The 115,343-nt window shown below is 56.3% G+C and carries 96 protein-coding genes, 4 tRNA genes, 3 rRNA genes and 2 riboswitches (1 of these 105 cut by a window edge); of the genes, 60 read left to right on the forward strand and 43 right to left on the reverse strand.

Features of this window, described 5'->3' with window-relative positions; all coding sequences use genetic code 11:
• Nucleotides 1-330: 330 nt before the first annotated feature.
• The gene (gene zapB, locus K6R05_RS00810) at nt 331-570 is read left to right on the forward strand and encodes a cell division protein ZapB (RefSeq protein WP_003851242.1); all 240 of its coding nucleotides are present in this window, start codon (nt 331-333) and stop codon (nt 568-570) included.
• A gap of 53 nt (nt 571-623) precedes the next feature.
• Here zapB and rraA read toward each other — a convergent pair whose 3' ends face one another.
• From rraA to priA, 6 genes are all read right to left on the reverse strand, one after another.
• Nucleotides 624-1,109 carry a ribonuclease E activity regulator RraA gene (gene rraA / locus K6R05_RS00815; RefSeq protein WP_009088032.1) on the reverse strand — a complete coding sequence of 162 codons (486 nt, stop codon included), beginning with the start codon at nt 1,107-1,109 and terminating at the stop codon, nt 624-626.
• 158 nt (nt 1,110-1,267) lie between these two features.
• Nucleotides 1,268-2,605 (reverse strand): ATP-dependent protease ATPase subunit HslU, encoded by a 1,338-nt coding sequence (gene hslU, locus K6R05_RS00820; protein WP_013359469.1) that lies wholly within the window; start codon nt 2,603-2,605, stop codon nt 1,268-1,270.
• Nucleotides 2,606-2,615: 10 nt separating this feature from the next.
• Nucleotides 2,616-3,146, reverse strand: coding sequence for an ATP-dependent protease subunit HslV (gene hslV / locus K6R05_RS00825; RefSeq protein WP_003851234.1), 531 nt, complete (start codon nt 3,144-3,146; stop codon nt 2,616-2,618).
• 88 nt (nt 3,147-3,234) lie between these two features.
• Nucleotides 3,235-4,239: a cell division protein FtsN gene (gene ftsN, locus K6R05_RS00830; RefSeq protein ID WP_222924840.1), complete on the reverse strand. Its 1,005-nt coding sequence runs from the start codon at nt 4,237-4,239 to the stop codon at nt 3,235-3,237.
• Between the two features lie 152 nt (nt 4,240-4,391).
• Nucleotides 4,392-5,429 carry a DNA-binding transcriptional regulator CytR gene (gene cytR, locus K6R05_RS00835; protein WP_161733003.1) on the reverse strand — a complete coding sequence of 346 codons (1,038 nt, stop codon included), beginning with the start codon at nt 5,427-5,429 and terminating at the stop codon, nt 4,392-4,394.
• Between the two features lie 164 nt (nt 5,430-5,593).
• Nucleotides 5,594-7,789, reverse strand: coding sequence for a primosomal protein N' (gene priA / locus K6R05_RS00840; RefSeq protein ID WP_222924841.1), 2,196 nt, complete (start codon nt 7,787-7,789; stop codon nt 5,594-5,596).
• A gap of 224 nt (nt 7,790-8,013) precedes the next feature.
• Between priA and rpmE the strand changes: the two genes are divergently transcribed.
• Complete coding sequence (gene rpmE, locus K6R05_RS00845; RefSeq protein ID WP_003851227.1) at nt 8,014-8,229, forward strand: 50S ribosomal protein L31; 216 nt, start codon at nt 8,014-8,016, stop codon at nt 8,227-8,229.
• Between the two features lie 74 nt (nt 8,230-8,303).
• On the opposite strand, the gene K6R05_RS00850 is transcribed toward rpmE, so the two are convergent.
• The 3 genes from K6R05_RS00850 to metJ form a co-directional block, all read right to left on the reverse strand.
• Nucleotides 8,304-9,869, reverse strand: a complete 1,566-nt coding sequence (locus K6R05_RS00850; protein WP_262390912.1) for a filamentous hemagglutinin N-terminal domain-containing protein — start codon at nt 9,867-9,869, stop codon at nt 8,304-8,306.
• Between the two features lie 105 nt (nt 9,870-9,974).
• Nucleotides 9,975-11,690 (reverse strand): ShlB/FhaC/HecB family hemolysin secretion/activation protein, encoded by a 1,716-nt coding sequence (locus tag K6R05_RS00855; RefSeq protein WP_222924842.1) that lies wholly within the window; start codon nt 11,688-11,690, stop codon nt 9,975-9,977.
• A gap of 286 nt (nt 11,691-11,976) precedes the next feature.
• Nucleotides 11,977-12,294 carry a met regulon transcriptional regulator MetJ gene (gene metJ / locus K6R05_RS00860; RefSeq protein WP_009088019.1) on the reverse strand — a complete coding sequence of 106 codons (318 nt, stop codon included), beginning with the start codon at nt 12,292-12,294 and terminating at the stop codon, nt 11,977-11,979.
• 273 nt (nt 12,295-12,567) lie between these two features.
• Here metJ and metB point away from each other — a divergent pair, with 273 nt between their 5' ends.
• The 3 genes from metB (at nt 12,568) to metF (ending at nt 17,268) form a co-directional block, all read left to right on the forward strand.
• Nucleotides 12,568-13,728 (forward strand): cystathionine gamma-synthase, encoded by a 1,161-nt coding sequence (gene metB / locus K6R05_RS00865; RefSeq protein ID WP_161733011.1) that lies wholly within the window; start codon nt 12,568-12,570, stop codon nt 13,726-13,728.
• Between the two features lie 2 nt (nt 13,729-13,730).
• Nucleotides 13,731-16,166, forward strand: coding sequence for a bifunctional aspartate kinase/homoserine dehydrogenase II (locus K6R05_RS00870; protein WP_161733014.1), 2,436 nt, complete (start codon nt 13,731-13,733; stop codon nt 16,164-16,166).
• 202 nt (nt 16,167-16,368) lie between these two features.
• A complete protein-coding gene (gene metF / locus K6R05_RS00875) occupies nt 16,369-17,268 on the forward strand; it encodes a methylenetetrahydrofolate reductase (protein WP_161733016.1) in 900 nt (299 codons plus the stop codon).
• A 95-nt stretch (nt 17,269-17,363) separates the two neighbouring features.
• Here the strand turns inward: metF and ppc are convergent, their stop codons facing one another.
• Nucleotides 17,364-20,015: a phosphoenolpyruvate carboxylase gene (ppc, locus tag K6R05_RS00880; protein ID WP_161733018.1), complete on the reverse strand. Its 2,652-nt coding sequence runs from the start codon at nt 20,013-20,015 to the stop codon at nt 17,364-17,366.
• Nucleotides 20,016-20,367: 352 nt separating this feature from the next.
• Complete coding sequence (gene argE / locus K6R05_RS00885) at nt 20,368-21,516, reverse strand: acetylornithine deacetylase (protein WP_222924843.1); 1,149 nt, start codon at nt 21,514-21,516, stop codon at nt 20,368-20,370.
• 167 nt (nt 21,517-21,683) lie between these two features.
• Between argE and argC the strand changes: the two genes are divergently transcribed.
• From argC to argH, 4 genes are all read left to right on the forward strand, one after another.
• On the forward strand, nt 21,684-22,688 hold the full coding sequence (gene argC, locus K6R05_RS00890) for an N-acetyl-gamma-glutamyl-phosphate reductase (protein ID WP_161733022.1): 1,005 nt from the start codon (nt 21,684-21,686) through the stop codon (nt 22,686-22,688).
• 14 nt (nt 22,689-22,702) lie between these two features.
• Nucleotides 22,703-23,479, forward strand: a complete 777-nt coding sequence (argB, locus tag K6R05_RS00895; RefSeq protein ID WP_161733024.1) for an acetylglutamate kinase — start codon at nt 22,703-22,705, stop codon at nt 23,477-23,479.
• 24 nt (nt 23,480-23,503) lie between these two features.
• The gene (locus K6R05_RS00900) at nt 23,504-24,721 is read left to right on the forward strand and encodes an argininosuccinate synthase (RefSeq protein ID WP_222924844.1); all 1,218 of its coding nucleotides are present in this window, start codon (nt 23,504-23,506) and stop codon (nt 24,719-24,721) included.
• Nucleotides 24,722-24,811: 90 nt separating this feature from the next.
• On the forward strand, nt 24,812-26,185 hold the full coding sequence (gene argH, locus K6R05_RS00905) for an argininosuccinate lyase (RefSeq protein ID WP_222924845.1): 1,374 nt from the start codon (nt 24,812-24,814) through the stop codon (nt 26,183-26,185).
• Between the two features lie 177 nt (nt 26,186-26,362).
• On the opposite strand, the gene K6R05_RS00910 is transcribed toward argH, so the two are convergent.
• The 3 genes from K6R05_RS00910 to K6R05_RS00920 all read right to left on the reverse strand — a co-directional run bounded on the left by K6R05_RS00910 (nt 26,363) and on the right by K6R05_RS00920 (nt 28,334).
• Nucleotides 26,363-26,668, reverse strand: a complete 306-nt coding sequence (locus K6R05_RS00910) for a DUF5862 family protein (protein WP_202604887.1) — start codon at nt 26,666-26,668, stop codon at nt 26,363-26,365.
• A 94-nt stretch (nt 26,669-26,762) separates the two neighbouring features.
• Nucleotides 26,763-27,068, reverse strand: coding sequence for a DUF5862 family protein (locus tag K6R05_RS00915; protein WP_161733030.1), 306 nt, complete (start codon nt 27,066-27,068; stop codon nt 26,763-26,765).
• Nucleotides 27,069-27,599: 531 nt separating this feature from the next.
• Complete coding sequence (locus K6R05_RS00920; RefSeq protein WP_161733032.1) at nt 27,600-28,334, reverse strand: glutathione peroxidase; 735 nt, start codon at nt 28,332-28,334, stop codon at nt 27,600-27,602.
• 124 nt (nt 28,335-28,458) lie between these two features.
• Between K6R05_RS00920 and oxyR the strand changes: the two genes are divergently transcribed.
• Nucleotides 28,459-29,376, forward strand: coding sequence for a DNA-binding transcriptional regulator OxyR (gene oxyR / locus K6R05_RS00925; RefSeq protein ID WP_033734435.1), 918 nt, complete (start codon nt 28,459-28,461; stop codon nt 29,374-29,376).
• Here oxyR and sthA read toward each other — a convergent pair.
• The gene (gene sthA, locus K6R05_RS00930; protein ID WP_013359450.1) at nt 29,359-30,759 is read right to left on the reverse strand and encodes a Si-specific NAD(P)(+) transhydrogenase; all 1,401 of its coding nucleotides are present in this window, start codon (nt 30,757-30,759) and stop codon (nt 29,359-29,361) included. The genes oxyR and sthA overlap by 18 nt on opposite strands.
• A 192-nt stretch (nt 30,760-30,951) precedes the next feature.
• Between sthA and fabR the strand changes: the two genes are divergently transcribed.
• Nucleotides 30,952-31,599, forward strand: a complete 648-nt coding sequence (fabR, locus tag K6R05_RS00935) for an HTH-type transcriptional repressor FabR (protein ID WP_013359449.1) — start codon at nt 30,952-30,954, stop codon at nt 31,597-31,599.
• A 14-nt stretch (nt 31,600-31,613) separates the two neighbouring features.
• Nucleotides 31,614-31,967: a YijD family membrane protein gene (locus tag K6R05_RS00940; RefSeq protein ID WP_161733034.1), complete on the forward strand. Its 354-nt coding sequence runs from the start codon at nt 31,614-31,616 to the stop codon at nt 31,965-31,967.
• Between the two features lie 40 nt (nt 31,968-32,007).
• Here the strand turns inward: K6R05_RS00940 and trmA are convergent, their stop codons facing one another.
• A complete protein-coding gene (gene trmA / locus K6R05_RS00945; RefSeq protein ID WP_222924846.1) occupies nt 32,008-33,111 on the reverse strand; it encodes a tRNA (uridine(54)-C5)-methyltransferase TrmA in 1,104 nt (367 codons plus the stop codon).
• Nucleotides 33,112-33,221: 110 nt separating this feature from the next.
• Nucleotides 33,222-33,404: riboswitch (cobalamin riboswitch) on the forward strand.
• Nucleotides 33,405-33,474: 70 nt separating this feature from the next.
• Here trmA and btuB point away from each other — a divergent pair.
• From btuB to K6R05_RS00990, 9 genes are all read left to right on the forward strand, one after another.
• Entirely contained in the window at nt 33,475-35,352 is a 1,878-nt protein-coding gene (btuB, locus tag K6R05_RS00950) for a TonB-dependent vitamin B12 receptor BtuB (protein ID WP_222924847.1), read from the forward strand.
• The gene (gene murI / locus K6R05_RS00955; RefSeq protein WP_161733040.1) at nt 35,297-36,148 is read left to right on the forward strand and encodes a glutamate racemase; all 852 of its coding nucleotides are present in this window, start codon (nt 35,297-35,299) and stop codon (nt 36,146-36,148) included. The genes btuB and murI overlap by 56 nt, the downstream gene beginning before the upstream one ends.
• Nucleotides 36,149-36,544: 396 nt before the next feature.
• Nucleotides 36,545-38,084: ribosomal RNA gene (locus K6R05_RS00960) — 16S ribosomal RNA — on the forward strand.
• A gap of 73 nt (nt 38,085-38,157) precedes the next feature.
• Nucleotides 38,158-38,234 (forward strand) — tRNA-Ile (locus K6R05_RS00965).
• Between the two features lie 142 nt (nt 38,235-38,376).
• A tRNA-Ala gene (locus K6R05_RS00970) sits at nt 38,377-38,452 on the forward strand.
• Nucleotides 38,453-38,658: 206 nt separating this feature from the next.
• Nucleotides 38,659-41,566: ribosomal RNA gene (locus K6R05_RS00975) — 23S ribosomal RNA — on the forward strand.
• A 197-nt stretch (nt 41,567-41,763) separates the two neighbouring features.
• Nucleotides 41,764-41,879: ribosomal RNA gene (gene rrf, locus K6R05_RS00980) — 5S ribosomal RNA — on the forward strand.
• Together the 16S, 23S and 5S rRNA genes with 4 tRNA genes alongside form the textbook arrangement of a ribosomal RNA operon.
• A gap of 87 nt (nt 41,880-41,966) precedes the next feature.
• Nucleotides 41,967-42,043 (forward strand) — tRNA-Asp (locus K6R05_RS00985).
• A gap of 7 nt (nt 42,044-42,050) precedes the next feature.
• Nucleotides 42,051-42,126, forward strand: a tRNA-Trp gene (locus K6R05_RS00990).
• Nucleotides 42,127-42,246: 120 nt separating this feature from the next.
• Here K6R05_RS00990 and hdfR read toward each other — a convergent pair.
• Nucleotides 42,247-43,080: an HTH-type transcriptional regulator HdfR gene (gene hdfR, locus K6R05_RS00995; protein WP_161736410.1), complete on the reverse strand. Its 834-nt coding sequence runs from the start codon at nt 43,078-43,080 to the stop codon at nt 42,247-42,249.
• Between the two features lie 120 nt (nt 43,081-43,200).
• On the opposite strand from hdfR, the gene K6R05_RS01000 reads away from it, so the two are divergent.
• The gene (locus K6R05_RS01000) at nt 43,201-43,539 is read left to right on the forward strand and encodes a MaoP family protein (RefSeq protein WP_010253568.1); all 339 of its coding nucleotides are present in this window, start codon (nt 43,201-43,203) and stop codon (nt 43,537-43,539) included.
• 25 nt (nt 43,540-43,564) lie between these two features.
• On the opposite strand, the gene K6R05_RS01005 is transcribed toward K6R05_RS01000, so the two are convergent.
• Complete coding sequence (locus K6R05_RS01005; protein WP_222924848.1) at nt 43,565-45,088, reverse strand: YifB family Mg chelatase-like AAA ATPase; 1,524 nt, start codon at nt 45,086-45,088, stop codon at nt 43,565-43,567.
• A gap of 330 nt (nt 45,089-45,418) precedes the next feature.
• On the opposite strand from K6R05_RS01005, the gene ilvL reads away from it, so the two are divergent.
• From ilvL to ilvA, 6 genes are all read left to right on the forward strand, one after another.
• A complete protein-coding gene (gene ilvL, locus K6R05_RS01010) occupies nt 45,419-45,517 on the forward strand; it encodes an ilv operon leader peptide (RefSeq protein WP_072101316.1) in 99 nt (32 codons plus the stop codon).
• 150 nt (nt 45,518-45,667) lie between these two features.
• Nucleotides 45,668-47,314: an acetolactate synthase 2 catalytic subunit gene (ilvG, locus tag K6R05_RS01015; RefSeq protein ID WP_222924849.1), complete on the forward strand. Its 1,647-nt coding sequence runs from the start codon at nt 45,668-45,670 to the stop codon at nt 47,312-47,314.
• Nucleotides 47,311-47,568, forward strand: coding sequence for an acetolactate synthase 2 small subunit (ilvM, locus tag K6R05_RS01020; RefSeq protein WP_008926359.1), 258 nt, complete (start codon nt 47,311-47,313; stop codon nt 47,566-47,568). Before ilvG ends, ilvM begins: the two co-directional genes overlap by 4 nt.
• Before the next feature lie 18 nt (nt 47,569-47,586).
• Nucleotides 47,587-48,516: a branched-chain amino acid transaminase gene (locus tag K6R05_RS01025; protein WP_161736407.1), complete on the forward strand. Its 930-nt coding sequence runs from the start codon at nt 47,587-47,589 to the stop codon at nt 48,514-48,516.
• Between the two features lie 62 nt (nt 48,517-48,578).
• Entirely contained in the window at nt 48,579-50,429 is a 1,851-nt protein-coding gene (gene ilvD / locus K6R05_RS01030; protein WP_095706524.1) for a dihydroxy-acid dehydratase, read from the forward strand.
• 2 nt (nt 50,430-50,431) lie between these two features.
• The gene (gene ilvA, locus K6R05_RS01035; protein WP_222924850.1) at nt 50,432-51,979 is read left to right on the forward strand and encodes a threonine ammonia-lyase, biosynthetic; all 1,548 of its coding nucleotides are present in this window, start codon (nt 50,432-50,434) and stop codon (nt 51,977-51,979) included.
• Here ilvA and ilvY read toward each other — a convergent pair whose 3' ends face one another.
• Nucleotides 51,980-52,861, reverse strand: a complete 882-nt coding sequence (gene ilvY / locus K6R05_RS01040; protein ID WP_150015864.1) for an HTH-type transcriptional activator IlvY — start codon at nt 52,859-52,861, stop codon at nt 51,980-51,982.
• Nucleotides 52,862-53,023: 162 nt separating this feature from the next.
• On the opposite strand from ilvY, the gene ilvC reads away from it, so the two are divergent.
• Nucleotides 53,024-54,499 carry a ketol-acid reductoisomerase gene (gene ilvC / locus K6R05_RS01045; protein WP_161736405.1) on the forward strand — a complete coding sequence of 492 codons (1,476 nt, stop codon included), beginning with the start codon at nt 53,024-53,026 and terminating at the stop codon, nt 54,497-54,499.
• Nucleotides 54,500-55,086: 587 nt separating this feature from the next.
• On the opposite strand, the gene K6R05_RS01050 is transcribed toward ilvC, so the two are convergent.
• The 3 genes from K6R05_RS01050 to K6R05_RS01060 all read right to left on the reverse strand — a co-directional run bounded on the left by K6R05_RS01050 (nt 55,087) and on the right by K6R05_RS01060 (nt 58,655).
• The gene (locus K6R05_RS01050) at nt 55,087-56,418 is read right to left on the reverse strand and encodes an MFS transporter (protein ID WP_161736404.1); all 1,332 of its coding nucleotides are present in this window, start codon (nt 56,416-56,418) and stop codon (nt 55,087-55,089) included.
• Between the two features lie 272 nt (nt 56,419-56,690).
• Nucleotides 56,691-57,710, reverse strand: a complete 1,020-nt coding sequence (yhjD, locus tag K6R05_RS01055; protein WP_033784266.1) for an inner membrane protein YhjD — start codon at nt 57,708-57,710, stop codon at nt 56,691-56,693.
• A 45-nt stretch (nt 57,711-57,755) separates the two neighbouring features.
• Nucleotides 57,756-58,655 carry a LysR family transcriptional regulator gene (locus K6R05_RS01060; RefSeq protein ID WP_222924851.1) on the reverse strand — a complete coding sequence of 300 codons (900 nt, stop codon included), beginning with the start codon at nt 58,653-58,655 and terminating at the stop codon, nt 57,756-57,758.
• 115 nt (nt 58,656-58,770) lie between these two features.
• On the opposite strand from K6R05_RS01060, the gene K6R05_RS01065 reads away from it, so the two are divergent.
• Nucleotides 58,771-59,529 (forward strand): SDR family NAD(P)-dependent oxidoreductase, encoded by a 759-nt coding sequence (locus K6R05_RS01065; RefSeq protein ID WP_161736401.1) that lies wholly within the window; start codon nt 58,771-58,773, stop codon nt 59,527-59,529.
• Nucleotides 59,530-59,568: 39 nt separating this feature from the next.
• Here the strand turns inward: K6R05_RS01065 and K6R05_RS01070 are convergent, their stop codons facing one another.
• Nucleotides 59,569-60,414 carry a PhzF family phenazine biosynthesis protein gene (locus K6R05_RS01070; protein WP_161736400.1) on the reverse strand — a complete coding sequence of 282 codons (846 nt, stop codon included), beginning with the start codon at nt 60,412-60,414 and terminating at the stop codon, nt 59,569-59,571.
• Between the two features lie 106 nt (nt 60,415-60,520).
• On the opposite strand from K6R05_RS01070, the gene K6R05_RS01075 reads away from it, so the two are divergent.
• The gene (locus tag K6R05_RS01075) at nt 60,521-61,144 is read left to right on the forward strand and encodes a glutathione S-transferase family protein (RefSeq protein WP_161736399.1); all 624 of its coding nucleotides are present in this window, start codon (nt 60,521-60,523) and stop codon (nt 61,142-61,144) included.
• Here the strand turns inward: K6R05_RS01075 and K6R05_RS01080 are convergent.
• Nucleotides 61,111-62,598, reverse strand: coding sequence for an aminotransferase-like domain-containing protein (locus K6R05_RS01080; RefSeq protein ID WP_161736398.1), 1,488 nt, complete (start codon nt 62,596-62,598; stop codon nt 61,111-61,113). The genes K6R05_RS01075 and K6R05_RS01080 overlap by 34 nt on opposite strands.
• Before the next feature lie 134 nt (nt 62,599-62,732).
• Here K6R05_RS01080 and K6R05_RS01085 point away from each other — a divergent pair, with 134 nt between their 5' ends.
• On the forward strand, nt 62,733-63,320 hold the full coding sequence (locus K6R05_RS01085; RefSeq protein WP_161736397.1) for a LysE family translocator: 588 nt from the start codon (nt 62,733-62,735) through the stop codon (nt 63,318-63,320).
• On the opposite strand, the gene K6R05_RS01090 is transcribed toward K6R05_RS01085, so the two are convergent.
• From K6R05_RS01090 to K6R05_RS01105, 4 genes are all read right to left on the reverse strand, one after another.
• Entirely contained in the window at nt 63,317-65,701 is a 2,385-nt protein-coding gene (locus K6R05_RS01090) for a phosphoketolase family protein (protein WP_222924852.1), read from the reverse strand. The genes K6R05_RS01085 and K6R05_RS01090 overlap by 4 nt on opposite strands.
• A 478-nt stretch (nt 65,702-66,179) precedes the next feature.
• Nucleotides 66,180-66,521: a hypothetical protein gene (locus K6R05_RS01095; protein ID WP_222924853.1), complete on the reverse strand. Its 342-nt coding sequence runs from the start codon at nt 66,519-66,521 to the stop codon at nt 66,180-66,182.
• Nucleotides 66,522-66,891: 370 nt separating this feature from the next.
• A complete protein-coding gene (mqo, locus tag K6R05_RS01100; protein ID WP_222924854.1) occupies nt 66,892-68,508 on the reverse strand; it encodes a malate dehydrogenase (quinone) in 1,617 nt (538 codons plus the stop codon).
• 510 nt (nt 68,509-69,018) lie between these two features.
• On the reverse strand, nt 69,019-69,474 hold the full coding sequence (locus K6R05_RS01105; protein ID WP_161736895.1) for a carboxymuconolactone decarboxylase family protein: 456 nt from the start codon (nt 69,472-69,474) through the stop codon (nt 69,019-69,021).
• 57 nt (nt 69,475-69,531) lie between these two features.
• Between K6R05_RS01105 and pdxR the strand changes: the two genes are divergently transcribed.
• Nucleotides 69,532-70,968 carry a MocR-like pyridoxine biosynthesis transcription factor PdxR gene (gene pdxR / locus K6R05_RS01110; RefSeq protein WP_222924855.1) on the forward strand — a complete coding sequence of 479 codons (1,437 nt, stop codon included), beginning with the start codon at nt 69,532-69,534 and terminating at the stop codon, nt 70,966-70,968.
• Here pdxR and K6R05_RS01115 read toward each other — a convergent pair.
• Nucleotides 70,958-71,200, reverse strand: a complete 243-nt coding sequence (locus K6R05_RS01115) for a DUF1158 domain-containing protein (RefSeq protein ID WP_161736897.1) — start codon at nt 71,198-71,200, stop codon at nt 70,958-70,960. The genes pdxR and K6R05_RS01115 overlap by 11 nt on opposite strands.
• Before the next feature lie 316 nt (nt 71,201-71,516).
• On the opposite strand from K6R05_RS01115, the gene mntP reads away from it, so the two are divergent.
• A complete protein-coding gene (gene mntP, locus K6R05_RS01120) occupies nt 71,517-72,092 on the forward strand; it encodes a manganese efflux pump MntP (protein WP_222924856.1) in 576 nt (191 codons plus the stop codon).
• A 116-nt stretch (nt 72,093-72,208) separates the two neighbouring features.
• Nucleotides 72,209-72,286: a stress response protein AzuC gene (gene azuC / locus K6R05_RS22350; RefSeq protein WP_123809971.1), complete on the forward strand. Its 78-nt coding sequence runs from the start codon at nt 72,209-72,211 to the stop codon at nt 72,284-72,286.
• A 415-nt stretch (nt 72,287-72,701) separates the two neighbouring features.
• On the opposite strand, the gene K6R05_RS01130 is transcribed toward azuC, so the two are convergent.
• Nucleotides 72,702-73,604, reverse strand: a complete 903-nt coding sequence (locus K6R05_RS01130; RefSeq protein ID WP_161736901.1) for a LysR family transcriptional regulator — start codon at nt 73,602-73,604, stop codon at nt 72,702-72,704.
• 128 nt (nt 73,605-73,732) lie between these two features.
• Between K6R05_RS01130 and K6R05_RS01135 the strand changes: the two genes are divergently transcribed.
• Together K6R05_RS01135 and cspE are read left to right on the forward strand one after the other, a co-directional pair.
• Nucleotides 73,733-73,996, forward strand: a complete 264-nt coding sequence (locus K6R05_RS01135; RefSeq protein WP_161736900.1) for a DUF2798 domain-containing protein — start codon at nt 73,733-73,735, stop codon at nt 73,994-73,996.
• 659 nt (nt 73,997-74,655) lie between these two features.
• Nucleotides 74,656-74,868: a transcription antiterminator/RNA stability regulator CspE gene (gene cspE / locus K6R05_RS01140; RefSeq protein WP_161734054.1), complete on the forward strand. Its 213-nt coding sequence runs from the start codon at nt 74,656-74,658 to the stop codon at nt 74,866-74,868.
• A gap of 223 nt (nt 74,869-75,091) precedes the next feature.
• Here the strand turns inward: cspE and K6R05_RS01145 are convergent, their stop codons facing one another.
• A complete protein-coding gene (locus K6R05_RS01145; RefSeq protein WP_222924857.1) occupies nt 75,092-75,250 on the reverse strand; it encodes a hypothetical protein in 159 nt (52 codons plus the stop codon).
• 168 nt (nt 75,251-75,418) lie between these two features.
• On the opposite strand from K6R05_RS01145, the gene K6R05_RS01150 reads away from it, so the two are divergent.
• Nucleotides 75,419-76,330, forward strand: coding sequence for an alpha/beta fold hydrolase (locus K6R05_RS01150; RefSeq protein WP_222924858.1), 912 nt, complete (start codon nt 75,419-75,421; stop codon nt 76,328-76,330).
• Nucleotides 76,323-77,714 (forward strand): hypothetical protein, encoded by a 1,392-nt coding sequence (locus K6R05_RS01155; protein ID WP_222924859.1) that lies wholly within the window; start codon nt 76,323-76,325, stop codon nt 77,712-77,714. Before K6R05_RS01150 ends, K6R05_RS01155 begins: the two co-directional genes overlap by 8 nt.
• A gap of 16 nt (nt 77,715-77,730) precedes the next feature.
• Here K6R05_RS01155 and K6R05_RS01160 read toward each other — a convergent pair whose 3' ends face one another.
• Both K6R05_RS01160 and K6R05_RS01165 read right to left on the reverse strand, forming a co-directional pair.
• The gene (locus tag K6R05_RS01160; protein WP_222924860.1) at nt 77,731-79,083 is read right to left on the reverse strand and encodes an MFS transporter; all 1,353 of its coding nucleotides are present in this window, start codon (nt 79,081-79,083) and stop codon (nt 77,731-77,733) included.
• Nucleotides 79,084-79,253: 170 nt separating this feature from the next.
• Nucleotides 79,254-80,156 carry a GntR family transcriptional regulator gene (locus K6R05_RS01165; RefSeq protein ID WP_222924861.1) on the reverse strand — a complete coding sequence of 301 codons (903 nt, stop codon included), beginning with the start codon at nt 80,154-80,156 and terminating at the stop codon, nt 79,254-79,256.
• 137 nt (nt 80,157-80,293) lie between these two features.
• Here K6R05_RS01165 and K6R05_RS01170 point away from each other — a divergent pair, with 137 nt between their 5' ends.
• Nucleotides 80,294-81,322 (forward strand): zinc-binding alcohol dehydrogenase family protein, encoded by a 1,029-nt coding sequence (locus K6R05_RS01170; RefSeq protein WP_222924862.1) that lies wholly within the window; start codon nt 80,294-80,296, stop codon nt 81,320-81,322.
• A gap of 6 nt (nt 81,323-81,328) precedes the next feature.
• Here K6R05_RS01170 and K6R05_RS01175 read toward each other — a convergent pair whose 3' ends face one another.
• Nucleotides 81,329-82,249 (reverse strand): nucleoside hydrolase, encoded by a 921-nt coding sequence (locus tag K6R05_RS01175; RefSeq protein WP_222924863.1) that lies wholly within the window; start codon nt 82,247-82,249, stop codon nt 81,329-81,331.
• 117 nt (nt 82,250-82,366) lie between these two features.
• Nucleotides 82,367-82,442: riboswitch (Fluoride riboswitch) on the forward strand.
• Between the two features lie 87 nt (nt 82,443-82,529).
• On the opposite strand from K6R05_RS01175, the gene crcB reads away from it, so the two are divergent.
• Together crcB and K6R05_RS01185 are read left to right on the forward strand one after the other, a co-directional pair.
• Nucleotides 82,530-82,907, forward strand: coding sequence for a fluoride efflux transporter CrcB (gene crcB / locus K6R05_RS01180; RefSeq protein WP_150011351.1), 378 nt, complete (start codon nt 82,530-82,532; stop codon nt 82,905-82,907).
• A gap of 121 nt (nt 82,908-83,028) precedes the next feature.
• Nucleotides 83,029-83,844 (forward strand): sugar phosphate isomerase/epimerase family protein, encoded by an 816-nt coding sequence (locus K6R05_RS01185; RefSeq protein WP_161734068.1) that lies wholly within the window; start codon nt 83,029-83,031, stop codon nt 83,842-83,844.
• On the opposite strand, the gene K6R05_RS01190 is transcribed toward K6R05_RS01185, so the two are convergent.
• The 3 genes from K6R05_RS01190 to K6R05_RS01200 all read right to left on the reverse strand — a co-directional run bounded on the left by K6R05_RS01190 (nt 83,841) and on the right by K6R05_RS01200 (nt 86,397).
• Nucleotides 83,841-84,446, reverse strand: coding sequence for an alpha/beta hydrolase (locus K6R05_RS01190; RefSeq protein WP_161734149.1), 606 nt, complete (start codon nt 84,444-84,446; stop codon nt 83,841-83,843). The genes K6R05_RS01185 and K6R05_RS01190 overlap by 4 nt on opposite strands.
• An 11-nt stretch (nt 84,447-84,457) precedes the next feature.
• On the reverse strand, nt 84,458-85,399 hold the full coding sequence (locus K6R05_RS01195) for a glutathione S-transferase family protein (RefSeq protein ID WP_161734070.1): 942 nt from the start codon (nt 85,397-85,399) through the stop codon (nt 84,458-84,460).
• 98 nt (nt 85,400-85,497) lie between these two features.
• A complete protein-coding gene (locus K6R05_RS01200; RefSeq protein ID WP_161734072.1) occupies nt 85,498-86,397 on the reverse strand; it encodes a LysR family transcriptional regulator in 900 nt (299 codons plus the stop codon).
• Between the two features lie 141 nt (nt 86,398-86,538).
• Between K6R05_RS01200 and K6R05_RS01205 the strand changes: the two genes are divergently transcribed.
• Nucleotides 86,539-87,663 carry a GNAT family N-acetyltransferase gene (locus tag K6R05_RS01205; RefSeq protein WP_222924864.1) on the forward strand — a complete coding sequence of 375 codons (1,125 nt, stop codon included), beginning with the start codon at nt 86,539-86,541 and terminating at the stop codon, nt 87,661-87,663.
• Here the strand turns inward: K6R05_RS01205 and K6R05_RS01210 are convergent.
• Nucleotides 87,660-89,492, reverse strand: coding sequence for an ABC transporter ATP-binding protein (locus K6R05_RS01210; protein ID WP_161734076.1), 1,833 nt, complete (start codon nt 89,490-89,492; stop codon nt 87,660-87,662). The genes K6R05_RS01205 and K6R05_RS01210 overlap by 4 nt on opposite strands.
• A 72-nt stretch (nt 89,493-89,564) precedes the next feature.
• Between K6R05_RS01210 and K6R05_RS01215 the strand changes: the two genes are divergently transcribed.
• On the forward strand, nt 89,565-90,065 hold the full coding sequence (locus K6R05_RS01215; RefSeq protein WP_161734078.1) for a GNAT family N-acetyltransferase: 501 nt from the start codon (nt 89,565-89,567) through the stop codon (nt 90,063-90,065).
• A 35-nt stretch (nt 90,066-90,100) separates the two neighbouring features.
• On the opposite strand, the gene K6R05_RS01220 is transcribed toward K6R05_RS01215, so the two are convergent.
• Nucleotides 90,101-91,018 carry a sugar ABC transporter substrate-binding protein gene (locus K6R05_RS01220; protein ID WP_161734080.1) on the reverse strand — a complete coding sequence of 306 codons (918 nt, stop codon included), beginning with the start codon at nt 91,016-91,018 and terminating at the stop codon, nt 90,101-90,103.
• A gap of 419 nt (nt 91,019-91,437) precedes the next feature.
• On the opposite strand from K6R05_RS01220, the gene K6R05_RS01225 reads away from it, so the two are divergent.
• From K6R05_RS01225 to K6R05_RS01265, 9 genes are all read left to right on the forward strand, one after another.
• A complete protein-coding gene (locus K6R05_RS01225) occupies nt 91,438-92,829 on the forward strand; it encodes an MFS transporter (protein ID WP_161734082.1) in 1,392 nt (463 codons plus the stop codon).
• Nucleotides 92,810-93,766: a 2-hydroxyacid dehydrogenase gene (locus K6R05_RS01230; protein ID WP_222924865.1), complete on the forward strand. Its 957-nt coding sequence runs from the start codon at nt 92,810-92,812 to the stop codon at nt 93,764-93,766. Before K6R05_RS01225 ends, K6R05_RS01230 begins: the two co-directional genes overlap by 20 nt.
• A gap of 157 nt (nt 93,767-93,923) precedes the next feature.
• Complete coding sequence (locus K6R05_RS01235) at nt 93,924-95,090, forward strand: HD-GYP domain-containing protein (protein WP_161734086.1); 1,167 nt, start codon at nt 93,924-93,926, stop codon at nt 95,088-95,090.
• A 108-nt stretch (nt 95,091-95,198) separates the two neighbouring features.
• A complete protein-coding gene (gene kdpF, locus K6R05_RS01240) occupies nt 95,199-95,288 on the forward strand; it encodes a K(+)-transporting ATPase subunit F (protein WP_010253443.1) in 90 nt (29 codons plus the stop codon).
• Entirely contained in the window at nt 95,288-96,976 is a 1,689-nt protein-coding gene (kdpA, locus tag K6R05_RS01245; protein ID WP_222924866.1) for a potassium-transporting ATPase subunit KdpA, read from the forward strand. Before kdpF ends, kdpA begins: the two co-directional genes overlap by 1 nt.
• A complete protein-coding gene (gene kdpB, locus K6R05_RS01250; protein WP_161734090.1) occupies nt 96,973-99,021 on the forward strand; it encodes a potassium-transporting ATPase subunit KdpB in 2,049 nt (682 codons plus the stop codon). The genes kdpA and kdpB overlap by 4 nt, the downstream gene beginning before the upstream one ends.
• 10 nt (nt 99,022-99,031) lie before the next feature.
• Nucleotides 99,032-99,598 (forward strand): potassium-transporting ATPase subunit KdpC, encoded by a 567-nt coding sequence (kdpC, locus tag K6R05_RS01255; protein ID WP_222924867.1) that lies wholly within the window; start codon nt 99,032-99,034, stop codon nt 99,596-99,598.
• A gap of 16 nt (nt 99,599-99,614) precedes the next feature.
• Nucleotides 99,615-102,290 (forward strand): two-component system sensor histidine kinase KdpD, encoded by a 2,676-nt coding sequence (kdpD, locus tag K6R05_RS01260; protein WP_161734094.1) that lies wholly within the window; start codon nt 99,615-99,617, stop codon nt 102,288-102,290.
• Nucleotides 102,291-102,344: 54 nt separating this feature from the next.
• Nucleotides 102,345-102,848 carry a TIGR00645 family protein gene (locus tag K6R05_RS01265; protein WP_222924868.1) on the forward strand — a complete coding sequence of 168 codons (504 nt, stop codon included), beginning with the start codon at nt 102,345-102,347 and terminating at the stop codon, nt 102,846-102,848.
• Between the two features lie 34 nt (nt 102,849-102,882).
• Here K6R05_RS01265 and K6R05_RS01270 read toward each other — a convergent pair whose 3' ends face one another.
• Complete coding sequence (locus K6R05_RS01270; protein WP_222924869.1) at nt 102,883-103,851, reverse strand: LysR family transcriptional regulator; 969 nt, start codon at nt 103,849-103,851, stop codon at nt 102,883-102,885.
• A gap of 93 nt (nt 103,852-103,944) precedes the next feature.
• Between K6R05_RS01270 and K6R05_RS01275 the strand changes: the two genes are divergently transcribed.
• The 4 genes from K6R05_RS01275 (at nt 103,945) to K6R05_RS01290 (ending at nt 107,987) form a co-directional block, all read left to right on the forward strand.
• Nucleotides 103,945-105,147 carry an MFS transporter gene (locus K6R05_RS01275; protein ID WP_222924870.1) on the forward strand — a complete coding sequence of 401 codons (1,203 nt, stop codon included), beginning with the start codon at nt 103,945-103,947 and terminating at the stop codon, nt 105,145-105,147.
• Between the two features lie 61 nt (nt 105,148-105,208).
• Nucleotides 105,209-106,555, forward strand: coding sequence for a cation:proton antiporter (locus tag K6R05_RS01280; protein WP_222924871.1), 1,347 nt, complete (start codon nt 105,209-105,211; stop codon nt 106,553-106,555).
• Nucleotides 106,556-106,577: 22 nt separating this feature from the next.
• Nucleotides 106,578-106,922 (forward strand): hypothetical protein, encoded by a 345-nt coding sequence (locus K6R05_RS01285; protein WP_222924872.1) that lies wholly within the window; start codon nt 106,578-106,580, stop codon nt 106,920-106,922.
• A gap of 168 nt (nt 106,923-107,090) precedes the next feature.
• Nucleotides 107,091-107,987 (forward strand): alpha/beta hydrolase, encoded by an 897-nt coding sequence (locus K6R05_RS01290; RefSeq protein WP_161734102.1) that lies wholly within the window; start codon nt 107,091-107,093, stop codon nt 107,985-107,987.
• Between the two features lie 109 nt (nt 107,988-108,096).
• On the opposite strand, the gene gorA is transcribed toward K6R05_RS01290, so the two are convergent.
• Nucleotides 108,097-109,449 (reverse strand): glutathione-disulfide reductase, encoded by a 1,353-nt coding sequence (gorA, locus tag K6R05_RS01295; RefSeq protein WP_161734104.1) that lies wholly within the window; start codon nt 109,447-109,449, stop codon nt 108,097-108,099.
• A gap of 128 nt (nt 109,450-109,577) precedes the next feature.
• Here gorA and rnz point away from each other — a divergent pair, with 128 nt between their 5' ends.
• Complete coding sequence (gene rnz, locus K6R05_RS01300; RefSeq protein ID WP_161734106.1) at nt 109,578-110,489, forward strand: ribonuclease Z; 912 nt, start codon at nt 109,578-109,580, stop codon at nt 110,487-110,489.
• Here the strand turns inward: rnz and K6R05_RS01305 are convergent.
• On the reverse strand, nt 110,486-111,304 hold the full coding sequence (locus K6R05_RS01305) for a CPBP family intramembrane glutamic endopeptidase (protein ID WP_161734108.1): 819 nt from the start codon (nt 111,302-111,304) through the stop codon (nt 110,486-110,488). The two genes, rnz and K6R05_RS01305, sit on opposite strands and share 4 nt — an antisense overlap.
• Nucleotides 111,305-111,311: 7 nt before the next feature.
• Nucleotides 111,312-112,154 (reverse strand): 23S rRNA (adenine(2030)-N(6))-methyltransferase RlmJ, encoded by an 843-nt coding sequence (locus K6R05_RS01310; protein WP_161734110.1) that lies wholly within the window; start codon nt 112,152-112,154, stop codon nt 111,312-111,314.
• Nucleotides 112,155-112,560: 406 nt separating this feature from the next.
• Between K6R05_RS01310 and prlC the strand changes: the two genes are divergently transcribed.
• Complete coding sequence (gene prlC, locus K6R05_RS01315) at nt 112,561-114,603, forward strand: oligopeptidase A (RefSeq protein WP_161734112.1); 2,043 nt, start codon at nt 112,561-112,563, stop codon at nt 114,601-114,603.
• Between the two features lie 8 nt (nt 114,604-114,611).
• On the forward strand, nt 114,612-115,343 hold the 5' portion of the coding sequence (rsmJ, locus tag K6R05_RS01320) for a 16S rRNA (guanine(1516)-N(2))-methyltransferase RsmJ (protein ID WP_222924873.1). Its footprint extends 27 nt past the window's final position; the window shows 732 of its 759 coding nt (coding positions 1-732); its start codon is at nt 114,612-114,614; its stop codon lies beyond the right edge, outside the window.

Genomic DNA, 115,343 nt, shown 5'->3' on the forward strand with positions numbered 1-115,343 from the left:
GGGCTGATGTGAATTTATCGTTAACGAACATAAACGAGAAATAGCGAAATCGTTTTTTGTGTACTGTGTCATAAAAATGCGCGTTTTCGCGTATTCTGGCTTTCTTAACCCATTATTCGCGCCTCATTGCAGTGATAACGGGCCAGTGCCAGAACGCAGCTGCAGTAAGCGCAGCGTAAATTCAGGGATTGGCTGAAAAGTGTTACAGACTACGCCCGCAAAGGCCGCGTTGCTGGACTTGCGGGGTGAGGCTACATACAATCGGGACAACGTTGCTGGCTTAAGCTGGCATCATCAACGCCTTGCAGGAATTTAGGAGAGGTCAGAAAGATGTCATTTGAAGTGTTTGAGAAACTGGAAGCGAAAGTACAGCAGGCGATTGATACCATCACCCTGTTGCAGATGGAAATCGAAGAGCTGAAAGAGCAGAACAACTCACTGCGTAACGATGCGCAACAAGTCGCGGGCAACCACGATGCGCTGATGCGTGAAAATCAGCACCTGAAAGAAGAGCAACACGTATGGCAGGAACGTCTGCGTGCCTTGCTGGGAAAAATGGAAGAGGTTTGAAGCCTCAGCTGATGTGAAAAACGGGTGCTCAGGCACCCGTTTTCATGTCCGGCCTATTCGAGGTCCAGCGCATCCTCTGACAGAATGATACCGGTATTATCGGCATAAAGATGGTCGCCGGAGAAGAAGGTGACGCCGCCGAAATTGACGCGCACATCGCTTTCACCAATCCCTTCACCCGCAGCGCCTGCCGGAATCGCGGCAATGGCCTGAATGCCAATCTCCAGCTCCTCCAGCTCATCAACCTGGCGTACCGAACCGTAAATCACCAGGCCTTCCCACTCGTTGGTTGCCGCCAGGCGTGCCAGCTGCGCATCGACCAGCGCACGACGCACGGAGCCGCCGCCATCGATTACCAGGACGCGACCCCGGCCATTCTCTTCCAGCAGATCGTAGAGTAAGCCGTTGTCTTCAAAGCATTTCACTGTGGTAATCTGACCACCGAATGAAGTGCGCCCACCAAAGTTTGAAAAAAGCGGTTCAACAACATTCACTTCTTCATGGTAGATATCGCAGAGTTCAGATGTATCGTATTTCATAAGGGTTTCGTCTGTTTGCCACAGGAAGGGTAAGTATATCGCTATATGCAGATTGTTGGCAAAATCATCAGTATGAAAAAAGCATCGTTCGATCAAGAACATGCATAAAAAAGCCCAGCCGGATGGGCTGGGCTTCTGAAATACGCTGATTCAGTGAATCAGAGAATGAAGCGGCTAAGGTCTTCGTCAGCCACCAGTTCATCCAGATGTTTGCCGACATAATCAGCATCGATGGTCACGGATTCACCGTGACGATCGCTGGCGTCATACGATATATCTTCCATCAGACGTTCCAGCACCGTATGCAGACGGCGCGCACCGATGTTTTCGGTGGTTTCGTTGACCTGCCATGCGGCTTCAGCGATTCGGCGGATACCCTCTTCGGTGAACTCAATGTTCACGCCCTCGGTATTCATCAGCGCTTTATACTGCACGGTGATGGAGGCATTCGGCTCGGTCAGGATGCGCTGGAAATCATTCACGGTCAGTGCCTGCAGCTCTACACGGATGGGCAGACGACCCTGCAGTTCCGGAATCAGGTCAGAAGGGCTGGCAACCTGGAACGCGCCTGAAGCGATAAACAGAATGTGGTCGGTTTTCACCATGCCATGCTTGGTCGAAACGGTACAGCCTTCAACCAGCGGCAGCAGGTCGCGCTGAACACCTTCGCGAGAAACATCCGGGCCGCCGGCATTCTGGCCGCCGCGCTTACAGATTTTGTCGATCTCATCGATAAACACGATACCGTGCTGCTCAACCGCATCAATCGCGTCCTGCTTAAGCTCTTCCGGATTAACCAGCTTTGCCGCTTCTTCTTCGATCAGCAGCTTCATCGCTTCTTTGATCTTCAGCTTGCGCGCTTTCTGCTTCTGACCGCCGAGGTTCTGGAACATCGACTGCAGCTGGCTGGTCATCTCTTCCATGCCAGGAGGCGCCATGATCTCAACACCAGGCGCGCTGGCGGCCAGATCGATCTCAATCTCTTTATCGTCCAGCTGGCCTTCGCGCAGCTTTTTGCGGAACGACTGGCGCGCCGCAGACGGCTCAGCGCTCTGCTCTGCCTGGCCCCAGTTGTTTTTCGCAGGCGGAATCAGCACATCGAGAATGCGCTCTTCGGCCATCTCTTCGGCACGGTATTTGTTCTTTTCAATCGCCTGACTGCGCACCATCTTAATGGCCGAATCGGTCAGGTCACGAATGATAGAATCTACTTCCTTACCGACATATCCCACTTCGGTAAATTTAGTCGCTTCGACTTTGATGAACGGTGCATTGGCCAGCTTAGCCAGACGACGCGCGATCTCAGTTTTACCGACACCAGTCGGACCGATCATCAGGATGTTTTTTGGTGTCACTTCATGGCGCAACTCTTCGTCGAGCTGCATGCGGCGCCAGCGGTTGCGAAGTGCAATAGCCACGGCGCGCTTGGCGCTGTCCTGGCCGATGATAAAGCGGTTCAGCTCGCTGACGATTTCGCGTGGAGTCATCTCAGACATATTTATACCCTTACGCCTTAGACGTTAATTCTTCGAAATTAACGTTGTGGTTAGTGTAGATGCAGATATCACCCGCGATATTCAGCGACTTTTCGACGATGTCGCGTGCGCCCATTTCGGTATTCTCCAGCAGCGCACGTGCTGCTGCCTGGGCGAAAGGCCCACCGGAGCCGATGGCGATCAGATCGTTTTCAGGCTGGATGACGTCACCGTTACCGCTGATGATCAGAGAGGCTGACTCATCTGCGACGGCCAGTAAAGCTTCAAGGCGACGCAGCATGCGGTCGGTACGCCAGTCTTTCGCCAGTTCCACCGCGGCTTTTACCAGGTGGCCCTGATGCATTTCCAGTTTACGTTCGAAAAGTTCAAACAGGGTAAAGGCGTCTGCGGTGCCGCCAGCAAATCCGGCAATCACCTTATCGTTGTATAAACGACGCACCTTTTTAACGTTGCCTTTCATCACGGTATTGCCGAGCGTAGCCTGGCCATCACCGCCAATCACTACCTGGCCGTTGCGTCGTACACTTACTATTGTTGTCACGGGCAGACCCCTTGTTGCAGTCGGAAAAGGACTCCGCGCACGGGGCGCGGAGTATCATGCAACAGATATGGGGCGGGTTTGACGGGTTTCAACCCCCGACGGAGAGTGGAATACAGCTGGAGTGTCCGGAACTGCGCAGGCGTTTCAGGGTGCTGTCAGCGGAGGCGCGGTCTTTATACGGACCGATAACCACACGATTCCAGCCGCCACCGGTCGTAATACGGCTTTCAAAACCTTCAAAGGCTAAGCCTGCACGCACCGATTCAGCCTGGTCAGTGCCTTTGAACGAACCACACTGCACCATCCAGCGCTGCGAAGAGGCTTTCTCCGCTGTTTTCGCCTTCGCGGTCTCCTGCGGTTTTGACTGTATGTCCGGCTCCCGCGTGATCGGTGCAGGCTGCGTCTGTCGCTGTACGTTTTGCTGCTGCTGCTGCTGACGTTGCTGTTGTTGTAATTGCTGCTGTTGCTGACGCTGCTGTTGTTGCTGCAACTGCTGCTGGCGTTGCTGTTGCTGCTGGGCCTGCAACTGCTGGCGCTGTTGCTGAACCTGTTGTTGTTGCTGATGTTGCTGCTGCTGTTGTTGCTGAACCTGCTGCTGGCGTTGCAGCTGTTGCAACTGCTGCTGATGCTGCAGCGTCTGCTGACGTTGCGCCGGGGTTTGTTCGTTCCACGGCACTTCGTTGAGCTGCGTCGGCTGCTGACGCATATCTGCCTGCATCTGCTCCAGCAACTGGCGCTGCTCATCGGTCAGCTGTGTCTGCGACTTCACTTCGCCACCTGAAGAGGGTTCGATAGGCGTCGGCACGGTGACCTGACGGTTCTCCAGCTCTTTAATATATTTCCAGCGCTCTTCTGGCTTCGGCGGCAAGCCATTGCCGTTGGCTTTATGATCCGTAATGACCGGCACGTCTTCTTTCTTGTGATGCGCCAGGAACCATAAACCACCGGCAAAGGTCACCAACACTGCGACCGCCAGTACAATCATCAATTTAGATGTTCCCGAACCGCCTTTGCTCTTCTTGCCACGGCTGGGGCTTTTTTTGCGACGCGTCCCTGTTGAACGCCCGCGGCCTACGTAATCTTTTTGTGCCACTCTCGTTCTTATACCCTTCAAAAATAGTGCCAGTTGGGCGAAATGATGATTTTTACGCGCCCGGCAAGGAGTCCGCCATGTTACTCAAGGGTCGGAACTTTGACCAGCAGTGTTCGCCTTAAGAATCTACTGAAAAAATCAGACAAATACGCTTATTTTTCACGCTTTTTTGCTCGCGCCGTGCTGCCACGAATGGTTAAACCGGCATCCAGCAGCCGCGATCCGCTGATGACCCGTTTGCCATTTAACTCATCCAGCAGCAGAAGCATCGCCTCCCGGCCTATCTGGTAACGTGGCTGCGTGACCGTGGTCAACGGCGGCTCGCAGTAACGTGATAGCTCAATGTCATCGAATCCGACCACAGAGAGGTCCTCCGGTATCCGCAGTCCACAGCGTCTGGCCTGATTCATCGCCCCCAGCGCCATAATATCGCTGTGGCAGAACAGGGCGCGCGGCGGTTGCGGCAGGGTCATCAGCTGATTCATGGCGGCCACGCCTGCTTCAAACGTAAAATCACCGCGCACAATATAGGTGGGATCGACCGTCAGCCCGCTGCGACGCATCGCCTGTACATAGCCCTGCAACCGATACTGACAGAGCGGCATCTCTTCCGGCCCGGCGATACAGGCGATCTGCGAGTGGCCTAACTGCAGTAAATGATTCACCGCTTCAAATGCGGCGGTCAGGTTATCGATGTGAACTGTGGGCAGCGACATTTCCGGCGCAAACTCATTCGCCATCACCATGGGCGGCAGGTTACGTTGCTCATCAATGCTGGCATCAAAGGGCAACTGTGACCCGAGCAGCACCATGCCATCGATCTGTCGTGTGACCATCAGATTGAGAAAGGTTCGCTCCTGCTGATTCTGATGAGCACAGTCACCAATCAGGACCAGATAGCCTTCTTCGGCTGCCGTGACTTCGACGCCACGAATGATTTCACTAAAGAAGGGATCGCAGATGTCAGGGACAATAACCAGGATGGTTCGCGTTTCGTTACGCCGTGCGTTGCGCGTTGGGCCATGTGCTGCATAGCCGACGGCGGCAACGGCCTGCTCGACTTTCTGGCGGGTCGCCGCAGAAACCTTCTCCGGATTCATGAGCGCACGCGATACGGTGGCGGTTGAGACGCCCGCATGCTCCGCGACATCCTTCATCGTGGCGGCGGGCGGTTGTTGATTCTGCTCCAACACATGCTCCTGACGCGTTATGGCGCGTTCGATTCTGTTTTTGCCTGACCTGAAAGCAATCCGGGCAACATTGTTAACGATTGCCCGGCTGGTTGTTACTTAATTTGCATAAAAATTGTGACTTATGCGACGTTTTTCGATCTGGCTCGCAGTGTCAGTAAAAATCAGCTCTCGGTCGGGTCGATATCCAGCGTCCATTTCACTTTGCGCGCAGCGGGGAGCGTTGAAACCAGCGGCAACGAACTGCTCAGTAACTGTTGCAGACGTTGCCGGGAAGGATGCTGCAACAGCAGTTGCCAGCGCCAGCGTCCACTGCGTTTGGGCTGCAAAGCGGGCAACGGACCCATAAACCACATCGCCTTGTCATTCAGCGGGCTCGCCTCCAGCAGGTTACGAAGTTGTTGCAAAAATTCGGCTGCCTGCTGGTTATCCATATCTTCCGCGCGGAACAGCGCATGGCGGCTCCAGGGTGGCAGGTGAACCGCCTGTCGCTCCAGCAGCGCCTGCTGGGCAAAGGCTGAATAACCCTGATGCAGCAGTGTCTGCAGTAAGGGGTGTTCCGGATGGTGAGTCTGCAGCATCACCTCACCCTGCTTTCCGGCACGGCCAGCACGGCCGGCGACCTGGGTGTAGAGCTGAGCAAAGCGCTCCGCCGCACGGAAATCGGCTGAGAACAGGGCACCATCAACATCCAGCAGCGAGACCAGTGTGACATCGGGGAAGTGGTGGCCCTTGGCCAGCATCTGGGTGCCGACCAGGATACGTGCGCCGCCACGATGGACGTCAGCCAGATGCTGCTCCAGGGCACCTTTGCGGCTGGTGGTATCGCGATCGATGCGCGACACCGGCACGCCAGGGAAGAGTGTGCCGAGCTGCTGCTCCAGCTGCTCAGTACCGACGCCGACCGGCAGCAGATGGGTTGAGCCACACTGCGGGCACTGATTAGGTAGCGGACGCTGGCTGTCGCAATGATGGCAGCGTAGCTGACGGTGGTGCTGATGCAGGGTGTAGTAGCGGTCACAGCGGGTACACTCGGCAATCCAGCCGCAGTCGTGACAGAGCAGGGCGGGTGAAAAGCCGCGGCGGTTAAGAAACAGCAACACCTGATTGTCGGCCTGCAGATGCTGGCGTATTTTACCAATCAGACCCGGTGCCAGGCCGCCGATCAGCTGCACGCCTTTTAAATCGATAAGCTGTTGCAGCGCCGGTCGGGCGTTGCCGGCGCGCTTTGTCAGGTCGAGCTGGCGATACTTGCCGCTGCGGACATTGTGCAGCGTCTCCAGAGCCGGTGTCGCCGAGCCCATGACAATCGGGATATCCTCTTCATGGGCACGGAACACAGCCAGATCGCGCGCCTGATAGCGCCAGCCTTCCTGCTGTTTGTAGGAGCTGTCATGCTCTTCATCAATAATGATGACGCCAGGACGAGCCAGCGGCGTAAACAGCGCCGAGCGGGTACCAATCACAATCGCCGTTTCGCCGCGCCGGGCACGTAACCAGACCGCCAGCCGTTCACTGTCATTTAATGCAGAGTGCAGCACATCGATGGGCGCATCAAAACGTTCCCGAAAGCGGGCAATCGTTTGTGGGGTTAAGCCAATCTCCGGCACCAGCACCAGCGCCTGTTTACCCCGTGCCAGCACATTTTCCAGCACGCTGAGGTAAACCTCAGTTTTGCCGGAGCCGGTGATGCCCGCCAGCAGCCAGGCGGCATAGTGTTCATCATCTGCCCGAATCGCACCCACGGCCATCGCCTGATCGGTATTCAGTCGCAGCCGTTCGCCTTTTACAGCATAAGTGGTGCGCCAGTCGTGCATCTGCGGCTGATGCTCATGCAGTTCGCATAATCCTTTAGCCCGCAATGCCTGTAATGTTGCCTCGGTAAGATCGTGTTCACTGACCTGATGCCGATAGAGCGGTTGCTGACGCAGTGCTGCCAGCGCCTGCTGCTGTTTCGGGGCGCGCTTTAAACTTTCCGGCGCGGTTTCACGGCCCTGCTCGGTAATTTCCCAGCGCCATAGGGGATTGTCCTGCGCCGCTTTGCCCTGGCGCAGTAGCACCGGAATCGCGTGGCTCAGCACTTCACCCTGCGGCGAGTGGTAGTAGCTGGCGGCCCAGTTCAGGATGCGCCACAGCGACGGGGGATAGAGAGACTCACTGTCCAGCACCTCAACCACGCGCTTGAGCTGTGCTTCCGGCAGATCGCTGCTGTCACGAAAGGAGACCACAATCCCGATCATTCTGCGATTGCCAAAGGGCACACTCACGCGCCCGCCAATGACCGGCTGCACACCCTGAGGCGGCAGATAATCAAACAGGCGGGGCAAGGGGACGGGCAGGGCAACCTGAACAACGGGCATAACTCTCTCTTTCCGGCTCAATCATCGGGGAAGCTAGTGTACACGCTGACCCCCTGTGGCGGGTATCTCAGCATATATTTGCAGCAATCCAGACTTACCTGTATAATATGCCCCTTCGGTGAGAAAATCTGGCCGGAGTACACCCTATAATGTTCAACCGCGTGTGGTGCTGTGCAGGTTAACGCCTGGCACGGAGAGCGACACGGCCTTCTATGAGGTTTCCCATGAAACAAGGTATTCACCCGAAATACGAAGCAGTTACTATCAAATGTACCTGCGGCAACGAGATCCACACCCGTTCAACACTGACTCACGAACTGAACCTGGACGTTTGTGGCAAATGCCACCCGTTCTATACCGGTAAGCAGCGTGAAGTGGCAACTGGTGGCCGTGTTGACCGCTTTAACAAGCGTTTCAGCGTGCCAGGCGCTAAAAAATAAGATTAAAAGGCACCTGAACCTGCGGGTTCGGCGGCAAGAAAAAACCCAGCTTCGGCTGGGTTTTTTTATGGCTGTTACAGGCTGGTGTCCGTTCCCGGGGTCGCCGCAGGCTTATTCAGTTCAAGTACCTGCGTCGTATAAGTACCATCTAAATCACCAATCGCGGCGATCTTCGGTGCGGTAATCGAGATTTTATCGGCTGACATCGTACCTTTACTGCACAGCACCCAGAGTAAACAGGATGAGTTACTGATTTTCTTGTCTGTCGCCAGTGTCAGCGTTTCCGCCTTCATGGTACCGCTATTAGATATGCCGTTTTTGCCCGACACGTTTAACAGTCCGGTTGCCTGCATGACGCCCTGATTGCTGACCTCATTCGCCATAACAGAGGCACTCTGAGCGGTCAGAGTCGCCGCGTTAGAGACCTTTATCGCAGAAACATAGGCTGTCCCCTGTGAAGTCACGTCTCCGCCAGACAGGAGGCTGACCTCTTTAACGGCATTCATACTCAGGTTTCCAGCCTGAATTGCCCCTGAATTGAGCAGGCTGGTGTTGGCGACAGCCGTGACGACGCCGTCAACCGTATTATAACCGGTCTGCATGGCCAACGTTTTTGGCGTCGTGATTGTTCCTCTGTTCTCAATATTACCGGCCAGAGAAACAATATTTACAGCACCAGCAGCATCAATTTGCGCATTATTGTTGTTAGAAATTTTTCCCAGGCTGACGATGGTGGCGTAATCCGTCGTTTTAATGGTGCCGTTATTGGTGAACGCGTCCGTTGTCTGCAGAACAGCCTGGCTGGCAGACAGTGTTCCTCTGTTCGTTATGCTGCCACCTGCGGTGGCGCTAAGCAGTCCGGTTTCAATCGTGCCGCTATTGGTTAATGTGCCATTAGCTGCAATGTAGAGATTAGTCGCATTCAGTATGCCGCTATTATTGACACCCGCTCCGGCATCAGTAGTCTGCAGCTGAATAATTCCCGCAGTTGACCCACCCAGCGCGCTGACATCAATGGTGTTGCCGTAGGCTTTGGCCGTTCCAGTCGCTGTCGCCGAACCGGAAGCGATATTGTAATCATAGATACCAGCAATCGCTTGTAATTGAGTAGTAGCGATCTGTCCCTGAATATTAATTTTCTGCGCCAGAAGGTCGGTGTAATCGGCACCTTTCAGGCCATTACCATTAACCGTAATCGTGCCTTTCGCCACATTGAAACCAGTCAATGCACCCTCGGTAAAGGTGGGCGTTCCGGTGGTCAGCGTGGCGCGTCCGGTGTTAATAAAGCTACAGCCAGAGCAGGTAATACCATTCGGGTTGGCGATAATGACATCCGCTTTTTGACCGGCGACTTCAATATAGCCATTCAGTGAAGATGAGCTTTTTGAGATAACTTCATTCAGGATAAGGCTGGCTGACTTATCCAGATTGCTGTTTCGCGCAAGATCACCTTTGTCACGCACTAAATCTGTCGTGCTATTATTCAGGACCATTCCATCACTGGTGACGTTAAAATTCTGATACATATTATGAGAAAGACCATTTGCATCAGCCTGATTAATATTAACAACTGTCGATCCATTTGCATGAGTGTAAGTATTGAGTGCAGCCAGCGCAGGCTGGCTGCACAATGTGGCCACGGTAGCCAGGAATAACAGGTTAAACTTATGCTTCTTCATTATTTCTATCCTTTTTCTGTGTGAGTGTTTTTTAAAGTTTTTTTTATTAAAAAATGTCCATCTTTTTTAATATTTCCATTGCAATGAAAAACCCAGCGTAAGTGGATCAGTGTGAAAGGCTTGTGGTTTTTTTAGCGGGGTACCGGCAAAAAGATCAAAGCGTGTTTGCAGAAGTTTTCCCCGCAGGCCGACAACGCTGCCTATGACGGTTTTTCCTTTATAATACAGCTGGTTGTAATTGCCATAGACCTGGCCTGCATCAACACCGATATAGGGCTGAATCGGTTGGCCGGGGATTATCCAGCTAAGATCGTTGCGCCAGTACCCTCCCTTATTGTCCTGAAGAGAATATTCACCATCGAAACCGCGCACCGTCCAGCGGTTTGCCAGCGAAAAGCGGTTAAGTGACGAGAGGCTATCGGGCGAATATTGCAGGCTGATATGAGGGGAGTAATTCAGCCAGTTTTCATAGACACGAAAGTTGACGGAACCCTCAAGATCTAAAGTGACAATCCGACCTTGCTTATCAATGAGTCCATACTCCTGCTCAACAGTATTACTGCTGTTAAACCAGGGCATCTTTCTTTGGTAACTTAGCGTGGTTGCGAGACCTGCATTATCAACATTGATTTGATGTTGCAGCACCGCTTTCCAGCCCGCACTTCTTTTATGCATGCTGACAAGGTCAAAATCATCCAGAGAGTAACGCGATTCCGTATCAAATATTTGCAGGCCAACCGTGCTGGTCTGATGTACGGTTCGTGAAATCAGCCGATTGAGTTGCGCACTGTAATAATGGTTCTTATTATTCAGCGTCCATTTTGCCCAGTTTCCGGTCATAAATTGTCGGTAGTCACTGTGACTGGCGTAGAGATCGAGCCACCAGTATCCCCAGGGGATTGAATAACCTATCGATTTATTACTGTTACCTTTTATCGTGTGCTTCGGGGCAATATCGTGGCCATAAGAGACATAAAGGGTGTCACTGAGTGAGGTAATATTATTCAGATAGAGCGCTGCACCACCCTGATATCGGCCTGTTGCAACCGAGCCAGCATCATTGAGCCATGCACCCACCTGCCAGTATTTATCCTGCCTGCGCTGGATATAAATGTCGCTTTCACCTTTGCCACTGCCAGGCACCAGATTGACGTTAACCTGCGATCCCGGTACTCGCTGAAGATTAAGACTACCCTGTTCAAGGTCGCTGAGTTCAAGCACATCACCCGCTTTGAACGGTAATGTGCTGGTTAAATTGATATAGTCGTCTCCGGATTTATTAAGAACGATTTTTCCCACTTTACCGGCATTAATATCAAATTTTAATTCACCACCTGACAGGTTCTGCTCCGGTAAATTAACACGTGTGGTGATATATCCCGCCCGGATGATTTCATTTTGCAGAGTTTTTGCCAGCAGTTTTATACCCGCGATACCCAGACATTTTCCTTCTGCCTGAGAAGTAAAATACCTTAATTTTTCGAGGTGAAGTTTTTTGTTATCCTGCTTTAAAGAGACCTTATCGATAAGATAACATTTTTCTTCATGCGGAAAGGGAATCTCTTCTGCCCGGAAGCGCTGTTGTTCAGACGCTGCCCGCTGCGGTTCAGGCATCAGTTGCGCTTTGCGTACCCGATCCTGTTGCAGTGCATTGATATTCCCATTTGACTCTGTGAGAGCGGGTGCAGCTTTCGCCTGATCAGGAAAGGAAAAGGTTACTGCAGCGAAAAAAATAAGAAGATAAGCGGATGCAGATGACGTTATTTTATATTTAATGCTCATTTTCTTTCCGTGAAATAGTCGCTCTGGCAAAATTTTACGGATGCAGATAATAGTGAACAATAGTAATTATTCTATTGTCGGAATAAAAAGACATTCTTATTGCAACAGAAATAACGGAATAATAGGAGAACAGGCTGGAGTTTTATGATAAGTCTGGCGGGCAATATTCAGAAGGGTCTGTCAGATTACGGAAAGCAGGAAGGTCATTTCACATCGGATCAGAAAGCGGCTCCCTGAGCGGAGCCTGCTCCTCTGAAGCGGGGTTAAGCGAAACCGGCCCCGGGAATTAATATTCCCAGGTATCCGGGTCGACACCCATCTGGCGCATGATTGCTTTTGCTTCTTCCGGAATCTCATCACTACGCTCTTTACGCAGGTCGACATCATCCGGCAGCGGTTGACCCGTAAAGGCATGTAAAAAGGCTTCGCAAAGCAGCTCGCTGTTGGTAGCGTGACGCAGGTTATTCACCTGACGACGGGTACGCTCATCCGTTAAAATCTTCAGCACGCTCAATGGGATAGAAACTGTAATCTTCTTGACCTGCTCGCTCTTCTTACCGTGCTCAGCGTATGGGCTGATATATTCGCCGTTCCATTCAGCCATGGGTTACCTTAATTAATAAACGTTAAATGTGAGGAAATCAGCGGATTATGCCTGATTTTTTCCTGCCTGACCCCTCATATGGCGGGTTTTCTTCGTTCGCCGCTTCTGCATTACAGAGGGGAACGCCAGGCGATGACGCATAATTTTAGCGGTTATTGCGTTTGTGCTCAATCTATACGCAAAGACATTTAGATGTCCAGATGTATTGACGTCTAATTAGAGGATGATATTCTGTGGACTACATTTTTTTAACTCTTCAGGAACAATTCGCTCATGACGCGTAAACCGGCAACCATCGCAGTGCGCAGCGGTTTGAATGATGACGAGCAATATGGCTGCGTTGTCCCGCCCATCCACCTCTCTACAACCTATAACTTCCTGGATTTCAATGAGCCTCGTGCACATGACTATTCCCGTCGTGGTAACCCCACGCGTGATGTCGTACAGCGTACGCTGGCGGAACTGGAAGGCGGGGCGGGTGCGGTATTAACCAATACCGGCATGTCGGCTATTCACCTGGTCACGACGGTGTTCCTGAAGCCTGGCGATCTGCTGGTTGCGCCACACGACTGTTATGGCGGCAGCTATCGGTTATTTGACAGCCTGAGCAAACGCGGCGCGTATCGGGTGAAATTTGTCGATCAGGGCGACCCGGTGGCGCTGCAGGCGGCGCTGGATGAAAACCCCAAACTGGTGCTGATTGAAAGTCCCAGTAATCCGCTGTTGCGCGTCGTGGATATCAGCGCGATTTGCGCCGCCGCACGCGCGGCGGGTGCCGTCAGCGTGGTAGACAACACCTTTATGAGTCCGGCGCTGCAGAATCCTCTCGCGCTGGGTGCGGACCTGGTGATCCACTCCTGTACCAAATACCTCAATGGTCACTCCGATGTGGTGGCGGGCGCGGTGATTGCCAAAGATCCGCAACTGGCGACCGACCTGGCCTGGTGGGCAAATAACATTGGCGTGACCGGCGCGGCATTTGACAGTTATCTGCTGCTTCGCGGGATTCGTACGCTGTCACCGCGCATCGCCGCTGCTCAACGCAACGCACTCGCGATTGTGGACTATCTGAAGCAGCAAAAGCGGGTGAAAAAGTTGTATCATCCTTCGCTGCCGGAAAACGCCGGACACGAACATGCTGTACGTCAGCAGCGTGGCTTTGGCGCCATGCTGAGTTTCGAGGTCGACGGTGATGAGGCGCTGCTGCGTCGCTTCCTGAAAGCGTTGCGGTTATTTACGCTGGCGGAATCGCTGGGCGGCGTAGAGAGTCTGATCTCCCATACCGCCACCATGACGCACGCGGGGATGTCGGCAGAAGCACGCGCGGCAGCAGGCATTTCCGATACGCTGCTACGGGTTTCTGTTGGTATTGAAGATCACGAAGATTTAATTGCCGATCTGGATAATGCATTCCGGATCGCAGCCGAGGATTAAGCATGACGATTTCAGCAGGCGCGGGAACGCCGAACATCAGGCAGTTGCACAAGTTTGGCGGCAGCAGCCTGGCCGATGCGCGCTGCTATCAGCGCGTTGCCAGCATTATGGCGGACTACAGCCAGCCGGGCGATCTGATGGTGGTCTCCGCGGCAGGTTCAACCACCAACCAGCTGATTAGCTGGCTGAAGCTGAGCCAGAACGATCGGCTCTCTGCGCATCAGGTGCAACAGGCTTTACGGCGCTACCAGAGCGAGCTAATCGGTGCGCTGCTGCCTGCTGAGATCGCCGAACCCTTAATCACTGCATTTATCCGCGATCTGGAAAAGCTGGCCGTACTGCTGGATGCGCCGATCACCGATGCGGTCTATGCCGACGTGGTCGGGCACGGTGAAATATGGTCGGCACGCCTGATGTCAGCGGTACTGAGCCAGCGTGATCTGCAGGCCTGCTGGCTGGATGCGCGTGAGTTTCTGCGTGCTGAACGTGCTGCTCAGCCGCAGGTGGATGAGGGTAAATCCTGGCCCCTGCTGCAGACTTTGCTGGCGCAGCATCCGCAAAAGCGCATCGTGGTAACCGGCTTTATCAGCCGCAACGATGCCGGTGAAACCGTCCTGCTTGGCCGCAACGGCTCCGACTATTCCGCCACGCAGATTGGCGCGCTGGCGGGTGTAGGACGCGTGACCATCTGGAGCGATGTCGCGGGCGTTTACAGCGCCGATCCCCGCAAAGTTTCTGATGCCTGTCTGCTGCCGCTGTTAAGGCTGGATGAAGCCAGTGAGCTGGCTCGCCTGGCTGCTCCGGTGCTGCATACCCGCACGCTGCAGCCGGTTTCTGGCAGCGATATCGACCTGCAACTGCGCTGCAGCTATCAGCCAGAGCAGGGCTCAACCCGCATCGAGCGTGTGCTGGCTTCAGGGACCGGGGCGCGCATCGTAACCAGCCACGATGATGTTTGCCTGATTGAGATTCAGCTGCCAGAGCAGCATGACTTCGCTATCCTGCACAAAGAGATCGATCTGCTGCTGAAGCGCGCGCAACTGCGCCCGCTGGCGTTTGGCGTCCATCCTGATCGTCAGCTGCTGCAACTCTGTTATACCTCCGAAGTGGTCAACAGCGCCTTCACGTTGCTACAGGACGCCGGTTTACCGGGTCATCTGCAGCTGCGCGACGGCCTGGCGCTGGTAGCGCTAGTGGGAGCAGGCGTTACCCGTAACCCGCTGCATACTCATCGCTTCTGGCAGCAGTTAAAAGATCAGCCTGTTGAATTCATCTGGCAGTCAGAAGATCACATCAGCGTGGTGGCGGTGCTGCGCGTCGGGCCGACCCAGCACCTGATTCAGGGACTGCATCAGTCACTGTTCCGCGCAGAAAAGCGCATCGGTCTGATGCTGTTTGGCAAAGGCAATATCGGTTCACGCTGGCTGGAACTGTTTGCCCGCGATCAGGAAACGCTGTCAGCGCGCACCGGCTTTGAATTTGTGCTGGCGGGCGTCGCGGACAGCAGCCGCAGCCTGCTGAGCTATGACGGGCTGGATGCCAGTCGTGCACTCGCCTTCTTTGATGATGAGGCGGTGGAGCGCGATGAAGAGTCGCTGTTCCTGTGGATGCGTGCTCACCCGTTCGATGACCTGGTGGTACTGGATGTCACGGCCAGTACACCCCTGGCGCAGCAGTATCTTGACTTTGCCAGCCACGGTTTTCATGTGATCAGCGCCAACAAGGTTGCGGGTGCGTCTGACAGCCAGACCTGGCGGCAGATTCGCGATGCCTTTACCAAAACCGGGCGTCACTGGCTCTATAACGCCACTGTTGGTGCTGGTCTGCCGATTAACTATACGGTGCGCGATCTGCGCGACAGCGGCGATACCATTCTGGCGATTAGCGGGATCTTCTCCGGTACGCTGTCGTGGCTGTTCCTGCAGTTTGATGGCACGGTGCCGTTTACCGAGCTGGTGGATCAGGCGTGGCAGCAGGGGTTAACCGAGCCTGATCCGCGCGCCGATCTCTCGGGTCAGGATGTGATGCGCAAACTGGTGATCCTTGCCCGTGAGGCGGGCTACAACATCGAGCCGGATCAGGTGCGGGTTGAATCGCTGGTGCCGAACAACTGTCAGCAGGGATCTGTGGACCACTTCTTTGAAAATGGCGAAGAGCTGAACGAGCAGATGCTGCAGCGGCTGGAAGCCGCGCGGGAGATGGACCTGGTGCTGCGCTACGTTGCCCGTTTTGATGCTAACGGCAAGGCGCGCGTAGGTGTTGAAGCGGTGCGACCGGAGCACCCGCTGGCCGCGCTGCTGCCGTGCGACAACGTCTTTGCCATTGAGAGCCGCTGGTATCGCGATAATCCGCTGGTGATCCGCGGGCCGGGCGCAGGCCGGGATGTCACCGCCGGCGCTATTCAGTCAGATATTAATCGCCTCGCACAACTGCTGTAATCCCTCCTCATCAGGCGCTTCGGCGCCTGTTTTCAAAGCGTTATCTCCTTCCTGTTGAAATCCCTTCATGTTGATTGAAAATTGATCACGTCAGTTGACCATTTTTACGTTGACGGCACACTGAGATTGCGTCATTTTGAACATCTGGACGTCTAAACGTGTAGATGTTTTCAGGCCGATTATTAATCAGTGAGGGTGCAGGATGAGTTTCTTTCATGCCAATCAGCGCGAAGCGCTAAACCAGAGTCTGGCTGAACTGAACGGGCAAATTAATGTGTCGTTTGAGTTCTTTCCGCCGCGCACCAGCGAAATGGAAGAGACTCTGTGGACCTCAATTGACCGCCTGAGCAGTCTGAAACCGAAATTCGTTTCTGTCACTTACGGTGCGAACTCAGGTGAACGTGATCGCACCCACAGCATTATCAAAGACATTAAAGATCGCAGCGGCCTGGAAGCCGCACCCCATCTGACCTGTGTTGATGCGACGCGCGATGAACTGCGCACCATCGCTCAGGATTACTGGAACAACGGCATCCGCCATATTGTGGCGCTGCGTGGCGATCTGCCGCCTGGCAGCGGCAAGCCAGAGATGTATGGCAGCGATCTGGTTTCGCTGCTGAAAGAGGTTGGCGATTTTGATATTTCCGTCGCCGCCTATCCGGAAGTCCATCCTGAAGCGAAAAGCGCCCAGGCCGACCTGATTAATCTCAAACGAAAAATCGATGCAGGCGCAAATCGGGCTATTACCCAGTTTTTCTTCGACGTCGAAAGCTATCTGCGTTTCCGCGATCGCTGTGTTGCCACCGGCATTGATGTGGAAATTGTGCCGGGTATCCTGCCGGTCTCTAACTTTAAGCAATTGCAACGCTTTGCCACGCTGACCAATGTGCGTGTGCCGGGCTGGATGAGCGCGATGTTTGCCGGTCTGGATGACGATCCGGAAACGCGCAAAATGGTGGGAGCGAATATCGCGATGGATATGGTGAAAATCCTGTCACGCGAAGGGGTGAAAGATTTCCATTTTTACACGCTGAACCGTGCCGAAATGAGTTACGCCATCTGCCACACGTTAGGGGTTCGTCCGGTTGCGGCGGCGGCTTAACCGCTCTGCCTGATCCCGTAAAAAAGTCGGGAAATTCCCGACTTTTCTATTGCTGCTCTCCGGCGGCGCGGAGTGGGGGCCGCGCCTGATCAGGATTAACCGGTATTGCGCATGCCTGCTGCGACACCCGCAATCGTCACCATCAGAGCCTGCTCAACGCGGGCATCCGGTTCTTCACCCCGCGCTTCCTGCGCACGGGAACGATGCAGCAGTTCTGCCTGGAGTACGTTGAGCGGATCGGTATAGACGTTACGCAGCGCAATCGACTCGGCAATCCACGGCTGGTCAGCCATCAGGTGCGAGTCGTTGGCGATGGTCAGTACCGCTTTAATATCGGCATCAAGCTGATCGCGTAGCTGTTTGCCCAGCGGCCAGAGTGATTTGTCGACCAGACGCTGATCGTAATATTCCGCCAGCCACAGGTCCGCTTTCGAGAACACCATCTCCAGCATGCCCAGACGGGTTGAGAAGAACGGCCAGTCGCGGCACATCGCTTCCAGCTGATCCTGATGACCGGCCGCCATCGCCTGCTGCAGGGCAGCACCGGCACCGAGCCAGGCAGGCAGCATCAGGCGGTTCTGCGTCCAGGCAAAAATCCACGGGATCGCACGTAGCGACTCCACGCCACCGGTAGGACGGCGTTTAGCCGGACGTGAGCCGAGCGGTAATTTACCCAGTTCCTGCTCCGGCGTCGCCGAACGGAAGTAGGGGACGAAGTCTGCATTTTCACGCACATACCCGCGATACATTGCGCAGGAGTCAGCAGAGAGCTGATCCATGATGTCGCGCCATTCGCGTTTTGGCTCCGGTGGTGGCATCAGGTTCGCTTCCAGAATCGCGCCGGTGTAGAGCGACAGGCTGGCGATCGTCACGGCTGGTAAACCATATTTAAAGCGGATCATCTCGCCCTGTTCGGTCACACGCAGACCGCCGCGCAGGCTGCCTGGCGGTTGTGACAGCAGCGCAGCATGGGCAGGTGCGCCGCCACGGCCAATGCTGCCGCCGCGTCCGTGGAACAGCGTCAGTGAAATCCCGGCTTTTTCGCAGGTTTTAATCAGCGCATCCTGTGCCTGATACTGCGCCCAGCTGGCGGCCATCACACCGGCATCTTTCGCCGAGTCAGAATAGCCAATCATCACCATCTGTTTGCCCTGAATAAAGCCGCGATACCAGTCGATGCTCAGTAACTGGCTCATCACGTCGTTTGCGTTGTTCAGGTCATCCAGTGTTTCAAACAGCGGTGCAACCGGCATCGCATAGCCGATACCTGCTTCTTTCAGCAGCAGATGCACGGCCAGCACGTCGGACGGGGTTTTCGCCATCGAAATAACATAAGCGGCGATAGAGCCTTGTGGCGCTTCAGCCGCAACGCGACAGGTCTCCAGCACTTCACGCGTCTCATCGCTGGGTTCCCAGCTGCGTGGCAGCAATGGGCGTTTGGAGTTCAGTTCACGGATCAGGAAGGCCTGTTTGTCTGCTTCGGACCAGCTTTCATAATCGCCGAGGCCCAGGTAACGGGTGACTTCAGCAATCGCCTCTGTATGGCGGGTACTTTCCTGACGCAGATCGATACGCACCAGCGGCACGCCGAAGCATTTCACGCGGCGCAGCGTATCGAGCAACTGACCGTTGGCAATAATGCCCATGCCGCACTGTTGCAGTGACTGATAGATGGCATACAACGGGTCCCACAGCTGATCGTTTGAGACCAGCAAATCGGCCGGACGCGGCAGACGCTCACCTTTCAGGCGGCGTTCCAGGAATGACTGGGTAGACATTAACTGGCTGCGCAGGCGTTTCAGGATTACGCGATAAGGTTCCAGCGCTTCCGGATCGCCGCTGAGCTCGCGGATCTCTTCGCTGCACTCGGACATCGACAGCTCGGAAATCAATACGCCGATATCACGCAGGAACAGGTCTGTGGCTTTCCAGCGGCTTAGCTGCATCACATGGCGGGTGATCGATGCCGTGACGTTCGGGTTACCGTCGCGGTCGCCACCCATCCAGGAGGTGAACTGAACCGGCACGAAATCGACCGGCAGCTTAATGCCAAAGGCCTCTTCGACCTGCTCATTCAGCTCACGCAGGAAGGCAGGAACGCCTTCCCACAGGCTGTTTTCCACGACGGCGAAGCCCCATTTGGCTTCGTCGACAGGGGTCGGACGATATTTACGGATCTCATCGGTGTGCCACGCCTGTGCCACCAGCTGACGCAGACGGCGCATAATCTGGTTACGCTCGTAGTCGGAGACGTCGCTGTGGTCGAGCTGTTTCAGACAGCTGTTCACTTCAACCAGCTTGTGAATCAGCGTACGGCGGGTGATTTCGGTCGGGTGCGCAGTCAGCACCAGCTCCAGCGACAGCGACTCAATGGCCGCCAGAATGTCGGTTTCGCTGATATCTTTCTGCTGCTTCAGGGTATCAAAGGTCTTTTTCAGCAGTTCAGGATGGTTCTCACCTTCGCCGCTCTGCGAGATGGTCTGATACTGCTCAGCCACGTTGGTGAGGTTCAGAAACTGGCTGAATGCGCGTGCAACCGGCAGAAGCTCCTCGTTGGAGAGGTTCTGCAGCGTATTGAGCAGCTCTTTACGATGAGTATCATTGCCTGCACGGGATGACTTGGAGAGCTTACGGATGGTTTCCACCTGGTCGAGGATGTTCTCTCCCAGTGCATCCTTAATCGTATCCCCGAGCAGTTTGCCGAGCATACTGACATTACTTCGCATTGCGGAATATTGTTCGTTCATTGGACCCTGACACCCTTATCGTCTTTAAAAACTTCTACACCCGACCTTTCAGGCAGCAAAAAATCAGCAACATCGTGTTCCCGATACTCTAAAGGGAACCGGCTCCGTTGCCGCCTGTCCGCATTCTGAAACGTTCTGGATAATCACCCGGTGGGCATAACATCGTCTTTTATCTAGCCACGTAATGTTGCGTTCGTCAAATGCGTTAAAGTGCGCTGAAGATGGCGCTAACTAACGGAAATTCACAGAATTTATCGGGAAGGAAGCGGGATAAGTTATTCTTATTGTTAATTCACGCAGAATGAGGGGGCATTTTGCTGTTAATACAGTGAAATGCCCCATTTACTGTCAATCAGTGACAAAAATGCTGCACAACCTGACTGATAAGCGCCCGGGTCGGCTTAATAAATGCCGTATCGATAAATTCATCTGGCTGATGTGCCTGATTTATGGAACCCGGACCCAGGACCAGCGTCGGGCAGAGCTGCTGAATAAACGGCGCTTCGGTGCAGTAGTTCACCACCTCGGTTGGCGTACCCAGTAATTTCTCAACCACACTCACCAGCTCATGATTCGCCGGACACTCATAACCCGGAATCGGAGGATGCAGTTCGGCCACCGTGACACGGCCAGGCCAGCGTGCACTCACCGGTGCCAGCGCCTCGTTCAGTAAACCATCCAGATCGCCCAGCGACAGGCCCGGCAGCGGACGGATATCCATATGCAGTTCACAGCAGGCGCAGATACGGTTAGCGGCGTCTCCGCCATGAATATGGCCGAAATTCATGGTGGGATAGGGGATGGCAAAGCCGTCATGGTGATAACGCTCCTGCAGCGTGTTACGCAGTTGCATCAGATGGGTGATCGACTCATGCATCAGTTCAATGGCATTGACGCCACGCGCCGGATCGCTGGAATGGCCCGATTTCCCTTCAATACGAATCACGTTGGACAGATGGCCCTTGTGCGCGCGCACCGGTTTCAGCGAGGTCGGTTCACCGATGATGGCGCAGTCGGGACGCAGTTGCGTTGATTCCGAAAAATATTTGGCACCCGCCATGGTGGTCTCTTCATCGGCTGTGGCGAGGATATAGAGCGGCTTACTCAGTGTGCTGACATCCACATCGCGCAGCGTATCGAGAATAAAGGCGAAGAAGCCTTTCATGTCTGCCGTGCCCAGACCATAGAGCTTGTTGTCGTGCTCGGTCAGGGTAAAGGGATCGCGCGTCCAGCGGCCATCGTCAAAGGGAACGGTATCCGTATGACCCGCTAACAGCAGGCCGCCCGCTCCGTTGCCGGTTCGCGCCAGCATGTTAAATTTATTGCGGGTGCCGGGCACCGGTTGCACTTCAACGCTGAAGCCAAGGTCGCGGAACCAGCCGGCCAGCAAATTGATTAAAGTTTCATTACTCTGATCCAGTGCGGCATCGGTTGCACTGATCGACGGTGTGGCGATTAACTGGCTGTACAGTTCAATAAAAGGCGGTAATTTTGTCTTCACTGTTGGCGGTCCTTGGGTTAGGATGTATCCATATTCATGCAGTAATAGTGAATAAAAATACATTAACGTCCTCTGCAAGGGAACCTTAAATCACTGCAGATGACAGGGTGGGTAACGGGGCAAGGCCGCGACCCGGAACGTGCGACTGTAAAAAGGGTTACAGCCTGATGTTGAATACGCTGATCGTTGGTGCCAGTGGTTATGCTGGTGTTGAGCTTGCCACCTTCCTGAATCGCCATCCACATATCAACATAACCGCTTTGGCGGTTTCGGCGCAAAGCCCTGATGCCGGCAAGCGCCTGTCCGATCTCCATCCGCAGCTGAAAGGCGTGGTGGATTTACCACTGCAGCCGCTGAGCAGCGCGGAGGAGTGGGCAGACAAAGTGGATGTCGTGTTCCTGGCGACGGCCCACGAAGTCAGCCACGACCTGGCCCCGGAATTTCTCAAGGCTGGCTGTGTGGTATTCGACCTGTCGGGTGCGTTCCGCGTTAACGACGCTGATTTTTACACCCGTTTCTACGGTTTCACGCATCAGCATGGCGACTGGCTCGATAAAGCCGTTTACGGCCTGGCGGAATATCAGCATGAGAAAATTCAGCAGGCGCAGCTGGTGGCGGTACCCGGTTGCTACCCGACCGCGGCTCAGCTGGCACTGAAACCTCTGGTGGATGCGGGACTGTTAAACGATGCGCAGTGGCCGGTTATTAACGCCACCAGCGGCGTGAGCGGTGCCGGACGTAAAGCCAGTGTCGGGACCAGCTTCTGCGAAGTGAGCCTGCAGCCTTACGGTCTGTTTAATCATCGTCACCACCCGGAAATTGTCGCGCACCTCGGTACGCCAGTGATCTTTACACCGCACCTGGGGAGCTTCCCGCGCGGTATCCTGGCGACCATCACCTGCCGTCTGAAAGCGGGTGTCAGCCGCGAAGATATCGCTGCCGTCTTCCATCGTGCCTATGACGACAAGCCGCTGGTGCGCCTCTACGATAAGGGCGTACCGGCGCTGAAAGCCGTTGTCGGCCTGCCTTACTGCGATATCGGTTTTGAAGTGCAGGACGAACATCTGATTGTTGTAGCAGCCGAAGATAATCTGCTGAAAGGGGCGGCATCGCAGGCAGTACAGTGCCTGAACATCCGGTTCGGCTTCCCTGAAACGCAGTCACTGATTTAACGGATAACTAAACCATGACTAATCCATTGATTATTAAGCTGGGCGGTGTGCTGTTAGACAGCGAAGAAGCGCTGGCGCGCTTGTTTGAAGCACTGCTTAACTATCGTAGCGCTCATCAGCGTCCGCTGATCATCGTCCACGGCGGCGGCTGCCTGGTGGATGAGCTGATGAAAAAGCTGGCGCTGCCGGTGATGAAGAAAAATGGCCTGCGCGTCACCCCGGCCGATCAGATTGACATTATTACCGGTGCGCTGGCGGGAACCGCGAATAAAACGCTGCTGGCCTGGGCGAAAAAATCGGGCATCAACGCGGTCGGCCTCTGCCTGGGCGATGCGGGCATCGTCAATGTCGCCCCGTTTGATGAAGAACTCGGCCATGTTGGCCATGCAATGCCGGGAGATCCGGCCTTGCTGAACACCCTGCTGGCGGCCGGTTATATGCCGGTGGTGAGCTCCATTGGCATTACTGACAGCGGCGACCTGATGAACGTCAACGCTGACCAGGCGGCGACCGCACTGGCCTCAACGCTGGGCGCCGATCTGGTTCTGTTGTCAGACGTCAGTGGTATTCTCGACGGCAAAGGTCAGCGCATCGAAGAGATGACCGCCGACAAAGCTGAGCAGCTGATTACCCAGGGCATTATTACTGACGGCATGATTGTTAAAGTGCACGCTGCGCTTGATGCGGCGCGTACGCTGGGCCGTCCGGTGGATATTGCCAGCTGGCGTCACGCTGAGCGGCTGCCTGACCTGTTTAACGGCGTGTCTATTGGCACCCGGATTCTCGCTTAACGACTCTGATTCAAGGATTACGAAATGCAAACGCAAAACATCAAAAAAATCGTTCTGGCTTACTCCGGTGGTCTTGATACGTCAGCCATTATTCCATGGCTGAAAGAGAACTACGGCGGCTGTGAAGTGGTCGCTTTCGTAGCGGACATCGGTCAGGAGCGCGGCGATCTGGAAGGTGTAGAGAAGAAAGCCCTGCAGTCCGGCGCATCTGAATGCCACGTGGTTGACCTGCGTGAAGAGTTTATCAGCGACTACGTCTATCCGGTGCTGCAGACCGGTGCGCTGTATGAAGGCACCTATCTGCTGGGCACCTCAATGGCGCGTCCTATCATCGCTAAAGCCCAGGTTGAGCTGGCGCTGAAAGTGGGCGCAGATGCGCTGTGTCACGGCGCAACCGGTAAAGGGAATGACCAGGTGCGTTTCGAAACCACCTACACCGCGCTGGCACCGCAGCTCAAAGTGGTGGCACCGTGGCGTGAATGGAACCTGCGTTCACGTGAAGCGCTGCTGGACTACCTGAAAGAGCGCAACATCCCGACCACCGCGTCGCTGGAAAAAATCTACAGCCGTGACGAAAACGCCTGGCACATCTCCACCGAAGGCGGCGTGCTGGAAAGCCCGGCCAGTGCACCGAATAAAGATTGCTGGGTCTGGACTGTCGATCCGCTGGACGCCCCTGACCAGCCTGAAGAAGTGACCGTAACCGTGGAAAAAGGTCGGGTTGTGGCGGTTAACGGCGAAAAACTGAGTCCGTTCCAGTGTCTGGAAAAACTCAACGTGCTGGGCGCAAAGCATGGCGTTGGCCGTATCGATATCGTTGAAAACCGTCTGGTGGGCATTAAATCCCGCGGCTGCTACGAAACCCCGGGCGGCACCATCATGGTGAATGCGCTGCGTGCGGTTGAGCAGCTGGTGCTGGATCGCGATAGCTTCAAATGGCGTGAGCAGCTGGGTCACGAGATGTCTTACGTGGTTTATGACGGCCGCTGGTTCGCACCGCTGCGTAAGTCAATTCAGGCTGCTGCTGAATCGCTGGCGGAAGACGTTAACGGTGAAGTGGTGCTGCAGCTTTATAAAGGCCAGGCGACAGCCACCCAGAAGCGTTCCGCGAACAGCCTCTACTCAGAAGAGTTCGCCACCTTTGGTGAAGATGAGGTCTACGATCACCGTCATGCGGGCGGCTTTATCCGTCTGTTCTCGCTCTCTTCGCGTATCCGCGCCCTGAACGAGCAGAAGAAGTAATTTTCAGGCGGGGTGCGCCTCGCCTCACAGTTTTCATTCAGGGGCGGCATTTATGCCGCCTCTTGTTTAACGATTCAGAGGAGTTTTCACATGGCACTTTGGGGTGGACGGTTTACTCAGGCAGCGGATCAGCGTTTTAAACAGTTCAATGACTCGCTGCGCTTCGATTACCGCCTGGCTGAGCAGGACATCATTGGCTCTGTTGCCTGGTCCAAAGCGCTGGTGACGGTCAATGTTCTGACTCAGGATGAGCAGCAGCAGCTGGAAGCAGCGCTGAATGCGTTACTGGATGACGTGCGTGAGAATCCTGAACAGATCCTGCAGAGCGACGCCGAAGATATCCACAGCTGGGTTGAAGGCAAGCTGATCGACAAAGTCGGTGCGCTGGGTAAAAAGCTGCATACCGGCCGTAGCCGTAACGATCAGGTCGCGACCGATCTGAAACTGTGGTGCAAGGTGCAGATTGAGGCGCTGCTGGGAGCCACGCGTGATCTTCAGCAGGCACTGGTGGTCACCGCGGAAGTGAATCAGGATGCGGTGATGCCTGGCTACACCCACCTGCAGCGTGCGCAGCCGGTGACATTTGCGCACTGGTGTCTGGCCTACGTTGAAATGCTGGCGCGTGACGAGAGCCGTCTGCAGGATACCCTGAAGCGGCTTGATGTCAGCCCGCTGGGCTGTGGCGCTCTGGCTGGTACCGCTTACGAGATCGATCGTCAGCAACTGGCTGGCTGGCTGGGCTTTGCTTCTGCAACGCGCAATAGTCTGGATACGGTATCAGATCGCGATCACGTGCTGGAGCTGCTGTCTGATGCGGCCATTGGCATGGTGCATCTGTCGCGTTTTGCTGAAGATATGATCTTCTTCAATACCGGCGAAGCGGGCTTTATTGAGCTGTCAGATAAAGTCACTTCTGGCTCATCGCTGATGCCGCAGAAGAAAAACCCGGATGCGCTGGAGCTGATTCGCGGCAAGTGTGGTCGGGTGCAGGGCGCACTGACCGGCATGATGATGACGCTGAAAGGTTTGCCACTTGCCTACAACAAAGATATGCAGGAAGACAAAGAGGGGCTGTTTGACGCGCTCGACACCTGGCTCGACTGTCTGCATATGTCCGTACTGGTGCTGGATGGCCTGCAGGTTAAGCGTCCGCGCTGCCAGGAAGCGGCGGAACAGGGTTACGCAAACTCCACCGAACTGGCTGACTATCTGGTCGCTAAAGGTGTGCCATTCCGTGAAGCACACCATATCGTCGGGGAAGTGGTGGTTGCTGCCATCGGGCAGGGCGTGGCGCTGGAAGCGTTGTCGCTGGCGCAGTTGCAGCAGTTCAGCTCGGTGATTGGCGAGGATGTTTATCCGATTCTGGCGCTACAATCCTGTCTGGATAAGCGTAATGCGCAGGGCGGTGTCTCGCCACAGCAGGTTGCGCGTGCCATCGGTGATGCTAAGCAGCGTCTGGCGTGATTGAGAAGCGGGCAGAGTTAATGCTTTGCCCGTTATTATAATGTCAGGTAAAGGGCATTACCTTTGCGAAATTATTAACCACTGGGTGTGCTGATTATTCGATCGTACTAAAACTTTGGGCGAAAACCAACATCAGTTGCTATTACCGGTAGTCTTTAGTTTGTTTTTTTGAAAAAATTAAGCAGTGCCGAATTTTTCCCGATAATCATTTAGTAACAGCCCTGTCGCCTCGTAACCTATCGTAATGCTGGATACCATGCCCAATATGCCGCCCATTATTGCGGGGACAATAAGACCGACTAGTTGAGATATAGCGCCAAATATAATGCCGCCTGCGCCTCCCCATTTTCCACCAATCGCCATGCCAGTAGATGCGCCATCTAAGGTATTACTCAGCACCTGATCCATATAAGCCCAGGTTTCAGTAGTAATTACCGCCGCACCACTGACATATTGAAATTCATTAATCGATAACATTCTCATGCGAGATTCCATTTTTATTCTGCAGAAGAAAAAAGGGCGCAGTGATAAGTTTCTCAGACACTGTATCGCCCCCTGGAGTCACTAGTCGCGAGGATTAACCGATCGTGCCGCCATGATCAACGTTACCTGGACCGAAAGCGGTACGATAATCTGCAATCAGGCTTTGCACTGAAGCGGTATCGGTGGCAGCGCCGACAACTAAGCCTGCGACACCACCCATGATAGTTGGAATAATCAGGCCAACAAGCTGGGCTATGGCGCCGAAACCGAAGCCACCTGCTCCCCCCCATTTACCCCCAATCGCCATACCTGTTGCTGCACCATCTACCATGCCGATGAGTGCACCTTGCAGGTCAGCACCACTCACTGCATTTGTTTCTTCATAAGATAAAGTACGCATAATTATATCCATCAAAAAGTTGTTTCTAAATAGACCAGGATTTTCGTCTGAACATATAAAGGTATTCGACGAAGTCAAAAATAACCGAGTGATGGGAGATGGTATATAGCATAATTTCCATTTTACGCACTGGTATTATTTTATTTTTGTTATGCGGATTTCAGTATGAATAATTTCAAATTATATCCACTGTGCGTATTTTTACATGGGTTGCAGTATGGTAATTTTAACGAATTAACGTTGTTTATCTTATTTCGTGGGTGAGGTTTTTTCTGAAGAGAATTTCCCAGAGAGTTGAGTATGTGTAAGTTGCGGGTTCTTACCTATTATCTGGCATTATTATAGGTCCTCCAGTTAATCTGACTATTTTCCGTGTAATAATTGCGAGATCTGAAAAAGTGGTTGTCAGCTGCTTAGCAGGTAAAAAAAGCGGGCACATTAAATGCCCGCCAACCTCTAGCTTCAGAATTACTACTTTTTTATAGGCACATCATCAAAGCGCCCGCTCTCCCGGCCGACGCTCAGATTCTCTTACGCTGACAGCAAATATTGTTGCAGATCCTCACTGCCGCCAATGTGACGACCGCCCATGAAGATCTGCGGCACCGTCGCCCGGCCTGATACGGCACGCAAACTTACGGTTGTCGCATCCTGCCCCAGCACAATTTCTTCGTACTGAATACCGTGATCCATCAGCATCTGTTTTGCCTGAGTGCAGAAGGTGCAGCCAGGTTTAGTGAATATGGAGACCGACTCCTGGGCTTTACACTCCGGCGCCAGATAGCGCAGCATGGTGTCAGCATCGGAGACCTCAAACGGGTCACCAGGTTTGTTCGGCTCAACGAACATTTTCTCGACCATGCCGTTACGCACCAGCATCGAGTAACGCCATGAACGCGGGCCAAAACCGAGATCGGCTTTCTCAACCAGCATCTCCATGCCACGCGTGAACTCGCCGTTGCCATCGGGAATAAAAGTAATGTTGTCTGCGCGCTGTTCGGCTTTCCAGGCGTTCATCACAAAGGTGTCATTCACTGAAACGCACAGAATGCTGTCCACCCCATGTTGGGCAAACAGACCCGCTAATTCGTTGTAACGCGGCAGATGGCTGGAGGAGCAGGTGGGTGTAAAGGCTCCCGGCAGTGAAAAAACGATCACCGTTTTGTCTTTAAACAGCGCTTCTGTGGTGACATCAACCCAGCGATCGCCCTGACGTGTGTGAAAAGTGACTGACGGAATAGCGTTACCTTCCTGACTTGCAAACATTTTTTGCTCCTGACCTGCCGCGTTCCATTTGATGCGCGCATTATTCCCAACCACCCTTGATAGGGCCAATCGTTCATTGCTATTCTATCTATCGCCACGGGCTATCGTGGTTTGGAGGGTAATAATGAATATTCGTGATCTTGAATATCTGGTTTCGCTTGCTGAACACCGTCATTTCCGCCGTGCCGCGGATGCGTGTCATGTCAGTCAGCCAACATTAAGCGGGCAGATCCGTAAGCTGGAAGATGAGCTGGGTGTGATGCTGCTGGAGCGCACCAGCCGCAAAGTGCTGTTCACACAGGCAGGTCTGCTGCTGGTGGATCAGGCGCGAACGGTACTGCGTGAAGTGAAAGTGCTGAAAGAGATGGCCAGTCAGCAAGGGGAAGCGATGTCAGGTCCGCTGCATATCGGCCTTATTCCGACCACCGCGCCCTATTTATTGCCACAGATTATCCCTACGCTGCACCAGACATTCCCGAAACTGGAGATGTACCTGCACGAAGCGCAGACGCAACAGTTGTTGTCTCAGCTCGACAGCGGCAAGCTGGACTGCGCGATTATCGCGCTGGTCAAAGAGAGTCAGGCTTTTATCGAAGTGCCGTTATTTGATGAGCCGATGAAGCTGGCAGTCTATGCCGATCATCCGTGGTGCGACCGCGATCGCGTACCGATGTCTGATCTGGCTGGCGAGAAGTTGCTGATGCTGGAAGACGGGCACTGTCTGCGTGACCAGGCGATGGGTTTCTGCTTTGAGGCGGGTGCGGATGAAGATACCCACTTCCGCGCAACCAGTCTTGAGACGCTGCGCAATATGGTGGCGGCTGGCAGCGGGATTACGCTGTTACCGGCGCTTGCCGTCCCGCCGGAACGCGTCCGCGATGGCGTCTGCTATCTTCCCTGCTACAAACCGGTGCCACAGCGTACAATTGCGCTGGTCTATCGCCCGGGGTCACCTCTGCGCAGCCGTTATGAACAGCTGGCAGAGGCGATTAAAACCCACATGGCGCACTATTTCGACGCTGCCTTAAAACAGGCGGTTTAAGCCGTTTAACGCGGCAACGCGATAGGCTTCAGCCATGGTCGGATAATTAAAGGTGGTATTCACGAAGTACTCAATCGTGTTACCACCATTTTTTTGCTCCATGATCGCCTGACCGATGTGAATAATCTCGGCGGCACGCTCACCAAAACAGTGGATCCCCAGAATCTCTTTCGTTTCGCGATGGAACAGAATTTTCAGGCTGCCAACGTTCATGCCGACGATCTGCGCCCGCGCCAGATGTTTGAACTGCGCGCGGCCCACTTCGTAAGGCACCTTCATGGCCGTCAGCTGCTGCTCGGTTTTACCTACAGAGCTGATTTCCGGAATGGTGTAGATGCCGGTCGGGATATCTTCAATCAGGTGCGCTGACGCTTCTCCTTTGATAATCGCCTGCGCGGCAATACGGCCCTGATCGTAGGCAGCAGAGGCCAGGCTGGGATAGCCAATCACGTCACCCACGGCATAGATGTGTGGCTGAGCGGTCTGATACATGCTGTTCACTTTCAGCAGGCCACGACCATCCGCTTCCAGACCGACATTTTCCAGCGACAGCGAATCAGTGTTACCGGTACGGCCATTGGCGTAAAGCAGACAGTCTGCTTTCACTTTCTTGCCGGACTTCAGATGCATGATCACGCCATCTTCCACGCCTTCGATCTTCTCAAACTCTTCGTTGTGACGAATGACTACGCCGCTGTTCCAGAAGTGGTAAGAGAGGGAGTCAGACATCTCCTGATCAAGGAATGCCAGCAGGCGATCGCGGGTGTTAATCAGATCAACTTTGACGTTCAGGCCACGGAAAATGGACGCATATTCACAGCCAATTACACCCGCGCCATAAATAATGACGTGACCTGGTTCGTGGTGCAGGTTGAGGATAGAGTCAGAGTCATAAACGCGGGGGTGGGTAAAGTCGACATCGTCAGGATGGTAAGGTCGTGAACCGCAGGCGATAACAAACTTCTCTGCCGTCAGCGTCTCACGCGTGCCATCAGGTTGCTCAATCTCAATGGTATTAGCATCAACAAAATGCGCATCACCCTGATAAAGTTCACAGCGGTTACGCTCGTAGAAGCCCTGACGCATGGCTGTCTGCTGGCTGATAACATTTTCTGTGTGATTGAGAATGTCGGCAAAAGAGGAGCGAAGCAGTCGGGTATGATCGCTGTAGAGTGGGTTCTGGTTAAATTCAATAATGCGACTGACGGCGTGGCGAAGGGCTTTAGAAGGGATGGTGCCCCAGTGCGTACAACCGCCGCCGATGTTGTGGTAGCGTTCGATCACGGCGATGCGCGCTCCCTGTTTTACCAGCCCCATCGCCGCCCCTTCACCGCCGGGCCCTGAGCCAATCACAATGGCATCGTAATCGTAAGACTTTTGCATACCGATACGTCCTATTATTTATACATTTTTACAACGAGATTCTAACATCTCGTCGCGCACTTCTGAATTCTATCAGCGATTTTCATCACATTTTGACAAAGAGTGAGGTTCACAGGCGGTGACAAAGATTGCCAATCTGTACGCTGAAAATTTTGTTATAGTGCCCACTCATTACCGCTAAAGGCAGAGAGCATGGGCGTCAGAGCGCAACAAAAAGAACGTACACGGCGTACACTGATTGAAGCAGCTTTCAGTCAGCTCAGCGCCGAACGCAGTTTTACCAGTCTGAGTTTGCGGGAAGTTGCCCGTGAAGCGGGGATAGCACCCACCTCTTTTTATCGTCATTTTAAGGATGTTGATGAGCTTGGTCTGACGATGGTGGATGAAAGCGGGCTGATGCTGCGACAGCTGATGCGTCAGGCGCGCCAGCGTATCGCCAAAGGCGGCAGCATCATTAAAACGTCGGTGGCGACCTTTATGGAGTTCATCGGCAACAATCCCAACGCTTTCCGCCTGTTACTGCGTGAACGTTCCGGTACCTCCGCCGCTTTTCGTGCCGCCGTGGCGCGTGAAATTCAGCACTTTATCGCTGAACTGGCCGATTATCTTGAGGTCGAAAATCGCATGCCGCGTAGTTTTACCGAAGCGCAGGCGGAAGCGATGGTGACCATTGTTTTCAGCGCCGGTGCAGAAGCACTGGATGTTGATGCTGAGCAGCGACGGAAGCTTGAGGATCGGCTGGTACTGCAGCTGCGTATGATCGCCAAAGGCGCTTATTACTGGTATCGCCGTGAGCAGGAACGACTGGCAGTTACCCTGGAAAAACCCGAAGAGCAATGAGTAAGGATCCGTCCATGACCCAACCAGGTATTCGCGATAAAAGCACTCTGGCACTGGCTTTTATTACCGGCTTAGCGATTAACGGCTCGTTTTCTGTGCTGTTCAGCGCTTTTGTTCCCTTTTCGATTTTTCCGCTGATTGCGCTGGGTCTGGCGGCCTGGTGTCTGCATCAGCGTTACCTCAACACCAACATGCCGGACGGCATGCCAGGTCTGGCGGCGGCGTTTTTCCTGCTGGGGATTCTGGTGTATAGCGCGCTGGTGCGGGCGGAATACCCGGACATTGGATCTAACTTTGTTCCCACCGTTCTGATGGTGGCGCTGGTGTTCTGGATTGCGACGCGATTTAAGCGCAAGCGCAATCAGTAGTTATGAATGAAAACGGGAACCTCAGGGTTCCCGTTTTTGTTTACGCTTTACGCGTCAGCAAAACGCCGCATTCCATATGGTGGGTATAGGGGAACTGATCAAACAGCGCCAGCCGCGTTACCTCATGCGTTTCTGACAGCGTCTGCAGATTGTCGCTCAGAGTTTGCGGGTTACAGGAGATGTAAAGGATGCGCGGGTACGCCTGCACCATTTTCACCGTCTCTTCATCCAGTCCGCTGCGCGGCGGATCGACAAAAATTGTCTCGCATTCGTAGCTGGTCAGGTCAATCCCTTCCAGACGATTAAAGCTGCGTACGCCATTCATCGCCTGCGTAAACTCTTCCGCTGCCATGCGAATAATCTGCACGTTATCAATCTGGTTCACTGCAATGTTGTATTGCGCCGAGGCAACAGAGGGTTTGGCGATTTCAGTCGCCAGCACGCGGCGGAAATTGCGCGCCAGTGCCAGTGAGAAGTTACCATTGCCGCAATAAAGCTCCAGCAGATCACCCTGTGAATCCTGCGTCACATCCAGCGCCCACTCCAGCATCTGAATATTCATCGCCGCATTGGGCTGGGTAAAACTGTTCTCGACCTGACGATAGATAATCTCACGACCCGCCACCGGCAGACGCTCGTCTACATAGTCGCGATCCAGACAGATTTTGGTTTTGGTCGCACGGCCAATCAGCTGCACATCCAGCCCTTCAGCGCGCAGCTGGTCACGCAGCGCCGCCGCTGCCTGCTGCCACTCATCATCCAGCTTGCGGTGATAGAGCAGTGAAATCACAATCTGATTGCTCAGGGTCGACAGATAGTCGATCTGAAACAGTTTATGGCGCAGGGTGCGGTTATCACGGATCGCGGCGATCATCTTTGGCATCAGCTGGTTGATCAGCTGGCTGGCCGCCGGGAACTGATCAACACGGATCCGCTCGCGTGTCTGCTGATCAAAGATGATGTGATAGATATCATCGCCGTCGTGCCACAGGCGAAATTCGGCGCGCATCCGATAGTGGCTGACCGGCGAACGGAACACCTCCACGTCGGGCGCAGCAAACGGCGTCATCATCGTCTCTAAACGACTGACTTTTTCCGCCAGCTGTGCGTCATACTCTTCAATGGGGAGATGTTCGGGTGTCATGAGCAATCCTGATTAATAGCTTACCAGCGGGCGATTGTAGGCATTCACTTGCTGATGTCCAGTCCTGCAGCGAGAAGATATTTAGCAGTCTGGACTTCCGTATCTCCACTCCGTAGACTGCAGACGCCGGCCTCAAGCCCGAGTTAATAGGGAATCCAGTGTGAATCTGGAGCTGACGCGCAGCGGTAAGGAATGTCGTGATGAGTGCAATTGCAGACACTGTCCTCTGGGATGGGAAGTCATCATCACTTATGGTTCCCAGCCCGAAGACCTGCCGGTGTAACGTCGCTACTCGTTCAATCATCGCGTTCTATTGATTGTCGGCCCGCGGCATCCTGCTTCGTCTTATGGATGCGATTAAAAATGACTAAAAAAACCGCATCGCTGTTCGCGCTGAGCGCAACGGCGATTTCCCTCTGGGCGCAAAACAGTTTTGCGGAGGGAAATGATGATACGCAAATCGTTACCGCCAACCGTTTTGCAGAACCCGTTTCAGGTGTGCTGGCACCGACCACCGTCGTCACGCGTGATGAGATTGATCGCTGGCAGGCCAAAAGCCTGACGGATGTGATGCGGCGTCTGCCAGGTGTCGATGTCGCGCAGAATGGTGGATTGGGGCAGCAAAGTTCACTGTTTATCCGGGGAACCGAGTCCCGACATGTGCTGATCCTGATTGATGGTATCCGGCTTAATCAGGCGGGCATCAGCGGTTCGTCTGATCTCAGCCAGATCCCTCTGTCGCTGGTGCAGCGCATCGAATATGTTCGCGGCTCGCGGTCTGCGGTTTACGGTTCTGATGCGATTGGCGGCGTGGTGAATATCATTACGGGTCGATCGCAACCCGGCACCACGCTGACGGCGGGCGTCGGGTCCAGCGGCTATCAATCGTATGACGGGTCAACCCAGCAGATGCTGGGCGACGCAACAAAGCTTACCCTGGCTGGCAACTACACCTATACCAAAGGGTATGATGTGGTGGCGGGCTACCCCAATGACTATGGTCCGGCACAGCACGATCGCGACGGCTTCATGAGTAAAACTCTGTATGGCAACCTTGAGCATCAGTTCAGCGATGAGCTCAGTGGTTTTGTGCGCGGCTACGGGTTTGATAACCGCACCGCCTACGACGGTTCATATACCTACGATAATAATTCCAATATTATCGGGCTGGCGGATACCCGTCAGCTCTACAGCCAGACCTGGGACACCGGGTTACGCTTCAACCGTGACATTTACTCTACTCAGCTCATCGCCAGTTACGGTCATACCAAAGACATTAACTACGATCCGCGCAATGGTCGCTATGGCGCTGCATCCACCTTTGATGATGTCACCCAGTACAATCTGCAGTGGGGCAACACCGTGCAGGTGGGGCAGGGGGCGATCAGCGCCGGTGTCGACTGGCAGAAAGAGACGACCGAGCCTGGCACGAACTATTTATCAGAGGGCTATGAGCAGCGAAATACCGGTCTCTACCTGACTGGCCAGCAGCAGTTTGGCAGCGTTACCCTTGAAGGTGCGGTACGCAGTGATGACAACAATCAGTTCGGCTGGCATAACACCTGGCAGACGGCAGTGTCATGGGAGTTTATCTCCGGCTATCGCGCGTTCGCCTCTTATGGCACTGCTTTTAAAGCACCGAATCTGTCGCAGGTTTACAGTCCGTTTTATGGTAATCGTGACCTCGATCCGGAAAAAAGTAAGCAGTGGGAAGGCGGCTTTGAAGGGCTGAGCGGACCGGTGAACTGGCGTGTGTCGGGCTATCGCAACGACATCGATAATCTGATTGATAGTGATCCGGCGACTTTCCGTTACTACAACATTAAGCAGGCCCGCATTAAAGGCGTTGAAGCCACCGCCGGATTTAATACCGGGCCGCTGGCGCATCTGCTCTCCTATGATTATGTTGATGCGCGGGATGGCAGCACCGATCAGCCGCTTGTTCGCCGGGCTAAGCAGCAGGTGAAGTATCAGCTCGACTGGACGCTGTATGAGTTTGACTGGTCAATCACCTACCATTATCTGGGGGACCGTTATGATACCGACTTTAACAGTTCGCCCAGCCGACGCGTGAAGCTAGGGGGAGTGAGCCTGTGGGATCTCGCTGTCTCATATCCGGTCACTTCACAACTCACGGTTCGTGGTAGAATTGCCAACCTGTTCGATAAAGATTACGAGACAGTGTATGGCTATCAGACTCCAGGACGAGAGTATTACCTCAGCGGCAGCTACAACTTCTGATTTGCGCCCTACCGTGCTGGTGTTTGATTCCGGCGTCGGTGGGCTTTCTGTCTATGATGAGGTCCGTCAGCTGTTGCCGGACCTGCATTATCTCTATGCCTTCGATAACGCAGGCTTCCCTTACGGTGAGAAAAGCGAAACCTTCATCGTGGAGCGGGTGGTCGCTATCGTTGAGGCTATTACGCAGCGCTATCCTCTCTCATTGGTCATCATCGCCTGTAATACGGCCAGCACGGTTTCATTACCCGCTTTACGTGAACGCTTTGCATTTCCTGTCGTAGGAGTGGTGCCGGCAATTAAACCGGCCGCGCGCCTGACGCGTAATGGCGTTGTGGGATTACTGGCTACGCGGGCTACGGTGCGCCGTCCTTATACGCATGAGCTGGTGGCGCAGTTTGCGGGTTCCTGCAATATCGAGATGCTGGGATCGGCCGAGCTGGTAGAGCTGGCAGAAGCGAAGCTCCACGGTGAGGAAGTGTCACTGGATGAGGTACGCCGGATTGTTCAGCCGTGGCTGAGGATGGCTGAGCCACCGGATACGGTCGTTTTAGGCTGTACACACTTTCCTTTACTGCGCGAAGAGCTGCAGCAGGTGTTGCCTGAAGGGACGCGTCTGATTGATTCCGGTGCGGCAATTGCCCGACGTACCGTCTGGCTGCTTGAGCATGAAGCGCCTGAGGTGCACTCCTCGCAGCAGAATGTTGCATTCTGTACGGCGCTGGATGGCGAAGCAGTACAATTATCACCCGTTTTGCAGCGTTATGGCTTCCCGTTGCTCGAAAAACTGGCGCTTTAGCGGCTTTTAGCTGAAAAAATCAGCACTCGGAATTTTATTTGAAATTAGCACTTGTCAGCCTCCGAGAACTCCCTATAATGCGCCTCCACTGACACGGCACAACGGCTTACGAAGCGCCGGGTTGAGTAGGTTCGAAATCATACGAACCAGTGAGTTAAGCGAAAATAAATGCTTGACTGACAATGCGGAAAGCGTAATATACGCAGCCCGCGCCGCAGTAAATCGCGGCATGCTCTTTAACAATTTATCAGACAATCTGTGTGGGCACTCGCAGGATTGATATCAGCGTCTTTGGACGCACAAAAATATCAAAGCCTCACGAGTGAACACATAATGAAATTCATTATGACGTTTTACAGATGAGCACCGCTTAACTTGTTTAAGCAAATCAAACTTAAATTGAAGAGTTTGATCATGGCTCAGATTGAACGCTGGCGGCAGGCCTAACACATGCAAGTCGGACGGTAGCACAGAGAGCTTGCTCTCGGGTGACGAGTGGCGGACGGGTGAGTAATGTCTGGGGATCTGCCCGATAGAGGGGGATAACCACTGGAAACGGTGGCTAATACCGCATAACGTCGCAAGACCAAAGAGGGGGACCTTCGGGCCTCTCACTATCGGATGAACCCAGATGGGATTAGCTAGTAGGCGGGGTAATGGCCCACCTAGGCGACGATCCCTAGCTGGTCTGAGAGGATGACCAGCCACACTGGAACTGAGACACGGTCCAGACTCCTACGGGAGGCAGCAGTGGGGAATATTGCACAATGGGCGCAAGCCTGATGCAGCCATGCCGCGTGTATGAAGAAGGCCTTCGGGTTGTAAAGTACTTTCAGCGGGGAGGAAGGCGGTGCGGTTAATAACCGCGCCGATTGACGTTACCCGCAGAAGAAGCACCGGCTAACTCCGTGCCAGCAGCCGCGGTAATACGGAGGGTGCAAGCGTTAATCGGAATTACTGGGCGTAAAGCGCACGCAGGCGGTCTGTTAAGTCAGATGTGAAATCCCCGGGCTTAACCTGGGAACTGCATTTGAAACTGGCAGGCTTGAGTCTTGTAGAGGGGGGTAGAATTCCAGGTGTAGCGGTGAAATGCGTAGAGATCTGGAGGAATACCGGTGGCGAAGGCGGCCCCCTGGACAAAGACTGACGCTCAGGTGCGAAAGCGTGGGGAGCAAACAGGATTAGATACCCTGGTAGTCCACGCCGTAAACGATGTCGACTTGGAGGTTGTTCCCTTGAGGAGTGGCTTCCGGAGCTAACGCGTTAAGTCGACCGCCTGGGGAGTACGGCCGCAAGGTTAAAACTCAAATGAATTGACGGGGGCCCGCACAAGCGGTGGAGCATGTGGTTTAATTCGATGCAACGCGAAGAACCTTACCTACTCTTGACATCCACGGAATCTGGCAGAGATGCCTCAGTGCCTTCGGGAACCGTGAGACAGGTGCTGCATGGCTGTCGTCAGCTCGTGTTGTGAAATGTTGGGTTAAGTCCCGCAACGAGCGCAACCCTTATCCTTTGTTGCCAGCGATTCGGTCGGGAACTCAAAGGAGACTGCCGGTGATAAACCGGAGGAAGGTGGGGATGACGTCAAGTCATCATGGCCCTTACGAGTAGGGCTACACACGTGCTACAATGGCGCATACAAAGAGAAGCGACCTCGCGAGAGCAAGCGGACCTCACAAAGTGCGTCGTAGTCCGGATCGGAGTCTGCAACTCGACTCCGTGAAGTCGGAATCGCTAGTAATCGTGGATCAGAATGCCACGGTGAATACGTTCCCGGGCCTTGTACACACCGCCCGTCACACCATGGGAGTGGGTTGCAAAAGAAGTAGGTAGCTTAACCTTCGGGAGGGCGCTTACCACTTTGTGATTCATGACTGGGGTGAAGTCGTAACAAGGTAACCGTAGGGGAACCTGCGGTTGGATCACCTCCTTACCTGAAGATACCTTCCCGCGCAGTGCTCACACAGATTGTCTGATAAAAAGTAACGAGCAGAAAAAACCTCTACAGGCTTGTAGCTCAGGTGGTTAGAGCGCACCCCTGATAAGGGTGAGGTCGGTGGTTCAAGTCCACTCAGGCCTACCAGATTTGTCCTCATGCTGCGTTGTGTCGACGGCTCGCATAGTTCACTATGCTGCGCGGAAACATGCCCTGCCTGAGCACGAATTGCATTTCTTACGAAGTGTACTCGGTTGAGTGGTAGTAGTGGTCTCTGCAGTAACTGTATGGGGCTATAGCTCAGCTGGGAGAGCGCCTGCCTTGCACGCAGGAGGTCAGCGGTTCGATCCCGCTTAGCTCCACCATACCGTTTATCTGTTTTTTCTGAATACTTCAGAGCGTACCGGCAACGGTGTGCTGCGAAGTATTATGCTCTTTAACAATCCGGAACAAGCTGAAAATTGAAACGACGTGTCGCTTTCATTTCCGTAATAAGAATGAAAAACGCGGCACGTTCGAGTCTCTCAAATGCTTGCAGTCTGCAGCGTTGCAAAACGCCTGTGGGTTGTGAGGTTAAGCGACTAAGCGTACACGGTGGATGCCCAGGCAGTCAGAGGCGATGAAGGACGTGCTAATCTGCGTAAAGCGACGGTAAGGTGATATGAACCGCTACAGCCGTCGATGTCCGAATGGGGAAACCCGGTGCACTCTGTGCATCATTGCAGCATGAATACATAGTGCTGCAAGGCGAACCGGGGGAACTGAAACATCTAAGTACCCCGAGGAAAAGAAATCAACCGAGATTCCCCCAGTAGCGGCGAGCGAACGGGGAGCAGCCCAGAGCCTGAATCAGCATGTGTGTTAGTGGAAGCGTCTGGAAAGTCGCAGGGTACAGGGTGATACTCCCGTACACAAAAGCACACGCGCTGTGAGCTCGATGAGTAAGGCGGGACACGTGGTATCCTGTCTGAATATGGGGGGACCATCCTCCAAGGCTAAATACTCCTGACTGACCGATAGTGAACCAGTACCGTGAGGGAAAGGCGAAAAGAACCCCGGCGAGGGGAGTGAAACAGAACCTGAAACCGTGTACGTACAAGCAGTGGGAGCCCTCTTTACGGGGGTGACTGCGTACCTTTTGTATAATGGGTCAGCGACTTATATTCTGTAGCAAGGTTAACCGTATAGGGGAGCCGCAGGGAAACCGAGTCTTAACTGGGCGTTAAGTTGCAGGGTATAGACCCGAAACCCGGTGATCTAGCCATGGGCAGGTTGAAGGTTGGGTAACACTAACTGGAGGACCGAACCGACTAATGTTGAAAAATTAGCGGATGACCTGTGGCTGGGGGTGAAAGGCCAATCAAACCGGGAGATAGCTGGTTCTCCCCGAAAGCTATTTAGGTAGCGCCTCGTGAACTCATCTCCGGGGGTAGAGCACTGTTTCGGCTAGGGGGCCATCCCGGCTTACCAACCCGATGCAAACTGCGAATACCGGAGAATGTTATCACGGGAGACACACGGCGGGTGCTAACGTCCGTCGTGAAGAGGGAAACAACCCAGACCGCCAGCTAAGGTCCCAAAGTCATGGTTAAGTGGGAAACGATGTGGGAAGGCACAGACAGCCAGGATGTTGGCTTAGAAGCAGCCATCATTTAAAGAAAGCGTAATAGCTCACTGGTCGAGTCGGCCTGCGCGGAAGATGTAACGGGGCTAAACCATGCACCGAAGCTGCGGCAGCGACACTATGTGTTGTTGGGTAGGGGAGCGTTCTGTAAGCCGTCGAAGGTGTGCTGTGAGGCATGCTGGAGGTATCAGAAGTGCGAATGCTGACATAAGTAACGATAAAGCGGGTGAAAAGCCCGCTCGCCGGAAGACCAAGGGTTCCTGTTCAACGTTAATCGGAGCAGGGTGAGTCGACCCCTAAGGCGAGGCCGAAAGGCGTAGTCGATGGGAAACAGGTTAATATTCCTGTACTCGGTGTTACTGCGAAGGGGGGACGGAGAAGGCTATATCAGCCGGGCGACGGTTGTCCCGGTTTAAGCGTGTAGGCGGAGGGTCCAGGTAAATCCGGTCCCTTATTAACGCTGAGGCGTGACGACGAGGCACTACGGTGCTGAAGTGATAAATGCCCAGCTTCCAGGAAAAGCCTCTAAGCATCAGGTAACACAGAATCGTACCCCAAACCGACACAGGTGGTCAGGTAGAGAATACCAAGGCGCTTGAGAGAACTCGGGTGAAGGAACTAGGCAAAATGGTGCCGTAACTTCGGGAGAAGGCACGCTGGCGCGTAGGTGGAGGGATTTACTCCCCGAGCCGAAGCCAGTCGAAGATACCAGCTGGCTGCAACTGTTTATTAAAAACACAGCACTGTGCAAACACGAAAGTGGACGTATACGGTGTGACGCCTGCCCGGTGCCGGAAGGTTAATTGATGGGGTTATCCGCAAGGAGAAGCTCTTGATCGAAGCCCCGGTAAACGGCGGCCGTAACTATAACGGTCCTAAGGTAGCGAAATTCCTTGTCGGGTAAGTTCCGACCTGCACGAATGGCGTAATGATGGCCAGGCTGTCTCCACCCGAGACTCAGTGAAATTGAACTCGCTGTGAAGATGCAGTGTACCCGCGGCAAGACGGAAAGACCCCGTGAACCTTTACTACAGCTTGACACTGAACATTGAGCCTTGATGTGTAGGATAGGTGGGAGGCTTTGAAGCGCGGACGCCAGTCTGCGTGGAGCCAACCTTGAAATACCACCCTTTAATGTTTGATGTTCTAACGTAGGCCCGTTATCCGGGCTGCGGACAGTGTCTGGTGGGTAGTTTGACTGGGGCGGTCTCCTCCTAAAGAGTAACGGAGGAGCACGAAGGTCAGCTAATCACGGTCGGACATCGTGAGGTTAGTGCAATGGCATAAGCTGGCTTGACTGCGAGAGTGACGGCTCGAGCAGGTGCGAAAGCAGGTCATAGTGATCCGGTGGTTCTGAATGGAAGGGCCATCGCTCAACGGATAAAAGGTACTCCGGGGATAACAGGCTGATACCGCCCAAGAGTTCATATCGACGGCGGTGTTTGGCACCTCGATGTCGGCTCATCACATCCTGGGGCTGAAGTAGGTCCCAAGGGTACGGCTGTTCGCCGTTTAAAGTGGTACGCGAGCTGGGTTTAGAACGTCGTGAGACAGTTCGGTCCCTATCTGCCGTGGGCGCTGGAGAATTGAGGGGGGTTGCTCCTAGTACGAGAGGACCGGAGTGAACGCACCACTGGTGTTCGGGTTGTCATGCCAATGGCACTGCCCGGTAGCTAAGTGCGGAAAAGATAAGTGCTGAAAGCATCTAAGCACGAAACTTGCCCCGAGATGAGTTCTCCCTGACCCCTTGAGGGTCCTGAAGGGACGTTGAAGACTACGACGTTGATAGGCCGGGTGTGTAAGCGCAGCGATGCGTTGAGCTAACCGGTACTAATGACCCGTGAGGCTTAACCTTACAACGCCAGAGGCGTTTTTGAGAGACACGATTTTCAGCTTATTCCGGATAAAATTAGCGGAAACGAAAGATTTTGCGGCGTGACAAGGCGCAGAGCGAAGACATCAGCGGGAGCATACTGAGGTATGTGACCGGTGTGGCTGAGCGATGGCAACGCGGTCATGGCGTAAAAGATTCGTTTCGTGCACCAAGATTTGCCTGGCGGCTGTAGCGCGGTGGTCCCACCTGACCCCATGCCGAACTCAGAAGTGAAACGCCGTAGCGCCGATGGTAGTGTGGGGTCTCCCCATGCGAGAGTAGGGAACTGCCAGGCATCAAATTTGTTCCTTTTCCTCTGACAGGGAAAATAACGGGAACAGGCGCTTATCAGCCGGTTGCTGATAAGCGTGAAAGAATCGGTGGAGCGGTAGTTCAGTTGGTTAGAATACCTGCCTGTCACGCAGGGGGTCGCGGGTTCGAGCCCCGTCCGTTCCGCCACCCTATTAGGGGCGTAGTTCAATTGGTAGAGCACCGGTCTCCAAAACCGGGTGTTGGGGGTTCGAGTCCCTCCGCCCCTGCCAGAAAACGATCCTTTGCTTCGGCAAAGGATTTTTTTTTGCCTTCATAAAGGCAAAAAAGAAGAACCAGTTAAATCTAACTGGTCTCATCTCTTCCCTGCTTGCTTCTCTACCTGCCAATCTTTAGCTGTTTTGCCTGACCAGAATCGGGAATTTAAGCAGCTGCCGGATATGCGCCTGCTGATCGCTGTTCTGCAACCAGACAGCATAGAGCGGACGAACGGCGACGGGCGTATCCGGGATCACCATCAACTCATTGTAAACACTTTGCCAGAAGTCAGGCAGGAACGCGCACGCTCCGGTGGTATGCAGCAGTTCACGGGTAACATGCGCCGACGTTGTGGTCAGTACTGGCACATCATCAGCGCCGGAAAGATAACTCTGATGCTGATGAAAATCTGCTCCCCATTCCAGTTTAATGTAATCATATTTTTCGCGTTTCTCGCTCTGCCGGGCGCAGAACAGCGCCAGTGAGATATGACCAATCTGCTGACTGGTTAACTCATCCATCTTAGGCGCTTCAGTGGTGATCAACAGATCCAGCTGGCGTTCATGGAGCTGCTTAACCAGCAGGTGTCGTTGTGCCACGCGCGCTTCTAAATGCAGGCTTTCACGATTCTCGTAAAGCGTCTGTAGCCACGGCGTCAGATAAGCCTCCCATAGCGATGCACTGGCACCGATCGAAAGCTCATGGTGCTGTTGAGTGTGGGAAACCTCCTTCTTTGCCATCATCCATGTGCTCATCAGGCTTTCAGCATAGGGAAGCAGGCGTTCTCCAGCCGCCGTCAGACGTATGTTATTGCGATGCCGTGTAAAAAGGTTAACGCCAAGCTGATTCTCTAACTGGCGGATGCGAAAACTGACAGCAGATTGCGTAAGGTAAAGTGCTTCTGCAGCACGCCCGAAATGGCGTGTTCTGCTCACTTCCAGGAAAGTTTTCAGTAATTCCGTATCCACAGCGTTCTCCCAAAAAATGTTTGTCGTATAGATTTAAATGTTTTGTTTTACACTCTGTCAAGCCTATCTAATACTCCGCGCCATTAACAGCACGGCATTAGAAAATCAGGAGCGTGTAACATGGCGGAAAGCTTCTCAACAGAGAATCGTTTCTTTGATAACAAACATTACCCGCGTGGTTTCTCACGCCACGGTGACTTTACTATTAAAGAAGCTCAGCTTCTTGAACGCCACGGTTTCGCCTTTAATGAGCTGGATTTATCAAAGCGTGAGCCTGCAACAGAAGAAGAACGTCTGTTTATTGAAGTGTGTCGTGGCGTGCGTGAGCCGCAAACGGAAGCTGAACGTGTATGGTCTAAATATATGACCCGCATTAAGCGTCCTAAGCGTTTTCATACGCTGTCCGGCGGTAAACCGCAGATGGACACCGTCGAAGACTTTACCGACAGCGACGATTAACAGAGAAGGGGCGAAAGCCCCTTTTTTATTGCAGGCTGTTATGCAGATGAATCATTAAACGATCAATCGTGCGATAACTGACAGCCTCCTGCAGATGATGCCGACTGACGTCTGCTTCTCCCGCCAGATCGGCCACGGTACGCGCCACCTTCAAAATCCGCTGCCATGCCCGTACAGATAAACCCAGTTTCTCCAGTACTGACTCCAGCCACTCCGCATCCTCTTTAGCTGGCTGACACCAGCGCATAATCTCCGCATTGTTTAAATGCGCATTAATTTTGCCTGCACGGGTCAGCTGAATCTCCCGCGCTGCGACCACCCGATGACGAACCCGTTCAGACGTTTCTGCTACAGGGCGTTGACCGCTAAGCATTCCACCCGGAAGTAGGGGCACCTCCAGTGAAAGATCAAAACGATCGAGAAAAGGGCCGGACAGCTTGCTGAGATAACGCAGCACCTGCTGAGGTGAGGTACGGTTATGCTGTCCCTGATAATGTCCGGTTGGACTTGGATTCATTGCAGCAATCAGCTGAAATCGTGCCGGATAGGTGACTTTTGCGCGCGCACGTGAAATAGCGATGACCCCCGACTCTAATGGCTCGCGCAGAGAGTCCAGCACCTTACGATCAAATTCCGGCAACTCATCCAGAAACAGCACGCCGTTATGCGCCAGTGAGATCTCGCCCGGCCGTGGTAGTGATCCGCCACCAATCAAAGCATAGAGAGATGCACTGTGATGAGGTGACCTGAAAGGCCGACTGCGCCATTGTCGGTGCAGAGTACTGCTAGTGTTCACGAGACTGGCGATTGCTGCGCATTCCAGTGCTTCCTGATCGGTTAAAGAAGGCATGATGCCGGGCAGCCGGGTGGCAAGCATTGTTTTACCGGTGCCAGGCGGGCCAATCAGCAACAGGTTATGCCCGCCAGCCGCCGTGATCTCCAGTGCTCTGCGTCCCTGTTCCTGACCAATGATATCTGCGAGATCGTCAGCAGGCGGCTCGCCCTGATGATCAGGGGACTGAGCTGTCGGTAATGTGAGTTCATTACGCAGAAAGGCACACACGTTGCTGAGATGAGATGCAACCAGTGAAGACCCCTGACGGATAAGTCCGGCATCCGCCTGATTCTCAGCAGAGAGAACCATCTGCCGTCCAGCCTGAATTGCCACCATGGCCGCCGGAATCGCGCCCTGTACACCGCACAGCGCGCCGTCGAGTGCCAGTTCACCCAGAAACTCGTAGTGCGTCAGCTTGTCGGCAGGAAGCTGCTCAGAGGCGACCAGAATGGCGATCGCCATAGGTAAGTCATACCGTCCGCCCTCTTTAGGAAGATCCGCGGGTGCCAGATTAATGGTGACCCGCTTTGCCGGAAAAGTGAAACCGCTGTTGATAATAGCGCTGCGTACCCGCTCACGCGCTTCTTTGACCGTCGTTTCCGGCAGACCTACCAGGGTTAAGGCAGGCAGGCCATTACTGATATGTGCCTCAATGGTCACCAGCGGGGCGTCCACCCCCAGTGCTGCCCGGGTCAGAACTTTTGACAATGACATACTCGCTCCTTGTTACCGTCAGTCTGGTGACTGCATCAAAGAAAAGCCATGACATCATCAGTATGGTTCGGACCATCGCACACCCCATCGAAAGTTGTTTCATGGCGTTTTAAAATGCTGTGCGACAGTACGCAAATCCATCAAAATATTATTACGTCACTAAAGTGATGAATAATTATCATCATGTAATTATTTCTTGTATTACAGATCGATAGGTTACGATTCCGCGTCACGCACGAAAATAAATCTGTAAAAAAAGTTGTGCGATGACCCCTGACTATGATAACTCTGTAGGCATTACTTCGAACACGAAAAAGAATTGAACAACACATGAAAGCCCTTCTACAAGTGATTAGCCTGGTCGTGATTAGCGTGGTGGTGGTTATTAACCTACCGTGCGGGGCAACGCTTGGAGAAAGAAAGGCTTAAAAATCAAGCCTCGAATCCGAAAAAACCCCCGCACCGAAAGGTCCGGGGGTTTTTTTTCGACCCGAGGAAATATCAGTAAATCCACAAGGAACAAACAATGAACAGTAGCATAAAATTCTGTTGTTCCGGTCAGGACACAGGAGAATAGCGATGACAGGTGCACAGTGGGTAGTTCAGGCTTTACGCGCGCAGGGTGTTGATACCGTATTTGGTTACCCTGGCGGCGCCATCATGCCGGTATACGACGCGCTCTATGACGGCGGCGTGGAACACCTGTTGTGTCGTCACGAGCAGGGCGCTGTAATGGCGGCAATCGGATATGCCCGTTCAACCGGCAAAACCGGCGTCTGTATCGCCACTTCCGGCCCCGGCGCAACTAACCTGATCACCGGTCTGGCGGATGCGATGATGGATTCGGTACCGGTCGTGGCGGTAACGGGTCAGGTCACCTCGGCCTTCATCGGCACCGATGCTTTCCAGGAGATCGACGTACTGGGACTCTCACTAGCCTGCACCAAGCACAGCTTCCTGGTTGAATCGCTGGATGAATTACCCGCTATCATGGCGGAAGCTTTTGCGCTGGCGCAGTCGGGCCGTCCGGGTCCGGTACTGGTTGATATCCCGAAAGATATTCAGATTGCACAGGGTGAACCCGCACCGCATCTGGTTCCGGTTGAAGAAGGAAATGCGCTGCCACATCAGGCGATTGACCACGCACGTGCACTGATGGCGCAGGCCAGAAAGCCAATGCTCTACGTTGGCGGCGGTGTCGGTCTGGCTCAGGCGGTTCCGGCACTGCGCAAGCTGGCAGACGAGACCGGCATTCCGGCGGTTGCTACTCTGAAAGGACTGGGCAGCGTGGACCCGCAAAGTGACGTCTATCTCGGTATGCTGGGGATGCACGGTACCAAAGCCGCTAACCTGGCCGTACAGGCGTGTGACCTGCTGATCGCGATCGGTGCCCGTTTCGATGATCGCGTGACCGGCAAGCTGGATACCTTTGCACCGCACGCCAGCGTGATTCATCTCGATATCGATCCCGCTGAGTTAAACAAATTACGCCGCGCTCATGTCTCCCTGCAGGGCGATCTCAACGAACTGCTGTCCGCACTGAGTCAGCCTTTGTCTATCAACGCCTGGCGCGATGAGGTGCAGGTACTGAAAGCCAGCCACGCATGGCGCTACGATCATCCGGGCGAAGCGATCTATGCGCCGCTGCTGCTGAAGCAACTTTCCGATCGCAAACCGGCGAATACCGTGGTCACCACCGACGTCGGTCAGCATCAGATGTGGACGGCGCAGCACATGGCATTTAACGCACCGGAGAATTTCATCACCTCCAGCGGCTTAGGCACCATGGGCTTTGGTTTGCCTGCTGCCATTGGTGCGCAGGTTGCACGCCCGGACGATACGGTTATCTGTGTCTCCGGTGATGGCTCCATCATGATGAACATTCAGGAGCTGGGCACCATCAAGCGCGGCAGGCTGCCGGTCAAAATCGTACTGATGGATAACCAGCGTCTGGGTATGGTACGCCAGTGGCAACAGCTCTTTTTTGACGGTCGCTACAGCGAAACCAACCTGTCCGATAATCCCGATTTCCTCACGCTGGCCAGCGCGTTCAACATCCCCGGCCAGCGCATTACCCGTAAAGATCAGGTCGACGCCGCCCTTGATGCTCTGCTGAACAGCGAAGGTCCTTACTTCCTGCATGTTGCAATTGATGAGCATGAAAACGTCTGGCCACTGGTACCGCCGGGTGCCAGCAATGCAAACATGATGGAGAAAACCGTATGAACCAGCATCAATTGTCTATCGAAGCCCGTTTCCGCCCTGAAATATTAGAGCGCATTTTACGCGTCGTGCGTCACCGCGGTTTTCAGGTCTGTTCTATGAACATGGCCTCAGTCGCCAACGCAGAAAACATTAATATTGAAATGACCGTTGCCAGCCAGCGCTCCGTCGATTTACTGTCTTCGCAGTTAAGTAAATTGATCGACGTTGCATGCGTTCAGATTCAACAACAGACAACACAACAAATCCGCGCGTAGCCGCGAGAGGGAATAACAATGAGCACGAAGAAAGCAGACTTTATTTGGTTCAATGGCGAGATGGTTAAGTGGGAAGAGGCGAAGGTCAGCGTCATGTCCCACGCCTTGCACTATGGTACGTCGGTATTTGAAGGCGTGCGCTGCTACGACTCTCACAAAGGACCGGTTGTGTTCCGTCATCGTGAACACATGCAACGTCTGCATGACTCCGCCAAAATCTATCGTTTCCCGATTAAAAGCAGCGTTGATGAGCTGATGGAAGCGTGCCGCGAAGTCATCCGCGTGAACAAACTGAAAAGTGCTTATATCCGTCCGCTGGCCTTTGTCGGCGATGTGGGCCTGGGCGTGAACCCGCCAGACGGCTTCACAACTGACGTGATCATTGCCGCCTTCCCGTGGGGCGCGTACCTGGGCGCTGAAGCGCTGGAGAATGGCATTGACGCGATGGTCTCTTCATGGAACCGCGTGGCGCCAAACACTCTGCCAACTGCTGCTAAAGCGGGTGGTAACTACCTCTCCTCACTGCTGGTGGGTAGCGAAGCCCGTCGTCATGGCTATCAGGAAGGCATTGCGCTGGATACCAATGGCCTGATCTCAGAAGGGGCAGGCGAAAACCTGTTTGAAGTTAAAGATGGTGTGCTCTATACCCCGCCATTTACCTCTTCGGCACTGCCGGGCATCACCCGCGATGCCATCATCACGCTGGCGCGTGATATGGGCATTGAAGTGCGTGAGCAGACTCTGTCGCGTGAATCTCTCTACCTGGCTGACGAAGTCTTTATGTCGGGCACCGCCGCAGAAATCACACCGGTGCGCAGCGTCGACCGCATTCAGGTGGGCGAAGGCAAGCGTGGTCCGGTGACTAAACGCATTCAGGAGGCCTTCTTTGGTCTCTTCACCGGCGAAACCGAAGACAAATGGGGCTGGTTAGATCCGGTTAACCCATAATCAGATACAGCGCGGGCGTCATCTGACGTCCGCGAGCTTATTCTTACTGGAGTAAATAGAGCATGCCTAAGTACCGTTCCGCCACTACCACCCACGGCCGCAACATGGCGGGTGCCCGTGCCTTATGGCGCGCGACAGGAATGACCGACGACGATTTCGGCAAGCCGATTATCGCTGTGGTTAACTCATTCACCCAATTTGTCCCTGGCCACGTTCACCTCCGCGACCTTGGTAAACTCGTCGCTGAGCAGATTGAAGCGGCGGGTGGTGTGGCTAAAGAGTTCAACACCATCGCGGTGGATGACGGTATTGCCATGGGTCATGGCGGCATGCTGTATTCACTGCCTTCGCGTGAGCTGATTGCTGACTCGGTCGAGTACATGGTTAATGCGCACTGCGCCGACGCCATGGTCTGCATCTCCAACTGTGACAAAATCACCCCAGGCATGCTGATGGCGTCTCTGCGCCTTAATATTCCGGTGATCTTCGTTTCAGGCGGCCCGATGGAAGCGGGTAAAACCAAGCTTTCTGATCAGATCATCAAGCTGGACCTGGTCGATGCGATGATTCAGGGTGCGAACCCGAACGTCAGCGATGCCGACAGCGATCAGATCGAACGCTCTGCCTGTCCGACCTGCGGCTCCTGCTCCGGCATGTTCACCGCCAACTCGATGAACTGCCTGACCGAAGCACTCGGCCTGTCGCAGCCTGGCAACGGTTCACTGCTGGCCACGCACGCTGATCGCAAAGAGCTGTTCATCAATGCCGGTAAGCGCATCGTCAGTCTCACCAAGCGCTACTACGAGCAGGATGACGTCAACATGCTGCCGCGCAACATCGCGAACAAGGCCGCCTTCGAGAACGCCATGATGCTGGATATCGCCATGGGCGGCTCCACCAACACCGTGCTGCACCTGCTGGCGGCGGCCCAGGAAGGCGACATCGACTTCAATATCTCCGACATCGATCGCCTGTCACGTAAAGTGCCTCAGCTTTGTAAAGTCGCGCCAAGTACCCCGAAATACCACATGGAAGATGTGCATCGCGCAGGTGGTGTTTTCGCCATTCTCGGCGAGCTGGATCGTGCCGGCCTGTTCGACAGCAGCGCCCGTAATATCCTGCAGCAGACCATGCGTGAAACGCTGGATCAGTACGACATCATGCTGACCAAAGATCAGGCGGTAAAAGATATGTTCCGCGCCGGTCCGGCGGGCATCCGTACCACCCAGGCATTCTCGCAGAACTGCCGCTGGGACACGCTGGATGATGACCGTGCCGAAGGCTGCATCCGCACCCGCGAAAACGCGTACTCGCAGGATGGCGGTCTGGCCGTGCTGTACGGCAACATCGCCGAAGATGGCTGTATCGTTAAAACAGCGGGCGTAGACAAAGAGATCCTGACCTTCACCGGCCCGGCCAAAGTCTATGAAAGCCAGGATGACGCGGTAGAAGCGATTCTGGGCGGCAAAGTCGTGGCAGGCGACGTAGTTGTCATCCGCTACGAAGGGCCAAAAGGCGGGCCGGGCATGCAGGAAATGCTCTATCCGACCACCTATCTGAAATCGATGGGTCTGGGTAAAAGTTGCGCTCTGATCACCGACGGTCGTTTCTCTGGTGGCACATCGGGCCTCTCTATCGGTCACGCTTCGCCTGAAGCGGCCAACGGCGGCACCATTGCGCTGGTCAAAGATGGCGACACCATTGAGATCGATATCCCGAACCGCGGCATCAAACTCGCTGTGCCGGATAACGAACTGCATGCCCGCCGTGAAGAGCAGCAGGCACGTGGCGATGCGGCATATACGCCGGTCAATCGTCAGCGTGAAGTCTCCTTTGCGCTGCGTGCTTACGCATTACTCGCGACCAGTGCTGACAAAGGCGCCGTTCGCGATAAGAGCAAGCTGGGAGGCTAAACATGGCCGAGTCTCAACCGCTACCCGACGCGCCTTGCGGCGCCGAGTATTTGCGTGCAGTGCTGCGTTCACCGGTGTATGAAGTGGCACAGGTGACGCCGCTGCAGGTTATGGAAAAAATTTCATCGCGTCTCGGCAACACCATTCTGGTAAAGCGGGAAGATCGTCAGCCGGTGCACAGTTTCAAGGTGCGCGGTGCCTACGCAATGATTGCCGGTCTGAGCGAAGAGCAGAAAGCGCGCGGCGTAGTGACGGCTTCGGCCGGTAACCATGCGCAGGGCGTGGCGCTCTCCGCGACGAAGCTGGGCATTAAGTCACTGATTGTGATGCCGCTGGCGACCGCAGACATCAAGGTTGATGCAGTGCGCGCATTTGGCGGTGAGACTTTTCTGTTTGGGGCCAACTTTGACGAGGCGAAAGCCAAAGCGATAGAGCTCGCTGAACAGCGCGGCTACACCTTCGTTCCGCCGTTTGACCATCCGGCTGTGATTGCCGGACAGGGCACGCTGGCGATGGAGCTGTTGCAGCAGGATGCGCACCTCGACCGGGTCTTTGTGCCGGTTGGTGGTGGCGGTCTGGCAGCGGGCGTCGCTGTATTGATCAAGCAGTTGATGCCGCAGATCAAAGTGATTGCGGTGGAGTCAGAAGATTCAGCCTGCCTGAAAGCGGCGCTGGACGCCGGTCATCCGGTCGATCTGCCACGCGTCGGGCTGTTTGCCGAAGGGGTGGCGGTTAAGCGGATTGGCAGCGAAACCTTCCGGCTCTGTCAGGCCTACATCGATGACATCATCACCGTCGACAGCGATGCCATTTGCGCTGCGATGAAAGATCTGTTCGAAGATGTTCGTGCCGTGGCGGAACCGTCTGGTGCGCTGGCGCTGGCGGGCATGAAGAAGTATATCCAGCAGCACGAGATCAAAGGCGAGCGGCTGGCGCATGTCTTGTCCGGTGCCAACGTCAACTTCCACGGCCTGCGTTACGTCTCCGAGCGTTGCGAGCTGGGCGAACAGCGTGAAGCGCTGCTGGCTGTAACGATCCCGGAACAGCAGGGCAGCTTCCTGCGTTTCTGTCAGACGCTGGGCGGACGTTCCATCACCGAGTTCAACTATCGTTACGCCGATGCGGACAAAGCCTGCATCTTTGTTGGTGTACGTCTGACCCGTGGCGTGGAAGAGCGCAGCGAAATCATCAGCGAACTTACGCGCGGCGGTTATCAGGTGGTCGATCTCTCAGATGATGAAATGGCGAAATTGCATGTGCGTTACATGGTGGGCGGACGTCCCTCCAAGCCGCTGCGTGAACGGCTCTTCAGCTTCGAATTCCCGGAGGCACCTGGCGCGTTGCTGAAGTTCCTGCAAACGCTGGGCACCCACTGGAATATCTCGCTGTTTCACTACCGTAGCCACGGCACCGATTATGGTCGTGTGCTGGCGGCTTTTGAGCTCGGCAGCGATGAACCGCGTTTTGAGGAGCATCTCACCGATCTGGGTTACGACTTTCACGACGAAAGCCAGAACCCGGCGTTCCGCTTCTTCCTGTCAGGCCACTGATTACAGCTGGCTCCAGAAAGCACTGATCAGCGGCTCTCCGAGCCGCTTTTTTTGCACGCAGATACCGAGTTCGAACGGCGCAACAGACTCCACATTCTCCAGCATCAGCACGCGGTTCCGCACCGGGTCCGGGCTGTTCTCCAGCACGACATCCGGCAACAGCGCAATACCGCAACCCAGCGCTACCATTGAGACTATCGCCTCATGCCCCGATACCGTGGCGTAAATCACCGGATTCGGGATGCGCTGGCGGCGGAACCAGAGATCGATACGCCGTCGTGCGGGTCCCTGCACCGGCAGGATAAACGGAATTTTTGACCAGTCGGGCTGCGGCTGGGTGGCCTGTGTGCGGACGGCACAGGGTAATGCAGGCGCAATCAGCACCAGCGGAATCAGCCCCAGTGGCATAAAATCAATGCTGGCGGGCAAAGTTTCAGGACGGCCGGCAATAGCCAGATCGGCATCGCCGGAGTGCACTTTTTCTACCGCATCCGCAGCATCACCGGTATCCAGTTTAATTTCGACCTGCGGATGTTCGGCACGAAAGCGGTCGAGGATCGGCGGCAGATGGCTGTAGGCCGCCGTTACCGAACAGAACAGGCGCAGTTCGCCGCTGAGTGACGGACCGTTAAGATCCATCACATGACGCAGTTGCTGATATTGCAACAGGGTCTGCTGGGCAAACTGACGCAGGCGTTCACCCGCTTCCGTCAGCGTCACGGTGCGGTTATCGCGCAGAAACAGCGCATGGCCGACATCGTCTTCAAGCCGCTGGATCTGGCGTGACAGCGTGGAAGGGCTGACGTGCATCGCACGCGCCGTGCGCCCGAAGTGGCAGCTTTCTGCCAGATGAAGAAACAGTTTCAGATCCCGTAAATCCATGTGCGCGTCGCCTCTGGGTGGTGTTGCATTTATTGCAATGTGACGTTGTTAATATATCAATTTAAGCAACAGAATTCCTGTCATATGATGGGGTCATTCGCGGCGTTGCATGACACGCCGTTCCTGAACAAAAAAAGCAAACACAACCTTACCGGAGTACCCATGGCTAACTATTTCAACACATTGAACCTGCGCAACCAGTTGGCGCAATTAGGCAAATGTCGTTTCATGGCGCGTGAAGAATTCGCGGATGGTGCCAGTTTCCTGAAAGGCAAAAAAGTCGTTATCGTTGGCTGTGGTGCGCAGGGCCTGAACCAGGGTCTGAACATGCGTGATTCAGGTCTGGATGTCGCCTATGCACTGCGTGCCGAAGCGATTGCTGAGAAACGCCCTTCATGGCGTAAAGCGACCGATAACGGTTTTAAAGTGGGTACTTACGAAGATCTGATCCCGCAGGCGGACCTGGTCGTTAACCTGACGCCAGACAAGCAGCACTCCGCAGTAGTTCAGGCTGTTCAGCCGCTGATGAAAGATGGCGCTGCGCTGGGTTACTCGCACGGTTTCAACATCGTTGAAGTGGGCGAAAGCATCCGTAAAGACATCACTGTTGTGATGGTGGCACCGAAGTGCCCGGGTACAGAAGTCCGTGAAGAGTATAAACGCGGCTTTGGTGTTCCGACGCTGATCGCGGTTCACCCGGAAAACGATCCAAAAGGTGAAGGCATGGCGATTGCCAAAGCCTGGGCAGCAGCGACCGGCGGCGATCGTGCTGGCGTGCTGGAATCTTCCTTCGTTGCAGAAGTGAAATCTGACCTGATGGGTGAGCAGACCATCCTGTGTGGCATGCTGCAGGCCGGTTCACTGCTCTGCTTCGATAAGCTGGTGGCTGAAGGTACGGATCCGGCTTACGCAGAAAAACTGATTCAGTTCGGCTGGGAAACCATCACCGAGTCACTGAAGTTTGGTGGCATCACCCTGATGATGGATCGTCTCTCTAACCCGGCGAAACTGCGCGCTTATGCGCTGTCAGAGCAGTTGAAAACCATCATGGCGCCGCTGTTCCAGAAGCATATGGATGACATCATCTCCGGCGAATTCTCTTCCGGCATGATGGCTGACTGGGCGAACGATGATAAAAACCTGCTGACCTGGCGTGAAGAGACCGGCCAGACCGCATTCGAAACTGCCTCACAGTATGAAGGCAAAATCGAAGAGCAGGAGTACTACGATAAAGGTGTTGTAATGGTTGCGATGGTGAAAGCGGGCGTTGAGCTGGCGTTTGAAACCATGGTAGATGCCGGCATCATCGAAGAGTCTGCTTACTACGAATCCCTGCATGAGCTGCCGTTGATCGCGAACACCATCGCCCGTAAGCGTCTGTATGAAATGAACGTGGTGATCTCTGATACCGCTGAATATGGTAACTACCTGTTCTCCTTCGCTGCGGTGCCGTTGCTGAAAGAGTTCATGACCACACTGCAGCCGGGCGATCTGGGTAAAGCGGTGGAAGGCACGCAGGTCGACAACGCACAGCTGCGTGACGTTAACGAAGCCGTTCGCCAGCACCCGATTGAAACCGTTGGCCGCAAACTGCGTGGCTACATGACCGACATGAAGCGTATCGCTGTCGCGGGCTAATAACCGTCATCACAGTTTTCAGCAAAACAAACCCCGGCTTGCCGGGGTTTTTTGTTTGGGAACACTACCTGAGAAGTTCGCTGGTGGAACGGTGCCTGCACTGCCTGCTTCGCTGTAAGACCGAGCCTGCACGGGCAATACGGTCAGATCGGAAAGACGCAAAACCCGCCATCCCTGGCATGCTCTGCCCGCGCCATCCATGGCGCGGGACGCTTTCCTCCTCTGACCATATTGCCAGCGCCCTGAGCTATTTTATTGTTGGAAGAGTTATCACAGCCCACGTTTGTAACTTTGAGCACAATTCAGATTTTCTAAACAGACAGCCAACATGGTTAAAGCGATGGGAGCATACGCCTGTAGCAAAGCATAGCGGGCCAGGGACGGCCCGCGCTGAGCCCGCCATGGATGGCGTCTTTTGCGTCTTTGCGAAAGGCGTATGCTCCCTGAGCCTATTGCATGACCACAAGGCTATGCTTTTAAACTCCTCAGTGTCGAAGTATGTTCCCTAAGCTGCCTTAGATTTATTGAACCCAGCCCATAAAAAAACCCGGCGGCTGCCGGGTTTCACTGATCTTCATCTAACAGGATTAAACGTCATACAACGTCTGGTGACGCGTCTCTTTACAGGCCAGCAACGCGATCAGCGTCAGCACCGCCATCGATGCCAGATACAGCCCCACCGCCTGCAGACCATAATTGGCATTCAGCCAGGTCGCGATGTAAGGCGCAACAGAGGCTCCCAGAATCGAGGAGAGATTATAGGAGAACGAGGCGCCGGTATAACGCACTTCGGTCGGGAACAGCTCCGGCAGCAGCGCGCCCATCGGGCCAAACGTCAGCCCCATAATGCTCAGACCCAGCAGCAGAAACGCCATCACCAGCGCCTGTGAACCGGAACCCAGCATCGTTGGGAACAGGAACGAAAACGCGATAATCATCAGCGTAATGGTAATCATCGTCTTGCGACGACCAAAACGGTCGGCCAGCAAACCGGCAATCGGCACCATCACACCAAAACCAATCACCGCCAGCATCAGCATCCACAACATACTGTTACGCGGAATGCCCAGACCTGCTGGTGATGGTGTGGTGCCATAGCTCATCGAATAGACGGTCATGATATAGAACAGCGTATAGGTCGCCAGCATGATAAAAGTGCCGAGAATCGTGGCGGTCAGATGCTTGCTCAGCAGCGCCGCAATCGGCACCCGAACCTGCTTCTTCTCTTTCTGCACTTTGGCAAACACCGGACTCTCATGCAGCGACACGCGCACATACAGGCCAATCAGCACCAGCACGGCGGAGAGAATAAACGGCACGCGCCAGCCCCACTGCATAAACTGCTCGTCGGTCAGCAGCCAGGAGAGCAGCAGAAAAGTCCCGTTAGCGAAGAAAAAGCCAATCGGTGCACCCAGCTGAGGGAATGAACCATAGAGCGCACGCTTCTTCGCCGGGGCATTTTCCGTCGCCAGCAGCGCCGCGCCGCCCCATTCACCGCCCAGTCCCAGCCCCTGACCAAAACGCGCCAGCGCCAGCAGCAGCGGTGCCATCACGCCAATCGTCTCATAGCCTGGCAGCAGCCCAATGACCACCGTAGAGATCCCCATAGTCAGCAGCGAGGCAACCAGCGTGGCTTTACGCCCGACGCGATCGCCAAAGTGACCAAATACGGCGGAGCCAATCGGACGTGCGATAAAGGCGATAGCAAAAGTGGCCAGCGACTGTAGCGTGGCGACCGTGGCATCACCCTGCGGGAAGAAAATGTGCGGAAAAACAATCACTGCCGCAGTGGCATAAATATAAAAGTCGAAGAACTCGATGGCGGTACCGACCAGCGAGGCAATCACCACTTTACTGCGTGAGTTAACCGGTGTGGGATCCTGCTGTTTGTCGAGTGTGTCTGTGAGGGAGGCTTGCATAACTGTTTCTTATTTGTAAATACAGACAAAGAATCTTACGCATCTGCCAGAGCGCATTCAATGATGAAAACCCGCGCCGCGTCTGGCTTCAGAGGGCAAAAAGAGGATAATTTCTGTGGTGTGACGAATGCCGGGTGATACCGGGGTAAACCGGACGATATCTGGCGGGATACTCTAAGAAAGGGCTAAATAAAAGTGACCCCTCAGCTATTCATCCTGTTATCGGGTGAAAAAATAGCCGGGGGGTGACATTTTCCGCTGTTGTTAACGAATTACGATGCTTTGCGGCGGGATGCGCTGCCCGCTTCCGGCATCTGCGGGTCATCTTTATATTTGGCTGTGGCGATCCACGCTGCACAGAACAGCGTCAGGCGGGCGAAGAAATAGAAGAACGCCATCAGGCCAAGCACAGAACCAAAGGCTGCACCAGAAGGTGAGGTTGCCAGCTTCGGCAGCGTCAGCGTCATCACAAACTTAATCACCTCAAAGCCGATTGCCGCCAGCAGGGTGCCGCGGAACAGCGCTTTCTTGCGCGGCTTATGACGCGGCAAAATCCAGAAAATCCAGAGGAACAACAGGTAGTTTGCCAGAACGGAAATGGACGTGGCGATAATGGTCAGGGCAGGGCGTAACCACTCAATGCCATCCAGCCCCAGCGCACTCACGATGGTCGCCTGAGCAGAACCGGCTACCGAGGTCAGCGACAGCGTAATCACCAGCGCCAGCATCAGACCCGTCAATGACAGGAAGTCGCGAATATAACGTTTCCAGATCTTCTCTTTGTCATCCGGTTTGCGTTCCCAGACGTCGCGCGACTGGGCGCGGATCGCTTCACGCAGATTACCCATCCAGTTAAGGCCGGAGTAGAGCGCCAGCAGTAAACCAGTGATACCCACGGTGGCACGCTGCTGAATGGCGGTGTTCACCGTATTCTTCAGCGTGGTAGCCAGCGTCGGGTCACTGATGCTGCTGACGATTTTGTTGATGATATCGGTCAGCAGATCCTGATTCGATGCCAGCACAAAACCCACGGCGGCGAACGAGACCATCAGAATGGGGATCAGTGATAAAAACGAGAAATAAGTAATAGCCGCGCCAAACTGGCTGCCGAGCCGGTCATTAAAGCGGTCCAGAGCGCGAATAAAATGCGCCACCGCCGGAATAGACTGGAACCAGGTGGCGAAGCGTGACACGCGAACAATCGACTCATCCACGGTGTGATTGCCGGTTTTAATATCGATAAGCGGCTTTTCTGGCTGCATATCCTGCGGGTTTTCCTGCTTGTCTGTCATAGACCTTCACTGTCCTGTTTATCATTAAAATCAAAGTATAGCCGCTCAGGTGACGTACTCCTGTAACACCTGAGTCAGCCACTCCATAAATACCCTTACGCGGCGTGCCACATTGCGCCGGTGCGGATAGAGCAGATGGATCGGCATCGGTCTGGCGGGAAAGCGATGCAGCACTTCCACCAGCTCGCCCCTTTCCAGTAATGACTGAATCCCGGCGGCGGGCACCTGAATAATCCCCAGCCCTGCCAGGCAGGCGGCGCGATAAGTTTCCGTACTGTTCACCGTCACCACGCCACCGGTATGAACGTAATGGCACTGCCTGCCATCGAAATATTCAAAGCCGGGTGAGGCCTGGCCGAGCTGCTGGCTGTAATGCACCATCGCATGCTGCGACAGCTCTTCCAGCCGGATTGGCATGCCGAAACGCGAAAGGTAGCCAGGGCTGGCGCAGTTGATCAAGGTATGAGTACCAATTTTTCGCGCAATCAGACCTGAATCCTTCAGCTCACCGACCCGGATGACGCAGTCAAATCCTTCACGGATCACATCCACCTGACGGTCGCTGCTGCTCAGCTCAATTTCCACGCCCGGGTAGTGTTGCAGAAATTCCGGCAGCCTTGGCAGGATAAAACCGGTGGCCATCGCCACTGACATGTCGACCCGGAGTTTACCGCTGAGCGAGGCGGGCTCGTGCTGAAACAGGCTGTCCATATCGTCAATCATCGACAACAGATCCAGACAGCGGTCGTAATAGACCAGGCCATCCTGGGTTAGTTGCACCCGGCGCGTGGTGCGATGCAGCAAACGTGTTGCCATTTGATTCTCCAGCGCCTGAATCTGCCGCGATACGCTGCCTTTGGGGACGCCTAAACTCTCTGCCGCGCGGGTAAAACTGCCCATTTCGGCCACCCGCACAAACACCTGCATTGCGTGAATTTTGTCCATGTTGTTCACCGATTGTTGTTTTTATTGAAACAGTGATGCGCATTTAACCCTGTTTATAGATCAATAATTCGCGAATATCCTTAAACCGTGTTCAATTTTTCAACAGGTGTGAGCGATGAATCAGAAAGTAGCGTTAATTACCGGTGGAAACCGTGGTTTAGGCCGGAATGGAGCCTTAAAACTGGCTGCGAGAGGCACAGATATCATTCTGACGTACCGCAGCCATGCCGATGAGGCGCAGGCGGTTGTAAAGGAAATTGAAGCACTGGGACGACGCGCCGTGGCGCTGGCGCTGGATGTCGGCGACACCGGGCAGTTTGATCGCTTTGTTGGCGAAGTGAAAGAGGTATTGCAGCTGCAGTGGCAACGAGAGCGCTTTGACTATTTAGTGAACAACGCCGGGCACGGACATTACAAGCCGTTTACCGACACCACCGAAGCGGAATTTGATGCGCTGGTGAATGTGCATTTCAAAGGGCCTTACTTCCTGACCCAGAAGCTATTGCCGCTGATTAACGACGGGGGGCGCATCCTGAATATCTCCAGCGGTCTGACCCGTCTGGTTTATCCGGGCTCCGCAACCTATGCGTCGATGAAAGGGGCGATGGAAGTCCTGACGCGCTATCAGGCGAAAGAGCTGGGTGAACGCCGCATTCGCGTCAATATTCTGGCACCAGGCGCAATAGAGACTGACTTTGGCGGAGGACGGGTACGCGATACCCGCGAGATTAACGACCAGATTGCCGGGCTGACGGCGCTGGGTCGGGTCGGACTGCCGGATGATATCGGCGACGCTATCAGCGCGATCCTTAGCGATGAAACGGGCTGGATCACCGCGCAGCGCATTGAAGCGTCAGGCGGGCAGGGGATTTAACCCCGGGCGGCGTCGCGAAAAACACGACGCCGCCGCATTTTACAGCGTAATGGTGCCGTCGATGACGGTCACGGTATTGCCGCTAATCCAGATGGTCTCACCGGCAAAGGTCACATTCACCCGACCAGCACGCTGCAGGGCCGTGCCCTGGCGAACGCGATAGGGGGTGGTTTGCCCCGCCGCGGCAAAGTAGCGCGCCAGACAGGCGTTGGCACTGCCGGTGACCGGATCTTCGGTCAGACTGCCATTCTCTACCAGCAGGCCGCGCACTTCATACTGCTCAGGCTCGTCCGCAGGCAGACGACCAAAGGGCATGATGCCCGAGACACCCGCATGCTGAATCAGTCGCTGCAATTCACTGACATCGGGCTGCAGCGCCAGTACCGCTTCAGCGCTAATCATCGGAATGAGCAGCCAGCGAATCCCCATGTCCACTATCGTCGGACTTTGCGTCAGATCGAACGCATCGCAGTTTAAGGCGTTACTCATCCGCGCATCCTGCCAGGGCATCAGCGTGGCAGCCGGCGCGGCAAAGGCCAGGTCCGCGTCACCTATCTTCACCGTCACGTTACCGACGCCGCACTCCTGCACGATTTCACCCGGTGTGCGGGTTGGCCAGCCCGCCTCCAGCAGCGCATGGGCGGTGCCCAGCGTCGGATGACCGGCAAACGGCAGTTCCCCTTCAACGGTAAAAATACGCACCCGATAGTCCGCCTCTTCGTGCTGTGGCGGAAGGACAAAGGTGGTTTCCGACAGGTTTGTCCAGCGGGCAATCGCCGCCAGCTGGCTGTCGCTTAACCCCTGAGCATCCATGATCACCGCCAGCGGATTGCCGTTAAAGGCTGATGAGGTAAACACATCGACTTGCTTAAACGCGACCTTCATTGTGACTCCTTACTGTGGCTTTAGTGTGGCCTTTTCTCTGCCGGATGATTGCTTATAACAGCTAACAGCGTTATCAATAAGTTAAAGATTTTATCGGAGACTGTGAATGCTGACGATCCTGGGACGCGCCTCCTCAATCAACGTGCGCAAAGTATTATGGCTGTGTGACGAGCTGGAACTCGATTACCAGCGCGAAGAGTGGGGCGATGGCTTCCGTTCAACGCACCTGCCCGAATTCATGGCACTCAACCCGAATGCGATGGTGCCGGTGCTGAAAGATGGTGACTTTGTGATGTGGGAATCCAACGCCATTCTGCGCTATCTGTCGAACGCCTATGGCGGTGAATGGCTTTATCCTCTGCATCCGCAGACGCGTGCACCTGTCGATCAGTGGATGGACTGGCAATCCACCGAACTCAACACCTCATGGCGTTACGCCTTTATGTCGCTGGTGCGAAACTCACCGGCCCACCAGGACCCGCGACTGTTGGCTGCGGCCAGCAAAGGCTGGGCGCACACTATGAGCATTCTCAATCAGCAGCTGGAAAAAACCGGGCGCTACGTCGCCGGACGCAATTTTACCCTGGCAGACATTCCGATTGGCCTGGCGGTAAACCGCTGGTTTGAAACCCCGCTCGATCATCCCGACTATCCGGCGGTGCGCACCTATTACGAGCGCCTGACTGAACGTCGCGGCTATACCGTCTGGGGCCGCAACGGTACACCCTGAGCCTGGCCGCACGACACGCCTGCCAGTTCACAGGCGAGTTCACCTGCGCGCTGAATCGCCCGGGTATAGCGCGCATCAAACGGATAGCAGCAGGAGAGACGCAGCGCATGGTTGTAGCGCTCACTCAGCGAATAGAGCGCGCCAGGCGTGACGCAAATCTGCTCCTGCAGCAGTCGATCAAACATCTCTGTGGTATTCACGCCGCCCGGTAACTCAACCCAGAAAACAAATCCACCGCGTGGCAGCGTCGCGCGGGTTCCCACCGGGAAGTAACGGGCGATCAGACCGCGCGCCTCATCCAGATTGGCCGCGTAGCGACGGCGTAGCGTGCGCAGATGATGGTCATAACCGCCGGACGCAAGAAACTCCGCCAGCGTTTCCGAGAGCAGGGCGGATTCGGCCATCGACGACACTGCTTTCAGTCGGGCAATCGCATCATGAAAACGACCTGCGGCGGTCCAGCCAAGTCGGAAATCGGGTGCCACGGTTTTGGTGAAGCTGGTGCAGTAGATCACCCAGCCATCGCGATCAAAGGCTTTCACGGCGGGTGAGAGCGGCCAGTCGAACTGCAACTCGTCATAAAGCCCATCTTCAATCAGCGGAACGTGGTAAGTATTCACTAACTTAGCCAGCCGCTTCTTATTCTCCAGCGACATGCCGCAGCCCAGCGGGTTCTGCACGCTGGGCATCGCAATCAGTGCCTTAATACGCTGCTCCTGAAGCAGCATCTCCAGCGCATCCAGCGACAGGCCATGCTGCGGATCGGTAGGGATTTCCAGCGCCTTCAGGCCCAGCGACGCCAGCAGGGGGAAGAGGAAAAAGTAGGTCGGCGACTCCAGCCCAACGCAGTCGCCGGGCTGCGTCACCGCCCGCAGCGCCAGTTGTAAAGCCTCCATGCAACCATGGGTCAGGGTGATCTCATCGGCGGTGAGCGTTTGCCCGGCGTGCAGCGCCCGTCGCGCAATCTCCTCCCGTAAGCGCTCACTACCGGGTGGAAGTGCATAGCGCCCGATGATGTTGGGATGACGGCGCAGCAGTGAGGCGGTAATCCGGGCGATGCGCGCCGCCGGAAACAGCTCGCTGTCCTGCGGGCAGGCCAGGGAAATATTGGTGTAGTCGGGATGATTCTGCGCTGCAAACACCTTATCGATCAGGTCGAGCTTACCGCTGCTGGGGTCGCGTACCCGGGCTTTATGCTGACCGTGACGGGTTACAGCCGGCAACACGCCGCGCACGTAGTAGCCCGACTGCGGCCGCGCCTCAATCAGCCCGCGATCTTCCAGCATCTGCCAGGCATTCAGCACCGTATTGACGCTGACCTGGTGTGACTGCGCGACACGGCGGATCGCCGGCAGGCGTTTACCGGGTTTCAGCGTGCCCTGATGGATGGCCTCAGCGAAGCTGTCTGCGAGCTGCTGATAGAGCGGCTGATTGGAAGCAGGAGTAAGGGACACAGAAGCCTCCGGCGTGGATGGGTACAATTGCTGTTAACGGGAACTGTAACCATTACAATAGTGATTTTGTGTCACTGTTACCATCTCTTTCTCCGCCGTAGCATAGAACGCTGTCCACTTTCAGGAGAGCCACGATGCTCGATCCCTCTTTCTTCAGTTACGTTACCGTGATGTCGATTACCCCAGGCCCGAACAATCTGTTGCTGGCGACATCCGGGGTCAATTTTGGCATGCGGCGGACCCTGCCGATGGTGTTTGGCATTCTGGTGGGCTGCGCGGTACAGACAGTGATTGCCGGGATGGCATTGGAGGTGTTGCTGCACTGGATGGCGGCGATTCGCCTGCCGCTGACGCTGGCAGGCTGTACCTATCTGATGTGGTTATCCTGGAAAATTTTTCGCGCCGGTGCACCGGAAGCGCGAACCCGGGCACAGCCGATGACGCTGGTGGGCGGTGCCTGCTTCCAGGCCATCAACCCCAAAGCCTGGCTGATGGCCACCAACGTCGCGCTGCTTTACAGCGGCAGTAGCGGTGTGCTGACGGTGATGATCGCCTTTATGCTGCTCAATCTGCCCTGCATCCTGATCTGGGCTGCGCTGGGCGATCGCCTGCGCAGCCATCTGCAGATTGCCTGGAAGCGTCAGCTGTTTAACAGCCTGATGGCGCTGTCACTGGTGGCGACGACCGTCTGGATGCTGACCGACGCGCTGCTGGCCGCTTAATCAGGTGCACCGGGTGCGGTGGCCGACGGCCATTTCCAGTTCTGCACCTCCGGCAAATCTTCGCCATGTTCACGGACATAGCGATGATGCTCCGCCAGACGCTGCTGTAAATCCTCCAGCAGTTCCGGATGTGTATCGGCCAGTCCCGGCACGCGCAGAATCGCCTCCTGCGCGAGATGATAGCGGTCAAGCTCGTTCAGCACCGTCATATCAAATGGCGTGGTGGTGGTTCCCTCTTCATTGAAGCCGCGCACATGGAAGTTGCGGTGATTGGTACGGGAATAGGTCAGGCGATGGATCAGCGTCGGATAGCCGTGGAAGGCAAAGATCACCGGTTTGTCCTGGGTAAACAGCGCATCGAACTCCGCATCAGATTTGCCATGCGGATGCTGCTCTTCCGGCTGTAGCGCCAGCAGGTCGACTACATTCACCACGCGGATGCGCAGTTCGGGCAGCATCTCGCGCAGCAGATCGACCGCCGCCATCGTTTCCATAGTTGGGACATCACCGGCACAGGCCATCACCACATCCGGCTGTTCATTCTCCGGCGTAGTGCCCGCCCAGCGCCACTCACCCATACCCGCTTCACAATGTGTCACGGCGCTGGCCATATCCAGCCACTGCGGCGCAGGCTGTTTACCCGCCACAATCACATTGATCCGGTCCCAGGTGCGCAGGCAGTGATCGCCAACCCACAGCAGCGTATTGGCATCGGGCGGCAGGTAGATGCGCACGATGTCCGCTTTCTTGTTAGCGACGTGATCGATAAAGCCCGGATCCTGATGGCTGTAGCCATTGTGGTCCTGCCGCCAGACATGGGACGAGAGCAGATAGTTCAGCGACGAGATCGGTTTACGCCAGCCCAGTTTGCGCGAGACTTTCAGCCACTTGGCGTGCTGGTTAAACATCGAATCGACGATGTGAATAAAAGCCTCATAGCAGTTGAACAGTCCGTGGCGGCCGGTCAGCAGATAGCCTTCCAGCCAGCCCTGACACTGATGCTCACTGAGAATTTCCATCACCCGGCCATCCCGCGCCAGCTGCTCATCATAAGGCTCGGTTCGTTCCAGCCAGGTGCGGCTGGTCACGTCGAAGACGGGTGTCAGGCGGTTAGAGGCGGTTTCATCCGGGCCAAACAGGCGGAAATTATCGCGGTTACGCTGGAACAGCACGCTGAGATAGCGGCCCAGATGCTCGGTGGCCTGCGCCATCTCCGTACCTGGCTCGCTGACATCGCAGGCAAACTCTGCGATCCCGGGCGTATCCAGCTCACGACGCAGCAGGCCGCCATTGGCATACGGTGAAGCGCCCATGCGCTTATCGCCCTCTGGTGCCAGCGCCTGCAGTTCCGGCTTCAGGCGACCCTGCTCATCAAACAGGTCGTCAGGCTGATAGCTGCGCATCCACGTCTCAAGGATCTGGCGATGACCGTCATCTTCACGACAGGCCGCGACCGGCACCTGATGCGCCCGCCAGAAATCCTCAACTTTCTTGCCGTCGACCGTTTTTGGGCCGGTCCAGCCTTTGGGGCTGCGCAGAATAATCATCGGCCAGCGCGGCACGTCAGTGCTGGCGTTGCCGCTGCGCGCCTCTCGCTGATACTGAGCGATCTTACTGAAGGCGTTATCCAGTGCCTCCGCCATCAGCGGATGCATTTTTTCCGGTTCATGTCCGCAGACAAATATCGGCTCATAGCCGTAGCCACTGAACAGCTGGTGCAGGTCTTCGTCGCTGCTGCGACCCAGCAGCGTCGGGTTGGCAATCTTATAGCCATTCAGATGCAGAATCGGCAGCACCGCACCGTCACGTTCAGGGTTGAGGAATTTGATGCCGTGCCAGCTTGAGGCCAGCGGCCCGGTCTCGGCTTCACCGTCGCCAATCACGCATGGCACCACCAGATCGGGATTATCGAAAGCGGCACCAAAGGCATGGGAGAGCGAATAGCCCAGCTCACCGCCTTCATTAATCGAGCCGGGCGTTTCTGGCGCGGCGTGGCTGGGAATGCCGCCCGGAAAAGAAAACTGCTTAAACAGGCGCTGCATGCCCGCCGCATCCTGAGAGATGTGCGGATAAATCTCGCTGTAGCTGCCCTCCAGCCAGGTATTTGCCACCATGCCAGGGCCGCCGTGTCCTGGCCCGCAGATGTAGATCATATTCAGGTTCTGTTTGCGGATAACACGGTTGAGATGAGCGTAGATAAAATTCAGCCCTGGCGTGGTGCCCCAGTGGCCCAGCAGACGCGGTTTGATGTGCTCCGGTTTGAGCGGTTCGCGTAACAGTGGGTTATCCATCAGGTAAATCTGTCCGACGGAGAGGTAGTTCGCTGCCCGCCAGTAGCGGTCGAGCAGGGTAAATTCGGGTGACGCAGGGGAGTAAGACATGCGGGTTCCTCCTGATCGTGCAGCTAAAAGATGCCTTAACCCTAATAGAGAATGCCCGAATCGACCAGGTAACCGGCCAATAAAAAAGGCCCCGCAACCGGATTGACCCTTAAAGCTGCTCACCCAGCAGAGTCATCTTTGAACCTATCTCTTAAAATAGCGAACCGACAAGCCTGAAAATGAAAGGCCTGAGTCCGGTTGAATATCGAACCCAGGCCCTGAAAGCGCCTTAATATAAACTGTCCAGCTTTAAAGCGTTAATCGATTAAGTAAGATTTTTAAAAGGTGATATTTTAATTCTGCAAACAGCGATTTTATTTACCATATAGCTTGTAATTTATCAGTCCTGTTAATACTCCGGTTATCACTATTTTGATTAAGTCTTTTATCGTTGGTAAACCATCAATAAAATAGACCATTAAAAATAATGCTAAAATGATGAGCAGCGTATCTAAAAAAACTCTCTGTACCGGTTTCATTACCACCAGCAGGTTAGTCCGTAAGTGAAAGCCGCGCCTGTCGCATCCGTAGCTGCTCCGACAATCCATCCTGGCACCAGTCCGATGCCAGGAACGATTACGGCACCGCTCATTGAGCCCGGCACGCCGGAGGCTATTGCAAATTGAAACATATCTGTAGTTAAATCTTTTACATTACATTGGTTAAACTTCGCAGTCATAACCTGAGCAATCTCCAGATTAACATCGAATCTGTAAGATTCGGCTCCGACACCAGAGACATATTTTACTTCTAAAATATTTAATCCTTTTATGAAAATCCTTTTTAAATAATGAGCCTGGAGAAAATAACAAAATGACATATTCCTTAATGTGACGCAGAGCTCATATTTTTATCGTAATTTTACGATTATCAGACAGGAGGATTTATATCATTGGGCGTCACACTATTCATATCACAGACAGGAATCTGTCCGGGTAATATTATTCAGGGATACAGTATCTGCACGCTGGATTCGGCGTATTTATACCGTAATCAGTTTAAATGAATTGATGACGTGAAGCGGGCGATCTACGAATAGGTTCATGATGAAATAACGCGCGGATAAGCCTGAAACGGAAAGGCCTGGGTCCGGTTAGGTACCGGACCCAGGCCCTGAAAGCGGCTTAATATAAACTGCCCGGTTTGCTGGGGCAATTCAGATGCAAAGCCTTCTGTTCTTCAGTGGCACATTACTTGCCGACGACGAAGGCGGTTTCCCGTCCTTCATCGTTGGCCGCCATCGGGGTGACCGGCGAGTAATCGAGATGCAGAATGCGGCTGGTTTCAGCTAACACTTTCTCTGTCAGCGCCACGTCGCCGTTCAGTTTGCGACCCCAGGAAGGGATCACCGCGCGGATTTTGTTCTGCCATTCCGGCGAAGCCATCTGCTCAGGACAGACCTTGTGCAGCAGCTCCAGCATGATCGGTGCCGCCGTAGACGCACCTGGCGAGGCACCCAGCAGCGCTGAAATCGTGCCATCCTGTGAAGCGACCACTTCGGTGCCCAGACGCAACACGGCGCCCTCTTTTTCATCTTTCTTGATGATCTGCACACGCTGACCGGCAGTGACTAACTGCCAGTCCTCCTGCTTCGCCTGCGGCACATAGGCGCGCAGCGCGTCCATCCGGTCGCGATCGCTTTGCAGCACCTGATCCATCAGGTATTTCACCAGATCAAAACTTTTCAGCCCCACTTTCACCATTGGCAGCATATTGCTGCTGTTCAGCGAAGTGAACATATCCATCAGCGAACCCTGCTTCAGGAACTTAGTCGAGAAGGTGGCGAATGGGCCAAACAGCAGCACCTGCTTGCCATCCAGCACGCGGGTGTCGACATGCGGCACAGACATCGGCGGCGCACCGACGCTGGCTTTACCGTAGACCTTGGCCATGTGCTGCGCGACGACCTGCGGATTTTCTGTGACCAGGAACGAACCGCCCACCGGGAAACCGGCATAGCCGTTGGCTTCCGGGATACCCGCCTTCTGGAGAAGCGGTAACGCCGCGCCGCCCGCACCGATAAAGATTTTACCTGCCGTCAGTGTGCGACGCGTGCCGCTGTTCAGACACTGCAGCGTCACCTGCCAGCGACCGTCGGCGAGCTGCTTCAGCTCACGCACTTCCTGACGCAGACGCAGCTGGAAATTCGCTTTCTTCTCTAACGAGGCAATCAGCTGACGGGTGATTTCACCGAAGTTCACGTCGGTGCCCATCTCCGTCCAGGTCGCGGCCACTTTCTGACTGCGGTCACGGCCATTCATCACCAGCGGGATCCAGCGGGCAATCTGCTGCGGATCTTCGGAGTAGGCCATGCCACGGAACAGGGTGCTCTTCTGCAGCGCCTTAAAGCGCTTGCGCAGGAAGTCGACATTGTCGTCACCCCAGACAAAGCTCATGTGCGGCGTGCTGTGAATAAAGCTTTCAGGGTTGCGCAGGTTGCCTTTCTGGACCTGATAAGCCCAGAACTGGCGGGAAATCTGGAACGATTCGTTGATCGTCACCGCTTTGGAGATGTCGATGCTGCCATCCGCCTGCTGAGGCGTATAGTTCAGCTCTGCCAGCGCCGCATGACCGGTGCCCGCGTTATTCCAGCCGTTGGACGACTCTTCGGCCACGCTATCCAGCCGCTCCACCATTTCGATGGACCAGTCCGGCTCTAAATCCTGCAGCCACGCGCCGAGGGTGGCGCTCATCACACCTGCGCCAATCAGCAGCACGTCAACGTCTTTGCGCTCCGGCGCGGTAGTAGTGGTGTCCTTTGCCATGGCACTCATCGCGAGCGCAAGGTTTACAGCTGAATTGCTCATGAGGCGACATCTCCTCTTCTGTTGACCTGAAGCCCAACAGTTTCGCAGGCGAAATAGTCACGCTTCTTTCGAGCGCGTTGCGCTATTTCTCTAAGGTTAAGTCTCAGGTATAGGGTTAAGCGGTGATAACGCGTTAACTGAACGTTATGCTTAGTCATCCGAATATAACATTCTCGCATCTGAATTAAACATTTGTTTATTTTTTAAATGCAGAAATGATTCAGCATAAGAATTAATCATCAGGGGCGGTGGCGTATTAGCGGTTTTTTAGAGATAAGTCAGTGAGTTAACTGAAAGTGTATGTTGCGAGAAAGCCCCATGCTGGTGCAGGGCCGGAATGGATATGAACCGTGCGGAATTATTTAATTCGCTGAAATTTAGCGATTTATTATGCAGTAAGGAATAACGGGAATCGGGTGATGAGAGCCTGAAAAGCTGCTCGTGTAAAAATAATGTTACATTTTTGTGAGTCTGAAAATACGCGCGCACCGGCGCACGCATCGGATTCACTTATGACTGATTCGCGCTGGCAGGCAGCTTTTTCAGACTTATCGCCATGCGGTTATAGGTGTTCATCAGGCCAATTGCGATGTTCAGATCGACAATACTTTTCTCGCTAAATTGCTCTTTTAATGTGGCATAGCAGGCATCCGGCGCGCCCTGCTGAGCAATCAGCGTCAGGCATTCAGCCCAGTGCAGGGCCGCCTTCTCTTTATCACTGAACAGCGTGCCGGATTCCTGCCAGACCGAGGTCAATACAATCTTATCCCAACTCATGCCTGATTTATTCAGCGCTTTGGTATGTAAATCAATGCAGTAGGCGCAGCCGTTAATCTGCGATATGCGCAGGAACAGCAGTTCCAGTAAAGTGAGCGGCAGATCGGTTTGCGCCAGATAACTGTATACGCCGCCCAGCGCTTTCATGCCTGCCGGTGCTGCACTGTGGAAATCGATACGTTCGCTCATCTTGTTGCCTCCTGGGATTGATGAGGCGATTTTCGGCCTTTCAATGGAGCAGATAAAGTGCCAAAAAATGAGAGTCTGACTGGTCCATCGCTGCTTTCCACGCTGACACTCCAGCGCGGTACGTCACGTGGCCTCAGCGAACAGCTACGCCAGCTGATTGAACAGGCGATTGGAGAAGGGCGCTTACAGCCCGGTGCGCGTCTGCCCTCCTGTCGCGATCTGGCGGTGCAGCTCGGCGTGGCGCGCGGCACGGTACGTGCCAGCTATGACATGCTGGTCGATGGTCAGTTTCTGCAGGCCAGAGGTGCGGCGGGTACCTTCGTCAGCCCATTACCGCCGTTGAAACCGGTCAGCGTCGATGCTGAACGCCAGCTGCTGGAGGGTGCAGAGGGGTATGAAGCGCCACCGCTGATCTTCCAGATGGGCATTCCTGCCAGCGATGCATTCCCGGCCAAAGTCTGGCTGCGCATTCTGCAGCGTCAGACGCGCATGCAGGTCAGCAGACCGGCCAGCTATCCCGATCCACGCGGCAGCTTAGCGTTGCGGCAGGCGCTGGTGGCCTACCTTGCGGTGGCACGCGGCCTGCGCTGTCAGACGGACCAGATTATTATTACCAGCGGCTATGCGGGCGCGATGGGCCTGATTGGCCTTGCGATGGATTTTCAGGGCAAAACGGCCTGGCTGGAAGATCCCGGATTCTGGGTGGCGCGTCGCGCGGTTGACGCGCTGCGCGTTACGCCGGTTGCCGTGCCGGTTGATGCCGAAGGGTTGCAGGTGGAGGCCGGGATGGCCCGCGCGCCGGATGCCGCTTTTGCGCTGGTGACACCAGGACAGCAGGCACCGCTTGGCATGACCATGAGTCTGGCACGCCGCCATGCATTGCTGAGCTGGGCCAGTCGCGAGCAGCGCTGGATTATCGAAGATGACTATCTCGGCGAGCTTCAGCCCGGTAATCGCGCGGCTCCGGCACTGGCCGCGCTCGACAGCGAGGGACGCGTATTGCACATCGGTACCTTCAGTAAGACGCTGACGCCGCACCTGCGGCTCGGTTTTATCGTGGTTCCGACGGCGCTGACGGCCCGCTTCGGCGAGGTGTGCGCATTACTTGCGCCAGCCTCTTCGGGATTGCTGCACAATGCGGTAGCGGAGTTTCTGCGGGAAGGTCACTTTATGCGGCATCTGCGGCGCATGAAGCGCGTCTATCAGGAGCGGCTGGAGCAGATGATCGCGGCGCTCCATCCTCACTTTCCCGATCTGCAACGTGCCGGGCTGGCGGTGATTGTCCGCTTACCCGCCGGTACGCCGGATGAGGTGATTGCCCAGCAGGCAGCAGAGTGGGGCATGGCGCCGTCGCCGCTGTCGATCTGGTATCAGCAGGCGGATCAGCGCGGGGCAGGCCTGCTGCTGGGGGCGGCACATCTGCCACGTGAAGGTTATGCGCGCAGTGCCGAACGGCTAAAAGCGCTGGTCGATGCGCAGGCGGTCAGCTCCTGAACCAGCGACGCCAGACAAAGCGGATCACAAAAAACTCCAGTGCGCCCAGCAGCAAAAACCAGACGCAAAACACCACCGTGTAGAGCTGATTCAGATCCTGCAGATGAAACATCTGCAACAGGTGCTGCGCCACCGTCACGCTAAAGGCGGGTGCGGGCAGCAGCAGCGCCGAGAGAAAGCCCAGCAGCAAAATGCCACCTGGCACGATCAACGTCTCAAAAGGGTTATTCATAACCGGTTTCCCATATTTATCAGCCCGGCATTTTCAGGTAATCGGCGACAGGGTTCAATGGTGGCGTGCGCCAAAGCGCCATCCCGCAGCCCGAACCGGCCAGGTCAGACCGAAGAAAATGCTTTGCCACCATCGACTTAGCGGCATTCATAGCGAATGATAAGAGTTATAGCCTTTGCTATACTTAAATCCCTGATTTTACTGTCTTTTTATCTTCAGGTTTGCATGGTAGACTGCGCCCACTTTTTCATAACTGAACACTTTGTGTGGTGAATTCAGCGTGAATTGCCGCTTTTTCGCCCCAGGTGAATAAATCATGACCTTTATTGCTACTTTAATTCTTGCGCTGGGTATGTCGATGGACGCGTTTGCCGCTGCGCTGGGCAAAGGTGCCACACTGCATCGTCCTGGTTTTAAAGAAGCGCTGCGTACCGGTCTGATCTTTGGCACCATTGAAGCGCTGACTCCACTGATTGGCTGGGCGCTTGGCCTGGCCGCCAGCCGTTATATCATGGCATGGGATCACTGGGTTGCCTTCAGCCTGCTGGCGTTTCTCGGTGGCCGTATGATGATGGAAGGTTTCCGTAAGACGGCCGTCACCGAACCCTGCGAAGCCCCGCAAAGCCACGGCTTTATGGTACTGGCAACTACCGCCGTCGCGACCAGCCTCGATGCGCTGGCTGTCGGTGTCGGACTGGCTTTCCTGCAGGTGAATATCATTACCACCGCGCTGACCATTGGTGCCGCCACCACGGTGATGGCGACCACAGGCGTATTAGTCGGTCGCTTTATCGGTCCGGTGCTGGGAAAATGGGCGGAAGTGCTGGGTGGCGTGGTCTTAATCGCCGTAGGCTCCACCATTCTGTTGCAGCATCTCGGCTACACCGCCTAGTGCTTTTGCACATAAAAGCGGCATTTTTGTGATCTGGTTCAAATTTATTTGCTGTTAAAACGCACAGGCGCTATACTTTTTCAGTATATCTTCAACTAAATTTGAACAGGTATTTCATGAAACGCATCATTAAACACGTATTCCGCGCTTACGTTGAGACGTTCAAACACGTACCGCCGGGTGCCATGTACTAAGTACCCTGTAAGAAACCCTCGATAATCGCGGTCAGGGATCGACCTGTGATTATCACCTTTTCTGCTTTTTCTGCCTTTGCTTCTGCTGATTTAAACCCGCGTTTTTGCACTTCGGGTGCATCTGACTGGCTGCTAACACTCTCCTTCTGATTCCCCCGTTATATGCCGCTTTATGGCGACGAGACTGCTTCTGTAACTGGCGGTGACGTACCTGCTGAAATCCCCATCAATCTGCGCGCAATGGGAAAGCCTTCACGTTCAATGGAATCAGAAGCCCCCGGAATGAAGCTGAATGCCCGCCTGAAACGGTCTGCTAACCACAAACCCAGTGCGCTATCCGGCAGCGGTGAGTGACTTTTGCGGGTGGATAAGCAGAAAAATGCGTCAATTTTCGCCCGGCAAAAACGCGCCTGTCTTAAATCGCATCGGCCACAAATTCAATAAATGTCCGTACTTTCGAATTGAGTGCCGAACGTTCGGTGACACAGGCATAGATATTCATGGGCAGGGACTCAATGGTGCTCTCGCCACTGTGACCTGACCAGGACAAAGGCCTTAGCAGACCGCTGTCTATCAGCGGCTGAGCAACAAAGCTTGCCAGACGGGCAATGCCGCCGCCGTTTATGGCTATTTTAGCAATAATATCAATATCATCGCTGATAAAACTGGGGTTAGGTTTTGCATTGACAGGCTGTCCGTTGACCATGAACGTCCATGGCAGAAACCGTCTGTCGGTGGGATAGCGGAAAACCAGGCAGGCGTGCTGGCTAAGTTCTCCAGGCGTCTGAGGCGTGCCAGCGCGATCAAGGTAAGCGGGAGCCGCACAGAATATAAAGGGTAGCGATGCGATTTTTCTGGCGATGAGTTGATCATTCAACTGTGCTTCGATGCGGATACTGACATCGACGCCTTCCAGGCGATGATCGACGTTGCGATCGGTACTGATCAGTTCAATATCTATATCGGGGAAAGACGCTTTGAAAGCGGGCATAAGGGGAGCCAGAACGTACCGACCAAACGCGGCTGTCGTAGCGATACAAAGTGGCCCCTGCGGTTTGGTTTCATTCGCTGCAGCCTGAGAGGCGAGTTCGATATCATGTGGGATGTGACGGACTTTCTCGAAATAGCGTTTACCGTTTTCCGTTAAGGTCATGCTGCGGGTGGTACGCGATAGCAGTCGCACGCCCAGATGCGCTTCAAGACGGGAAAGACTCTGGCTGACTGCTGCCGGACTCATACCTTTAACGCGTGCCGCCGCTGCAATACTGCCGTTTTCCACCACGCGGATAAAAGTGCTAATCAGCCCTAAAATGTCCATCATATCCTCAACGGTTAATTCGTCAATTTTACTTAATAACGATTAAAGCATAACCGCTCTACACCCCCCCGCATAAGCTTGTTAAGTTAGCCGCAGTCTTCTCTACTTTTGTTAAACAGGATATTCAGATGACTGATGCTGCAACAAAAAAAACCTTACGAACCCGTTTGCCGGTGCGCACGGCACCTTACATATTTGCGTTTTACATGGCGATCATCATGGCGTTCCTGATGAGTCTGGTTATCACGTTAGCCGAATTCGGAATGGGACCTCATTACATGACAAATGTGATGAATGCTTACCAGGTCGCCATGCCAGCCGCTTTCTTTTGCATACTGGTTGTCCGTCCTGTTGTTATCCGGCTCGTAGGATTGACCGTTCACGGTCACTGAGACAGTCAGCATGCTCAAAATGGGCGGACAGATAGGGTTTAGCCCGCTTCTCGCTCATCGCGGCAGGCTGCTTCTGCACCAGAATGGAGGCGGGTGACAAACCTCCAGCATTTCAGATGCAGGGTGAGGGCGGGCGGGCCGTCCGGATACTGACCGGTATCAGGATGAAAGATACCGAAGAGCCGGGCGTACGACATGCAGCAGGTAACGCTCACAGATAAGCAGGGCGAGAAAACCCTTTCGCTGGCCGTGCGGAAATTTTTAGGCGATGTAACATTACTGGCTCTGTTTTATTGTTAAGCATCAACGTTAAATCGGCACCGTCATTATGACAGGATTTGCCTGCTCCTCTTCGCACACAGCGGGGCCTGAAGCACTTCCTGAGTAGTCAAAATATAACGGCCATTCAGCCATCTGAGCGTTTAAATGGTTAAAATAAATAAACTTATACATTGCTAAATTATTATCGCTATGTCTTAATGCGTCATCGGTTTGGAACACAGACCTTATGAAAGCAGTTTTAGTAAAGTAGTCCTCAGTTCAAGTGTTATCCACAGATATCCTTCTTCGAGAGCCTCCTCCTAAGTGCCCAATAAGTAAATCTCTAACTACAGGCCATCTTCGCCGCTCTTAGTGGCTAATCGATTAAGGAAATATCTATGTCTGACAAAATGACTGGTTTAGTAAAATGGTTTAATTCAGATAAAGGTTTTGGCTTTATCACTCCCGATGATGGCAGCAAAGATGTATTCGTGCATTTCTCTGCTATCCAGGGTGATAACTACAAAACGCTTGATGAAGGTCAGAAAGTCTCCTTCACCATTGAAAATGGCGCCAAAGGCCCTGCAGCCGGCAACGTCACAGCGCAGTAAGCCGCGCTCATTATCAGCGACGCTTACAATAGCGATGAAGACATAAGTCTGAGCAGATAAGCTCTGCTGATAATAAAATAAACCCGCTCAGTGCGGGTTTTTTATTGCCTGAAATTCGTATTATCTTTCGCATTAATTCTGGTCTGCTGACCTGCTACGTATTTATTCGTCCGTCCACCTCGATGTTAATCCTCTCTTCATAAGCCCTGCCCGTTATGAAATGTCAGGTTAAACCATCGGGCAAAGCCATCACGCGCCTTTTGAAATCAGCGATGTTCCACTGAGGCGTATTACTGATTGCCAGCAAGTAATCCATTTCTTTTGCTAACGCTGGATATCGGGCATCGAATGTAAAGCGATACTCCTCGGGTGTTTCAGTCATTGCCTTCCCGCTTACACCAGACATATCTCCCGCCAGAGTTTATCACCCGCAATGCCAGCTTCTTCTTATGCGAAACCCCATACTTATTTCACACCATCACGCGGATAACCCGCCTGCTGCCCGATCCCGTCCTACACTGAATTATTCTCCCCAAATCAGGAGCAGCGGATGATCCAGAAGCATCAACGAAAACAGGCAGCGATTGTGGCAGGCGTGGGATTAGGTGTGGCGGCTACGCTTTGGGGTATGAAACGCTGGCAGCAGCTGAAGCAGACACCGCCAGTGTCGCCGCGCAGTCATCACGCCGGGCTGGCGGGTTATTTTCAGCAGGTAGGCGACTGGCGTATGTTTACCCGCGTCACGCCCAATGAAGATAGGGGGCTGCCGGTGGTACTGGTTCACGGTCTGGTAATGTCGGGCCGGGCGATGGAACCGCTGGCGCTGGCGCTGGGCCGCGACTATCACGTGCTGGTGCCGGATCTGCCCGGTTTTGGGGCCAGTGCGCTGCCTGCTTCTGCGCCGATCATGTCCGTGGATGAGCAGGCTGAGGCGCTCTGGCTCTGGCTACAGCACAACGGGTTTCAGCGTGCTATCTGGGTCGGGAACTCGTTTGGGTGTCAGATTCTGGCGGCACTGGCGGTGAAATACCCGCAGGCAGTGGCGGGGCTGGTGTTGCAGGGGCCGACGGTCGATCGTCATGCCCGCAGCCTGCCGCGTCAGTTGTGGCGCAACTGGTGTAATGGCCGACTGGAGTCGCGTCGTCCGCCGGGGCCGCTGGCCCGTATCGATTACGCTAAAGCGGGGCTATGGCGCGCCTTTGGCACGATGCGCGCCATGATGCGCGATCGCATCGAACATCGTCTGACTTACATCACTGCGCCGACGCTGCTGCTGCGCGGCTCGCGCGATCCCATCTGTCGGGCGCGCTGGCTGGATGAGCTTGCTGCCCTGATGCCACACAGCGAACGCCTGACGCTGCGCGACGGCACCCATACGCTGCACTACGTCTATCCGTGGAGTTTCTGCAACGCCATTCGCCCCTTCCTGGCGCGTATTCAGCAGGAGAATCAGCATGAATAAACCGCCCAAGGGCATCGCCCGTTTTGACTCGGCAGCTGCCATGCTGCTGGCGCTGGCCAATGCGCTCCACGATCGACCCTTTGCCAGCCCGAGCCAGTCTCCGACGCTCGACCGGCTGCTACCCTCACTGAACCGTCTGCCGACCGGGCTGCGCGAGTGGGGCTATGCGCTGGGCGGCATGGCAGAGGGCATCAGCCTGCGTCAGGCGGGCGAGCTGGATGTGGAAGGCATCGCAGAATGGATGGTCAGCGAGTACCCGCAGCAGGACTATCCGGCGGCGTTTATTGGCTCGTCAAACGGTGCGCTGGTGCACCTGGCATCGGCGATGGGCGTGCCCTGGCTGCCGCAGACCTTTCTCTGTCCGGTGCGGGCGACTAACAGCGATCCCGATGATGCGATGGCGAGCTTTGAGCAGGGCAAAGAGATAGCCGCAGCCCTGCTGGCCGCCTGGCCGAGGCTGGCGGTGCACCATATGCATGACCCGAATCAGGATCGCCTGATGCTCGACCAGATGCGCTATTTCCGGCTGAAACTGCGCGAATTGCCGCTGGCTTTTAATGAGTTTCTGATGGGGAGCCTGCCCGCGGGTTCAACGCTGTTTATCAACCACTGCACCCGCCAGTGGCCGGTGACTCGCACCAGCGATCGCTCGTTTTTCCAGTTTGGCGCACTTGGTGGCGCAACCGAAAAAGAGTATTTACAGGGTGGCCCGCGGGTAGCGGAATATCTGGCGAGTTACGGCATTGATCGTGAGCGCTGGACGCCGCCTGACATCACCGACCACGTACCGGAAGCGGAGTGGGGCCTGGATGGTTATCTGATTTCCCCGCTGAAAAAACTGGCGGCGGCGCAGAACTGGAAACTGATGGAGATTCGTTACGAAGACCCGGAAGCGATGAGTTATGTGGTGGCGGAGATTTATCGCGACTGGTATCTGGCAGCGGGCATTTTACCGACCCGGCTGACGGTGGACAGCTTCCTGTTAATGGATCCCTGGTGTACCCAGCAGCAGCAGGCAATACCGTTCTGGCTGGTATTCTGCACCGAACCGTCCGCTGCAGCGCTGCAGCGCTTCCTGGAAAAACAGCCGCCGTTCCGCAACATTGACATGATGCTCTTTTCTCACGGCACCGACAGTATCGGGCTGGCGGAGATTGATCGCTGGCGGGCGCTGCTCTCTTATGCGCGTGATGAGGGGGTATTGATCGGGGTGGATGAAGCGCGTTTCCCGCGTGACTTTGCGACGTTTGCCCGCTTCGACTCGGCACTGCGTGAACGGGCACCGCTGTTGCCACCGCCACCTCCTCTGAGTACAGAGAAGGTGATGACGGGCATTAAACGTTACGGTGCGAAATATGGCGTCACCCTGACGGCGCTGACGTAGCCGCCGTCAGTTGTGATTATTCGCCGTCGGTAATTGGCTGGCGCACCAGCAGCAGGTAGGCGAGTGCGCCAACCAGCGTCACACAGGCGCAAATCATCAGCGCCAGGCTGAACGATTTGGTGGTGTCGAGCACCCAGCCGGTGATGACGGGCGCGAACGAGGCGAAGATAAAGCTGGCGAAGTTCTGGATGCTGCCGACCGAGGCGGTCATGCGGGCGGTGACGTTGGCGTGGATAAGCCCCCAGCACGACGTTCCGGCAAAGTGAATGCAGAACAGCGCCATCCCGATCAGCGTCACAGCGCTGGTCGTGTCGGTCGCGCGGGTCACCACCGCGGTAAACCCGGCGGACAGCAGCATCCCGCTGACGATGCAGACTTTGCGGGTTTTTACCGCGTTAAAGCCGCGACGCACCAGTGAATCAACCACGTAGCCATTCAGCAGCATGCCCGCCGCACCAAACAGGAACGGAATCGCCGCCAGCAGGCCGGTACTTTTCAGGTCGAGATGATAGGTCGACTGCAGGTAGCCCGGCAGCCAGGCGATGTAGAGCCACGCAGTGTAGTTGATGCCGCTGAAGCCAATCATCATGCCCCACATGGTGCGCTGCTTAAACAGGCCGCGCCACTCTCTGAAGCTGATTGGCTCTTTACGCGAGGCGACGCTGCCCGCCTGCAGATAGTGGATCTCTTCGGCGCTCAGGGTGTTGTTATCGCGGTCGCGATAAATCATATACCAGCCGATCGCGAGGAACATGCCGAGGATACCGATGGTGACAAACATGCCACGCCAGCCCATCACCAGCATCATCGCCGCCAGAATCGGCGGGGCCACTGACAGCCCAATCATCGACGCCGCATTGAACATCCCCATCGGCATGCCGCGATCTTTAATGTTGAACCAGTCGTTGATCACTTTTACGCCGCACGGGTTCATCGGCGCTTCGCCAATGCCGAGGCCGATGCGCACCAGTACAAACTGGGTGAAGTTATGCACCAGACCAGAAGCCGCCTGGAACAGCGACCAGATGAACATGCCGATACCGAGCATAATGCGCGGGCCTTTACGATCCAGCAGCGCACCGCACGGCAGCTGCGCCAGACCATACGCCAGTGAAAATGCAGAGAGCAGGAGGCCGATTTCGGTGGCGCTCAGCCCCATCTCCTCGCGTATGGTCATATTCGCTACCGACAGCGAGCTGCGATCCAGATAGTTGATGATGGCGGCGAACAGCAGCAGCAGCATCGCCGTGATCTGCACCTTACGGATGCGCGGTGAACGCACCACATCGCTGCGCATCGGCACAAAGTCCTGGCCTGGTGGCGTGTCGCCGGTCACGCTGTCGCGGCCGGTTACTGAAGTCTTTTCCATTGCACTCTCCCGAAACTGGGTACTTATCGTTATGGTGAGAAGGGGTCTGCGCGCAGCGGCAAAAGGCCGCCGTGACGTTGCAGTCGAGACTAAGAGCAAAGGGTTAAGGATGTTGCAAAGATGTTTCTGAAGCGTGCGGGAGATAATGCTTTGTGGTTTTTAATCGGTTTTTAATTGTACTGACTGATTGAGCGCACCATTGAGGTTTTGGCGGTCGCCAGATGGTTATGCAAGGCACAGAGCGCATCGATATCCTGACGGCCAATCAGCGCGGTGAGAATCGCCATATGCTCCTCCAGCGCCACAATATTTCGCTGCTTGAGATCGCTCTCATCCCACTGATAATGCGAGTGAAAGATCACCGAGATAATCTCCAGCGACTGATTGAAAAACGGGTTGTTAGCGGCGGATAAAATCAGCGAATGCATCTGGCGGTCCAGCGCAGCAAAATGACGATAGTTGCTGGCAATGGTGTCGCGCATTGATCGGTGACGATCCAGCAGATCCCGCGCCTGCACCCAGCGTTCATCGCTGGCGGGCAGATTAAGGAAGCGGCTCAGGGCGTGGGTTTCCAGCATCTCGCGCAGTTCAAACAGCTTCTCGGCGTAATCCTGCGTGAACTTCTTCATCCGCCACTGACCGCGTTTCACCGGCTCCAGCAGGTCATAGCGCATAAAGCGCAGCAGAAACTCGCGTACCACTACCGGACTGACCTTCACCTGCTGCGCCAGTTGCAGCTCGCTGAAGGTGTCGCCCGGCACCAGCTGCCGCTGATTAATCATATTAAAAAACACCTGCTCGAAGTGGCTGGCCTGCTGCTCAATCGGCGGCGTTAATGCGCTAAAGCCGTCATCATCGCGAGGTTCGCGTACGATAACGTAAGTCTGATCGACTTTATCCAGCACGCCGCACTGGTGCAGATAGTGCAGGGTATGGCGCACCGTGGTGCGGCTGATGTTGAACATCTCCGCCAGCGCGGCCTGTGGCGGCAATGGTGAACAGATATGACGCTGAGCAATGCTCTCCAGCATCTGGTTGATCACATTCTGACGCAAATTCTGGCTGCGACTCATCTCACTCTCCGGTTTTTTATGCATTAAAAACCAGTCAAAGCCCAAAAAAATCGCCGTACTTCACACTTCCCGCAAACGAACGCCGCGCCGCAAGCAGGATTCGCCATAACTGCCAGCAGGACAACCGGAGAATCACCATGACAACAATGAAAGCACTGGTCATCGCTGAACCACGTAAGATGGTTTGGGCCACTCGCGACACCCCAATGCCTGCCGCTGGCGAGGCGCTGATAAAAATACTGACTGCCGGGATCTGCGGCACTGACATTCACGCCTGGTCCGGCAATCAGCCGTTCTTCAGTTATCCACGGGTGCTGGGCCATGAAATCTGTGCTGAAGTAATGGCGCTGGGCAGTGGCGCGGAAGGCTTTCAGCCCGGCCAGCGGGTGGCGCTCATGCCCTACATCTCCTGCCTGCAGTGCGACGCCTGCCAGAGCGGCAAGACCAACTGCTGTGAGCAGATCTCAGTCATTGGTGTGCATCAGGATGGCGGTTTCTGTGACTACCTGAGCGTGCCGGTCAGCACCCTGCTGGCGGTGGATGAGGTGGCACCGGAAGCGGCCGCGCTGATTGAGCCGTTTGCCATCAGTGCCCATGCGGTGCGGCGTGCCGGTATTGTGGCGGATGAGCAGGTGCTGGTGGTGGGCGCCGGACCGATTGGGCTGGGTGTCGCCGCCATTGCCGCCGCCAGCGGCGCGCAGGTGGTGGTGGCGGATACCAGCGAATTCCGTCGCCAGCATGTTGCGGACCAGCTCGGGCTGGCGACACTGAATCCGGCTGATGAGGCCTTCGATAGTGCGTTGCGCGAGCAGTTTGGTAGCCGTCTGGCGCTGAAAGTGATCGACGCCACCGGCAGCCCGGCGGCGATGAACAATGCGGTCAACCTGATGCGGCACGGCGGCACGATTGTCTATGTCGGTCTGCACAAAGGCGATCTGGTCATCCCGGACAGTGAATTCCATAAAAAAGAGGCCACGCTGATGGGCAGCCGCAACGCCACCCGCGAAGATTTTGATCGGGTGCGTGCGTTAATGGCCAGCGGCCAGCTGCGCGCCGACATGATGCTGAATCACCATCTGGCTTTCTCCACGCTGGATGAAACCTTTGAGGCGCAGGTCATCAACAACCGCGAACTGATCAAAGGCGTCATTCACTTCGATCGGTAACCGGATTCAGGGCGCGGTGAGGGTCTCAAAGAAGTGCGCCCGCACCGCGTCGGCATCCACGCCGAGCGCAATACGCTGGGCGGGCAGACCGGCAAACGGATCGGCTCGTGATGCGAGCGCGCTCAGTTTACGCACCGTCTGACCGCAGGCGATGCCCTCTGTGATCACCCGCAGCGGGCTTTCAGTAAGCGTAAAGGCCTGTGGCAGCGTCAGCCACGCCACCGCCAGGGTGTCGTGCAGCGCCATACCCTCGAATCCCTCTTTCTCCAGACTGTAAGCCAGGTAAGGGCGACAGATAGCGCTCAGCACCGGCTGATTCAGACGCTGCACCTCATCGCCGCTGATCAGCACTTTGTGCGTGACATCCAGCGGGATCACCACCACGTTCAGCGCCGAGGCGAGTACCTGATCGGCGGCGTGCGGATCTTTCCAGATATTGAATTCACTGAAGGGCGTCACGTTGCCGCTGTGGCCGTCGGTGCCAAACGCACCGCCCATAATCACCAGCTCTTTCACCAGCGGAATAATATCCGGTGCCTGATTAATGGCCGTGGCGATATTGGTCAGTGGGCCAATCGCCACCAGGGTGATCTGATGCGGCTGCGCCCGCACGCTGTCGATAATAAACTGCACCGCGCCCGGTGCCTGATCGCTAAAAGCATTATCAAACGCATCGCCCAGCCCATCTTCACCGTGCAGCCTGGCGGGCGCAGAGGCGGCCAGCGCCAGCGGCCGTGAACAGCCGCGATAGACCGCCGCGCTGATCGCCATTTTGTCGCAGAATAGACGGGCATTTTTCACCGCCTGACCCACCGCCACGTTGCCAGATACGGTGGTAATCCCCAGCAGATGCTGCGTCCGCGCCGCATAAGCCAGCGCAAAGGCGTCATCCACGCCGATATCAGTATCAAAAATCAGGGTACGCATAGGCTCTCCGCAACAGGCTGTAAACCTTCAGCATTACCCCGGCAATAGCAACATCGTCAAGTGATTCAGCCGCCCTGCGCGCACTATTGCCAGCCTGAAACGGGCGTCGTATTATCACCGGCTCAAGGTGATGGCGTGCCACCTTTCCCAACCGCCGGTGGGCTTAACACCGGCTGATGACGCCTGACACTCAATCCTTTCGCGGGAGCTGAGGTGTCAGGCGCAGTTTATCTCTGCCTCTCTCCCCAGCCCCGCATTACTCTGTAATCAGGAGCAAGACATGTTTAAACCGTTACTGGCTGTGATGATCGGCGGCTCTGCCGGCTGCGTACTGCGCTGGCTGTTCGCGATGCGTTTTAATGCACTCTTTCCCAACCTGCCGCCCGGCACGCTGCTGGTGAATCTGATCGGCGGTCTGGTAATCGGCGGGGCGATGGCCTGGTTTGTTCGCCATCCCGACATTGACCCGATCTGGAAACTGCTGATCGTCACCGGACTCTGCGGCGGGCTGACGACCTTCTCCTCTTTCACCGCGGAGTTAATGGGGTTGCTACAATCAGGGAAGTATTTCTGGGCGATGGCCAGCGCGCTGGTGCATGTGATTGGCTCGCTGCTGATGGCGTTTGCCGGTTTCGCACTGGTCACGCTGCTGGGCTGACCCGGTGCGCGTCATACCGCTTAAGGGATACTGATTTCGGGCGTGTGCGCCGTGGATTGGATAATGCGCGGCGCTGACGCTGAACCTCACCGATTATTCCGGACGATTAAGGAGCCGAGCAATGCGAACCAACCCCACATTCCTTAACCTGGTGTTGTTAAACGGTGAACCCGGCCAGAAGCTGCAGGCGGCGCGTGACGCCGGTTTCGATCAGGTGGAGATCTGGCGCGAGGATGTCGACGCATATGAAGGCGGTGCGGCAGCACTGGCTGAAATCAGTGCACGACAGGGACCTGGCTTTACCAATCTGCAGGTGCTGCGTGATTTCACCGGCGCACCCAGTGCGTTGCGATCTCAGAAGCGCGAAGAGCTGCGTCAGTTTATACAGATTGCCCAGGCGCTGGGCTGTGACACCCTCCAGGCACCGGCCAGCACCCGTGAGGATTGCTGTGCCGATCAGATTGATGATGACCTGCGCTGGATGGCCTCGGAAGCTGCGCGCTACAACATGCGCATTATGTATGAGCCGATGGCCTGGTGCAGCGTAGATAACACGCTGCCGCTGGCGTGGCAGCGATTGCAGCGACTCGATCAGCCCAATATCGGGCTGGTGATCGATCTGTTCCACATCTGCGCGCTGGGCGGTGACGCCTCCCATCTGGACGGCATTCCTGCCGATCGCATCTATGAAGTACAGCTGTGTGATATGGCCGCCGTTCCCGCACAGGATAAGCAGAGCCTGATGGCGATGGCAAAGCATCAGCGTCTGCTGCCCGGCGATGGCATTATCGATGTTGAACGCTTTGTCGATAAGCTCAAAAGCGCGGGCTATCAGGGGCCGGTGGGAATCGAAGTCTTTAATGATGCGCTGAAACGCCTGCCGCCCGACGTGGCTGCCCGCCATGCCTGGCAGGCGTTAACGCGCTGCTGGGGTTAATCCTGTAAGCACTGCCCAATAAACGCGGCGGCGTGCATGGCACCCTGAGCGGAAATGGTGTGGCCGGTGGCGGGTTCAAAGCGCGCGTCGACCGGCACTGCCGCGGCTCGCAGCCGGGCCGCCGCAGATTCGCTCTCCTGCCATGGGATGACTTCATCGGCCTGACCATGGATCAGCAACGCGGGCACATGAGCCTGCGGGGTTAGTTCACCGTCAACCGCCAGACGACCAGAAAAGGCGACCACGCCCGCCAGCGGATAACGGCCAGAAGCCAGCGCATCCAGCGCCATGATCGACCCCTGAGAGAAGCCCACCAGCACCACATCCTGCCAGCGGTCGGCAAAGCCGTGCTGCGCGACGATGTCGCTGAGGGTCGTATCAAACGCGGCCCGTGCCGCCCGAACCCGACCAGGCCGGTTCTCTGGCGTCACGTCTGCCAGGCTGAACCACTGCCAGCCAAAACCGGCGGGAAAACGTTCAGGCGCATTGGGCGAGGCAAAAACCACATCCGGCAACAGCGTCGCCCAGTGACGGCCAATCGGTGCCAGATCGTCGCCGTTACTGCCCACGCCATGCAGAAAAATCACCAGTGCTTTTGCCATCATTGCTCCTTTTATAAACCGTATTCACTTAGATCAGGCCCGGCCGGAACGATGCCATTCGGGTTCAGCGCCTTGATCGAGTAGTAACCCTGTTTGATATGGTCAATGTTGACCGTTTCACGTATGCCAGAGACCGACAACATGCTCTTAAGATAGCGATTCAGCAGCGTATAGTCGCGGATCCGGCGCAGGTTGCATTTGAACAGGCCATGGTAGGCGACGTCAAAGCGAATCAGGGTCACAAACAGCCGGATGTCGGTTTCCGTCAGCCGTTCACCCAGCAGGAAAGTACGACCATCGCTGAGCAGCGCCTCCAGTTCATCGAGCTGGCTGAAAATGTCATTAAACGCCTGCTGATAGCTGACGGAGGTGGTGGCGAAACCCGCGCGATAAACACCGTTATTCAGACGCGGATAGAGGCTCTCATTCAGCGCATCAATCTCCGCACGCAGCGCGGCGGGATAAAGGTCGATGCGGTTATCGGCCAGATCGCCGAAGCCGCTGTTAAACATACGCACAATATCAGCAGACTCGTTGCTGACGATGGTGGCGGTTTTTTTGTCCCACAACACCGGCACGGTGGCCCGGCCTGTGTAGTCGGGCGCGACGCGGGTATAGATTTCATGCAGATACTGCGCGTTATTCAGCGGGTCCTGCTGTGCGCCGGGTAAATTGCCAAAGCGCCAGCCCTGAGCACCGAGCTGCGGTTCAACCACCGTCACGCTAATCAGCGACTCCAGCCCTTTGAGCTTGCGGGCAATTAACGCGCGCGACGCCCACGGACAGATCAGCGCCACATAGAGGTGGTAGCGATCGGGTTCGGCGGCGAATGCCGTGGAGCCATCGCTGCTGATAAAGCCCCGGAAACCCGACGTCTGACGGACAAACCCGCCCTGTTTATCGGTAGCCTGCACCGGATGCCAGTCACTACTCCATTTACCTTCTACTAACATTGCGCGACTCCTCTCTGTTTTGAGAAGCAGCTTAACTGATGACTAAACAGGTGATAATCCGGTTGTAAAGACAATCATTTCTTCCATTATGGACGGAATCAGGCGGGCGGGAAGCGGGTAAAGTGAGTGACCAGGAAGTCGATGAGCAGGCGCGCGCGATGCGCCAGATGACGGGCGGGCGGATAAACCGCAAACAGGCCCAGCGGCGGCGTGTCGAAGTTATCCAGCAGCCGGACAACATCGCCCTGTTGCAGCGCGGGAGCGGCGATGAAACCGGGCAGACGCGCAATACCTAATCCGGCGACGGCCGCCTGCAGACAGGCTTCGGTGTTGGCAAAGCGCAGACGGCCACGGACCGGCACGGTGACGATCTCACCATCATCGCCGGCAAACGGCCAGTGCCAGGGATCGCGGAAATTGGTGTCGATAATGCACTGGTGCTGCGCCATTTCCCGCCAGTGCTGTGGCGTACCGAACTGCTCAAGATAGATCGGTGACGCAGCAATGCGAACATGCACTTCGCCCAGCTTACGCGCGACCAGACTGCTGTCGCTGAGGTTACCGATGCGGATCGCCATATCAAATCCCTCATCGACGATGTTAACGGCCCGGTCTGAAAAACTGACATCCAGTTCAATCAGCGGATAGCGCCGGGCAAACGCCACCAGTACCTGAGAGAGCACCGCCGTGCCAAAGGAGCCCGGCGCGCTGATTTTCAGCCGGCCGGTAGGGGTGGTGGCGCTTTCCCGCACGCTGGCATCCAGCGTCTCAAATGCATCGAGCAGGTTTTTAACCCGCTCGTAATAGCTGCGGCCAACGTCGGTGGGCGAGAGGGCGCGCGTACTGCGCTTAAACAGCTGGACGCCGAGCTGATGCTCCAGCTTTGAAACCAGTTTAGAAGCCTGACTGCTGCTGGTACCGAGGCGCAACGCCGCTGCCGAAAAGCTGCCGGTTTCCAGCACCGTGACAAACATCCGGTCACAATCGAGTCGATCCATGGCGAAGTCCTGAAAGGGTAAAGTCGCAGTATAGAAGCTGCGGCCAGGCGTTGCAGCCTTCACATTGCGTGCCTTAACCCTTTCGCTGGCGGGGAAAACCTGCTTGACTGACGCTCTGCCCGACGTTCTCTGGAGTAATTCATGTCGCTGATTCACCTGACGTCACTGGCGGCGATCCCGGCCGCCGAGTGGGATGCGCTGTTGCCTGATGACCAGCCGTTTTTGCGCCACGCTTTTCTGCTCACTTTAGAAGAGAGTGGCAGCGTGCGGTTTGAGGCGGGCTGGCAGCCTGATCACATGCTGTGGCGGGAAAAGGGCGTGACCCGCGCCGCGCTGCCGGGCTACCAGAAATATCATTCACAGGGCGAGTATGTCTTTGATCACGCCTGGGCGGATGCCAGCCAGCGCGCCGGGATCCGCTATTACCCGAAATGGCTGGGGGCGATTCCCTTCAGCCCGGTCAGCGGCGCGCGCCTGCTGGGTGACACATCCGCTGCGACGCAGCTGCTGTCGGCTCTGCCGGAGAGCCTGTTGCAGCACGGCTTAAGCGGTGCACACATCAACTTTACCGATGCGCAGGCTAACCAGCTGCTGGCCGATCAGCCCGACTGGCTCTCCCGGCTCGGCTGTCAGTATCACTGGCATAACCGTGGCTACCGCGATTTTCAGGATTTCCTGGATACGCTGATGTCGCGCAAGCGCAAGCAGCTGCGTAAAGAGCGTGAGCAGGTGGCGCAAAGCGGCTTTGAGTTTGACCGCTACCTGGGCTACCAGCTGCGCGAAGATCAGTGGGATTTTGTCTATACCTGTTACGCCAACACCTACGCGGTGCGCGGCCAGCGGCCCTACCTGACGCGCAACTTCTTCAGCCTGCTGGCGGAGCGGATGCCGCAGAATATTATGGTGGTGATCGCCCGCTTACAGCAGCAACCGGCGGCGATGGCCTTTTATCTGCGTGACAGCAACACGCTCTATGGCCGCTACTGGGGTTGTCTGGCGGAGTTTGACCGGCTGCACTTCGAAACCTGTTTCTATCAGGGGATGGATTTAGCGATTGATGAAGGGCTGACGCGGTTTGATGCAGGCGCGCAGGGCGAGCACAAACTGGTGCGCGGCTTTGAGCCGCAGATTACCCACTCCTGGCACTATCTGCTGCATCCGGGCCTGCGCGATGCCGTGGCAGATTTTCTGGTGCAGGAGCGGGAAGGCGTGCGCGGCTGGGCGGAAGAAGCACGCGACGCCTTACCCTATCGACGCGGCGATTAATCGACGCCGACAAAACCCCCGGTCTGATGCTGCCAGAGCCGGGCATAGAGACCGTTTTGCGCCAGCAGCTCGTGATGGCTGCCCATCTCGGCAATGCCGCCTTTATCCAGCACCACCAGCCGATCCATCTTCGCGATGGTCGACAGGCGGTGCGCGATGGCGATAACGGTTTTACCCTGCATCAGTGACTCCAGGCTCTCCTGAATCGCCGCTTCCACTTCAGAGTCGAGCGCCGAGGTGGCCTCATCCATGATCAGAATCGGCGCATCCTTCAGCAGCACGCGGGCTATCGCCACACGCTGACGCTGACCGCCCGACAGTTTCACGCCGCGCTCGCCCACATGCGCGTCCAGCCCGGTGCGGCCCAGTGAGTCAGAGAGCAGCGGGATAAACTCATCGGCGCGGGCGCGGTGAATCGCAAGCTGCAGCTCCTCTTCGCTGGCGTCGGGACGACCATAGAGCAGGTTTTCACGGATTGAGCGGTGCAGCAGCGAGGTGTCCTGGGTGATCATGCCAATCTGGCTGCGCAGGCTCTCCTGCGTCACGGCGGCGATATCCTGATCGTCGATCACAATCCGCCCCGCGTTCAGGTCATAGAGGCGCAGCAGCAGGTTCACCAGCGTCGATTTACCGGCGCCCGAGGGACCAATCAGCCCAATCTTCTCGCCAGGTTTGATGTCGAGGTTAAAGCCGTTAATCACCTGACGGCCACCGCCATAATCGAAGCGCACATCCTCAAAACGGATGTTGCCGCGCGTCACCTTAAGCTGCTTCGCCTGCGGCGCATCCTGCACGCTCAGCGGCTGCGCGATGGTTTTCAGGCCATCCTGTACCGTACCAATATTTTCGAAGATGCCGTTGACCACCCACATGATCCAGCCGGACATATTCACCAGGCGGATGACCAGACCTGTCGCCAGCGCAATCGCCCCGACGCTAATCAGCGACTGGCTCCATAACCACAGCGCCAGCCCGGAGGTCGAGACAATCAGCAGGCCATTCAGCGCCGACAGGGTCAGATCCATGCTGGTGACCATGCGGCCGGCGTTCTGGGTTTTTTCGGTCTGCTCCTGAATCGCCTCACGCGCATACTGCCGTTCCAGATCGCTGTGGGCGAACAGCTTGATGGTGGCGATGTTGGTGTAGCCGTCAACAATGGTGCCCATCAGCTTTGAGCGTGCTTCCGAGGAGACCACCGAACGTGCTTTGACGCGCGGCACAAAGAAACGCAGCGAGGCGCTGTAGGCCACCATCCAGATAATCAGCGGGATCATCAGCCGCCAGTCGGCACCGGCAAACAGCACCAGCGAGGTTACCGCGTAGATCAGTACGTGCCAGATGGCATCCACCAACTGCACCGCGGAATCGCGCAGAGAACTGCCGGTCAGCATAATGCGCTGGGCGATGCGACCCGCGAAATCGTTCTGGAAGAAATTGAGGCTCTGGCGCAGCACGTAGTTGTGATTCTGCCAGCGGATCATGCTGGTCATGCTCGGGCTGATGCTCTGATGCACCAGCATGTCGTGCAGGGCGATAAAAATCGGCCGCAGGATCAGCGCCACCGCCACCATCCACAGCAGTATCGGCCAGTTATCCCGAAACAGGCTTGCGGGCGTGGAGTGATTGACCATGTCGATAATGCGGCTCAGATAGCTGAACAGCGACACTTCAATCAGGGCTGACGCCAGTCCCACTACCAGCAGTGCCGCGAAACTCGGCCAGACCTGCCGCAGATAATAGAGGTAAAACGACCAGACCGTTGAGGGGGGCGAGTCGGTGGGCGCGTCATGAAATATATTGATAAAACGCTCAAAACGGCGATACAACATAGCGATACTCTTTCCGTCCGGTAAAGAGCTACAGCTTAGTGCATGAACCCCGTTCGGCTAAAAGGAGAAAATATGGAAATCATTATTCGGGCACGGGAACCGCAGGATGCCGCCGCCTATCAGCGACTCTACAGTCATCCCGATGTCTATCCCTGGACGCTGCAGCTACCGTTTCCCAGCGTCGCCACCTGGGAGAAAAAAATCGCCAGAATGGATGCCGAGGGGTTTATCGCCTTTGTCGCGGAGATCGAGGGCGTGCTGGCCGGTGAGCTGACGCTGTTTGTGGATAACAAGCCGCGCACCCGCCACTGCATCAGCTTTGGGCTGGGCGTGCATCCCGATTACGCCGGTCGCGGCGTCGGTGAGCGCCTGATCCGCACCGCGCTCGACTATTCCCGCAACTGGCTGGGGATTACGCGTATGGCGCTGGAGGTGTTTCACGACAATGAACGGGCGTTGCGGCTCTATGAGCGGCTGGGCTTTGAGCGTGAAGGGGTGATGCGCCAGGCCGCCCTGCGCGACGGTCAGCTGCGCGATGTGGTGATGATGGCGAAGCTGCTGCACGAGAAGTGATAACCGGAGCGGCAGCGTTGCCGCTCCGCTTTTTATTACGGATTTTTATTGCTGTAGTGCTGCATGTTCTGCTGCGTTACCAGTTCAAACGGAATCCACTGGTGGGAATCGACTTTTTCCCCTTTGATCATCTGCTGCGCCACCTCGACCGATTTTTTGCCCTGACCCACGGCATCCTGGAACACGGTGACGGCCAGTTTGCCGCTTGCCAGGGCTTTCAGGCCATCCGGCGTGGCATCAATGCCGCCCACCAGAATGGTCTTCTTCGGCTTCGCCTGCGCAATCGCCATTGTCGCACCAATCGCCATTTCGTCATTGTTGGCGGCGACAATATCGATCTCTTCGCCGTTCGACAGCCAGCTGAGCATTAAATCCATGCCCTCATTACGCGAATAGTTGGCGGTCTGCTTCAGCACCACTTTCATGTCGGGATACTTTGCCACCACCTGCTCCACATCTTTGGTGCGCTGCAGCGCACCCGCATCGCTGAGGTTACCGATGATAATGGCGACCTTGCCACGATAACCCGCCTGCTTCGCCAGCGCTTCCATCTGCAACGTACCCGACTCGCGTTCGTCAGAGCCGACAAATACCACGCCTGGCGGCAGGGTTTTATCGCCCGGTGTGCGGTTAACGTAGACCAGCGGAATGTGAGCCTGCTGCGCCAGCCTGGTCAGGGCAGGGGTGCTGGCGGAGTCGACAGGATCGACGATAATCGCGTCTACGCCGGCGCTGATAAAGCTCTGCACCTGATCGGTCTGACGACCGACGTCGCCGCGTGCATCTTCGAACTGCGCATCCAACTGACGCGCTTTCGCCTCTTTTTCAATCGACTGGCGAATAATGGTCAGGAAGTTCTGGTCGAAAAAAGCCATCGAGACGCCAATCTTCTCTGCCAGCGCCGACGTAGAAAGAGAGAGCAGACAGAGTAATGCCCATGCGCGTGTTTTCATTGCGGACTCCAGAGGTTGCTGTTTGGAATGGATATTTCATTTATTATAAAAATGGATAAAGAGGATCATCTGCAGCTTAGAAATTGCCGTCAGGTTTGACAAGCCGCCTTTTTCACTCTTGCTGGCGTCGCCACACTTTGCTGAAAATTCGTCGCGTCATAGCTGTCAGCGCCGGTTAAAACCCCGATCGGGTGCACACTCTGCGGCAAAGCGCCGCAGCTTTTTGCGCTTTTGTGCAGCGCCGCACGGGCGGTTGTGGCGGTTGCCAGAAAATCGCTGAATCGGACCCGTCGATCTCAACATCCGCACAATGACCCTTAGTTAGCCTCCTATCTATATTTCCAGAAGCGGGAAATCTCAGCGTTATTCCTGAAAAAAACCTTGTGGCACAACCTGCCGCTTTTTAAGGAATTCAGCTCATGCCTAAAGATGTAACGCCTCAACGGACCACCCATGTCCGCATCGGGATCCTCTGCCTGATCCTGTTTCTGTCGGTCGTGGCTTATGCCGACCGTTCGATCCTCTCGATCTCCGGATCGGCGATCAAAGAGGAGTTCGGCCTGTCAGCGATCCAGCTGGGACTGATCCTCTCTGCCTTCAGCTGGGCCTATGTCATCGGTCAGATCCCCGGCGGACTGTTCCTTGACCGCTTCGGAGCCAAAAAAGTGTATGGCGTCACGCTGGCGCTCTGGTCGGTCTCGACGCTGGCGATGGGATTTGTGGGTGAGTTCTCCAGCGGTATGACCGGCGCGCTGATGCTGATGTTTGGTCTGCGCTTTATGCTGGGACTCATTGAGGCACCCAGCTTTCCCGCCAATGCGCGCGTGGTGATTATGTGGTTCCCTGGCGCTGAGCGGGGCCGGGCATCATCGCTGTTCAGTTCGGCGCAATATTTTGCCGTCGCCATCTTCTCACCGCTGTCAGGCTGGCTGGTGTCGCGCTTCGGCTGGGAGTGGCCGTTCTTTGTGCTGGGCGGCATCGGCCTGCTGGCGGTGTTTGTCTGGGCAGCCTGGATGCGCGAGCCGCGCAACCATCCCGGCGTGTCGGAAAGTGAACTGCGCCACATCATTAATGGCGGCGCGATGGTGGATATCGACGCGGCGCAGACCCTGAAGGCCCGACCACCGGTCAGCAAAGCGATGTTCAGAAAGCTGCTCACTAATCGCATGCTCTGGTGCGCCTATCTTGGCCAGTACTGCATCATCGCGCTCAGCTACTTCTTCATTACCTGGTTCCCGATCTATCTGGTGCAGGCGCGCGGCATGAACATTATGGAGGCGGGCTTCGCCACCGTTGCTCCGGCGCTGTTTGGTTTTCTCGGCGGGATCAGCGGCGGTTACCTGTCAGATAAATTAATCGCCCGGGGCTGGAGCGTCTCCTGGGCGCGTAAAACCCCCTATATCGTCGGCATGCTGATGGCGTCGAGCCTGGTGCTGGCGGCGATTATTCCCGGTAACGGCGGCATCATCGCCATTATGTCCTTCGCCTTTTTCGGCAAAGGCATCGCGGCGGGCGCAGGCACCTGGACAGTGATCAGCGACACCGCACCGAAAGAGGCAGTGGGTCTGGCGGGTGCCATTTTTAACGGCATTGGCAACATTGCCGGTTTCACCACGCCGCTGCTGTTCGGCATCATCGTCGGGCTGACCGGCAGCTACAGCATCGGGCTGGCGTTTGTGGCGGCACACTGCGTGGTTGCGGCGCTGCTGTTCCTGCTGGTGATGGGACCGATTGAACGCGTGGGCGAAGAGACCGATCGCCCGGCATCCTATAACAATCAGGAGAAAGAAGATGGCATTAAAGCAATGTAAGGTGCTGATCAGAGGGAAATTCCTGCCGCCGCAGCTGATAGAGAACATTGAAAAGACGTTCACCGCGTTCCGGCTGTGGGAGGCGGACGATGAGAGCGCTTTTCTGGCTGAACAGGGTGCTGCCATCGACATACTGGTCACCAGCGGCAACGCGGTAATGGGGGCATCCGCCGCACTGATCGCGGCATTGCCCAACCTCAAAGCGATCTGCAGTAACGGCGTCGGGTATGACAGCATTGATACGGAAGCCGCCCGATCGCGCGGCATTGTGGTGACCAACACGCCGGAGGTGCTCAATGATTGCGTCGCGGATCTGGGCATGGCGCTGCTGCTGGATGTGGCGCGCCGCATCAGTGAGGCCGATCGCTTCACACGCGCCGGGCACTGGACGCAGGGCCGCTTTCCGCTGAGCAGCAAAATCGGCGGCAAGGTGTGCGGTATCGTCGGGCTGGGCAATATCGGCCAGGCGGTAGCCAGGCGCGCGCAGGCGTTTGGTATGCAGATTCACTACTACAACCCGCGTTCACGTCCTGACGTGCCCTATACCCGGCATGAGAGCCTGGTGGCGCTGGCGCAGCAGGCCGATTTTCTGGTGCTCACGCTGCCAGGCGGTGCCGCAACGCGCCATATCATTAACGCAGACGTGCTGCAGGCGCTGGGCCCGCAGGGTTATCTGATTAACATCGCGCGCGGCAGCGTGGTGGATCAGCAGGCGCTGGTGGATGCGCTGGAAACCGGGCAGATCGCCGGTGCCGGGCTGGATGTGTTTGAACAGGAGCCGCATGTCCCTGACGCCCTGCGCCCGCGCGACAATGTGGTGATTACGCCACATATCGCCAGCAGCACCCGCGAAACCATGGCGGCGATGGCCGGCCTGGTGTTTGAGAACATGCTGGCGTTTGCCCGTGGCGAGCCGGTGCTGACCCGCGTAGTCTAACGGCAACAATGACTTAACCATGATGGGCAGAGCGTGAGACAGGATGCTTCTCCTCTGACCACTCGCCCGCGCGCCGCCTCCGCACAAAACAGCCTGAAGAATATTTGTCCAGCTGCCGATATCACCTTACCACCCGCTGATCGTAAGGAGTGATAGCGTGATAAAGCTGATTACCATTGATGAACTGCGCCCTGGGATGTTTATCCACAAGCTGGAGGTCTGGTGGATAAAGGACGAGCGCATTCATAATCAGATGCTGATCACCGATCCACGACAAATCGCCACGTTACGCAGTGAAGGGATCCGCCAGCTCTGGATCGACCTCGATCGATCTGTGCAGGCGCCGATCGCCACCTCGATCGCGAAAAGAACCATTGGGCGTACCCCATTTTTTCAGGAACTGGACCAGGCACAGCTGATCTTTCAGCAGGGCAAACCGAAAGTACTGGCGATGTTCAACGAAGCGCGGCTGGGTAACGGCCTGAAGCTTGATTATATGATGGATCTGGTGGATGACATCGCCGGCTCGATCACGCGTGAACCCTCAGCGATGCTCAGCGTGGCGCGGCTGAAAAATCATGATGACTACACCTATCTGCACTCCATGGCGGTCTGCGGGCTGATGATTGCACTGGGTAAAAAACTCGGGCTGGATGAGCAGCAGCTGCGTCGGGTGGGCATGGGCGGTTTACTGCATGATGTCGGCAAAGCCGCTGTGCCGCTGGCGATCCTGAACAAAGCGGGCAAGCTGACGGAAGAGGAGTTCAGGGTGATGCGCGAGCATCCGGTGGTGGGCACGCAGATGCTGATTGAAGCCGACGCCGATGACGATTTGCTCGATATCGCCCTGCATCATCATGAAAAATATGATGGCAGTGGCTACCCGCACCGTCTGAAAGGGGAAGCGATTTCGTTCTACGCCCGGATGGCAGCGGTGTGTGATGTCTACGATGCTGTCACCTCAACCCGCTCCTATCGCAACGGCTGGACACCGGCAGAGGCGATGCACCAGATGCTGAGCTGGCGCGGCCATTTCGATCCGGGCCTGCTGCACACCTTCGTGCGAACCATCGGCATCTATCCGGTAGGTTCGCTGGTGCGTCTGGCTTCCGGCCGGGTGGCGCTGGTGGTAAAGGCAGGCGAAAAATCGCTGATGCGCCCCTGTGTGCATGTCTTCTGGTCGCTGCACGCCCAGCGCGAAGTGAAACCGGAGGAGCTCGACCTCGGCGACAGTTTCTGCACCGACAGTATTGTGGGCGCAGAGGACAGTGCACTATGGGGTAACGTCGATCTCAATCGTATCTGGGCGCTGGAAGTCGCCTGATTTTTCGCCATTTTTACACTATTTTTACGCCCGCCCGCTGCATTTTAACCCCTTCTTTATACGCCTCCGCGCAAGCTACGCCATAAATCCAATCCTCTGGAGGTTCCTGTGAGCGTGGGCGTAATAACCGGCATTGTGCTGGTGGTGTTGTTACTGGGCTATCTGATCTATGCCCTGTTAAATGCGGAGGCTTTCTGATGGCGGCCAATGCTTTTTTACTCATCGCATTTTATCTGGTGCTGCTGATGGTGCTGGCGCAGCCGCTTGGCCGGGGCCTGGCCGCGTTAGTGGCCGACAAGCCGGTGTTTGCCCGGCTGGAAGCGCCGCTGTGGCGACTGCTGGGCGCGCAGCAATCGGACATGCGCTGGCCGCACTACCTGCTGGCGATTCTGCTGTTTAATGCGCTGGGTTTCGTGGTGCTGCTGGCAATATTGCTGATGCAGGGCGCGCTGCCGCTGAATCCGCAGCAGCTGCCTGGCCTGAGCTGGCATCTGGCGCTGAACACCGCCGTGAGCTTCGTCACCAACACCAACTGGCAATCCTACAGCGGCGAAAGCACCCTGAGCTATTTCAGTCAGATGGTGGGCCTGACGGTGCAGAACTTCCTCTCAGCCGCAACCGGGATCGCCGTGGCGTTTGCGCTGATCCGTGGCTTCGCTAACCGCAGCGCTGCGACCCTGGGTAACGCCTGGCGCGACCTGACGCGCATCACGCTCTATGTCTTACTGCCGATCAGCCTGCTGGTGGCGCTGTTCTTTGTCAGTCAGGGCAGCATCCAGAACTTCGCACCTTATCACAGCTTCACCACGCTGGAAGGCGTGCAGCAGACGCTGTCGATGGGACCGGTGGCGTCGCAGGAAGCGATCAAAATGCTGGGCACCAACGGTGGCGGCTTCTTTAACGCCAACTCCTCCCATCCATTTGAAAACCCGACGGTGCTGACCAACCTGGTGCAGATGCTGAGCATCTTTCTGATCCCGGCGGCGCTCTGCTTCGCGTTTGGCGAAAGCGTACGCGATCGTCGTCAGGGCCACATGCTGCTGTGGGCGATGACGCTGATGTTTGTCGCGGCGGTATCGGTCGTCATGTGGGCCGAACTGCAGGGCAACCCGCATTTCCTCCAGCTGGGGGCCGACAGCGCCGTCAACATGGAAGGCAAAGAGACGCGCTTTGGCATTCTTAACAGCAGCCTGTTCGCGGTCATTACCACCGCGGCCTCCTGCGGTGCGGTGAATGCCATGCACGACTCCTTTACTGCGCTGGGTGGCATGGTGCCGATGTGGCTGATGCAGCTGGGCGAAGTGGTGTTTGGCGGCGTCGGTGCCGGTCTCTACGGCATGCTGCTGTTTGTGCTGCTGGCGGTGTTTATCGCCGGGCTGATGATCGGTCGTACCCCGGAATTCCTGGGCAAAAAAATCGACGTCTGGGAGATGAAGATGACCGCGCTGGCGATTCTGGTCACCCCGGCGCTGGTGCTGATCGGCACCGCGCTGGCGATGATGACCGACGCTGGCCGCAGTGCAATGGCGAACCCCGGCATTCATGGCTTCAGCGAAGTGCTCTACGCCGTCTCCTCGGCGGCCAACAACAACGGCAGCGCCTTCGCCGGGCTGAGTGCTAACACGCCGTTCTGGAACCTGTTACTGGCGGTCTGCATGCTGCTGGGCCGCTTCGGCATCATCATTCCGGTGATGGCGATAGCCGGTGCGATGGCGGTGAAAAAAGTGCAGCCGGTAGGTAACGGCACGCTGCCAACCCACGGTCCGCTGTTTATTGCCCTGCTGATCGGCACGGTGCTGCTGGTGGGTGCACTGACCTTTATTCCTGCTCTGGCGCTGGGCCCGGTGGCTGAGCATCTGCAACTTGTTCAGGGACAATCCTCATGAGTCGTCAACAACAGGCATTATTTGACGCAGCGCTGCTGCGTACCTCGGCCTGGGATGCGGTGAAAAAGCTCGATCCCCGGGTACAGTTCCGTAACCCGGTGATGTTTGTGGTCTGGCTCGGCAGCGTGCTGACTACGCTACTGGCGCTGGCCATGCTGTCTGGCCGCATCAGCGGCAGCGCCAGTTTTACCGGCGCGATTGCGCTCTGGCTCTGGTTCACCGTGCTGTTCGCCAACCTGGCGGAGGCGCTGGCTGAAGGGCGCAGTAAAGCCCAGGCGAGCAGCCTGAAAGGAGTGAAAAAGACCAGCTTTGCCAAAAAACTGTCAGCGGCGCGTTATGGCGCGGAGTGGCAGCAGGTCAGTGCCGATGCGCTGCGCAAAGGCGACGCGGTGCTGGTCGAAGCGGGCGACATTATTCCCTGCGACGGTGAAGTGATAGAGGGTGGTGCCTCCGTGGATGAGAGCGCCATTACCGGTGAATCTGCACCGGTGATCCGTGAGTCAGGCGGTGACTTCGCCTCCGTCACGGGCGGTACGCGTATTCTCTCTGACTGGCTGGTCATTACCTGTAGCGCCAACCCGGGTGAAACCTTCCTTGACCGGATGATCGCCATGGTGGAAGGTGCGAAACGTCGCAAAACCCCGAATGAGATTGCCCTGACCATCCTGCTGGTGTCGCTGACTATCGTGTTCCTGCTGGCGACCGTCACGCTCTGGCCGTTCTCGGCCTGGGGCGGCAAGCCGGTCAGCATCACCGTACTGGTGGCGCTGCTGGTCTGTCTGATCCCCACCACTATCGGCGGGCTGTTGTCGGCGATTGGGGTGGCGGGGATGAGCCGTATGCTGGGTGCGAACGTCATTGCGACCAGCGGACGTGCGGTGGAAGCCGCAGGCGATGTGGATGTGCTGATGCTGGACAAAACCGGCACCATCACGCTGGGTAACCGTCAGGCGACCCAGTTCCTGCCCGCGCCGGGCGTCAGCGAAGAGCAACTGGCCGACGCCGCGCAGCTCGCCTCGCTGGCCGATGAGACACCTGAAGGCCGCAGCATCGTGGTGCTGGCGAAGCAGCGCTTTAATCTGCGTGAACGCGATCTCAGCAGCATGGGCGCCAGCTTTATTCCGTTCTCAGCCCAGACCCGCATGAGTGGCGTAAACGTGCAGGACCGGTTGATCCGCAAGGGTGCGGTCGATGCGGTACGTCGTCATATTGAAGCGAACCATGGCCGTTTCCCTGCCGAGGTCAATGCGCAGGTGGAAGAGGTGGCACGCAGTGGCGGCACGCCACTGGTGGTGTCAGAGGGCGCGAACGTGCTGGGCGTGGTGGCGCTGAAAGATATCGTGAAGGGCGGCATCAAAGAACGCTTTGCCGAACTGCGCAAAATGGGCATTAAAACGGTGATGATCACCGGCGATAACCCGCTGACCGCCGCGGCCATTGCGGCGGAAGCGGGCGTGGATGACTTCCTGTCAGAGGCGACGCCGGAAGCCAAACTGGCGCTGATCCGCCAGTATCAGGCAGAAGGACGGTTAGTGGCGATGACCGGCGACGGCACCAACGATGCGCCTGCCCTGGCGCAGGCGGATGTGGCGGTGGCGATGAACTCCGGTACCCAGGCGGCGAAAGAGGCGGGCAACATGGTCGATCTCGACTCGAACCCGACCAAGCTGCTGGAAGTGGTGCACATCGGTAAACAGATGCTGATGACGCGCGGTTCCCTGACCACCTTCAGTATCGCCAACGACGTGGCGAAATATTTCGCCATCATTCCGGCGGCGTTTGCGGCCACCTATCCGCAGCTCAACATGCTGAACGTGATGCAGCTGCACTCGCCCGCCAGCGCGATTCTGTCGGCAGTGATCTTTAACGCCCTGGTGATTATCTTCCTGATCCCGCTGGCCCTGAAAGGCGTCAGCTACCGCCCGCTGAGTGCTGCTGCGCTGCTGCGCCGCAACCTGCTGATTTACGGTCTGGGTGGCCTGCTGGTGCCGTTTGTCGGCATCAAAGCGATCGATCTGCTGTTAGTGCTTTCAGGCATGGCCTGAGGAGAAAAAAATGAGTCAGTTACGTCCGGCAATTTTACTGTTGTTGTTGCTTACGCTTGTGACCGGCGTGGTTTATCCTTTCCTCACCACCGGGCTGGCGCAGTGGCTTTTTCCGGCCCAGGCCAATGGCTCGCTGCTGGAGGAGGAGGGCGTGGCGCACGGATCTGCGCTGATTGGGCAGAACTTTACCCAGCCCGGCTATTTCTGGGGGCGTCCTTCAGCCACCAGTGATAAAGCCTATAACCCGCTGGCCTCGGGCGGCAGTAATCTGGCCGCCAGCAACCCGGCGCTGGATAAAGCGGTGGCCGACCGCATCGCTGTTCTGCGGGCCGCCAATCCCCAGGCAGCGGCCGCCGTGCCGGTTGAGCTGGTGACTGCTTCCGCCAGCGGGCTGGACCCGGATATTTCGCCTCAGGCTGCACTGTGGCAGGCTCTGCGTGTCGCTGCCAGCCGCAAGGTGCCGGTGGCACAGGTCGAGGCGCTGATTGAAAAGATGACGCATCGTCCGCTGCTGCCCTTCCTCGGCACACCGACCCTCAATGTGTTGCAGCTGAATATAGCGCTCAACGAACTGTAATGGTGTAAAGGAAGCGATGAACCACGAACCCCAGCGTCCCGATCCCGACGCGCTGCTGCAGGCTAACCGCGAGAGTCATCGCGGACAGCTGAAGATTTACTTTGGTGCCTGTGCGGGCGTGGGCAAAACCTACGCCATGCTGCAGGAGGCACAGCGGCTGCGTGCGCAGGGTCTGGATGTGCTGATCGGCGTGGTAGAGACCCACGACCGGCCGGAAACCGCGCAGCTGCTGACAGGCTTAACCCTGCTGCCGCGGCGCGCAACCGGCCGCTCGCGTCATGCGGAGTTTGATCTTGATGCTGCGCTGGCCCGCCATCCGGCGGTGATCCTGATGGATGAGCTGGCGCACACCAACGTGCAGGGCTCGCGCCATCCCAAGCGCTGGCAGGATATTGAGGAGTTGCTGGAAGCGGGCATCGATGTACTGACCACCGTCAACGTACAGCATCTTGAGAGCCTCAACGATGTGGTCGGCGGCGTCACCGGCATTCAGGTGCGCGAAACCGTGCCCGATCCCTTTTTCGACAGCGCCGATGAAGTGGTGCTGGTCGATCTGCCGCCCGACGATCTGCGGCAGCGGCTGAAAGAGGGCAAAGTCTACATTGGTGACCGCGCAGAACGCGCCATCGAAAACTTTTTCCGCAAAGGTAACCTGTTCGCCCTGCGTGAGCTGGCCCTGCGTCGCACCGCCGATCGGGTGGATGACCAGATGCGCGCCTGGCGCGATCAGCAGGGACGGGATCGCGTCTGGCACACCCGCGATGCCATTCTGCTCTGTATTGGTGACGACAGCGGCAGTGAAAAGCTGGTGCGCACCGCCGCCCGGCTGGCAGCACGGCTCGGCAGTGAATGGCACGCGGTCTATGTCGAAACGCCGCGGCTTAACCGGCTGCCGGAAGCGCGGCGACGGGCGATTCTGCGTACCTTACAGCTGGCGCAGGAGCTGGGCGCAGAAACCGCCACGCTCTCGGAACCGGATGAAGCGGAAGCGGTGCTGGGCTACGCCCGCGAACACAACCTGGGTAAAATCGTCACTGGCCGTCGCCCGCAGCGGCGCTGGCGGCGTGACAGTTTTGCCGAACGTCTGGGTCAGCTTGGCCCCGATCTCGACCTGCTGGTCGTCGCACTGGATGAGCCGCTGAAGGATGCGCCGCATCCGCTGCCGGATGGCCGCGTCACCAGTGAAAAATGGCGCATTCAGCTGCGTGGCGTGATGATGGCGCTGGTGCTCTGCATCGTCGTCACCGCAGCCGGACAGTCTGTGCTGATCAATTTCGATCCCGCCAACTGTGTGATGATCTACCTGCTGGCGGTCGTGATCGTGGCGCTGCGCTATGGCCGCTGGCCGTCGGTGATCGCTACGGTGATGAACATCATCGCCTTTGACCTCTTCTTTGTGGCCCCCACCGGCACGGTGGCGGTCTCCGATCTGCAATATCTGGTGACCTTTGGCGTGATGCTGGCGGTGGGCGTCATTGTCGGCAATCTCACGGCCGGGGTGCGCTATCAGGCGCGGGTGGCGCGCTACCGCGAACAGCGGGCGCGCCAGCTCTATGAGATGGCGAAATCGCTGGGCAGCGCGCTGACGCCGCAGGATATTGCCGCCACCAGCCAGCGTGTGCTGGATGCCACGTTACAGGCGCGCTGCCTGCTGCTGCTGCCGGATGAGCAGGGCGAGCTGCAACCGGTGGGCGAGGCGTTACCGGCCAGTGAGCCGGATCGTGCGATTGCGAAATGGAGTTACAGCAAAGGCCAGCCTGCGGGTGCGGGCACCGATACCTTACCGGCGGTGCCCTATCAGATCCTGCCGCTGAAAAGTGGCGCGCACTGCCGTGGTTTGCTGGTGGTGGAGCCGCAGAACCTGCGTCAGTTGATGATCCCCGAACAGCAGCGGCTGGTGGAAACCTTTACGGTACTGATTGCCAATGCGCTGGAGCGGATGGCGCTGTCGCACAGCGAGGCAGCCTCCCGTCTCTCGGCAGAGCGGGAACAGCTGCGCAATGCGCTGCTGTCGGCGCTGTCGCACGACCTGCGCACCCCGCTGACCGTGCTGTTTGGTCAGGCGGAAATGCTGATGCTCGATCTGGCCAGCGACAACTCAAAATATGTGCCGCAGGCCAGCCAGATCCGCGAGCAGACGCTGAGCACTATCCGGCTGGTGAGCAATATGCTGGATATGGCGCGCATTCAGTCGGGTGGCCTCAACCTGCGTGAGGAGTGGCTGGCGCTGGAAGAGGTGATCGGCGGGGCGCTGAGCAGCATGGCACCGTCGCTGAAAGGGCATGAGGTTCAGCTCGATCTGCCGGACGATATCGTGCTGATCAAAGGCGATAGTACGCTGCTGGAACGCGTTTTCACTAACCTGATTGAGAACAGCCTGAAGTATGCCGGTAACAGCGCACCACGCGGCATTCGCGCCTGGCGTGCCGCATCACGACTGGAGATTGCGGTCTGGGATAGCGGACCGGGCATTGCCGAAGACGACTTAAGCCGGATATTCGATAAATTCTGGCGGGGCGACAAAGAGTCGGCGGTGCCGGGCGTCGGGCTGGGTCTGGCAATCTGTAAAACCATTATCGAGAGCCACGGCGGTCAGATCTGGGCCGAAAACCGACCCGAAGGGGGTGCGGCATTTCGTCTCTCGCTGCCACTGCCGCCGGTCCCTGAAATTTCTGACGAAGGGCTGAAATAACTTCACAGTTGATCGGTTATACTCCCGGACCTGTTTGATTATTCGTGGGATTGTATGGAACGTTTTACCGAAAACCTGATGTATGCATCGCGCTGGTTGCTGGCCCCGGTTTACATTGGACTTTCGCTGGGATTACTGGCGCTGACCATTAAATTTTTCCAGGAAATTTTCCACCTGCTGCCCAACATTTTCAGCATTGCGGAAAACGATCTGATCCTGCTGCTGCTGTCGCTGGTGGATATGACGCTGGTTGGCGGCCTGCTGGTGATGGTGATGCTGTCGGGTTATGAGAACTTCATCTCCAGGCTCGATATCGACGAAGATAAAGAGAAGCTGAGCTGGCTGGGCAAGATGGACTCCGGCTCGCTGAAAAACAAAGTCGCCGCCTCCATTGTCGCCATCTCCTCGATCCACCTGCTGCGGGTGTTTATGGAAGCGCGCAACGTCGAAAACGACAAGCTGATGTGGTACGTGATTATCCACCTGACCTTTGTGCTCTCCGCCTTTGTGATGGGCTGGCTGGATCAGATGTCGCGCAGCGATAAAAAACCGAAGTAACCTCTCTGGCGGCCCGCTGAGGCGGGCGCCTGTTTTACCCTTTCCGCTCTGCTCCCCCTGAACGACCCGCTGGCTGTGAGGCCGGACGCGTGCCCGCCAGCTGCGGCATCACCTCTTTGATCATGGCAAAAAAGTGTTGCAGCCTGGCCGGGTAGTAACTCGCCCAGGGATAAGTCAGCCACACCGGCAGCGGCGGGGCCTGCCAGGCGGGCATCAGCTGAACCAGACTGCCATCCGCTAAATCGTCCTGTACCGCCCACGAGGAGACAATCGCCGCGCCCATCCCGGCCAGCGCCGCTTTGCGCACCGCATATAAACTGTCGCTGCTCAGCCGGGGCGTAATCGCCAGGTTCACCGGCTGGCCGTCGTCAATCTTCTGCAACGCCACTTCATTACGGTAAAAGCTGGTCAGCGCCAGCCACGGCAAATCGCGCAGCTGTTCCACCTGTTCAATCGACGGATGCTGCGCCAGCAGGTGCGGGGCCGCCACCACAATGCGTGGCACTTCGGCTAACAGAATCGCCACGACCGAAGGATCGGTGGGCGCACCGACCTGAATGGCGCAGTCCACGTTCTCCGCCATAAAGTCGGGCGTGCGGTCATTCAGCATCCACTCGATATTGAGGCGGGGATAGCGGTGCAGATAGTCCACCAGCGGCGCGATCAGCTGATCCTGACCAAAGGCGTGCGGCGCACGAACCCGCAGCGTACCGACCGGGTCATCGCTGGCGCCGGTCAGCTCATCTTCCAGCGCATGCCAGGTCGCCAGCAGCTGCCGTGCCCGGGCGTAGCAGCGTTCGCCATCATCGGTGAGCTTCAGCGCATGGGTGGTGCGCAGGATCAGCTTGAGGCCCAGCCGCTGCTCCAGGGTCTGCAAGCGACGGCTGACGGTAGGCTGTGTCGTGCCGAGCTGGGCCGCGGCGGCGGACAAGCTGCCACTCTCGACAATACGGATAAACGTCTGCATCAGGTCGATGCGATCGCTGCTGTTAGGGTTGTTCATACGTACCACGCATAACGGTTTTGCCTGATGTCAGTCTACCGCGTATAACCGTGATGCGCTTTAATGATGTGACGAAATGATGAGGATTACAGCATGTCAGCCATACAGACTCAGACGCAAAATGAATCGCTCTCCACACCGCTGGTGTTTACCCTGGCCGCCGGAGCCGGGCTCAGCGTCGCATCGATTTACTACAGCCAGCCGATGCTGGATATCATCAGTAAGCAGTTTAATGCGGGTATCGGCGCAGTCGGCATGGTGCCGATGCTGACCCAGGCGGGCTATGCGCTGGGTATTCTGCTGCTGGCCCCGCTGGGCGATCGTCATGATCGTCGCACCATTATCTTTATCAAAGGGTTACTGCTGGTCGCGGCGCTGTTGCTGTGTGGTTTTTCCGGCGGACTCAGCGCGCTGCTGGTTGCCAGTTTTATCACCGGGCTGACCGCCACCGTGGCGCAGGACATTGTGCCCGCGTCGGCGGCGCTGGCGCCGGAACGCAGCCGGGGTAAAACAGTCGGCACGGTGATGACCGGGCTGCTGGTGGGCATCCTACTGTCGCGGGTGGTCAGCGGGGTGGTGGCAGAGTATTTCGGCTGGCGCACCATGTATATGATCGCCGCCCTGGCGGTGCTGCTGATTACGCTGACGCTGTGGCGGGTGTTGCCGCGCTTCGCGCCGGGCTCTTCGGTGAGCTATCCGCGCCTGTTGCTGTCGCTGGTGCATCTGTGGCGTCACCATCAGACGCTGCGCCGGGCTGCGCTGGCTCAGGGTCTGCTTTCTGTCGCCTTCAGCGCCTTCTGGTCAACGCTGGCGTTGATGCTCAGCGACCGCTTTCATCTGGACAGTGCGGTGGCCGGTGCCTTTGGTTTAGCCGGTGCAGCAGGTGCCATGGCAGCCCCGCTGGCGGGCAGTTTCGCTGACCGCATTGGCCCGGCAAGGGTTACGCAGGCCGGTGCCGCGCTGGTGACGATCTCTTTTGCACTGATGTTTCTGCTGCCGCTGCTGCCCATGCCCGCGCAGCTGGCGCTGATTGTCCTCTGCACCATCGGCTTTGATTTAGGGGTGCAGGCCACGCTGGTGGCGCATCAGACACTGGTCTATGGCCTGGCACCCGAAGCGCGCAGCCGCCTGAATGCGCTGCTGTTTACCGTGGTGTTTATCGGTATGGCTACCGGTGCGGCAGTGGGGAGTCTGGCGCTGGCGCACTGGGGCTGGAATGGCGTGGTTGCGCTCGCCACCCTGGCCGGTGCCGCCGCGCTGGCGGTTCGCTTCGCCAGTCGTCACCTGAAAAACTGACATCGCGCCCGTCAAAAAATGTGCCAGGCTTATTCATAAACCCGAAATATTCTGGAGTGTTATGAACTTTTTAGCCTGGACAGCAGCGACGGGCGGCCTCTTGCTGCTGATGTCGCTGGCTGCCGGTTGGATTCACCGGGGGCCAGTTACCTCATTTGGTCTGTTTCTGATTGCGGGCATTCTCTGCGGCCCCTGGGGATTTGACCTCATCCACGTCGATATCGTGACCCATTCCGAAGCGGTGGCCCATATCACCGAAATCACCATGGCGGCCTCGCTGTTTATCACCGGACTTAAGCTGCGTCTGCCACTGCAGAATAACTGCTGGCAAACCGGGCTGAAACTGGCGTTTCCTGCCATGCTGTTCACCGTCGCCGCGATGACCCTGCTGGCGCATTTCCTGGTGGGATTAGACTGGCCGATTGCGCTGGCATTTGGTGCGATAGTGGCGCCGACCGATCCGGTGCTGGCGAGCTTAATCTCGGTCAACGATGCGCAGGATGATGATTCGCTGCGCGTGGCGATCTCCAGCGAAGCGGGCATGAACGATGGCTCCGCGCTGCCGCTGCTGATACTGGCGCTGCTGCTGTTCAATGGCGAGAGCCTGAATGGTGCGATGCTGGCCCACTGGGGGGCGGTCGAGGTGCTCTGGGCGATTGGCGGCGGTTTGACTATTGGTTATGTGCTAGGGCAGTTGATCGGCCTGCTGGCGACCCGACTGCGCAATGCCAATGGCGACGTCGCACCCAATGATTTTCTGGCGCTGGCGCTGATAGCCCTCAGTTATTCACTGGTAGAAGGGCTGGGCGCCTCCGGTTTCCTGGCCGCCTTTGCCGCAGGACTGGGATTACGCCGCGCCGAGCTGGGCGTGTTCCGTCGCCATCAGCCGGACGATCTCTCTGACGATGAGCGCGTGTTGCCCTCTGAGGCGCTGGTGAATCCCAACATACGCCTGGCGCATCAGGGCAACAACAATATGGTGAAGTCGATTGGGTTTGTAGTAGGCGACGCGCTCTCTTTTGGCGATACTATTGAACGTTTACTGGCGGCTGGCATGATGGTGGTGCTGGGCGTCACACTGGCGCAGCACTGGAACATCTACGGCGTGCTGATTGGCCTGGTGCTGTTTGCCGTAGTACGACCGCTGGCCGTCTGGCTGGTGACGCTGCGCGCCGGACTGCCGCTGGGGCAGCGCCTGCTGATCGGCTGGCTGGGCATCCGGGGGATTGGTAGCCTGAACTACATCGCCTATGCCTGGACGCACGGTATGCAAGGCCCGCAGATGGAAATTATGACGAATATAGCGTTAACGCTGGTGGTCTGCAGCGTGGTGGTTCACGGCACCACGGTGACGCCGCTGCTGAACTGGCGTCAGAGGCGCCTCGAAGCCCTTCAGCGCAAGGTTTAACCCGAACGAACAGGAGTTAAAAATGAAAGTGACTCAGATAGTGCTGCTAAGCCTCCTTGCCTCCGGCAGCGCGCTGGCAGCGGATGACGCTGATACTGAACAGAATATCTATGCCAGCCAGTTGTGCCACATTGTCAGCGGTGAGAAAAAAGTCGCCACGGCGGATCACTATGTCGAGCAAATGAAATCGACCGTGGCGGGCGGCCAGTCACCATCGGCGATGAATCAGCCGGAATTTGATGAAGAGTCTGCGCGTGAAGTGGCCAGTGCCTGGCTGCAACTTGGCGACGATGAGCGGGCCAAACTGCGCGTCAACGAACAGCAGTGTGAACAGGCCGTGATGGCACAATTCCAGCAGGAAGATTAAGCCCGCCGGATAAGATAATAACGCGCCTGACGGGCGCGTTTTTTTATGGCTTTTCAGGGGCCATTGCGTACATAATCGCCATCCATGGCACCAGACTTGCATCTGTTCATTCTTCGGTAGCCTGCCGCAATGGCTTGCTCATTACTCTGGCATCACACAACAGGCATTATGATTACGCGTCGACGCTTTATTCTCGGCACGGGAGCGCTCGGGCTCTCCATGACCACCGGCAAATTATTTGCCCGTGATGACATTATTCCCCTCTGGCCGGACGATCCGCCCGGCGGCGGCGGCCCATCCGGCCAGTTGCATATTAACAGCAGCGGTTCCTGGTCAAATATCGTCAGCCCGGCGATTCAGCGCTTTAAACCGGAAAATCCCAATGGCGAAGCGGTATTAATCGCCGCTGGCGGCGGTTATCGCTGGATCGGCATGGGACGTGAAGCCTGGCCGGTGGCGCGCTGGCTGAACGCCAGTGGCTATACCGCTTATGTGCTCAGCTACCGGTTACCGCATGAGAAGTGGCAGGCGGGGCGGCTGGCCCCCTTGCAGGATGCGCAGCGCGCCATCCGGCTGGTGCGCTCTTTTGAGCGTAAGGTGCATGTGCTGGGCTTCTCGGCAGGCGGACATCTGCTGGGGCTGGCGGCGGCGCGGCCAGACTTTGAATCTTATCCGGCCATCGATCCGCTGGATGAAGTGGTGCCGAAAGTCGATAGCGTCGGCCTGATCTATCCGGTCATCACCCTGGAAGCGCCTTATCAGCACACCAACACGCATCTGATGATGGTCGGCAAAAATGCCACGCCGCAGGATGAGGCGAACTGGTCAGTGCAGAACTTCGTGACCCGGCAATATCCGCCGACGTTTCTGGCGCAGGCCGAGGACGATCACACCTCCAATCCGTTTAACACCGAACTGATGCGCGACACCTGTCGCCGTAACCGCGTGCCGGTTGAGCTGATTCAGATCAGCAAAGGCGGACATGGATTCGGTCTTGGTAAAGCGGGAACGCCTGCGGCGTTGTGGGATCAGGCGTATGTACGCTGGCTGGATCGCGTAAGCTAAGTTGCACTGACGCGGTTCTGCACTGCACAGTCAGAAAGCGGATGTGAATGCGGTATAAAAAAACAGGCGACCTTAAGTCGCCTGTTTTGTTTCCGAAGCCCGGTGCGGGTTAACGCATCGTCACAAACTCTTCCGCTGCGGTCGGGTGGATCGCCACGGTGTTATCGAAGTCTTTCTTGGTCGCGCCCATTTTCAGCGCCACGGCGAAGCCCTGCAGCATCTCATCCATACCGAATCCGATGCCGTGAATGCCGACGATCTTCTCATCGGCACCCACACAGACCAGCTTCATGCGGCACGGCTGACGATGCTGGGTGACCGCGGTGTACATCGCGGTAAACGACGATTTATAAACCTTCACCTGGTCATCACCATACTGTTCGCGCGCCTGCGGCTCGGTCAATCCTACGGTGCCAATCGGCGGATGGCTGAACACCACGGTCGGCACGTTGCTGTAATCCAGATGCTCGTCCGGCTTGTTGTTAAACAGACGCTCAGAGAGACGACGGCCCGCGGCCACCGCAACCGGCGTCAGCTCAACCGCACCGGTGTTGTCGCCCACAGCGTAGACGCCTGACACATTGGTGTTCTGGAATTTATCGACGCTGATATAGCCTTTATCGTTCAGCGCCACGCCCGCAGCCTGAATATTGAGGTTGTCCGTTTCAGGCTCACGGCCAATCGCCCAGACAAGGCAATCCACAGTATAGTCGCTGCCATTTTCCAGCTGCAGCGTCAGGCTGCCATCGCTGTTTTTGATCACAGCCTTAGGAATGGCTTCGGTGTGCAGCGCCGGGCCTTCAGTGTTCATCACTTCGACCAGCGTCTCGGTGAGCAGCGGGTCGAAGCTGCGCAGCGGCGCGTGTTTACGCACGAACAGGTGGGTTTCCGATCCCAGCGCATTCACCACGCCCGCCAGTTCGACCGCGATGTAGCCCGCGCCGACAACCGCGGTGCGTTTAGGCAGCGCGTCCAGCTCGAAAAAGCCGTCAGAATCGATGCCGTACTCCGCACCCGGAATAGAAGGGTGAACCGGGCGACCGCCAGTGGCGATCAGAATGTGGTTAGCCGTAATAATCTCGCCGTTGACCTCAACGCTGTGCGCATCGACAAAGCGGGCAAAGCCTTTGATCACTTCTACTTTGTTTTTACCCAGCACGTTGTCATAAGAGCTGTGGATGCGATCGATATAGGCGCTGCGGTTTTTGACCAGCGTGGCCCAGTCGAAGCGATTGACGGTGGTGTCGAAGCCATAATCTGGCCCGTAGAGATGGATAGCTTCGGCGATTTGCGCGGCGTGCCACATGATTTTTTTCGGCACGCAACCTACGTTCACGCAGGTGCCACCCAGCTCTTTTGCTTCAATCAGGGCGCATTTCTGGCCATACATAGCCGCACGGTTAATCGAGGCGATGCCGCCGCTGCCGCCGCCAATGGCGAGATAGTCGAAATGTCGGGTCATTGAAGTATCCATCCGGTTGCATAAAAAATTGGGGTTGAGTGTAACGCTGCGGGTCGAAATGACGCAAAGTTTGCGCCTATGATTGTAATAGGGTTCTGTTTTTTCACTCGCTTACAGGGAAGCATACCATGCACCTTACTTTTCTTGGCACCGGCGGCGGTGCTCCCAGTCTGCAACGCAACGTGACCTCCATTGCTTTTACCCGTGCGCTGAGTGGTGAAACCTGGCTGTTCGACTGCGGCGAGGGCACACAGTTACAGTTTATGCGCTCCAGCCTGAAACCGGGCAAGCTGGAAAAGATTTTTATTACCCATCTGCATGGCGATCATATTTTTGGGCTGCCGGGCTTACTCACCAGCCGGTCTATGGCCGGACTGACCTCACCGATGACGGTTTATGGGCCCAGAGGATTAAAGACCTTTGTTGAGACGGCGCTGTCGATCAGCGGCTCCTATACCGACTATCTGCTGAACATCGTTGAAATTGAGGCGGGCTGGACGCTGGATGACGGTGAGTTTCGTATCAGTGCCTGGCCGCTGAGCCATCCGGTGGAGTGCTATGGCTATCGCATTGAACAGCACGACAAACCCGGCCTGCTGGATGCCGGGCGGCTGAAAGCCGAAGGGGTGCCCCGCGGACCGTGGTTCCAGCAGCTGAAGCAGGGAGAATGTGTGACGCTGGAGGATGGGCGGGTGGTCAACGGGGCTGACTACCTTGGCCCGGCGACACCCGGCAAAAAGCTGGCCATCTTTGGCGATACGGCACCCACGGAGGTCGCGCTGCAACTGGCGGCAGATGTTGACCTGATGGTGCATGAAACCACGCTGGAGGCGGCGATGATGGAGAAAGCCAACGGGCGCGGGCACTCCACAACCCTGCAGGCGGCGGAGGTGGCAAAGCGTGCCGGGGCAAAGCGGATGATCGCCACCCATTTCAGCTCCCGCTATCTGGCAAAGGACATGAGCCGCCTGCTGGCGGAGTGCCAGACCATTTTCCCCTGCACCGAGCTGGCCTCGGACCTGGCGGTATTTACGGTTTAGTGATGCAGAGCCGGATAGGTAAACAGCAGCAGATGGGTAATATTCAGAGCGAAGTGCAGGGCGGTCGCCAGCCATAAGCGGCCGCTCCAGTGCCACGCCAGACCATAAAGCAGCCCGGCCAGCGTCGCGAAAACCACCAGCAGCACGCCGCCGGTTGCATGCGCCAGCCCGAACACCAGCGCGCTGATTACCAGCGCGGGCATCCCGCCCAGCGCATCCCTCAGCCGCTGTTGCAGATAGCCGCGGAACAGCGCCTCTTCGGTCAGTGAGACAAAGAACAGGTTCGCCAGCATAAACACGGGCAGCCAGGGCGGAAAATGAGGCTCCACGGCCAGGCCGCCCAGCAGCACGGCGCTACCCAGCAGCAGCGGCACGGCGGCGATTAATGCCAGCGCAGCGATCCACGGATAACGTGGCGGGCAGGCGCGGGCGCGGAACAGCGTGGGCAGGCAGGCCAGCAGTACAAAGGGGATCAGCGCTTTATCGAAGTTGAAGGAGAAACTGAATGGCAGGCTCTGTGCGCCTGCCTTTACCTCATCGACGACGAGGGGATTGTGAAAGCCCGGAAAAAGATGGAGGAACAATCCCAGCGACATCAGCACCAGCAACGCTTCACTCAGAATATGCTGCCGGGAACGGATTGGGTCAAAGCGGCGCAGCGCGACCAGTGCCGCAATCCCGGCCAGCAGTGGCAGCACCGGCCACGTCAGGACGTCGTGATAAAACCCCAGCAGCGCGGCGAGCGCTAACAACAGTAGCGCCAGCCGCCGGGCGGGTTGCAGCGCGCCCAGTGCGCCTGCCAGCAGAATCCACATAATCGTTTTATTCAGGAACGATCTGGTTCACCACGAAGTGACCGGTACCAGCCGGAACCAGTTTTTTGTGCAGCCATGGCAGCAGAGTATTCATCTGCTGGGCCAGCTTCCACGGCGGGTTAATCACGATCATGCCGGAGGCGGTCATGCCGCGCTGATCGCTGTCCGGACGGGCGGCCAGTTCGATCTGCAGGATATTGCGGATGCCGGTTGCTTCCAGGTCGCGCAGCATGTGTTTGATCTGCTGACGCAACACCACCGGATACCACAGCGCAAAGACGCCGGTGCCAAACCGTTTATGGCCTTCCTGAATGCCTTTCACCACCGCCTGGTAGTCGCTTTTCATCTCATAAGGCGGGTCAATCAGCACCAGACCGCGACGCGACGGCGGTGGCAGTTTCGATTTCAACTGCTGATAACCGTCGGCACGGTCGACGCGCGCGCGGTTATCTTTGCTGAATTCATTGCGCAGCAGCGGATAGTCGCTGGAGTGCAGCTCGGTGAGTTGCAGTCGGTCATCTTCACGCAGCAGATGACGGGCAATCAGCGGGGAACCCGGATAGTAGCGCAGCGAGGGGCCACGATTCAGCGCACCGATCGCGTCAAAATAGGGTTGCAGCAGTTCCGGTGCATCGGGCTGTTGCCAGATGCGCGAGATGCCTTCCAGATATTCACCGGTACGCTCGGCGTGCTCGCCGCTCAACTGGTAGCGACCTGCACCCGCATGGGTATCCAGGTAGAAAAACGGTTTCTCTTTCTCTTTCAGCGCCGTGATGATCAGGCTCAGAACGGTATGCTTCAGCACGTCGGCGTGGTTGCCCGCATGGAAGCTATGGCGATAACTCAGCATTGTTTATCCTGTTGAATGTATAAGGTTTTAATTGATGGAAAATCAATTTATACCAATTATTACCTCACGTATTACCCACAGAACGACGCACAGCAACCGACGCAGGAAAAGCATGAGAATCCGCGATTATATCAGGGATGGCCTGGCGATGGGCCAGAAGCGTGATAACAAATCGGGATGACAGGGCGCGGCATCCTGTTACACGCATGCAAACGCAGAAAGCTGCCCGACGCGCCCGCCATAATCGCTGTCATGGTTTAAAAGCAGCGGGCTTTCGGGTAGCCATTCGCGTGTTTCTTCCCCACCTCATCCTGACCCCCATTGATTTTCACTACACTAAGCCGCATGTTACTTAGATTGCGTTGCGCGACCCGCTGCGCCCCATACATCGATAAAGGACTGCGCTATGACCAATCCGCTACTGACATCTTTTACGCTTCCCCCTTTTTCTGCCATCCAGCCTGAACATGTGGTGCCTGCCGTGACGGAAGTGCTGAGCCAATGCCGCGCAGAAGTCGAAAAAGTTGTGGCGCAGGGTGCGCCCTATACCTGGGATAACCTGGTTCAGCCGCTGGCGGAAACCGACGATCGCCTGAGCCGTATATTCTCCCCGGTCAGCCATCTTAATTCGGTAAAAAACAGCCCGGAGCTGCGTGAAGCTTATGAACAGACGCTGCCGCTGCTCTCCGAATACAGCACCTGGGTCGGTCAGCATGAAGGGCTGTATCAGGCGTATCGCAACCTGAAAGAGGGCGATCAATACGCGGCACTGGATCTGGCGCAGAAGAAAGCGGTTGATAACGCCCTGCGTGATTTCGAACTCTCCGGTATTGGTCTGCCAAAAGATAAACAGCAGCGCTATGGTGAAATCGCCGCGCGCCTCTCTGAGCTGGGTTCGGCTTACAGCAACAACGTGCTCGATGCCACTATGGGCTGGAGCAAGCTGATCACCGATGAAAGCGAGCTGGCCGGTATGCCGGAAAGCGCACTGGCGGCGGCAAAAGCCCAGGCTGAAGCTAAAGAGCAGGAAGGCTGGCTGCTGACGCTGGATATTCCAAGCTACCTGCCAGTCATGACCTACTGCGACAACGCGGCGCTGCGCGAAGAGATGTATCGCGCCTATGCGACACGCGCCTCCGATCAGGGACCGAACGCCGGTAAATGGGACAATGGCCCCATCATGGCGGAAGAACTGGCGCTGCGTCACGAGCTGGCTCAGCTGCTGGGCTTCGACTCCTACGCGGATAAATCGCTGGCGACCAAAATGGCGCAAAGCCCCTCTCAGGTCATCGACTTCCTTAATGACCTGGCTGAACGTGCGCGTCCGCAGGGTGAAAAAGAGCTGGAGCAGCTGCGCGCTTTCGCGCAGAAAGAGCATGGCGTTGAGCAGCTGAATCCTTGGGATCTCACTTATTACGGTGAAAAGCAGAAGCAGCATCTCTACACCATCAGCGATGAGCAGTTGCGCCCTTACTTCCCGGAAGCGCGCGCGGTCGCCGGTCTGTTCGAAGTGGTGAAACGCATTTACGGTATCACTGCGAAGCAGCGTACCGACGTTGAGGTTTATCATCCTGACGTGAAGTTCTTCGATCTGTTTGATGAAACCGGTGAACTGCGCGGCAGCTTCTATCTCGACCTCTACGCCCGCGAGCACAAACGTGGTGGTGCCTGGATGGATGACTGCGTGGGCCAGATGCGTAAAGCCGATGGCAGCCTGCAGAAGCCCGTTGCTTACCTGACCTGTAACTTTAACCGTCCGGTGAAAGGCAAACCTGCGCTCTTCACCCATGACGAAGTGATTACCCTGTTCCATGAGTTTGGTCACGGCCTGCACCACATGCTGACCCGCATCGAAGCGCCTGGCGTTTCCGGTATCAGCGGTGTGCCGTGGGATGCGGTCGAACTGCCAAGCCAGTTCATGGAAAACTGGTGCTGGGAACCGGATGCGCTGGCGTTTATCTCGGGTCACTTTGAGACCGGTGAACCGCTGCCGAAAGCGTTGCTGGATAAAATGCTGGCCGCCAAGAACTACCAGGCCGCGCTGTTTATCCTGCGTCAGCTGGAGTTCGGCCTGTTCGATTTCCGTCTGCATACCGAGTTTAATCCGGAGAAAGGCGCGCAGATTCTGGAAACCCTGCGCGAAGTGAAAAGCCGCGTAGCGGTTGTTCCGAGTCCGGAGTGGGGCCGTTTCCCACACGCTTTCAGCCATATCTTTGCCGGTGGCTATGCGGCGGGTTACTACAGTTATCTGTGGGCAGATGTGCTGGCGGCAGATGCTTACTCCCGCTTTGAAGAAGAGGGCATCTTCAACCGTGAAACCGGTCAGTCGTTCCTGGATAACATCCTGACACGTGGCGGTTCTGAGGAGCCGATGGAGCTGTTCAAACGCTTCCGTGGCCGTGAGCCGCAGCTTGATGCGATGCTGGAACATTACGGCATTCAGGGATAAGTCGGTTCGTGAAAATCTGTTTGCTCGATGAATCAGGCGCCGGAGACGGCGCCTTATCACGTTTAGCGCAGCGCTGGCAGCTGGAGCACGACGAAGACGCGCTGCTGGCACTGGTGCAGACGCCGACGCACCTTGAGCTGCGCAAGCGTGATGAGCCAAAGCTGGGTGGTATTTTTGTTGATTTCGTCACCGGAGCAATGGCGCATCGCCGTCGCTTCGGCGGTGGACGTGGCGAAGCTGTCGCCAAAGCGGTCGGCATTAAAGGCGGCTATCTGCCGGATGTGGTCGATGCGACGGCCGGACTGGGGCGTGATGCGTTTGTGCTGGCCGCACTCGGCTGCCGGGTGCGGATGCTGGAGCGCCATCCGGTCGTGGCTGCACTGCTGGAAGATGGCCTGCAGCGCGGTTATCAGGATGTGGAAATTGGCCCCTGGCTGCGCGAACGCCTGACGCTGATTCATGCAGCCAGTGCACAGGCGCTGGGCGAGATTACGCCGCAGCCGGATGTGGTCTATCTTGACCCGATGTATCCCCATCGCCAGAAAAGTGCGCTGGTGAAAAAAGAGATGCGGGTCTTTCAGTCGCTGGTCGGTCCGGATGAAGATGCGGATGCGCTACTGGAACCGGCCCGATGGCTGGCGAAGAAACGTATCGTGGTCAAACGGCCAGACTATGCACCGCCGCTGGCGGGTGTCGTGACGCAGGCGGCTGTGGTAACCAAAAGCCATCGCTTTGATATT

The organism is Pantoea alfalfae, from assembly GCF_019880205.1.
GTDB classification, from domain to species: domain Bacteria; phylum Pseudomonadota; class Gammaproteobacteria; order Enterobacterales; family Enterobacteriaceae; genus Pantoea; species Pantoea alfalfae.

Bases quoted from the DNA above. Each gene is read 5' to 3' on its own strand.
- zapB (WP_003851242.1), top strand. From the start codon at position 331: ATGTCATTTGAAGTGTTTGAGAAACTGGAAGCGAAAGTACAGCAGGCG.
- K6R05_RS01310 (WP_161734110.1), bottom strand. From the start codon at position 112,154: ATGCTGAGTTATCGCCATAGCTTCCATGCGGGCAACCACGCCGACGTG.
- ilvD (WP_095706524.1), top strand. From the start codon at position 48,579: ATGCCTAAGTACCGTTCCGCCACTACCACCCACGGCCGCAACATGGCG.
- sthA (WP_013359450.1), bottom strand. From the start codon at position 30,759: ATGCAAAAGTCTTACGATTACGATGCCATTGTGATTGGCTCAGGGCCC.
- K6R05_RS01210 (WP_161734076.1), bottom strand. From the start codon at position 89,492: ATGTTGTATCGCCGTTTTGAGCGTTTTATCAATATATTTCATGACGCG.
- K6R05_RS00910 (WP_202604887.1), bottom strand. From the start codon at position 26,668: ATGAGAATGTTATCGATTAATGAATTTCAATATGTCAGTGGTGCGGCG.
- K6R05_RS00855 (WP_222924842.1), bottom strand. From the start codon at position 11,690: ATGAGCATTAAATATAAAATAACGTCATCTGCATCCGCTTATCTTCTT.
- K6R05_RS01005 (WP_222924848.1), bottom strand. From the start codon at position 45,088: ATGTCATTGTCAAAAGTTCTGACCCGGGCAGCACTGGGGGTGGACGCC.
- K6R05_RS01050 (WP_161736404.1), bottom strand. From the start codon at position 56,418: ATGCAAGCCTCCCTCACAGACACACTCGACAAACAGCAGGATCCCACA.
- murI (WP_161733040.1), top strand. From the start codon at position 35,297: ATGGCTATCAGACTCCAGGACGAGAGTATTACCTCAGCGGCAGCTACA.
- priA (WP_222924841.1), bottom strand. From the start codon at position 7,789: ATGCCCGTTGTTCAGGTTGCCCTGCCCGTCCCCTTGCCCCGCCTGTTT.
- mqo (WP_222924854.1), bottom strand. From the start codon at position 68,508: ATGAGCAATTCAGCTGTAAACCTTGCGCTCGCGATGAGTGCCATGGCA.
- K6R05_RS01220 (WP_161734080.1), bottom strand. From the start codon at position 91,018: ATGAAAACACGCGCATGGGCATTACTCTGTCTGCTCTCTCTTTCTACG.
- K6R05_RS00940 (WP_161733034.1), top strand. From the start codon at position 31,614: ATGACCCAACCAGGTATTCGCGATAAAAGCACTCTGGCACTGGCTTTT.
- K6R05_RS01205 (WP_222924864.1), top strand. From the start codon at position 86,539: ATGTCGCTGATTCACCTGACGTCACTGGCGGCGATCCCGGCCGCCGAG.
- K6R05_RS01075 (WP_161736399.1), top strand. From the start codon at position 60,521: ATGCTGACGATCCTGGGACGCGCCTCCTCAATCAACGTGCGCAAAGTA.
- cspE (WP_161734054.1), top strand. From the start codon at position 74,656: ATGTCTGACAAAATGACTGGTTTAGTAAAATGGTTTAATTCAGATAAA.
- K6R05_RS01225 (WP_161734082.1), top strand. From the start codon at position 91,438: ATGCCTAAAGATGTAACGCCTCAACGGACCACCCATGTCCGCATCGGG.
- K6R05_RS01290 (WP_161734102.1), top strand. From the start codon at position 107,091: ATGATTACGCGTCGACGCTTTATTCTCGGCACGGGAGCGCTCGGGCTC.
- K6R05_RS01085 (WP_161736397.1), top strand. From the start codon at position 62,733: ATGCTCGATCCCTCTTTCTTCAGTTACGTTACCGTGATGTCGATTACC.
- K6R05_RS01305 (WP_161734108.1), bottom strand. From the start codon at position 111,304: ATGTGGATTCTGCTGGCAGGCGCACTGGGCGCGCTGCAACCCGCCCGG.
- K6R05_RS01200 (WP_161734072.1), bottom strand. From the start codon at position 86,397: ATGGATCGACTCGATTGTGACCGGATGTTTGTCACGGTGCTGGAAACC.
- hslU (WP_013359469.1), bottom strand. From the start codon at position 2,605: ATGTCTGAGATGACTCCACGCGAAATCGTCAGCGAGCTGAACCGCTTT.
- K6R05_RS01130 (WP_161736901.1), bottom strand. From the start codon at position 73,604: ATGGACATTTTAGGGCTGATTAGCACTTTTATCCGCGTGGTGGAAAAC.
- btuB (WP_222924847.1), top strand. From the start codon at position 33,475: ATGACTAAAAAAACCGCATCGCTGTTCGCGCTGAGCGCAACGGCGATT.
- K6R05_RS00870 (WP_161733014.1), top strand. From the start codon at position 13,731: ATGACGATTTCAGCAGGCGCGGGAACGCCGAACATCAGGCAGTTGCAC.
- argB (WP_161733024.1), top strand. From the start codon at position 22,703: ATGACTAATCCATTGATTATTAAGCTGGGCGGTGTGCTGTTAGACAGC.
- K6R05_RS01230 (WP_222924865.1), top strand. From the start codon at position 92,810: ATGGCATTAAAGCAATGTAAGGTGCTGATCAGAGGGAAATTCCTGCCG.
- yhjD (WP_033784266.1), bottom strand. From the start codon at position 57,710: ATGACAGACAAGCAGGAAAACCCGCAGGATATGCAGCCAGAAAAGCCG.
- K6R05_RS01135 (WP_161736900.1), top strand. From the start codon at position 73,733: ATGACTGATGCTGCAACAAAAAAAACCTTACGAACCCGTTTGCCGGTG.
- rraA (WP_009088032.1), bottom strand. From the start codon at position 1,109: ATGAAATACGATACATCTGAACTCTGCGATATCTACCATGAAGAAGTG.
- K6R05_RS01170 (WP_222924862.1), top strand. From the start codon at position 80,294: ATGACAACAATGAAAGCACTGGTCATCGCTGAACCACGTAAGATGGTT.
- ilvA (WP_222924850.1), top strand. From the start codon at position 50,432: ATGGCCGAGTCTCAACCGCTACCCGACGCGCCTTGCGGCGCCGAGTAT.
- K6R05_RS01190 (WP_161734149.1), bottom strand. From the start codon at position 84,446: ATGGCAAAAGCACTGGTGATTTTTCTGCATGGCGTGGGCAGTAACGGC.
- trmA (WP_222924846.1), bottom strand. From the start codon at position 33,111: ATGACACCCGAACATCTCCCCATTGAAGAGTATGACGCACAGCTGGCG.
- K6R05_RS01185 (WP_161734068.1), top strand. From the start codon at position 83,029: ATGCGAACCAACCCCACATTCCTTAACCTGGTGTTGTTAAACGGTGAA.
- argC (WP_161733022.1), top strand. From the start codon at position 21,684: ATGTTGAATACGCTGATCGTTGGTGCCAGTGGTTATGCTGGTGTTGAG.
- K6R05_RS01215 (WP_161734078.1), top strand. From the start codon at position 89,565: ATGGAAATCATTATTCGGGCACGGGAACCGCAGGATGCCGCCGCCTAT.
- K6R05_RS01165 (WP_222924861.1), bottom strand. From the start codon at position 80,156: ATGAGTCGCAGCCAGAATTTGCGTCAGAATGTGATCAACCAGATGCTG.
- kdpA (WP_222924866.1), top strand. From the start codon at position 95,288: ATGGCGGCCAATGCTTTTTTACTCATCGCATTTTATCTGGTGCTGCTG.
- metF (WP_161733016.1), top strand. From the start codon at position 16,369: ATGAGTTTCTTTCATGCCAATCAGCGCGAAGCGCTAAACCAGAGTCTG.
- kdpB (WP_161734090.1), top strand. From the start codon at position 96,973: ATGAGTCGTCAACAACAGGCATTATTTGACGCAGCGCTGCTGCGTACC.
- ppc (WP_161733018.1), bottom strand. From the start codon at position 20,015: ATGAACGAACAATATTCCGCAATGCGAAGTAATGTCAGTATGCTCGGC.
- K6R05_RS00900 (WP_222924844.1), top strand. From the start codon at position 23,504: ATGCAAACGCAAAACATCAAAAAAATCGTTCTGGCTTACTCCGGTGGT.
- K6R05_RS01025 (WP_161736407.1), top strand. From the start codon at position 47,587: ATGAGCACGAAGAAAGCAGACTTTATTTGGTTCAATGGCGAGATGGTT.
- K6R05_RS01155 (WP_222924859.1), top strand. From the start codon at position 76,323: ATGAATAAACCGCCCAAGGGCATCGCCCGTTTTGACTCGGCAGCTGCC.
- K6R05_RS01070 (WP_161736400.1), bottom strand. From the start codon at position 60,414: ATGAAGGTCGCGTTTAAGCAAGTCGATGTGTTTACCTCATCAGCCTTT.
- K6R05_RS01000 (WP_010253568.1), top strand. From the start codon at position 43,201: ATGGCGGAAAGCTTCTCAACAGAGAATCGTTTCTTTGATAACAAACAT.
- K6R05_RS01280 (WP_222924871.1), top strand. From the start codon at position 105,209: ATGAACTTTTTAGCCTGGACAGCAGCGACGGGCGGCCTCTTGCTGCTG.
- ilvM (WP_008926359.1), top strand. From the start codon at position 47,311: ATGAACCAGCATCAATTGTCTATCGAAGCCCGTTTCCGCCCTGAAATA.
- mntP (WP_222924856.1), top strand. From the start codon at position 71,517: ATGACCTTTATTGCTACTTTAATTCTTGCGCTGGGTATGTCGATGGAC.
- K6R05_RS01275 (WP_222924870.1), top strand. From the start codon at position 103,945: ATGTCAGCCATACAGACTCAGACGCAAAATGAATCGCTCTCCACACCG.
- ilvG (WP_222924849.1), top strand. From the start codon at position 45,668: ATGACAGGTGCACAGTGGGTAGTTCAGGCTTTACGCGCGCAGGGTGTT.
- K6R05_RS01095 (WP_222924853.1), bottom strand. From the start codon at position 66,521: ATGTCATTTTGTTATTTTCTCCAGGCTCATTATTTAAAAAGGATTTTC.
- ilvC (WP_161736405.1), top strand. From the start codon at position 53,024: ATGGCTAACTATTTCAACACATTGAACCTGCGCAACCAGTTGGCGCAA.
- ilvY (WP_150015864.1), bottom strand. From the start codon at position 52,861: ATGGATTTACGGGATCTGAAACTGTTTCTTCATCTGGCAGAAAGCTGC.
- gorA (WP_161734104.1), bottom strand. From the start codon at position 109,449: ATGACCCGACATTTCGACTATCTCGCCATTGGCGGCGGCAGCGGCGGC.
- K6R05_RS00920 (WP_161733032.1), bottom strand. From the start codon at position 28,334: ATGTTTGCAAGTCAGGAAGGTAACGCTATTCCGTCAGTCACTTTTCAC.
- kdpC (WP_222924867.1), top strand. From the start codon at position 99,032: ATGAGTCAGTTACGTCCGGCAATTTTACTGTTGTTGTTGCTTACGCTT.
- argH (WP_222924845.1), top strand. From the start codon at position 24,812: ATGGCACTTTGGGGTGGACGGTTTACTCAGGCAGCGGATCAGCGTTTT.
- K6R05_RS01145 (WP_222924857.1), bottom strand. From the start codon at position 75,250: ATGACTGAAACACCCGAGGAGTATCGCTTTACATTCGATGCCCGATAT.
- kdpD (WP_161734094.1), top strand. From the start codon at position 99,615: ATGAACCACGAACCCCAGCGTCCCGATCCCGACGCGCTGCTGCAGGCT.
- K6R05_RS01115 (WP_161736897.1), bottom strand. From the start codon at position 71,200: ATGAATAACCCTTTTGAGACGTTGATCGTGCCAGGTGGCATTTTGCTG.
- K6R05_RS01175 (WP_222924863.1), bottom strand. From the start codon at position 82,249: ATGCGTACCCTGATTTTTGATACTGATATCGGCGTGGATGACGCCTTT.
- K6R05_RS01150 (WP_222924858.1), top strand. From the start codon at position 75,419: ATGATCCAGAAGCATCAACGAAAACAGGCAGCGATTGTGGCAGGCGTG.
- metB (WP_161733011.1), top strand. From the start codon at position 12,568: ATGACGCGTAAACCGGCAACCATCGCAGTGCGCAGCGGTTTGAATGAT.
- oxyR (WP_033734435.1), top strand. From the start codon at position 28,459: ATGAATATTCGTGATCTTGAATATCTGGTTTCGCTTGCTGAACACCGT.
- metJ (WP_009088019.1), bottom strand. From the start codon at position 12,294: ATGGCTGAATGGAACGGCGAATATATCAGCCCATACGCTGAGCACGGT.
- azuC (WP_123809971.1), top strand. From the start codon at position 72,209: ATGAAACGCATCATTAAACACGTATTCCGCGCTTACGTTGAGACGTTC.
- rnz (WP_161734106.1), top strand. From the start codon at position 109,578: ATGCACCTTACTTTTCTTGGCACCGGCGGCGGTGCTCCCAGTCTGCAA.
- K6R05_RS01060 (WP_222924851.1), bottom strand. From the start codon at position 58,655: ATGGACAAAATTCACGCAATGCAGGTGTTTGTGCGGGTGGCCGAAATG.
- K6R05_RS01090 (WP_222924852.1), bottom strand. From the start codon at position 65,701: ATGTCTTACTCCCCTGCGTCACCCGAATTTACCCTGCTCGACCGCTAC.
- K6R05_RS00915 (WP_161733030.1), bottom strand. From the start codon at position 27,068: ATGCGTACTTTATCTTATGAAGAAACAAATGCAGTGAGTGGTGCTGAC.
- fabR (WP_013359449.1), top strand. From the start codon at position 30,952: ATGGGCGTCAGAGCGCAACAAAAAGAACGTACACGGCGTACACTGATT.
- crcB (WP_150011351.1), top strand. From the start codon at position 82,530: ATGTTTAAACCGTTACTGGCTGTGATGATCGGCGGCTCTGCCGGCTGC.
- K6R05_RS01065 (WP_161736401.1), top strand. From the start codon at position 58,771: ATGAATCAGAAAGTAGCGTTAATTACCGGTGGAAACCGTGGTTTAGGC.
- K6R05_RS01160 (WP_222924860.1), bottom strand. From the start codon at position 79,083: ATGGAAAAGACTTCAGTAACCGGCCGCGACAGCGTGACCGGCGACACG.
- K6R05_RS01105 (WP_161736895.1), bottom strand. From the start codon at position 69,474: ATGAGCGAACGTATCGATTTCCACAGTGCAGCACCGGCAGGCATGAAA.
- K6R05_RS01265 (WP_222924868.1), top strand. From the start codon at position 102,345: ATGGAACGTTTTACCGAAAACCTGATGTATGCATCGCGCTGGTTGCTG.
- K6R05_RS01285 (WP_222924872.1), top strand. From the start codon at position 106,578: ATGAAAGTGACTCAGATAGTGCTGCTAAGCCTCCTTGCCTCCGGCAGC.
- ilvL (WP_072101316.1), top strand. From the start codon at position 45,419: ATGAAAGCCCTTCTACAAGTGATTAGCCTGGTCGTGATTAGCGTGGTG.
- K6R05_RS01270 (WP_222924869.1), bottom strand. From the start codon at position 103,851: ATGAACAACCCTAACAGCAGCGATCGCATCGACCTGATGCAGACGTTT.
- rpmE (WP_003851227.1), top strand. From the start codon at position 8,014: ATGAAACAAGGTATTCACCCGAAATACGAAGCAGTTACTATCAAATGT.
- K6R05_RS01195 (WP_161734070.1), bottom strand. From the start codon at position 85,399: ATGTTAGTAGAAGGTAAATGGAGTAGTGACTGGCATCCGGTGCAGGCT.
- prlC (WP_161734112.1), top strand. From the start codon at position 112,561: ATGACCAATCCGCTACTGACATCTTTTACGCTTCCCCCTTTTTCTGCC.